The sequence below is a fragment of the Verrucomicrobium sp. BvORR106 genome (genome assembly GCF_000739655.1).
GTDB lineage: Bacteria > Verrucomicrobiota > Verrucomicrobiia > Verrucomicrobiales > Verrucomicrobiaceae > Verrucomicrobium.
The window spans coordinates 115344-230686 of record NZ_BATR01000112.1; the positions used below are offsets into that span (position 1 = coordinate 115344).

The window sequence follows — 115343 nt, forward strand, 5'->3', positions numbered from 1 at the left end:
ACGAGAGTGCCGTTGTTGACGTTCACGTCTCCGGTAAACGTATTGGCGGAGGTCAGGATGGTCTGGCCGGCTCCGGTATGAGCGAGGCTGCCGCTGCCAGTGATGATGCCGCTCACTCGCAAGATGGTCGAGGCTGCAGGTTGCAGACTCCCACTCCCATTCAAGATGATCTCACCCGTGACGGTGCCGAGCGTGCCGGTGGAGGTGCCCACCGCGCCGCCGTTGTAGAGTTCAATGATCTCTGAGATGCTGAGTTCTGCGATGTCGAGGAGAGCGGTGGAGTGGACTCGCGTGCGGTCGGCGAAGGAGTTGAGACCCAACCCGTTGACGTGGGCAAGTTTGAGCGTGCCGTCCAGGATGTTGGTGATGCCGGCGTACTGGTTGGAGGCGGCCAGGATCAGGGTGCCGAGACCGGACTTGGTGAGGCCGTTCTCGATGCTGCCAAGCAGGACACTGGAGAGAGTGAGCGTGTCGGTGGCCAGGTCTGTGCGGACAAGGAAGTCCCGGTCGTCACCACTCGCAAGTCCCAGACCGGTGCCGCCGCTGATCTCAGAGGCATTGCCGCCCGCCTTGAGGATGCTTTGCACCTCCAGGGTGGCTCCAGCCGCCAGGGTGATGTTGTTGTTTCCAGCAATCCGAAGGGTGTTGAGCGTCTCGCTCGTCTGGGCGGTGATGTGGCCGGTGCCGATGATCTGCAGGTCCTTGCCGGTGGCGGTGGTGTCCACCAGCACCTCTCCCAGGGTCGCGACATCGACCGTGAGCAGCGCATTGGCGGTGTTGGTATCTGGGGTGGTGTCCCCCAAGAGGGAATCGCCCACATAGTCAAGACCACGGAGGAATCCGGTGTTGTAGTCGATGGTGGCGAAGGAGTTGCCGTTGAAGTAGATGCCACTGTCGAACAGAACATCTGCGGGCAGGAAGAAGTCACTGAAGCTGTAGCGGTACACATCTGTGGCCGTTACGCCAGAGAAGGCAAAGTTCCCGGCGGCACCGATCTCGCGGGTCAAGGTGCCGTTGAGGGTGAAGAGGCTGTTGGTGCTGTTGTTGGACTTGCTCAGGGTAATGGTGCCGAGGCCGCCCTGGAAATGCACGCTGTTGGCGACGATGGTGGCAGCCACGGCTGCGCCCCCGTTGTTGTTGGCCAAGAGGTTGCTGGTACCGGTGAAGTAGAGATCTGTAGCGGACGGGAGTCCCTGGGCCTGGTTAATCCGCACATCCAGCGTACCTTGATTCAGATAGAGACCGCCGGAGAAGGTGTGGCCACCGACGGTATTGGTGGCGCTGCTGAAGACCAGCGTACCGGCGCCGGTTTTCACCAGGGCGATCTGGCGACCATTTGCGCCATCACGGATCCAGCTGCCGAAGGTGTTGCTACCGGAAGCGATGTTGACGGTGAGAGTGGTGATGCCAGGTGTGGACGAGTTGTCGGTGACCTGCACGAGAGCGGCGGGGTTCTGCGGAGCTGTGAATCCGCCGACGGTGACATCGTACCCGTTCAGGTCCACGGTGGTGGTCGAGCCAGCGGTGTACTGCAGGGCCAGGATGTTCGTGGCGGCCCCCAGGGCGGTGGCGCTGTTCAGCTTGAGCAGACCTGAGGAGATGGAGTTGGTGCCCACGTGGGTGTTGTTTCCTGAGAGCACCACCGTGCCGCCATTTCCGATGGTGATGCCGCGAGTCCCAGTGAGATTGCTGGCCACGGTCAACACGCCACCGCCGCCGCCAAAGAGGTAGCTGGTGCTGCTTACCGTGAGCGAGCCAGAAAAGGTGAGGTCAGAAAGGGCCCCAAGGCTGACAGCGCTGTAAGCGGAGAGATTGAGGTTCGAGGAAGTGTTGGTGCCGAGCGCAAGGACGAAGGCGTTGGTGGTGGTGGCCACACGTGTGTCCAGCAGTGCCTGATCAATGGCCAAACTAAAGCCAAGAACGGTGCCGGCTGACACAGTCACCACACCCGTGGTGGGAAGGGACGAGGCGTTGGAAAAGACGAGGGTGCCTCCGTTGAGCAGTGTGCCACCGGCGTAGGTGTTGGTACCGCTCAGCACCAGTTTGCCTGTGCCTGTCTTGGTGAGGCTGCCTGCGCCGTCTATCACCCCCTGCAGCAACAGGTTGGTGTTGAGGGCGGCGTCCACCACTGAGGCTGCGGTCAGGGTGATGCCCCCCGTCACCGTGGCGGTGCCAGTGGAGTTGGTGAGCTTGCCGCCCTGAAGGTCCAGGGATTCGCCCACGGTCTGACCTGCGAGGTCCAAAGTGGCGGCGGCCTTCACCACGGTCTGGTTACCGGAGCCAACTGCACCCAATCCAGTGGCATGCCCCAGGCGGACCAGACCCTGATCCAGCGTGGTGACGCCTGTGTAGGTGTTGGCTGAGGCGAGGATGAGCGTGCCGGCCTCTCCTTTGGTGAAGCCGCCAGTGCCTGAAATGATGTCGTCCACCGTGAGCTGGGAGTTCAGCGCGGTGTTGATGGCGCCCCCATTGTCGAGAGTGATGGTGCCTCCCAAGTAGTTCTCCAATCCGGACGTGACGGCCAGCTTGCCCCCGCGAACAAGGAGGTGGTTCTCTACGTCGTAGCCGGTGGTGTCGAGGGTGCCGTTCACCCCCACCTCAATGGCGGCGGTGCCGAAGGCGCTGTCGTAGCCGGCCTTGAGTGTGCCGCTGGAAACTAGGATGGAGCCGCTGAAGCCGCTGTTGCCGCCAGCCAGCGTGATCACGTTGCTGCCCTTCTGAACGATCGTGCCGCTGCCCTGGATCACATTGCTGATCGTCAAGTTCTGGCCGGGGGCGAGGAAAAACTCCAGCCGGCCCGAGGCGGCGATGGCGATGGCCCCGGTGCCGGGTTGCGTGATGCCGGTTGTGGCCCCATCACCCAGTTGCAGGGTGCCGTTGTTGAGGGAGATGCCTCCGCTGAAGGTGTAGTTGCCCGTGCCGGCAAAAATGAGAGTGCCGGTGCCATTTTTTGTGAGACCTCCCGTTCCTGCGAGGGCACCACTGCCAGCGAAGGTGTAGGTTTTGGTGCTGTTGTTGACGGTCGTGGAGATAGGAGTGAGCTCGGTGGTCAGGTTGACGGTCGTGTTCGTTGCCAGGTCATCAAAAAGCACGCTGTCCGTGCCAGCCGGACCCTGGAGGTAGGTGGTGGTGGAGCCAGCGGTGACGAGGGACCAGTTCGTGGTGGTATTCACATCCCAGTTGTTCCCTGCGAGACCGGTCCACCGGGGCACATCCACGCCGGTGATCTTGAGGTCGATCGTTTTGGCAGATGTGTTGTTGATGAGCTCAGCCAGGGTTCGGGCGGGGAGGCTGCCTAGGACGAGGTCTGTAAAGTTGCCCGTGATGGTGCTGTAGCTGAGAAGGCTGAACTGACCAAGGGAAAGGGCTGAACCGCTGAGGTCGATCTGTGAAAGGGCACCAATGGTGAAGGCCCCCACTTCCAGGACCGGAGCGCCGGTGGCGGGATTGGGCAGGGTGCCCAGATCGATGACGAGGGTGCCGCCATCCAGCGTGAGGGAGCTGGCGACCAGCGAGTCGCCTGCTGTGGTCAGGCCGACGGCGAGCCGGGCACCGGTGTTCACTGTGAAACCTCCGCCCCCGGCATGCTGAGTGGTCACCTGGAGGGTGCCCGCGTTGACCGTGGTGAGGCCGGAGTAGGTGTTGGCTGCAGTCAGCCAGACGGTTCCGTTGGTGTTCTTCACCAGATTGACTCCTGAACCCGCCAGCACTGCGCTCACCACACCGGATTGAACCTCGTACGAGGTGGCGGTGAGGGCGGCGGTGCTGCCGGTGTTGACAATGCTGCCGCCAGCGAGAACGACGGCGCCTACGTGGTTGTTGTGCCCGGAGATGTCCAGCGCACCTCCGTTGACCTGCACGGATCCCGTGGGGGAGAGGAGGTCGGCACCGTCCAGCAAGAGGATGCCCTCGTCGATCTGGGTGCCGCCGGTGTAACTCTGGACGCCGGTGATGGTCACCGTGCCGCTCGTGGTCTTGGTCAGCTTACCGCCGCCCAGTGAGGCTGCGATGGAGCCGCTCTGGGCGATGATGTCGGTGGCCGCGAGGGTGGAGGCGGCACCGGTGTTGACGATGCTTCCCGCCGTCAAGGTGAGGGTGCCCAAGGTATCGGTGAATCCGTTCAAGTCCAGGATGGCCCCGTTCACGGTGAAGGCATTGGTATCGCCAAAGACGTTGTTGGCCCCCAAGCGGATGGTGCCGCCGCGAGCCACGGTGCCCCCCGTGAGATTGACGGTGCCGGAGAGGGTGATGACGCCGGTGTCATCAGCTATACCGAGCTGGAGGACGTAGGCGCCGCCGGTCTCACCGATGGCACCTGCCAGGGTGCCGGTGCTTTGATAGGCGGTGATGAGCGCGTCTCCGCTGAGGGTGATGCTGCCGGCTACCGCAGCACCATTGGCAAGACGCAGGGCTCCCAGCTTGGTGGTTTCCTGACCCCAGCCGGTGCCGGAGAGATTGAAACTGTTGGCGTAGGTGCCGGTGGCGGTGAGGTAGGCCTGACCTGTGGGGTTGATCTTCTGGATGACGGCCGCAGTGGCCCCAAGAGACGTCGCCGTGCTGGCGTTCACCCGCACGCCCGTCACATTGAGCCCCTTGGTCATGATGTTGCTGGCCAGCAGGTTCAGTTCACCGGTGCCGATGACGGTGACGTTGCCGGCCCCCTGCAGGCGGGCACTGCCCAAGGTGAGGGTGTTGGATCCCAGGTTCCAGGTCTGGTCCACATCCGCCTTCAGACCGCCGATAGTGAGGCTGCGATGCCCGGTGGAGAGATCGATACCTCCTGCGCCCAGGGCGACGAAGTTGGCGACGGCAGTATTGTTGATGGTGATGAGAGAGGTCAAGGTCCCCTCTACGCGGAGCCCGAAGTAGGTGAGAGGAGCCCCGGTGCCGAAGTTGCCGGTTTGGGTGTAGATATCGCTGATGACAAAGGTATCCGCGCTGGTGGGCAGGACACCACCCGACCATGACGCTGCCTGCGAGATCTGGGTGTTGTTGTCAGCTTTATAGACGTCTGCGGCGGGTGTGCTTCCGATGGGAAGAAACGACAGGATGGGCAGGGCGGCAAGGACCAGGGGGCGGGGCAGCAATGACATGACGCTGGGAGCAGGAGGGGGAGAGGGGAGCTGGCCAGTCCTTCCCGGGCAGGGTCAGTGACGGTTTCAGGAAACTGAATTAGCAGGCGCGGGCCGTTCCGTGCAGGATCCGGCGGATGGTGCCGCTTATTGATCGAGGTACTTGAAGTAAACCACGCGGTACTTCACCACGGGCTGGGGCGGATTGTAGGCGTCTTCGAGAGAACTCGCGGTGTAATTGATGGTGCCCAGGGCTGACTTGGTGTAGGCATCCATGCCCACCGGTTCGGGACCGTCAAACTTGGGATAGGTGCCGGTGGCATCCAGATCGAGCCGTTCCCCATCGCCGCTCCGCTTCAGAGGTGGGGAACCGGGCAGCTGGAAGAGAGTGTCGGTGGTGCCGTCTGCCGTGGTGATCTTGGAGGTCTGCGTGGCGATACGGTCCCACTTGCCCACGTTGCTGGTGTGGCCGTTTCCTGGAACTCCATCGCGACCGGGCCAGATGTAACGCTCCACGAGGGCGTAGAAGCGCTTCTCACCCGTGACGCGGTCACCGCTCTCAAAGGTGCCGTTGTCCGTGTTGCGAGGAAGTTTCTTCACCGTCTGAGCAACTCCCCAGACGCCGAAGGTGTTCGTGCGTGTGGTAAGAACGCCAGCCATATTGCGGAGCAGTGATTCCTTGCCCCACCGCGTGGCAGCGGTCCCATCGTAGCCGGGGACGTTGGCCAGTTCTCCCACGTAGTCAAAGACCTGGCTGTCTGACTGGTAGCTGTCGATTCCGTCCACGAGTGAGGTGACCTGTGAATCTGAGCGAAGGTGCTTGAACACGGCTTCCAGCGGGAGCTTGCGGGCGGGAGGATTGAACCAGTCGTTCTTCGGGTAGATGCGGGAGTTCAAGTTCACCTGCCCGGCGGTGGAACTCATGTAGGAGGCCGTGGAAAAGCTGTCGGGCAGTTTCTGGTCTATCTTCCACTGGTCATGCGCCATGGGGTAGGTCGCGCCGAAGAGATCAAGCAGCAGCCAGTCCGGCGGAGTGTTGGTGGAGGCATTCGCGCTGAGATCGACCGTCTGCCACGGAGTGCCGCTGCGCATGCCGGTGTGCAGGAGGGACCAGTAGCCGGGGGAGGCGACACGGCTGGTCTGCTCGTACTCGTCGGGGCGGTCGTAGGGTTCCTCACCAATCAACGCGTCCTCGGGGGTGCGCTGCACATAGCGGAACTTGCTCTTCTCCGAGGAACCTTCGTCAGGCTCACCGACATTGACCTTGCCGGGCGTGCCGATGGCACCTTCCTGGCCGGGGCCAGTCATGACCCACTTGGTGACATCGTGGCTCAGATTGGGATCGGCTATCTGCCAGGACACGACCTGTGGGGTCGTGGTGTTGGTGAGGTCCACCACATAGCTGGCCTGGAGCGTGTCGTTCTGGGTGAGGCCGAGCGGGATCATCTGCCGGGGGCGGTTGTTCGCTCCGGTGATGCCCTGTCCGGGACGCCACTTGACGGTGAACTGTGCCTTCCCCTGGGTAAGGGATTTGTCAAAGATGACTGGATCCCAGATGTTGGTCTTTTGCGTCGCGTTGAGGTTGGGGATGTCGTTGTCAAAGCGGGCTACGGTGTCACTCTTGCCACCGGTGGCGTTGGCGTCGTTGCGCTGCCACTGGCTCACGTAGAATTCCGGGCTCTTTACCACCACGCGGTTGGGCACCGCGGCCCCCGCCCAAACGGCACCTGCTGGGCCGATGAGGGTGCCTGCCGCGGGATAGGTGGCAAGGAGGTTCATGAAATCATTCTGCCACTGTTTGTCTGCGCGGGTGTCGTTGCCGTCCGTGGGGCCAAACTGCTGTGCTGCCGTCTTGCCGCCGCCGCGGACGTTGAGCTGGAAGTAGTCCATCCGCGTAGGGAAATAACTCAGGTCCAGCACCGGACCCATCGGGTGCATGTAATACTCCACTTCGTACCAGTATTTGATGTAGCGGGAGTTGGCGGTGAGGGTGCCGGTTTTGGGTGCAGGCGTGGCCTCGCTGGCCTGGGCGAAGAGACGCACCTCAGTGATGTGCGGGCCGGGCGTCTGGGGCAGCATGAGCACGACCTTGTTGGTGGTGGGGTCTTTGAGCCTCCAGTAGAAGCGTTCCGGGGCGTACCCGCTCAATTCCGAGGCATTGGGGAAGAAGATCACGCTTGTGCTGCGCATGCCCCAGGCATTGCTGAAATTCCCTAGGTTCTTCGCGATCTGGGTGGTGCTCATGCGGGCCTGCTGCAGGATGTTGAGGGCAATCTGGTAGGCGCCTACTTCACCATATTTCTCCACGAAGCTCCGGTTGTAGCCGGGCCACTTTCTGCGGAAGTACTCTACCAGCATGCGGATCTGGTTCCGGTTCACCATGTTGGCCTGATCCGAGACATAGCCGCTGGGGCCGGTGATGTCCGCACTGGCGCCGAAGAAGCCGAGGAGTGAATTCAGATGCAGGATCTGATTGTCCTCCAAACGCCCGGATTCCAACGTGCCATCGACAAGGTCTCCCTCTACGCCTTTCGGGATGACGACGCCGTTGTTGGAAGAAGGGTCGTAGATGAAAGGCAGCTGAAAGTTGGGCCCTGCCTCCAGTGAAAGCGGCACATAACTGGTGAAGAGGCGCGAGCGGCCAAAGGCGTTGAACTCCGGGCTGCGATTGTAGAAAGTGAGATTGAACTTGTTGGCTTCATACCACGCGTCAGGATCAGCTACGCTGATAAAGTCTTTGATGGCTTCAGGGTATCTGGCGAAGCCGTTGAGAAAGGAGTGCGCGAGCAGTTTCTCGTGATTCAGGTCAGCGGCATTGCTGAAGAGCACATCCAGATTCACGGACTGTGGCTTGCCCAATGCCCACTGGGCAGGCTGGCCATTGGCGGTGGTGGCGGTGCCGCCACGGGTGAACACGGGCGGCATGAAGCCCGCAGCCACCTGGGTGTCGTAGTGAGAGTCCGCTCCCGTGGCGGGCTTGCCCATGGCGGTATTAAAGTTGAGGCGGGTGCTCTCATCATCGATCCAGAAGGCATATCGGCCGGTAATGCGATTGTCGTCGGCCGAGGCGCGGGAGGGGTCCTGGAGCAGGTTAACCCATTTAACCCGCATTTCCGGGCGAGCGGAACTTCCGTTCGCAGCAGGCACAATGGCTGGCGACTTTCTCCCCGGCAGAGGTTTGTTGAGATCCACAGATTCTGCATCACGCAGGACTCCGGGTGCGGGGGCGGTGGTGACTTCTCCGGTGTGAAGCGGGATGTACTTTGGGCCGGTGTTCTCCCTCAAGATGGTAAGGCGACCGGGATTGGTGACCCAGTTCTCTCCGGGGGCAGTGTCCGGTCCCTCGGAAAGCCGAGCCGGTTCAGGAATGTTGGTCCGCAGCAGATCAATCGCATGCGCGACGGCTCCCTGGGCGACGAGCTTGGTCCGTTGTGATTCCTCATAAGCACTGGCAGCCTGCCTTTCCGTCGTCATCGTCGAAAGGAATCCGACCACGAGGATGGTCAGCACCCCGACAATAAAAAGGGTCATGATGAGGGCAGCCCCCGACGGGTGTCGGTGGGCTAGTTTGAGAGATGGCCGGGAATGCATGGCTCAGAGTGGACGGTGTCGTCGCAAAAGGGAGGTGATGAAGAAAAGATATTTCATAGAACTAACCAGACGCGGCCCGCCATGAGCAGGTGAGGCGTGCTGGTCAGAGCAGGGCGCGACACAGCTTCCGGTCTGCGGCAAAGGGCGGCAGGCGGCCTGGCAGTGCACACCCCTGTCCCGGTCAGGCGACCAGAACTTAAAGGGGAAATGAGTTAGGCGGGATCAACAGCCCGGGTGGGGCCCGGAGACAATGCTGGGAGGGGAAGGGAGCATGTATTAGCGATGGGTCCGTGGCCTTCTCATCCTCGAGATCGGTCCACTGGAAGATACTGATTCCATCCGCTGTCTGGATAGGGAAAGACCGTGCAGCCGATTGGAAACTGCAAAGTACACTAGTTCAGTGTGAATTGATCTTACGTCCCGGGTTTGGTTTGTCTAGAGGAATCAACAGATTTTTTAATTCTGACTGTCCAAGTGTACATTTGAATTTATATCGAAAAATCTTTACCGGTTGAGGTCACGACATAAATTGAATGCACGGGCGGAACTGAATTGGCCCGTGTACCTCCTGGAGGAAAGCTTCGCTGAGCCGTCAACGGCAGGCGTTTCCTGCTGGCTTCTGGTTGCCGGTGGCAGCGGACGATGCCGCAGCTTCAGACTGGCGGGACGGATTCCCGCTGCGCTCTGCCTTTAGGCGACTGGCATCTCGACCCCCTGACGGATCGTTTGACTCAACGAACCAAGTAGCCCTGCAACCGAGGATGAATCAGGCCTGCGGTAAGCCGGAAATGGTCCATGAGTCAAAAACTCTGGCTTTTCAGGTGGACAACTCAAGTTTGCCACCTAGGTTCAATGCACACTGAATCAGTGTGCATTTGTTGGCGGCATTGATTCTGTGGACCCATCCAGATAGCGGAAGGTAATCACGACATCACGATACACTGATCTCCAAGCGAGAAGGGCATCGGGCCTCCCTGACTCTTTTCACCCATGATCCTTCCAGTCTCCTGACAGCATCTGCTCGCAACAACCACGCCTTGATGCGGAAGGGCAAAGAGGGGCCTGGGCATTCCCGAGAGGGCTGACCGGTCCATATTGGCCATTCCGCTATTGACGCCGCCAGGCCCGATGAGGCGAGGCGCGCGTGTCGGGAGACGTTGCTGGCAGTGGTCTGATGCCGACGCAGGAGCCGGTGGATCTTTGAAATAACTTCATCATGTCAAGTTTCCCCACTGTCAGCAAGCCCGCACCTGTCGTGCAGATTCAGGAGCTGCGTCCGCCCGAGGACAATCCCTGGCACGTCCGCCAAGTGCCGACCCAGGCAACGCAGCCTTCACCTGAGCCCGATAATCTGACTGGGGTACCTGCCGCACCCGCACCGACGACACCGCCGACACCGCCGACACCGCCGATTGGGGGCTCTTCATTGCCTGCCGCCTCCCTGCCAGCCTCACCAGTGGTTGCGAGTTACTGGCGCCGGTTGGGTGGGGGTTCGCTTTTGCTGAGCCTTGGCATCCATGCCGCGTTGCTGACTCTCGCAGCTTTTGTGGTCAGCACGTTGGTGACGGAGCGCAAGGTGGACTTCCTCCCTGGAGGTGGCAGCAAGCAAGGTCAGGAAGCCACCCGTGAGTTGGCGCATCAGGTGCAGGCCAAAAGATACAATCATCTGCAGAATCCGCTGCCGCGTCAGCGCCTGGTCAGCACCAGTGACCGGGCTTCGATAGCGCTTCCAGACCTGCCTCTGGAGGCGCTGGAGATGCCGGATTCAGGTGAGTTTCTGGGCACGCAGTCCATGAAGGCAGGTGGCTTCGGCTCTCTGGGAAAAGGGGGGGATCGGGCGTGGGCATGGGCATTGGCTCAGCCAGGGGAGTCAGCTTCTTCGGCTTCAGCACGCCGCTCGATCGCGTGGCTTTCATCCTGGACTTCTCGAACTCGATGAAAGTCTCCCAAATGGATCTGGTGGTGGCGGAGATGGGCAAGACGCTTTCCAAACTCCCGCCTCGATCCCAGTACCAAGTGATTCTCTTTGCGGGTGGGGCCCGGTTTGCTGGCAGTCGCTGGAAGATCGACCAGCAGCGGGGTGACCAGCGGGTTACCTATGCTGTTCATCGGAGCCGGACGAAGTACCGCTTCTTCTCACCCAATGGCGTGGCCAGCGACTGGGCCTTCGAAGGGAAGGATGAGGAACTGCCATCCGACGACTGGATCGACTCCTCGCCTTTGCACACCCGGGAAACGATGAAGGACCTGGAGGGCAAGGATCGGTGGTTCGGCACGGATTGGCGCTGGCCCTTCAAGATCGCGCTGAACATGAACCCTGCGCCGAAGACCATCATCTTCATGACCGACGGCACGGGTGGCGCGGACGTGGATCTTATTCTGGGCTACAACAAAGAGAAGAAGGCCCACGCCAGCATCAACACCTTCCTGATGCACACCAGTGCGGGTGCCCCGGCCATGCAGCGTCTGGCGCATGAGACGGGCGGCCGATTTCACATCGTCTTCAATGACGGCACTCCGCTGGATGGGGCTGCGTACTTTGCTGATCGGGGCAAGTATGACCAGATGTTGCGGGAGAAGGACTCGCCCGCTACCACGGCGGGGTTGTCCGCCAAGAAGTGAGGGGATACGACCAAGAAGATTGCGCGGGCGGTCTGGACTACGAGCCATTGGAGGGCCTGGCGACCTTGCGATAGAGCATGTCGGAAAGCTCCTGCCACATCCCGGTACTTCCGTAGTAGTCAATCTGGAGACCTGAGTGCTTGGTGAAAATCACTGCAGACTGGCGAGCGCGAAAGAGCAGGACAAGGTGCTGGGCACCTCCTTGTTCCGCTGGAGTGGTCTCGAACTCTGACAAGATATCGGGCGTCCAGTGTTCTGCCGAAAACTCTCGCTCCCAGTGGGGGACCAAAAATGCCCCGTCGTCGTTCGTGGCGTAGAGGATCGATGCCTCGTTTCTGCTGGCGAGTGCCCCAAATGGCTGAACAAGCTTTGGATTGGTTCTCCGCCGTTGAGTTTCCATTCCCGGTGCGGTTCCGGGCTGGCGGGTTCGAGGTACATGTCAGTCGTGAGGGAGATTGACTTGGCGGCAAAGATGCGACGACGCTTGCCGAGTCGTTCTGGGTGCCACGACAGCTCATCAAACAGCCTGAAGCGTAGCCACGCGTCGTCGTAGAGGGCTCTGTCCATGTGGGGGTGGACCATAGACAGGATGAATCCTGTGTCGACGTCCTTGGCGCTCAATTTGCCAGCAGCTTCTCCACCCAGCGGAGGGTTTCCTCCTGGTTCAAGATCTCCACGTGTTCCCGGGTCAGATGTTTGAAGGAGGTGGTGCTTTGCTTGATGCGGAGGTCGGTTTCGCTCTCCACGGTGACCACGCCGTCGTTGAGTTCTTTCATCCAGAAGGGGCCGCCATCGATGGAGCCGTACACAAGGTCATGGGTGGTGCCGCGGGGAAGGGGCGTGCTGTAGATCCGGGCAAGGAAGTCGCTGTTGGGTGTCACATCCAGCCAAGAGGGGACCGGCTTTTTGAGGTGACGGATGCCATGCTCGGCGGCCTTGTGTCCGCCCCAGGGGGTGGAGATGGAAACAAACTTGGGAATGAAGTTCTGGCCTTCATCCGCCACGGCGGTGCAGATGGCTGGGCGCGAGACTTGGCCGCCCATGCTGTGGGCAACGACGTAGCATTGTGTAAAGTCATACTGGCGCTTGAGCGAGCGCAAGCCGAGAGAGAGGGCCCCCGAGACGCGGTCCAGCCGCATGCCGCTGGGGTAGTGGTAGAACCAGAGCTGGTATTTCTTCCGGTCAAAGTGGTTGATGAAATAACGCCAGTCCTGCGGACTGCCGCCGATGCCGTAAACGAACAGCACCGGAATTCGGTGGGGATCGTAGGGTTCGGTGAAGTAGATGCCGAGGGTGTTCTTACTCAGAAAGTCCAGCGGGCGCCACAAGCCGCTGCTGCCTGCCTCCGGAGCAAACCTGGGATCGTCCAGCGAGGCTACTTCACCCAGGGCGAGGTTGGTCTTGCCACCCAGGGCGTCGTTCTGCTTGGGCACCTGGATGACGGTGCCTGGGGGCAGTCCGTGGTCTCTGCGGAGTGTGAGCGGCCAGATCTTGGGCTTCACGCTGGGATCCGTCAGGGACAGCGGCTTGACGTCTTTGATGAAGTCGAGCGGCTCGCCTGCATCATAGGCGTTGTTGCCATTGTCATCGGTGAACGCTCCTACGCGATACAGGTGGTCCAGGCCCAAGTTAAACGAGGCGATACCGCTGGCAGGAACTTGCTGAAAGCCCGCTGAGTCTTTGCGGCTGCCGTTCTCCATGCGCCAGGCGAGGGCATAGGTGGCAGGCTGGGACCTGGGTGGGGGAGTAACCCGTACCGTGACATTGCCGCGGGCCTCCAGGGTCTCCACATGCTTTCGCAGCCCGATCAGGCCGCAGGAGGTGAGCAGGGTGGCGACCAGCATGCCGCTGGTGCCAAGCGCGAAGGCTGGATGGATCTTCATGGCACGGCTGGACGGTGGAGCTGTCTGAGATGTCAGCGGTAGGAAATCGTCTTGAGGTGGAGCAGCAGAATGCGGCGGATCTCTGCAATGGCCTCGGCCTTGGCATGCGCGCCATGGTCGGCATTGACGACGAGCTCGGACTCCACGTTGGGCAGGTGGGCGCTGGTGTAGGGCACCACTCCGTCTGAGCACTTCGGATCGGTGAGTAGGCGTCCGTCCCGGTTCCCGACGATGGAGTGGATGTGGAGTCCGGGCTTGAGCTCGAGCTGGGTGGAGGTTTTCACAAAGCGGGACTCAGGGTTGAGGTTCTCGATACTGCTGGGGATGCCCTTGCCCAGGAATTTCTTCATCATGGGGTTGTCAGGACCATCGCCCTGGATGAGGTCGTAGGTGGAACCGAGGATGCGGCCTGGCAGGCTGATCACGCCGCGGCCGATGGCTCCGGCCAGGCCCTGAGCCATCTTGCTGCCCTGGTGTGGCGTGCAGACAAAGATGACGCGATCCACGTGCGAGTTGGGCTCGAACTCCATGTAGGGTTTGAACGCCTCACGCTCCTGCGGGCTGAGCTTGAGTTTGTCCGGCGTGTCTCCCAGGATGTTCATCCAGAGCCGGTCGCCGCTGCGGACAAGCTGCATCTTGCTGAGGAGGCCGCCCATGCTATGGCCGATGAGGACCATGTGATCGGCGGCTTTGTCGTTGCCGAGCCGATGCAGCTCATCATGAAGACCTGCCAGTTCCGAGCGCAGATTTTTGGCGCTGAAGGCGACAGGTACGCCGGAGGGATAGCGAAAGAAGAAGATCTGATATTTTTTCCGGATCACGGGATCGGCCGTCAGCTCATTGAAGGCGTTTTGCCAGGTGAGGGGGCGGGACATGAGGCCATGCACAAAGATGACGGGCACGCGGTCTGGAGCAGGCGGTTCGAGCCCAAACAAACCCATCTTGTCGAGATACTTCGCGCTGTTTCGCATCGCGCCGAAGCCGGACATGCCCAGATCCTTGCGGGTGGACACTGCTTGCAGGATCCATTCCCCCGGAGCGCTGAAGTCGGCCGCCAGTGGCTGGCGCTTGCCTGAGACGACGGCAGTTTCCTCACGCCGCACGTCATGCACGACCAGCCTGACCTCACGCCCTGCAGGAGAGGGGGGACCAAAGGCAAGCGTGACCGTAACGGGGTGGAGGTAACCGACTTCTGAGAGGAAGGGGTGGGTCTTCCTCCGCTCTTCCGTGCTGAACCAGTGGGCGACGAACGGGGTGCCCACTCCGGGACGGAGTACGGGGTTTGCCAGCTTCCGCTTTTCCTGCGGCACGACAGGAACCAGTTCATCGATCTGGATATCAGCCGGGGCGGTGGCAGTGAGTCGGTAGGTTTGGCCTCCATGCTGTACCAGCATGGGGGTCCGGTTCTTGAACCCGCCCGCCTGCTCCTGCCAGGCCACCACCACTTCCTCGGTGACGTGGGCGGAGATCGGCGGGGTGTTGACGCTGGCAGGAGATCTGGCGGCATCAAGACTCTCTGTGGTGGCGAGGGCCTTTCCGAGGGGATCCGCGTCCTTCACACCGGCCGACGGCAGGGTCGAGCAGGCATTGAGCGAGGCGCAGAGGGCGGTGCACAGGACTAGGTCGCGGAGCGACATGCGTGTAAGGGGAGCCATCATCGCCATTCTGCACGGGGATGGGCGGCTTATCTATGAGTCCTTGGTCCTATTTCGCCAAGGACTCTCAGCCGCCTTGCGCTCCGAGCGGACGGGGTTTGGTCACGGCCCAGGCAATGGCATCCAGAAGGGCCTGGCCATCGACGGGCTTCCGGAACAGTGCGACGGCCCCAAGCTGTTGGGCCTGGTCTCGTAGTTCTTTGTTGTCGTGGGCCGTGATGAAGATGACTGGAATCTGCCGGCCCGAGTGGGCCAGCTTGTCCGGCAGCTCGAGGCCGCTTGTGCCGTGCATCATCACATCAGAGACGATGCAGGAATTGGCATCGGTGACTCTGGCGTTCAGAAATTCTTCCACACAGCTGAAGGTCTGCGCCTCCATCGTGGCGGATCGCAGCAGTCGTGCATACGCAGCCCTGACTGACGGATCGTCGTCCACGATATAAACATGTATCGGCGGGGGTAACATGGCGTTGGAGTCGGGATTACACTCCAATATTCGCGCGTCGCAGCCTATCGGACCTAGGTCTTACATGAGGCTCCGGGATCATACGGAGGGCTAGTCGCTGATTCGAGTCACCTGTTTGGACTCGTTGAAGCGCGTTGGCCAGATCGTGCAGAGCTCTGCAGTGATGAAACTAACTGTTGATCAGCGGAGTAGCAAAATGCCGGTGGCGGCTAGTTGAGTCTGGGGGACTCCATGGGGCGCACGCCAGCGGCTTGCGCCGAACGCACCAAATCGGCAACAGAGTACACACCCATCTTTTCCATGACGCGGCCGCGGTGAATTTTTACGGTCTTTTCTGCAGCGCCTAAGACATCGGCAATTTGCTTGTTGAGCATGCCCGCGATCACGCAACGCATGACCTCCACCTCACGTGCAGTCAGGGACTGGAGCCGATTTTTGGCAGCGATGCTTTCTTGTGCACTTAGGCGGGCCTGATTGGACCGTTCCAGTGCGGCGGCGATGGCGGTGTAGAGCCTGTCCTCCTCTACCGGTTTCGTGAGAAAATCGACGGCTCCGGCCTTCATGGCCGTGGCGCAGGTGGGCACGTCCCCGTGGCCTGTCAGAAACACGATCTGCATGCCCTTGTCGGCGAGATTTTGCTGGAGCTCCAGTCCGTCGAATCCCGGCATGCACACATCCAGCACCAGGCAGCAGGCCTCGGGATGCGGAGTTAGGCGGGACCATTCCAGGTAGGTGGCGGCAGAGGGGAAGCTGGTGGCCTGCATCCGCCAGGAACGGATCAGTCGCTCGATGCTTCTGCGGACCGGACCGTCGTCATCCACCACACACACCATTCCTGCCGGATGGGCAGGCGGAGACTCCATCATCGTTGGTTCTGCTTGCATACATGGCTCCCAGAGTTCGTCATTTTTCTCCGTTCCTTGGCGAAGTGTCAAGCTAATCTCTAGTTTCTACAATCGAAATTGGTTGAGCTTTAGGTGCATGCTAATGCATTGGAAAGGAAGGAATAGGACCAAGGTCCGATGGTCTGATGGGGAGAGATTCGTCATGCTGCGGCCCAGATGAAAACACGGCATTGCTCCCGGGTGTGGCTGGCGGTCATAGGTGGTGGGATCTCTTTGGTCGCTGGGTTGTCCCCCGTAGCCCATGGTCAGCAGCAGACTCCTGCCAAAGAGGGGGCGGCGGCGAGCTCCACCGAGCAGGGGCAGACGCCCCTCGATGAATCCTTTGACTGGAGAGACCTTGAGTGGCGACGGGAAAAGCGGAAATCGGCTCTGGAGGACACGGAGTTCACGCTGCATTCCCGCACCTACTACTTCTACCGGGAGAAGTATGACGGCTCCATCAGCGAGGCTCTGGCCACCGGGGGTTGGGCAGGGGTGAAAACCGGGTACTTCCTGGATCACGTGGCGTTTGGCGTCACGGCGTACACTTCCCAGCACCTGTCTGGAGACGATGAGCGGGACGGCACTCTCATCCTGGCTGCCGGGCAGGAGGGGTACACCGTCCTGGGTGAGGCCTATGTGGATGTGCGGATCATGGATGACCTTCATCTGTATGCTGGCCGGAAGGAGTACGACACGCCGTTTATCAACCGCAATGACTCACGCATGACGCCCAATACCTTTGAGGCGATCTCCCTGCAGGGCACCACAGATCTGGGAAGTGAAGGTGCCACGCTCAAGTACGGCCTGGGCTATGTGGATGCGATCAAAGATCGCAACTCTGATGACTTCGTCTCCATGGGCAGGGATGCGGGAGCGGACGCGGACAGGGGAGTCTTCACGGCCGGTGCTCTCTATAAGAAGGGGGACTTCTCTGTGGGGGCGATTGACTACTATTGCCATGATGTCATGAACATCGGTTATGCGGAGGCCAAGCTGGAGGTGCCGATCAGTGAGAAGCTGAAACCTAGATTTGCCGTGCAGTTTATCGACCAACGCAGTGTGGGCGATGATCTGTTGCTGGAGGATGGGGATTCCAGCCAGCAGTTTGGCATCAAGGCTGAGCTTCCAGTGGGGGACGCCTTGGTTACCGCGGCCTACACCAACATCATGGGTGATGGCGGCATCCAGAACCCCTGGAGCGGCAATCCCGGATACACTGCCGTGCAGGTGGAGGACTACAACCGCGACGGGGAAGATGCCATCATGCTGAGGGCTGCCTACGACATCCCGTGGGTCGAAGGACTGAGCGCGTACGCGCTGTGGGTGCATGGTCTTGATCCGGATCCCGCGAACCAGTATGCAAGGGATGAGTACGACCTCAATCTGCAGTGGGCTGCTCCAGAGGGGGTATTGAAGGGGCTCTCCCTGCGGCTACGCTACGCGATCGTGGACGAACGGGGTGGTACAGGGGACGACCTCAAGGACTTCCGTGTGATCTGCAACTACTCGATCACCTTTTGACTGGGGGTCTGTAGGACCAAAGGCCGATAGCAACCTGCGCCTGAATGCAAGAGGATGGGGCACGCTTCGCAATCCACCCCTTAAAGCACGCAACCTTTATGAAGAAAGCACGATTCCTTCTGAAGCCGGTCCACTCCTCCGGCACCCTGCTGCTCATGGCCGCCATGCTAGTGGGTTGGGGTATTCCCTCCATCCCGGCTCTGGCGAAAGAGCCGACTGCGCTGGAGGCCCAGCTGAAGGCCAGGGAAGATCGAGCCGCCCTGCTGCGGGGTGAGCTGAAGGCGGCAGACTCCCGCATCGAGGACACGGTGGACCGCATCGTGGAGACCCTGCGAAAAGTGGGGGACTCTGACGACAGCAAGTCCAAGATGACTCGAATCAAGGTGGAGACCATTGATGCGCTGGGGAAGAATATTTCCTACTACCAGCAGCGCCGAGCACGGTTGCAGGAGGAGCTGCGTCGCCCCACGGTGAATCTGACACCGGAACAGAAGCAGGCGGCCATTGCGAAATTTGACACCCGGATTGAGAAGCGGGTACAGCAGATCATGGGGCTCACCGCGTCTCTGCCGACCCCCAAGGACTACGAGCGCTACAAGGTCACCGGCGACAGCTGGAACGGACCCACCTATGCCGAAAACGAGGACTACAAACAGAATCGCCGGCTGAGCGCCCACACCAACTCACAGCGGGACAAGGTGGCCAAAGGGTTGCAACGCAGCATTGACTCCATCGAGCGGCAGAAGCGGGTCATCTCAGACCGTATCGCGGCCTCCAAGTCCGAGGCGGATCGGAATGCCTTGATGACGGAACTGGTGCGCTGCGATGAGCTGGTGAAAACGCGGAAGACCCAGCAGCTGGAGGTGACCTCCGGCTACGAGACTGCGACCACCTCTACGAGTGCCAAGGATGCCAAGAACATGGACGAAGCCCTGCGCAACGCGGTGGTCACGCTGCGGCGCGACTTCGGCTCTCTCTTCCAGGGGTACTCTGAGTATGTCATCGAACTCGCCAACATCAACGCGACCAAGGCCGCGATCGCACGGCAAGAGGCCGGTCCGGCATGAGCCGACATCTTCTCCCTTCTTCGAGCCTGTGAAATCAACTCTCACCTCAAACTCATGAACCTCTCGATCAACACCGGACCGCCCAGGTTGGCGGCGTGCCCCCTCCCTCGAACCGCGGTGTGGCTGCTGCCAGCGCTGTTTCTGCTGATCCAGCCGGGCCAGGCCCATGCGTCTCTCTTTCACGGCGAGACGCTGGATGCCGTCGCCAACGTCATCTCCTGGGTGGCCATCATCATCGGGCCCATCATTGGCATCGTAGTGTTCTGGCTGGTGCACATCCTGCCCGAGAAGATTGCTGAGAAGAAACAGCATCCCCAGACCGGTGCCATCCAGTGCTTGTGCCTGCTCTCGCTCGTCTTTGGGGGCCTGCTCTGGCCGCTGGCCTGGCTGTGGGCCTACATGAAGCCCGTTCTCTACAAGGCCGCCTACGGGACGGACGTGGATGAAACGGTCGGTCACGGTCATGGGAAGAAAGCGGAACCCGAAAAAGGAGGGACGGTCTAATGGAACTCATCCTGCTTATCATTTACTCGATCTTTGTCTGGCTGATCTTCTTCAAGTTCAAGCTGCTGCCCTGGAACATCGTCAGCCAGGTGATTGTGGTCACGCTGCCCATTTTCGGGCTCACCGTGATCATTCTGTTCATGAACATTGTGGCGCCCTCATCGCATGATGTGCGCTCCATGAACTACGTGATTCCGGTGGTGCCGCGGGTTTCCGGGCAGGTCACGGAAGTGCCCATCGAGCCGAACCGTCCCATCAAGAAGGGGGATGTGCTCTTCAAGATTGATCCGGTGCCCTTCCAGGAAGCAGTGAATGCGGCGCAAGCGAGGCTGGCGGAACTGAAGGTGGGGCTCATCACGGCGCAGGCGTATCAAAGGGGGCTGGATGATGAACTGAAGAATGCCCAGTCCAATACGGAGGCGCTCCGAGTGAAGCTGGAGCTGTCGAAGAAACGTGTATCCCAGTTCACCCAACTGGCATCCTCCGGCGCAGGCCGCCGGGCGGAGCAGGAGCAGGCGGAGTCTGACGTGGCACAGCTGACCAGTCAGATCGCTGGCGCGCAGGCCAGCGAGTCCAAGATCAAACAAAAGATCGAGGCGCGTACCGAGGCGGGTGAGATTGACGAGGTGGCCGAGGCCAGGGCGCAGATTGCCAAGGCAGAAGCGGATCTGGTGGCAGCCAAGTATGATCTGGAGGGCACCACCTTTTTGGCACCGTCCAACGGCCGGGTAGCCAACCTGGCGCTGCGGCCTGGAGTACGGGCAGTGCAGCTCCCCATGTTCCCGGTGATGAGTTTTATCGAAGAAGATGATCCCTGGGTGCTGGCCTTCTATCACCAGAACGAGCTGCGCTACGTGGAGCCGGGCAATGAGGCGGAGATCTTCCTCAAGACTTACCCGGACCGCATCATCAAATGCAAGGTGGACTCCATCCTCTGGGCCACGGCCCAAGGGCAGATGCCCATCAACGGCAATCTTCCCAATACGCTGCCCAAGGAGATGCCGGAGCAACGCATCGCGGTGCGGCTCTTGGTTGAACCCAAAGACCGCGAGCTATTCCTGGCGGCAGGAGCCCGGGGCGGTGGTGCCATCTACACGGACAAGGGCAAGTTCCTTCACATCATCCGGAAGGTCTTCGTCCGTGTGTCCACCAAGGTCGACTGGTTTGTCTTCAAGCTTCACTGAGCAAGCGCTGCACCCTCTCTCTCCAGCCATGCACTCCAAGATCACGGCATTACTTCCGATTGCTCCCTGTCTGTTACTCGCGGGTTGCGCCATCAAGCAGCCACCCACGGGCGGCGACATCATGACGGACTACGCGCGCTCCCAGGTCAATGAAACCTGGGGTGCGCCGCACACGAAGGGGCGCGTCGCCCCGGACTGGGTCCGTAGTTTCAATGATTCCTCCCTGACGCGGCTCGTGGAGGAGGCCATCCTGAGGAATCCGGACCTGAGGGCCGCCGCTGCACGGGTGGATGCTTCGCGAGCAGCGGTAAGGATCGCTGCGGCCTCCCTCTATCCCCAAGTGGGGCTGAAAGGGCTGGGTGAAAGGCAGGGTAGCGAATTCTCCGGCGATGTGGGCATGGGTATTGATCCTGCGGAGCTGGGCTCCTTCGGACTCAATCTGAGTGGCGGGAGCCCGGACACCCGTAGTGTTGATTCCTCGTCCCAGCGCTGGGTCTATGGTCTGGGCATCGGGGCCACCTGGGAGGCGGACGTATGGGGGCGGGTGAGATCAAAGAAAGCTGCGGCAAAATCCGACAGCATGGCGCTGGAGGCCACTTACGAGTACGCGAGACAGTCACTGGCGGCTCAGGTGGCCAAGGCCTACTTCTCCGCGATCGAGGCATCCCAGCAGGCGGCCAATGCGCGTGAAACGCTGAACCTTTATCAGGACTACGCCAAGCTCACGGGCGAACGCAAGGAGCAGGGGTTCTCCAGTGACTTTGAACTGGCGCAGGTGAACTCACGTACTGCCGCGGCGCGGGATACGCTCTATGCTGCGGAGGCTGCGCATGATCATGCGGTGCGCGCCATCGAGGTGGTGACCAGTCACTACCCGGCTGGAAAGGCCTCTATCCGCAGCAGCTTCCCCACAGGCCTGCGGGCAGTGCCAGCGGGCATGCCCATGGAGTTGCTGGAGCGTCGGCCAGATATGATTGCCGCCGAGCGTCATTTTGCAGCGGCATTCCACCGGGTGAGTGAGGCCCGGGCGGCACGTCTGCCGCGTTTCGCCATCAGTGCGATGGGCGGGGCAGGTACTGCCGACCTGGACGGGGTGGGAGTGCTGGACTCCATCAACTGGAGTCTCGCCTCCGGCGTGGTACAGCCTATCTTCTTCGGTGGCGAGCTGAAAGCTGCGCAAGACCTTCGCACGCACGAGCAACGGGCGGCTGCCTCTGACTACACCTCGGCAGCTCTCAAGGCCTTCGCCGAGGTTGAGGATGCCCTGGCCAGTGAATACCATCTGAAGCGCCGGGAGGGGGCGCTCGTCGAAATGGTGAGCAACAGCGGCACGGCGGTGACGCTGGGCCGGAAGCAGGTGGATCAGGGGCAGGCCGACATGTTCACGATCCTGCGCCTCGTCGGGGAGAACCTCGCGGCCAAGATCGAGCTCACCAAGATCCGTGCCTCGCGGTTGCGTGAGCGCGCCAACCTCCACCTGGCACTGGGCGGGGGATTCACCACCGCCCAGAAATGAAGGGCGACGGTGAGCGGGCCTAAAAGTATTTCACCAAACCTACAACGATGAAAACCAAACTCAATCTGTGCATCAAAGTCTCCCTGTGCTGCTCTGTGCTCGCAGGTCTCTCCTCGTGCGTGGGCACGGTGGACCGTGTGGAAGATCGCTATGACCGCCGTGAGGATCGTTATGACCGACGCCACTACAGCGGGCCGGGCGATCATCTGGAGAACCGGGTGGACCGCCGGGAGAACTGGAATGACAAGGCCCGGGGGCGTCAAGGACTGAGATACTAGGAGGTCTCAGTCTGCGAGCCCTGGGCCCAGAAGGTTGGTCCGGGCTCGCGGCTTATCTTGCAGGATGCCTGCGCCTTGTCAGGAGATTCTACTATGCGCTGCTCATGAAGCTTAAAGACATCATCAAGCGGGCTCACAAGCTCTCCCAACCTTATCGCGTCTCCGATGGTGGGAAATTCCGTCTCGAAGATGTGGAACCTGACGACACTGGGGACTTGACGGAGGAAAACAAGCCGGAAGCCAAGGATGCCCTGCAGATGGGGGTGGGGGCTCTGGCGCAGTTGCAGGACTTGCTGTATGCGCAGGACCGTTGGGCGGTGCTGCTCATCTTTCAGGCGATGGACGCTGCGGGGAAGGACGGGGCTATCAAGCACGTGATGAGCGGGGTGAATCCGCAGGGGTGCCAGGTGGCTTCGTTCAAAGCACCGTCTCCCGAGGATCTCGATCACGACTATCTCTGGCGCTGCCAGAAGCACCTGCCGGAACGTGGCCGCATCGGCATCTTCAACCGCAGCTACTATGAGGAAACGCTGGTGGTACGCGTGCACCCGGAGATTCTGAAGAAGCAGAAGGTGCCGGAGAAACTGGTGGGCAAGGATCTCTGGGAGAACCGGTTCGAGGACATCCGCGCCTATGAGCGGTATCTGGGAAACAACGGCGTGCTGGTGCGGAAGTTCTTCCTGCATGTCTCCAAAGGGGAGCAGAAGAAACGCTTCATGGAGCGGATCGAGAACAAGGAGAAGAACTGGAAGTTCTCCGCCACCGATGCTGCGGAACGGAAACACTGGAAGGACTATGCGAAGGCGTACGAGGAGACGATCCGGAACACCGCCACCAAAGAGGCACCCTGGTATGTGGTGCCAGCGGACAACAAATGGTTCACCCGCGTGGTCGTGGCTGCAGCCATCATCGACGGCCTGGCCTCGCTGGACCTGGTCTACCCCCATGTGGACAAGGCGAAGCAGGATGAACTGGCCGTGGCGAGGAAGGAACTGGAGAACGAGTGATAAGCGGCTGTGATGATTGAGCAGGGGATCTGCGCCACCGAGGGAGAACACATCACAAGCGCATGAGCACCCCGTCCACCAGCAACCTGCTGCCAGCTCTGCAGTGGCTTCGTGCGTACCAGCCTGGCTGGCTGAAGCAGGATGTGCTGGCTGGAATCACCCTGGCCGCTTATCTGTTGCCGGCAGGAATTGGGGACGCCTCGCTCGCGAATCTGCCTCCTGAGGCAGGGTTGTATGCCTGCATGTTTTCCGGGTTGGTGTTCTGGCTGTTTTGCAGTTCACGGCACACAGCCATCACCGTCACTTCCGCCATTTCCCTGCTTGTGGGGGCTTCTTTGGGAGGCATTGCCCAGGGGGATGTCTCACGATTCTCCGCACTTGCCGCGTGCACGGCGCTCATCGTGGCAACGCTGGCCTTTTTGGCGTGGTTGATGAAGGCCGGAGCCATCGTCCATTTCATTTCCGATCCCGTCATGATCGGGTTCAAGTCCGGTCTGGCCCTGTTTCTCGCCTCCACGCAGCTGCCCAAGCTTTGCGGATTTAAAGGCAGTCATGGCGACTTCTGGGAGCGGGCCGGGCATTTCTTCTCTCACTTGGGAGATACAAATGTGGCCTCACTGGTGATCGGGCTTCTGGCGCTGGGGGTGATGGTTCTAGGTAAGATCTATCTGAAGAACAAGCCAGTGGCTCTGTTTGTAGTGGTGGGAGGCATTCTCCTGTCTTCCTTGCTGGGATTGGAGGCGCGCGGGGTGAAGATGCTGGGCAACGTGCCGCAAGGGTTCCCCGTACCCGGATTGCCTGCGGTGCATTGGGCGGATCTGAACGAGTTGCTGCCCCTGGCTCTGGCGTGCTTCCTACTTGGGGCGGTGGAAACTGCCGCCATTGGACGGATGTTTTGTGCCAAGCACGGTGGCCGGTTTGATGGGAATCAAGAGTTGCTCGCGCTGGCAGGAGCCAATCTGGCTGCAGGACTGGGGCGTTCCTTCCCGGTGAGTGGCGGGATGTCACAGAGTCTGGTGAACGAAAGCGCGGGTGCCCGGACGCCGTTGTCCGGGCTGATCTCTGCGCTCATCGTAGTGTTGATCACGGTCTTTCTCTCCGGGTTGTTGCATGATCTGCCGCAGCCCGTGCTGGCTGCTATCGTGCTCTTTGCGATTGCCGGGCTCTTTAAGCTGAAGGCGATGATCCAGCTCTGGGTGCACTACCGGGCGGAATTCGTGGTAGCCATTGCGGCCATGGCTGGGGTGATGGGCTCGGGATTGTTGAGAGGTGTCATGATCGGTGCCGTCATCTCTCTGCTGCAACTCCTGCGGCGGTCTTCTCACCCGTATGTGGCCTTCCTGGGGCGCATCCCTGGCACCCGTCGCTACTCTGACATGGCCAAGAATGCTGACAACGAAGCCGTGCCTGGTGCCTTGCTGGTGAGACCAGAGTCCGCTCTGTACTATTTCAACATCGACCATGTGCGCGATGCGATTGTGAATCGCGCCGCAGCGATGGTGCCGGTGCCATCGTTGGTCCTGCTCGATCTCTCAGCGGCTCCTCATGTGGATCTCCAGTCCGCCCAGACCTTGATCGCCCTCCACGGTGAGATCGTGGCGATGGGCAGCCAGCTTCAAGTGGTCGAGGCGCATGCTTCCGTGCGCGAAACCCTGCGGCTGGAGGGATTTGAGGAGAAGATTGGTGAGATCAACCGTCTGACCTCGGTCGCCGATGCGGTGGACCACTTTTCTTCTCTGCAGCCTGCTGGTGAGTTGTCCCTTCCGGCGGGAGATCAACGACAACCACCAAGCGGACATCCCAACCTCTGACGAATTATGGCAACCCTGACCAACAGCTACCACAACTGTGAAATGATCAACCTCGGGTCCGGGCCGGGTGGGCGCGGACCGTTCATCGTCCGGCAGGAGGCGAGTGCACCTGGCAGTACGACCTTGCAACAGGACCGCTTCCTTCTGCGCAAGGATGGCACATGGGTGCTCAACATTGCCGTCTTCGCCCTCTCGGAAAAGGACAAGGAGCAGTTCATGTTCACCAGCAGTGGAGATGCGACGAAGCTACTGAGTGAATTGCAGGGGGACCCGGTGTTCGACATCAGTCTGCCCGAAGGGACCTCTGTGGAAAAGCTCAAAGCAGCAGCGCAAACAACGCTCACCGGAATCTGGGGCAAGATCAATCGCACTAGTTCATCGTAATCTTACAATCACTGACATTTAAGGATGCATCATCGCAAATAATAGTCGGTTTTTTCTACTGACATCAGTGGACGAACCCGTTATTGCGTAGGTGTACATGCGGAAGCTAGCCAGGTGGACTGCGGGGACGGCTTACCAGGGGATGAAGATCTCATGGGTGGGGGGCATTGCCGCGTGGGCATTCCTGTGCGTTGGATACGAGGTGCAGGTCTGCGGGCAGGGAGCGGCTCCGCTTACGGTCGCCGAAGTAACGACTGTGGCGGCACTGGCCCCCGAGCGCGAAGACTGGGTGGCACGAAACTGGCAGACTGATGACGGCCTGCCTCAGAACACGATCAATGCCCTGGTGCAAACACAAGATAGATTTCTGTGGGTCGGGACAGGAGGCGGGCTCTCCCATTTTGATGGTTATCGGTTTCGCAACTTTGGTCTGCAGGACGGACTGCGTTCACTGCGTATCTCCGCTCTGGTGGAGAGCCGGGATGGCCAGCTCTGGATCGGCACCACCGGAGGTGGAGTGAGCCGCTGGGACAAGGGTACGTTTACCAGCTATGAGTCCGCAGAAGGGTTTCCCAGCAGCGGGGATGTGGTGTGTATGACGGCGGGCCGGGACGGCTCGGTCTGGATCGGTACGTCGGATGGGCTCGTGCGCTGGCAGGAGGGCAAGTTTACCCTGATCGGCCACGAGTGGGGGCTGCCCCGTGAGCAGATCCGGGACGTGACGGAAGACGGGCGTGGCACTCTGTGGGTTTCGGTCATTGAAGTGGGCGTGTTCGAGAACTCATCTGGCCGCTTTGTCCGAGTGCCTACACCGGGGCCAGCATCAGGCGATTGCTACAGTTTGATGGCGGCTCGGGATGGGACCGTGTGGGCTGGCATGGGGAATGGCCGGATCTGGAAAGGGAAGGATGGTGCCTGGACCCTGTTGGGACCGGCAGAAGGGCTGCCGCATACAAGTTTCGAGTGCATGGTCGAAGGCGTGGACGGCACCGTGTGGACGGGGCTGCGCCATGGGGGGGTGTATCGTCAGAAGGAGGGAAGGTTCGAGCGGGCAACGCAGGATGACGTCCTGGCCGGCCGCAATGTGCGAAGCCTGCTGGTGGATCGGGGGGCAACATCTGGGCGGGCACCACTTACGGCGGGCTCTACCGGCTCTCCCCCCGGGTGCTGAACTACTGGGTGGCTGAACCTGGACAAGGGCGCCCGGGAGCCTTCACCTCCATAGCGGAAGAAGCCTCCGGATCCTGGCTGGTGTGTGCCTCCACGGAGGGCATCCTGCGATTTGAGAACGGCAGGTTCACGAGGATCTCTGACCCTGCGTTTGGCAAGTTTCTGCCGCACGTCTATTGCAGCCTGGTGGCACCTGATGGCAGTGCTTGGTTCGCAGGCGAACAGTTCGCCTGCCGCTTGCGATCTGGGGAGGCCACGATGTTGTTCCGTGACGCACCCGTGCAAGGGGAGGCCGTGCGTGCGGTGGCGTCACTGGGAGCCTCCGTGTGGTTTGGCACCTACTACGGCACGTTGCTGAAGTGGGACGGGAGCAAGCTGATGATGGCCGCGCCCCGGGGCACCTTCCCAGGTGGCATCACCAGCATGGTTCCGGAGGATGAGGAGACCTTGTGGGTGGGCAGCGCCTCCGGCGTGTACCGCTGGCGGACGGGCCTGCTCAAAAAGTGGGGGCGGGAAGACGGGCTGGTATCAGGAAACATCAGGGCACTGCACCGTGATCCGGACGGAACTCTCTGGATCGGAACCCTGGGGGGCGGACTCTCCCGCCTCAAAGAGGGAAAGGTGGTGAACTACACCATGCGCGAGGGCCTGGTAGACGATGTGATTTCCCAGATCCTCCCGGACGATCAGGGGGCCATCTGGCTGGGCAGCAACCGTGGGATCATGCGCGTCGAGCGCGGGGACCTTGCCGCGGTGGACTCCGGCTTGATTGCGGAGCTGCACCCGGTGGTGTTCGGAAAGAACGAAGGGGTGCTTTGCCCCCAATGCGCCAGTGGCTGCTCCCCCCCGGCAATCAAGACGCGGGATGGCAGGCTGCTGTTCCCCACCGTGGGGGGCGTGGCGGAAATTCACCCTCAGCGGGTGCTCGCCATGGGCATGGCTGATCCCAAGGCGGTGGTAGAGAGCGCCATGGTGGATGGCAAGCGGCGTCCTTTAGGGAAGCCGTTGGTAGTGCCTTCTGGACAGCATCGCGTGGAGATTAGCTACACGGCACCCGCCTTGGCCGGCGGGGAGTGGATCCGCTTCCAGCATCGGCTGGAGGGGGTGGATGAGGGGTGGGTGAAGGCGGGGAGCCGGCGGCTCGCCTCGTACAGCGGTCTTTCTCCAGGGCGCTATCGATTCCAAGTGGTGGCGACGGACAGCCGAAGCCATCGAAGCGAATCCGTGGCCAGTCTGGCAGTGATCATTCGCCCTCAGTTTTGGGAGACCTGGTGGTTCCGCGCCAGTGGCGTGATCCTGCTGGTGGCAGCAGGTGGAGCCGCAGGATTGTGGCTGACCAACCGGAGGCATACGCGGGAGTTGGTGGAGATCGAGCGTTCCCGTCAGATGCGGGCGGAACTGGCCCATATGAGCCGCGTTACCCTGCTGGGGGAGCTGTCCGCATCTCTGGCGCATGAACTGAAGCAGCCGCTCACCACGATCCTGGCCAACTCCCAGGCCGCCCTTCGGTATCTTACCAACGTGCCGGTGGAGCTTGATGAAGTGCGCAGCAGTCTTGAGGACATCTCGTCTGCCGATCGACGGGCCAACGAGATCATCGAGCGCATGCGGAACATGGTGAAAAACGGCGAGTCAGCGCTGGAATCTCGCGACATCAACGCCGACATCGAACAGGCACTGCTCCTGATCAACAACGACCTGATCGAGCGCAAAGTCTCCATCGAAACACGCTTCTCCTCTGACGTGTCGCTGGTGAAGGGGGATCACATCCAGTTGCAACAGGTGCTGCTCAACCTCGTCTTGAACGGATGTGACGCGATGGCGGCCAGCCCCCCGCCAGACCGACAGCTGCTGGTGGAGACGCGTCCGTCGGATCCCGGCTTCATCCTCGTGGCCGTGTCGGATTGTGGTCCCGGCCTGGCTCCGGAGATGGCGGAGCGCATTTTTAAGCCCTTTTTCTCCACGAAGAAGCAGGGTCTCGGGATGGGGCTGTCCATCTGCCGCGCTATCATTGGGGCCCATGGAGGCCGTCTCTGGGTGGACAACAATAAAGAACGTGGCGCGACATTCAGTTTCACGCTGCGGACAGTGGGCGAGGGGGAGTGAACCGTTGCTAGGTGTTGGGGGGGACCCTTTGGGTCGAAGTAAGGGGGGCGTGTCAGGCGTGGCATCACTGGCATCGGACCATGGTCCTATGGCGGGGAGGGTGTGATTTGGAGAAAATGACTCCTGAAATTTGCACGAATGCCACCCGGTTATGAAAGCCTTGTCCCTGTCCATTACCACGTTGCTCGCTGTGATCTGCAGCTTGTCCGCCCAAGAGCCTGACAAAGCTGCCCCCAGCGTGGAGCAGACTGCCGTTGATGCCCTGAACAGGGCTTATGAAACGGCCTACAACAAAGGAGACGTCAAAGCTCTGGCGGGCTTCTTTGCGGAAGATGCGGAATACACCACAGAGGATGGCCGGTCCTTCAATGGGTTCGCGGAAATTGAAGGTGGCATCCGTGATGCCTTCGCCGGGAACAAAGGGGCCAAGCTGGAGATCGCGTCCGTTTCGGTCCGAAGGCTCTCTCCGGAGGTGGTGGTCGAAAAAGGCGCCACCAAGGTGACGGCCAAGGATGGTGATGTGGAGCGCTCCACCTACACGGCCATCCACGTGAAGAAGGACGACAAGTGGAAGATCAGCCAGTTGATCGAGTCCCCCGTAGCTGAAGAGGAGCCGCGGGCGAAGCTCGCGGAGCTTGCCTGGTTGATCGGCGACTGGGAAGACTCAGACAAGGAGAACGACCTGACGGTGCGCAGCCAGTATGTGTGGTCAAAGGGCGCGGCCTTCATCACCCGAAATGTGGTGGTGAGACAAGGGGAGGAGACGCTGCTGGAGGGCTGGCAGATCATCGGGTGGGATCCCGTGAATGAAACCATCCGTTCCTGGACCTTCGATGCAGAAGGAGGGTTCGCGGAAGGACAGTGGACTCATGAGGGGAATCGCTGGCTTGTGAGGGAGTCAGGCGTGAATCCCGATGGTGGCAGGACCACCGCTGAGAACACGATTACCAAGGTGGGTGAAGACAAGCTTACCTGGCAGTCAGGCAGCCGCACCCTGGATGGCGAACCATTGCCCTCCATCGGCGTCATTGAAGCCAAGCGTGTGAAAAGCAACTAACTTCCCAAAGCCATGAAGTCGCGAGTCTATTCAGTGCTGGCCATGGTCTTGGGCCTGGCCATCTTCTTTGAGCATGCGGAGGTGCAGGCGCGTGGTGGCGGTGGTGGCCGCGGTGGTGGTGGAGGAGGATCACGAGGAGGTGGCGGGGGCGGCATGTCACGCCCCTCGGGTGGCGGTGGAGGAGGGGGGAGCCGTCCCAAACCTTCGGGTGGTGGGAGTAGCAGCCGGCCCAAGCCTTCTGGCGGCGGTGGTAGTTTCTCAAGACCGTCTGGTGGCGGTGGCAGTTCCTCCCGGCCCTCAGGTGGGGGGAGTTCATCCCGGCCGTCGGGAGGATCACGTCCGTCAGGTGGGAGCTCCAAACCTTCGGGTGGCGGATCCCGGCCTTCCGGCGGCGGAGATTTCTCTCGTCCATCCGGTGGCGGATCTCGTCCTTCAGGGGGCAACAGTGTCGCCTCCCGGCCGAGCCAGAGACCCTCTGGCGGGGATTCCCGGCCCAGTGGCGGGCGTTTGCCCTCGAAGCCCGCTGGCGGCGGCGGCAGCGTGGCCAACCGTCCTTCAGGTGGGAACAGCGTCTCGCAACTGCCCTCAGGCAGCCGCCCCGGAGGAGCGGGTTCAGGAGTTAACCGACCTTCCCAGCAGCCCTCCCGGCCTGGTGTGGCGGATCGTCCCGGTCAGCTTCCGGCCCGTCCAGGTGCTGGTGCAGGAGACCGCCCTTCGCAATTGCCGGCTCGTCCCGGCGCGGGCGATCGCCCGACAGTCGGTGGTGGCCCGTCCCAATTGCCAGCGCGTCCTGGTGCGGGTGATCGTCCGGGTGCAGGGGACAGACCTTCTCAGCTACCCTCCCGCCCGGGTGGCCCCGGAGTGGCCCAGCGTCCGGGAGACGTCGGCAGACCGGGGACTCCCAGCACTCTGCCGTCCCAGCGACCCAGCAAGGGTGACTTGGGTAATTTCCTCGGTATCGCCGCGGGTGCGGGTGCAGGTGCCGCCATCTCGCAGCTTCCCGCCTTTGAAGGAGGCCGCGAGCGTCCCTCGCAACTCCCGGCGGGTGGCATCGGGGACGGACGTCCCGGCATCGGCGACCGCCCAGGCATCGGTGGAGGACCCATTGGCGAAAGGCCCAGCATCGGTGAGCGTCCAGGAAATCTGCCAGCGCGTCCCGAACGGCCTCAAGACCGGCCCAACTGGGGAGACTGGTCGGAGAATCGCGGAGAAAACTGGGAGAACCGGGTGAACAACCGGCATGACGCCTGGGACCAACGGCAGGACAACCGGCAGCAACGCCACGATGACTTCCAGAACAATCGCGACCAGCGCTGGAACGAGCTCGAAAATGCCAGGAACGACCGCCAGGACTGGCGAAACCAGAATCGCGACGACTGGCAGGAGCATCGCCAGGATGCGTGGGACTACCGTTGGGATCGGGCGGATGAGGTCTGGGACAATGTCCAGGACTTCCATGACGACTGCTTCGACGACCACTGGTGGGGACATGTGGGCTGGTGGGGACACGGCCACTATCATGGCTTTGGCCACTTTGCGCACAATCCTTGGTGGTGGTGGCGGCCGTGCGCCTGGGCGGGTGTCTCCAGCTGGGTCTATGGTGCTACGGCGGCTCCTCCGCCGGTGTATGCGGACTATGGCTCCACAGTCGTCTATGAAGGTGACACGGTGTATCTGGACAACCAGCCCATGCCGGTGGCTCAGTACACCCAGCCAGTGATCGAGAAAGTCCTGGTAATGGAACAGTCCCCGCCGCCCACACCGGCCCCAGAAGGCAAACCGGAGGAATGGATGACACTGGGTGTGTTCTCCCTGGTGCAGGAAGAGAAGGGTGATCCCATCCTCTTCATGCAGCTGTCCATCAATCGTGACGGAGTGATCTCCGGTGCGTATCAAAACGTGCTTACAGAAGATGCCCGTCCCATCACCGGAGAGCTGGACAAGAAAACCCAGACGGTGGTCTGGCGCATTGGCGAGAAGGGCGGCACCGTCTGCTCGACCAGCCTTGCAAACCTGACCGAAGAGGTGAGTACGGTGACCATCCACTTCAGTGGAAATCGTACGGAGACATGGCTGCTGGTGCGGCTGCCGGAGCCCGCGGAAGCTGGTAAATCTGCCTCCATCCCGCCGGTGGACCGCAAGCTGCCACCGCTGAACCCGACCATGCCGCCCAAATAACGGCCGAGCTACTGCCGGTGATCTGGTTCCGTGATTCGGGCGGGTCACCGGCTTGTTTTCAATTTCCGTTGTCGCAGCCTCCTCGTCCGTGCCTGACTCCAACGGCGGACCTGTAGCAGTCGGGGTCAATGCATGATAAACATGAGCACGCAATCCAGTCATTTCCTCGATCTCATTCAGCACGGGCTGACCGTGGCGGAAGTCCACCACAATCTCCCTCCTGGTGCTCTGTATGAACACGCGATTCGCTACGAGAAGGATGCGAGCATCGCTGACAATGGTGCGCTGGTGGCCTACTCTGGTGTGAAGACCGGCCGGTCCCCCAAGGACAAGCGGGTGGTGAATCACCCGGACTCCGAAGGCAACATCTGGTGGGGACCGGTGAATGTGGCCATGACCAAGGAGATCTTTGCCATCAATCACCAGCGGGCCATTGACTATCTCAACACACGGGACCGGCTCTATTGCTTTGACGGCTTTGCCGGATGGGATCCTCAGCACCGTATCAAGGTGAGGGTGATCTGCTCCCGGCCCTACCATGCGCTGTTCATGCACATCATGCTGATTCGTCCCACCAGGGACGAGCTGGCGAGCTTTGGTTCACCCGACTTTGTGATCTACAACGCCGGGGCATTTCCCGCGAACCGGCTCACCAAAGGCATGGGCTCGGCCACGAGCATCGACCTGAGTCTGGAGGACAAGGAACTGGTGATCCTCGGCACAGAGTATGCCGGGGAGATGAAGAAGGGTGTGTTCACGGTCGCAAACTATCTTGCTCCGCTTCGTGGGGTGCTTTCCATGCACTGCTCAGCCACATCTGACCGTGATACCGGTGCGTCATCCCTGTTGTTCGGGCTGAGCGGCACGGGCAAGACGACGCTCTCAGCGGATCCCAAGCGAAATCTCATTGGTGATGATGAACATTGCTGGAGCGACGATGGGATATTTAACCTCGAAGGCGGTTGTTATGCGAAGGCGACCAACCTGACTCCGGAAAGCGAGCCGGACATCTTCCAGGCGCTCCGCTTTGGTGCGGTGCTGGAGAATGTGGTGCTGGATGAAGAGCGGGACGTGGACTACACCGACACAAGCATCACGCAGAACACGCGGGGGGCGTACCCGATCGACTTCATTCAGAACGCCCGGGTGCCCTGCACGGCCGGGCACCCCACGGACATCATCTTTCTCACGTGTGATGCGTTTGGGGTGCTGCCGCCGGTAAGTGCGCTGTCCCCAGAGCATGCCATGTATCACTTCATCAGCGGATATACGGCCAAGGTGGCGGGCACGGAAATGGGGGTGACAGAGCCGCAGGCGACCTTCTCTCCCTGCTTCGGAGGGCCCTTTCTGATGTGGCATCCCAGCAAGTATGCGGAGCTTCTGGCGGACAAGATGAAGAAACACAATGCCCGAGTCTGGCTGGTGAATACCGGGTGGGCTGGAGGTGCCTATGGCGTGGGGAAACGCATCAGCCTCAAAGACACCCGCGCCATCATCGACGGCATTCACAACGGTTCCCTGGCGAATGCGCGCACAGAACGTGACAGCGTCTTCGGCTTTGACATTGTGTTGGAGTGTCCCGGTGTGCCGGCAGAAATGCTGCGCCCCAGGGACGCGTGGGCGGACAAGTTGGAATACGATGCCACCGCCAGGAAGCTGGCTGGTCTCTTCATCAAGAACTTCGAAACCTACGCAGACGGGGCAAGTGCGGAGGTGCGGGCGGCGGCCCCAATTGGTTGAGATACGAATCATGAGCTGGCTCCTCGAATTGAACGAGACCCAGCCCATCCCGCATGCCATGGCCTTGATGGCACTGGTTTGCGTGGCTGGGATGGCGCTGGGCAGCATCCGGGTTCGTGGAGTCAAACTCGGCACGGCCGGGGTGTTGTTCGCAGGCATCCTGGTGGGACACTTCGTGGACGCGGTGGACAGTCACGTCATCGCGTTTGTGAAGGAGTTCGGGCTGGTGCTCTTCGTGTTCACGATCGGTCTGCAGCTTGGGCCGGGTTTCTTTGCCGCGCTGCGGAAGCAGGGCATGAAGCTGAATCTGCTGACCGCCGCCGTGGTGGTCATGGGGGCGGTGATCGCGGCACTCTCTGGCTGGCTGGCCGGGTTCGACCCCGCGGCGGTCCTGGGAGTCTTTTCCGGCGGCTCCACCAACACCCCTTCGCTGGGGGCGGGTACGCAGACGCTGGGCATGCTGCCGGAGGTATCCGCTGACAGGATGGCGCTGCCTGCCCTGGCCTACGCGGTGACCTATCCCGCAGCCACGCTGGGAATCATCGTCACCCTGATGCTGCTTCCCAGACTGCTCAAGATCAATGTGGCGCAGGAGGCGGAGGAGTTCGCTGCGATGAACAAGGTGCAGGCGGACCCGCTGGAGCGGAGGACGCTGGAAGTGACGCAGTCAGATATGGCAGGCGTGGCGGTGGGCACACTCGCAGCCCGGGTGGAGGCGGGCGTCACATTCTCCCGCATACGTCATGCGGGGGTGGTGGAGCCCGCCACGGACGAGACAATCCTCCACGTGGGGGATCTGCTGGTGGTGGTGGGACCGCTCCGGGGAGTGGAGGCCATGGAGCGGGTGATCGGCCGACGCAGTGAGGAAGACCTCGTTCTGGATCAAAGCACGGTGACCTTCAGACGCGTGGTGGTGACGGATCGCAAAGTGCTGGGCAAACCGGTGGGGGAGCTGCATCTGGACAGGCGCTACCATGTGGCCGTTACCCGGGTGACCCGGGCGGATCTGGAAATGTCCGCTGTGCCGGGACTCAGGCTGCAGTATGGGGATCAGCTGCAACTGGTGGGTCGCAAGGAGGATCTGGATCTCGCCGCAGAGGCGGTGGGGAATTCACTCAAGGAACTGAGCGAAACCCACTTCATCCCATTCTTCATCGGTCTTGCGGTGGGGATTTTGCTGGGCACCATGCCGATCCCTATTCCAGGGCTGCCGCATCCCGTTCGTTTGGGTCTGGCGGGTGGACCGTTGATCGCGGCTCTGATCCTTGGGAGGGTGGGGCGCATTCGGCGTCAGGTCTGGCACATGCCGGTGAACACCAATCTTGCCTTCCGCGAATTTGGCATCGCCTTGTTCTTCGCGGCAGTGGGGCTCAGCGCGGGGGCGAAGTTCTTTGAAACGATTGTGAGTGCCACCGGGGCGATGTGGCTCCTGGCAGGTGTTTGCGTCACCGTGGTACCGCTCGTGACGGTCGCGGTGTTTGCGAGGCTCGTATTGAGGATGAACTATATGGATCTCAGCGGCCTGGTAGCGGGGAGCATGACGGACCCTCCTGCACTGGCGTTTGCCTCCAACATGGCCAGTTCAGACGCTCCAGCCGTGGCCTATGCCACCGTATTTCCTTTTACCACCCTGCTGAGAATTCTTTCCGCCCAGGTGTTAGCGATTACACTCTGCACATGAAGACTGCCATCATCACCCGTCTCGGGGACGCCAGATATGACTCGCCCGTGCTCAATGCCGAAGATGAGGCGAGCTATGTGCCCTCCACGGCCAGCTGGCGCGGGGGCTTGATCCCCGATGACCTGCTCCTCTTTGAGAAGTGCGGGCCACAGAAGAAGCTGTACTTTGCCCCGGCGGAGACTCGGGCGGCGATCGTCACTTGCGGAGGGCTGTGCCCGGGCTTGAACAATGTGATCCGCTCTGTGACGAGGGAGCTGGTTCGAGGATATGGCGTCCGCTCGGTGCTGGGAATCCGTGGCGGGTATCGGGGACTGGACCCGGCGGTGGGCAAGGCCCCGCTGGAACTGACAGATGACGTGGTGGAGGACATTCACAAGGAAGGCGGCACCCTGCTGGGAACCTCACGAGGCCCGGTGGAAGTGTCGGTGGCGGTCAAGTACCTCATGGATCTGGGAGTGGACATCCTTTTCACGGTCGGGGGAGACGGTACCCAGCGTGGTGGATACGCCATCTATGAGGAGGCGCGCCGTCAAGGGCGCCCCCTGGCTGTGGTGGGTATTCCCAAGACCATCGACAACGACGTGAAGTATGTCTCACGCACGTTTGGGTTTGGCACAGCGGTGGATGAAGCGGTGCGGGTGATCAACTCCGCGCATACTGAGGCACGCAGTGTGGACAACGGGGTGTCGGTGGTGAAGCTGATGGGGCGGCATGCCGGCTTCATCGCGGCGGCAGCCAGTGTGGCGAGCCAGGATGTGAACTTCTGCCTGGTGCCGGAGGTTCCCTTTGCGCTGGAGGGCGTGTCGGGCTTGTTTGCGGCTCTGGAGCGCAGGTTGGCTGCCAAGGACCATGCCGTGGTGGTGGTGGCGGAAGGTGCGGGGCAGGATCTGCTGCAGGGCACGGGGTCAAAAGATGCCTCCGGCAACACCAAGCTTCAGGACATCGGCCTGCACCTTCGCGACAGTCTGAATGCCCACTTCAAGGCCCGGGGCATTGAAATGACGATGCGCTACTTCGACCCCAGCTACCAGATCCGGGGCTGCCCGGCGAATACCGAGGATGCCCTGATCTGTGACCGCATGGGCCGGCACGCGGTGCATGCCGGCATGTCAGGCAGGACGGGGCTGGTGGTGAGCTTCCTCCATGGGCACTATGTGCACGTCCCGATCGATCTCATCGCACGATCCAGCAAGCAGGTGGATGTGAACGGAGAGCTCTGGCGTGCGGTGCTGGCCACCACAGGACAGCCTGCGAGGCTGATGTAGGCCCAGTAAAGGTTGCTTCCCCAAACCCAATTTCCGAATGAACACACGTCTCATGGATGACTTCACGAATCCGGCAAGCTGGCTGGCCGTGACCTCCGGTGATGCCCGGCTGACGGTGAAGAGTGAGGAGGGGCTGAGGGGCGGACACGCCCTCCGCCTGGACTTTGACTTCATGGGCGGGGGCGGGTTTGTCGTGGTGCGGAAGGTCTTCTCCATGCCGTTGCCGGAGGCGTATGGCTTCTCCTTTGAGGTGCGCGGTGAGGCTCCAAGAAACAACCTGGAGTTCAAACTGGCGGATACGAGCGGGCGCAATGTGTGGCGATGGATGGAGCAGGAGTTTGAGTTCAGCCTGGAGCCGCGCCCGATCTGCATCAAGAGCAGCCAGATCGAATTCGCCTGGGGTCCCGCGGGAGGCGGGATCTTGCGGAAGCTGGGCGCCGTGGAGTTTGTCATCAGTGCTGGCCCGGGCGGGAGAGGAACGGTGTGGCTGGATGACTTCCGCTTTGTAAACCGGACCATCCGGAAATCTCCCCTGGTGACGACCTCCTCATGCGCCCGAGGGACGAGTGCCGACCATCTGCTGGGAAACAAGCCGGATGCGGGCTGGCGCAGCGCCCGAGGGGATGAGAGTCCATGGCTGAGGCTGGACTTCCATGGCCTGCGGGAATACGGGGGGCTGATCATCGACTGGGCACCGAAGCCCGCCACAAGGTCCTTCACCGTGACGGCGTCAGAGGACGGGGAAACCTGGCAGCGGCTGAACCAGTCGATCAATGATCAGGGTTCAAGGAGTTACATCTATCTGCCTGGATCTGAATCCCGGCATCTGCTTCTGACCTTCGACGGACCGGTGGCCATGACCCATCTGGAGGTGAAGTCGTTTGAGTTCTCCCGGTCCGTGGTGGACTTCTTTCATGCCATCGCGACCCGCAGCGGGCGCGGGCGCTATCCCCGCTGGCTGCTGCGCGAACAGAGCTACTGGACCTGCGCCGGCACCCCGGAGGGGAGGACGTGTTCGCTCATCAACGAAGACGGGCTGGTGGAGCCGGACATGGGCACTTTTACCCTCGAACCCTGGATCCAGGTGAAGGATCGTGTCTTTTCCTGGGCTGATGCCCGCCGGAGAGTCTGCCAGGGGGAGGACGGTCTGGCCATCCCCTCGGCGCACTGGACGCTCCCGGGGCTGACGCTGGAGACCACCGTATGCGGCACGGGGCGTGGCGAGGATGCGGTGATGTTTGTGCGCTACCGTCTCCGCACCACCGGCAAGGTGCCCGTGAAAATCCACTTTCACGTGGCGGTGCGTCCGTTCGAGGTGAATCCACCCTGGCAGAGCTCGCAGAGCAATCACGGCTGGGTGGGGCTGGGAGGGGTGAGCGAGATCTATGAGATCGCCTGGAAGGAGGGGGCGGTGCAGATCAATGGGGACAAGTGGGTGGTGCCGCTCCAGAAGCCAGGAGCCTTTGGGGCACTGGCTTTTCAGCAGGGGAACATCACTGACTTCATCGCGGCAGGCTGGTTGCCCACACAATCCACCGTGCGGGATGAGTTTGGTTTCGCCTCAGCCGCGATGCGATTTGATCTGACGCTGAAACCCAAGACGGAGCATGACCTGTATGTGGCGGTGCCCTTTGGCTTCAAGCGTCTGCTGGACATCAATCAGCGTCATGCCATCGCGGCTCTGGATGGGGCATCGCAGTTTGAGGAGGCAGGACGCGTCATGCGCCGCCGCACTGGCACCGTGACCTGGCGACTGCCGGAAGGCGTGGCTCGGGAGGCGGCGCGCACGTTCCGCACAGCGGCCGGCCAGATTCTCATCAATCGAGATGGCCCGGCGCTGCATCCCGGCCCTCGCCGCTACACGCGCTCCTGGGTGAGGGATGGCGTGATCATGGGCGCGGCGTTGATGCGGATAGGTGACTACGAGGCGCTGCCGGAGTTCATCCGCTGGTTCGCACCTTACCAGCGAGAGGACGGCTTTGTGCCCTGCTGTGTGGATCGTACGGGCCCAGACTGGCTGGTGGAGCACGACAGCCACGGCCAGCTCATCTATGGTGTGATGGAATCCTTCCGCTTCACGGGCGACCGGGATTTTCTTCTGGAGATGTGGCCGTATGTGGTGAAGGCGGCGAAGTTCATTGAGCAGCTGCGGGCGCAACGACTCACGCCCGAGTACCTCACGCCGGAGAAGAAGGCGCGCTACGGGTTGCTTCCTGAATCTGCCAGCCACGAGGGCTATCTGGCCCACCCTGTGCACGCGTATTGGGATGACTTCTGGGCGCTGCGCGGTCTGAAGGATGCGGCGGCCATGGCTGCGGAGCTGGGGCACGGGGATGAGGCTCGTGAATTGACAGAACTGGCCTACGCTTTCAGAGACACGCTTTGTGACTCGATCCATCACGTGATCGCGGAAAAGGGGCTGCACTATGTGCCGGGCTCCGTGGAGTGGGCGGACTTCGATCCCACAGCCACCTCCAATGCTGTGACGCTGCTGCAGAGCATGGCCCACCTGCCGATGAAACAACTGGACGAGATGTTCGCGCTCTTTGTGCGGGACTTCCGCCGGAAGCACGGGGGGGAGATGGAGTGGAACAACTACACGGCTTACGAAATTCGCATCGTGGGAGCGCTGGTGCATCTGGGCAAACGTGCGGAAGCACTGGAACTGCTGGAGTTCTTCCTCACGGACCGCCGACCCCGACATTGGAACCAGTGGCCGGAGATTTCCTGGAAGGACCCTCGCAGCCCGGGTCACCTGGGGGATGTGCCCCACACGTGGATCGCCGCAGAGTACATGCTCGTGTTTGCCGCCCTCTTTGCCTATGAGCGGGAGGTGGATGATGCCCTCATCATCGGTGCAGGCGTGGACGAGCGCTGGCTTTCCCAGCGCGGCGGCATCTCTGTCTGCGAGCTGCCCACCTGGTTTGGCCGGCTGGATCTTAGTCTGGACCGCAAGCCGGACGGTACGCTGCTGCTGGAGCTGGGCGGCGGCCTGCGCCTACCACGCGGAGGCTTTGTTTTCCGTCCACCGGGGGACCGCTCCATTCAGGCGGTCACGGTCAACGACAAGCCCGTCACCGAGTTTGATGCCCGCGAGGTGGTGGTGCGTGAACTGCCTGCCCGCGTGGTTGTTTCCTTCGCCAGCCCGGAGGGCTGATGGCCTCTACGTCTTTCACACCATCCTATGAGTGCACCGCATTCCACCGTCCACCCGGAAGCCCGCCTGCTGGCCAACGGCCGATACTTCGCCCTGATCACCGCTGCGGGTACGGGGCAGTCCCGAAGACATGGCCATGTGGTCAACCGGTGGCTCGGGGATCCTGTGGAAGACGCCCATGGCCAGTTCATCTACCTGCGTGATGTGGGTGATGGCAAGCTGTGGTCCGCGGGGTTGCAGCCGGTGGGGCATCGCGGAGAGCGGTACGTATTTTCTGCCTCGGCAGGGGCCTGCCACCTGCTGCATGAGCAGGCGGGGATACTCTCGCAGGTAGATGTCGCGGTCTCGCCCCAGTTTGACATGGAGATCCGCCGTCTCACCCTGAAAAACCTGTCGGGACGCAGGCGCACCCTTGAGGTGACCAGCTACCTGGAGAGCGTGCTCACCTGGCAAGGGGCGGACATTGGGCATCCGGCGTTCTCCAAGTTATTTCTGCAAACTCGCTACGTGCCGGAGCAGGGGGCTCTGGTCACAGAGAGGCGGCCACGCGGGAATGATGAGAAGTGGCCCAGCCTCTATCACGCGCTCGCCGGTGCCAACGCAGTGGGCTGGGAGACGGACCGGCTTCGCTTTCTCGGACGGGGGCGCACGGCGGCCCAGCCTGCAGCGCTGGAGGGGGCACTCTCCGGCACAGTGGGGAATGTGCTGGACCCTTGCTGCAGCCTGCGGGCGGTGGTGGACCTGGATCCAGGAGAGAGCAAGGTGCTGGCCTTCCTTACCGGCATCGCGGAGACCTCGCGTGAGGTCCGGACGGTGACGGAGAGCCATCGTACTGCTGCGCAGTGGGAGCAGGTCTACGTGGCGGCCGAGGAGCATGAACGCAGCCTCTGGTCTGATCTCAAACTCAGTGCTGAGGAAGCAGCGGATCTTCAATCGCTCGCAGCCGCGATGCACTACGGCAGCCGTGCTCTGAAACCCGCGGCCGTGGATCTGCCTGCGGATACGGATGTGAATGCGGTGTTTGGCCAGTTCAAGATTCCCAGAGACCGGATGCAGATCGTGGTGTCTGGCGGGTGGGGCAAGCCGGTGACGCAGGAGGTCTTGCGGGCACGTCAGTACTGGGGGGCCAAGGGATTCTTCACGAATCTCATCGTCCTGGCAGAGGATGCCAGGCCGGCACCCGCCGGACTGGATGATCGCGTGTTTACCTTGAACTCACGAGAGCTCCCGGAGCCCCATCGCAGAGTGCTGCTGGCGGCGGCATCCCTGGTGGTGGAGCAGCGCCTTCCTGTAGTGAACTCCCAGGCCTCACCGCTGGTACCTCCCGTCGTGCAAAGACAGGCCTCGGCTGAAGGGAAGGTCGTTGCTTCGACGGAGACGCTTCAATTTTTCAATGGCTACGGCGGATTTAGCCAGGATGGCACCGAGTACGTCATTCGCCTGGCTCAAAGGGAGGGTAGGCTGAGCCGTCCACCGCTGCCGTGGATCAATGTGGTGGCCAACCGGAAGGCTGGGTTCCTAGTGAGCGAGGCGGGAGCTGGCTGCACCTGGGCCAGGAACAGCCAGGCCAACCGCATCACCCCCTGGTCGAACGAGCCAGTGACGGATCCCTACGGTGAAGCGTACTATCTGCGGGATGAATCCTCCGGGGAGGTGTGGTCGCCCCTGCCAGGTCCAGTGCCGAGTTCAGGAGATTATGAGGTGCGGCATGGGTTCGGGCGCAGCCGGTTCCTGACCCAGTGTCAGGATCTGGAGCATGAGGTGACAATGTTTGTGCCTGAAGAGGATCCGCTGAAGATCGTGCGCCTTCGTCTCACCAACCGCGGAGGCACGGTCCGGAACCTTTCGTTCACATCGTATCAGAGGCTGGTGCTGGGCTCGCTGCCAGAGTTACCCAGCATGGTGACTACCCGACTCGAGGCGGACGGCAGCCTGCGGGCGGTGAACCTGGCGGCCGGAGACTTTCGGGGTGGCCTGGTGTTTAGCGATCTCCAGGTGCATGGTGCGGTGGTGGTGGGGAGTGCGCATACGGCAGACCGGGCTGCGTTTCTGGGCCAGCATGGCACGCCGGTGAATCCTGCTGCGTTGGTCTCGGGCGGACGTCTGAACAGCGCCGTGGGGACCGGCCTGGATCCCTGCTTTGTGCAGCAGAGAGTGTTTAACCTTCAACCCGGTGCCACGGTGGAGTGCGTGGTGCTGCTGGGTGAGGTGATGAACGAAGATGAGGCTGCGATTCTGGTTTCCCAATATCGCGCGCTCAATGCCGTTCTGACGGCTGAAGAAGAGGCCTGTGCCTTCTGGAAGTCCCTCCTGGGTGGGGTGCAGGTGAGTTCTCCCTCGCCCATCCTGAACGTGATGGTGAATGGCTGGCTCGCTTACCAGACCCTGTGCTGCCGGATGTGGGCACGGTCCGGTTTCTACCAGTCCAGCGGGGCCTTTGGCTATCGCGACCAGTTGCAGGATTCTGGTTCACTCCTCGCACTGGATCCCGCCTATGCACGGGCCCAGATCCTCCTGCATGCCCGGCACCAGTTCGAGGAAGGGGACGTGCTGCACTGGTGGCATGCGGAGCCGATTGGACGGGGGCTTCGCACCAAATTCTCTGATGATCTGCTGTGGCTGGCGTTTCTAACGGCGGACTATGTGGGCACGACCGGAGACGTGGGCATTCTGGACGAGCGGGCGCCCTTCCTGACGGCTCCGCTTCTAGGGGAGCACCAGGATGAGGTGTACCTCACGCCTGAGATCTCACCGAACGATGCCGATCTCTACGAGCACTGTTGCCGCACCATGGACCGCTCTTTAAAGGTGGGGGAGCATGGCCTGCCTCTCATGGGGGTGGGAGACTGGAACGATGGGATGAGCCGCGTGGGCCGCGAAGGGCGGGGCGAGAGTGTGTGGATGGCGTTCTTCCTCTATCACATCCTGGGTCTCTTCATTCCCATCTGTGAACGTCGGAGTGACAGCTCAAGAGTTGAGCGCTACACCGCCCATCGGAAGGCACTGTACGATGCCATTAACGAGGGAGGATGGGATGGGGAGTGGTATCGGCGCGCTTACTATGACAACGGTCAGCCATTGGGCTCATGGCTCAGTGACGAGTGCCAGATCGATGCGCTCGCCCAGTCCTGGGCGGTCATCGCCAAGGCCGCCCCGCCCGAGCGGGCGGCGAGTGCGATGAACGCCCTTTCGCAGCGCCTTATTTCGGAGAGTGATGGCATCATCCGTCTGTTGACTCCGCCTTTTGTGAAGACCGCGAATGATCCCGGGTACATCAAGGGTTATGTGGCGGGAGTACGAGAGAACGGCGGCCAGTACACTCACGCGGCGTGCTGGGTGGTGAAGGCGGTGGCTGAGTATGGTGAGAACAACCGGGCGCTGCGGCTGCTGGAGATGCTGTCTCCCGTGGCGCATGCGAGGACCCAGGAGGCGGCAGATCTCTACAAGACGGAGCCGTATGTGATGGCTGCTGACATCTATGGCGCGGAGCCCCACGTTGGGCGCGGAGGCTGGACCTGGTACACTGGTTCCTCGGGCTGGATGTTCCGGGTCGCGGTGGAATCAATCCTGGGATTGCGGGTGGAGAATGGCGATACGTTGGTGATCAAGCCGTGCGTGCCGGATGACTGGACAACCTACAGTGTCATCTGGCGGGACAGCCGTTCCGATGCAGTCTATGAGATCACCATTGGCGGTGAGCAGGGCAGTGGCAGGAAAGTGGTGCAGGCGAGCTGCGACGGGACAGTCTGCGAGGTGGTGGAAGGCATCGCGCGCATTCCGCTCCAGGGCAAAGAGGGGAGGTTCGCGGTGAAAGTGGGAATGGGTTGATGCGCTGCGCTTTACGAAATCATTCGTGGTCCGTTGCTGCGCAGCTCAATCCATTTCCATGAACCATCATCGTGAAGCTCCAGCACGGCATCGTGCCGGGCTGGGTCAGGTTCGCTCTCTTCAAATGAGACACAAGTGATGCCTCTGGCGCGGAGGGCGGAGAGGGCCATCTCGGCATGGTTCTCCCCCAGGGCAGACTCGATGTGGTCCAGGAAGATGTATTCCGGGTCAGAAAGGAGGGCGCGGGCGATGGAGAGCAGATGTTGCTTGGAGATGGAAAGTCGATCCTCCCAGTTATGAGGGGTGGTGAGGTCTTCGTCCGACTTTAGCTTGGAGGACTTCAGCCCGATCTCATCAAACAACTGCCACAGAGCCTCGTTGCTCACGCGCTCCTCGCACCCGGCGGGGATGACGATTTCACGGACGGAGCCGGGCGGGAGATAGGGCTGGCCCGGGAGAAACGCGAGCTTCTCGACAGGTGGGCGCACGATGCTGCCGATGCCTTCCACCTGCACGCCGGCGGACGTGCGGAACAGAGCCACCCGAGCGGTCTGGGAGGGGCCGTTCACTAGCACGCGGAGCCCCGGGGTGAGGGTGAGGTTCAGATCGCTGACGATAACCGTATGATCCTTGCTGGAAGTGCGAAGCGTGAGCCCGGCATAGAGGAAACGATCTGAGCCGGTCGCATACTCGACCTGGGGCGCGTCGCAATCCAGCCCCGCGCACTCCGTCGCTTCCACAAACTCTCCCAGCCGGGTGATGACGGAGGCATAGGAGGAGATGGCCTGGAACTGGGCAATGATGAGCGAGAATGCGGCCAGCAGGGTGGCAAAGGCCATTGCCGACTGACCAATGACTCCGAACTCCACTTTCCCCTGGATGAAGAGCGGGGCCACGATCAACGAAGGGATGAGCTGGATCATGTAGTTGTAACCCGTCGTGAAGAAATTCAGGTTACGATTGATTTCGGTGATCCTGCGGAAGTTCCCTACGAGCTGATCAATCCGGGTCATCAACCGGTGGCGGATGGTCTGCTGGTTGCCGGTGACGGCGATGCCTTCAGCGTTCTCCCGCATGCGGATGAGCTCTGAGCGGAAATCGGCCTCGCGGTCTGCCTGCTGGTAGTTCAGCCGGATGAGCGGGCGGCCCAGCCAGATGGTGAGGGCGGATCCCACCGCGGCATAGACGACAGCTACGAGAAACAGCTTGGGGCTGATGGACCACAATACGCCGGAGAAGGAGATGGCGGTCATGGTCCCGTTGAGGATGAGGAGCAGGAAGGAGAGGGTGCTGACCGTCAGCTGCTTCACATCCTCTGACATGCGCTGGTCGGGATTGGTCAGCGCACCGGACTCCTCGAAACGCAGGTAGAGCCGCTGGTCCACATAGAGACCGACGATGCGGTGCGTGAGCCAGTCCCGCCAGAGGAGCCCGAGCCGCTCTTCGGCGAATCGATAGAAAACGGCCACCACCGTGGAGCCGCCAAACACGGCGACGTACAGCCAGGCATAGTGGACAAAGGCTGCCATGTCCCGCTTCTCAATGGCAGACATGAAATAACGTCCGACATAGCTGTTGAGGACGTTCATGCCATTGATGCAGAACATGCAGGCCAGCAGCATGAAGAGCAGCATCTTGGCCCGGCCGCCCGCGGGGGAGGACAAAAACACTCCAATGGAGCGCTTCATCCGCTGAAAGGTTTGAGGCTTCAGCTTGGGATGCTTTTCCTCCTTGATGGGGGGCGATGGCATGCAGAGTAACTACCAGTAAGGGTGGAGGGAGGCAAGGGGCACTAACGGGCGCCTGGTGCAGGGAGGTGCTTCCACAGGTTTGCTTCTAGCATGAACCCCGCGATGGAGTCGATACGCCCTAGGTCCTACGGGAAGAGAGGTGCAGGCAAAATGGACCGGGCGTAGGCTGGCCAGGAGCCACCCTCAACCCTGCCTGTCTGTGCCATGATGGAACCATCCGGCCTCACCGCCAGCCGCCCGAGGAGTGTGGCGCGACTGCACCAGACCTTTTCCAAAAGTCTGACCGCGGCAGACCTGGTGGAGCCACTGGCCTCCCTGGATGGAAACCAGCAGGCCGGTCTGGCGCGGGAGCTGATGAAGGATGACGGGCGCGCGGTGCTGGGCGTGCGACAGCGTGGTCTGGTGACGGGGTGGGTGGATGAGGAGGATCTGGCATCGGCATCTGGTTCCCTGCAAGAAGCTGCCAGGCCGTTTCAGGAAGAGTCGGCGGTGGATGCAGATGCTGGACTGGGCACGGTGCTGACAGCAATGAGTCATGCCCCGCGGGTGTTTGTGCGCTGGCTGGGTGAGGTGGGCGGGGTGATCTGCCACCAGGATCTGCAGAAGGCACCGCTCCGGATGTGGTTGTTCGGCACGGTCACGCTGCTGGATCTGAACATGACCTGGGCGATTGAAGAGCTGCATCCTGCTGAGGCGTGGGGAGACAAGATCTCAGCGGGCAGGCTGGGCAAGGCCCAGGCACTGCAAACGGAACGGCGACGCTGTGGAGGCGACTGCCGGCTGGTGGACTGCCTGCAGATCAAGGACAAGGCGGATATCCTGCTCCATGAGCCGCAATTGATTGAAGATCTGGGATTTGTCTCCCGGCGGGAGGCCGACCGGTTTGCCCGCGCGATCGAGTCCTTGCGCAATCATCTGGCCCATTCCCAGGAGCTGGAGCAGGAGCACGTGGGTACGGCGGCGCGGTTGGCCACGTTTATGGATTCCATCATCCATGCGCGTGGGGTGAGAAGGATGGTGGGCCGGCAGGGCGCAGGATGAGGTGTGCGACTCTGTCGGACCAAGGTCTTATATCCAGATAGAGCCGTGACGTTCATCATACGGGGGAGTGGAGCCGGGTGGCTCTATTTGCGTTCCGGGTCCATCATGGGATCTGCCGCAGAACCAGAGGTAATGTATTACATAGAACCAACGACCAGCCGCTGGGCTGACTCATAACATGGACATCAAACTGATCCTTGAATTTGCCGTCATCCTGGGGGCGCTCGCCATGGGGGCCAGGGCTGGCGGGGTGGGCCTGGGCCTCTGGGGCGCTGTGGGGTTGCTGGTGCTCGTCCTCGGTTTCGGCGCCGCTCCGGCGGCCATCCCCGGAGAGGTGCTTCTCATCGTACTCACGGTGATCATGGCGGCCTCTGCCATGGAGGTGGCGGGTGGCATTGATTTCCTCGTCCGCCTGGCGGAGAAGATCATCCGGAAGAATCCCAAGCAGGTCACGATCGTGGCACCGCTGGTGACATACGCTTTCACTTTTGCCGCAGGCACGGGGCACATTGTCTATCCGCTGCTGCCGGTGATCTATGAGGTGGCTCATGAAAATGGCATCCGGCCTGAGCGCCCCATGGCCGTGGCCACCATTGCCTCCCAGCAGGCGATCACAGCCAGTCCGGTCTCGGCGGCCACGGCGGCGATGATCGGACTGATGGCCTCGCACGGAATAGGCCTCGTGCAGATCCTGCTCATTTGTGTGCCCTCCACGCTGATCGCCGTGATCATCGCGGCCTTCTTCCAGCTTCGCGTGGGCAAGGAGTTGAAGGATGATCCCGAGTATCAGAAGCTTCTGGCATCAGGCGAGCTTCAGCCTCCTGGTAAAAGTGCCTCGGGCACGGTGGCTCCCCTCAAAAAGGGCTCCAAGGCCAGCGCACTGATCTTTCTCACTGGCGTAGCCCTCATTGTTCTTGCGGGCATCTTCCCCCAACTGCGCACAGTCGGTAGCGCTGCCAAACCCATTGTGATGTCGATGCCGATCTCGATCGCCATCGTGATGCTGGCGGTGGCTGCGATCATCCTCACGGTGACCAAGGCTCCGGTCGAGGAGGTGCCAAAGTGCAAGACGTGCCAGTCCGGCATCACGGCCATTGTCGGTATTCTGGGCCTGGCCTGGCTGGGGGACACCTTTATCAACGCGAACCGTGAGGTCATCATCGGAGGGTTGAGCGACATGGCGAGGGCGGCCCCGTGGACCTTTGCCATCGGCCTCTTCCTCGCCTCCATGCTTCTCTACAGTCAGGCGGCCACCACGCGGGCGTTGATGCCGCTGGGACTCTCGCTGGGCATCCCTGCGCCGCTGCTCGTCGGGATGTTCCCTGCTGTGAATGGCTACTTCTTCATCCCGAACTACGGCACGATCATCGCCGCCATCCAGTTCGACCGGTCAAAAACGACGCGGATCGGGAAGTATCTCCTGAACCACTCTTTCATGATGCCGGGCATCATCTGCACGGTGGGGGCTGTGACCATCGGGCTGCTCATCGGAGCCCTCTTTCCAAAGTAACCGAAGAATTCATACCATGAACTTGAATCAAGAGACCATTTCAGCAGCCGCCCAGCGCATGGGCATTGCGCCGGAGGATCTGGCCGCCGTCGTTCAGCAGGGTGGAGTTGTTTCCTATGAATCCGGTGCCTATCTCTTTCATGAGAGCACGCCGCGTCTCTGGCTCGGCATTGTGCTTGATGGAGAGGTGGAGGTGCAGCGCGGTGCGCAGGCCCGCAGTGTGATCCTGGCCACGCTGAAGCCTGGGGCCATTCTCAGTGAGGGGGTGATGCTGGATGATTCTCCCCACGCCACCAGCGCCACGGCTCCGCGGGGTGCAGCGGTCTGGCAGATCACCCGGGCCATCCTGGAGAAGATCCGTGCAGAGAAGCCGGACATTTACTACCGCATCGCCGGCCGGGTCGCGGCGCGGCTCAGTGATCGGATTGGCCTGGCATCCGGGCGCATCGCCGGGGAACACGGGCCCGCAGAGATCTCCGCAGTGCGTCGTGAACATGATTCGCTCGGTGAGCGCGATGTGCCGGATCATGCTTACTACGGGGTGCAGACGATCCGTGGGGTGGAGAACTTTCCGCTCTCTGGCATTCATCTGTATCACTTCCGCCACTTCGTGAACGGGCTGGCGTTGGTCAAGAAAGCTGCCGCCCTCGCCAATGGCGAGCTGGGCGTGCTGGAGCAGGGCAGGGCGGAGGCGATCGTGAAGGCCTGTGATGAAATCCTGGCTGGCAAGCTGCACGATCAGTTTGTGATCGACATGTTTCAAGGAGGTGCCGGCACCTCCACGAACATGAATGCGAACGAGGTGATCGCCAACCGCGCGTTGGAGATCCTGGGTCATAAGAAGGGGGAGTACCAGCATCTCCACCCCAATGATCACGTGAACTGCTCGCAATCCACCAATGATGCGTACCCGACAGCTATCAAGCTGGGCGTCATCCTGACACTGCAGGATACGCTCTCTGCCCTGCGCGAACTGCGTACGGCGCTGGAAAACAAGGCGAAAGAGTTCGCCGATGTGCTGAAGATGGGACGCACGGAAAATCAGGATGCCGTGCCGATGACGCTGGGTCAGGAGTTCGGCGCCTACTCGGTGATGATCGGAGATGGCATCCGCCATCTCAAGCACGCGGGCGGAGAGTTTCTGGCGATCAACATGGGAGCCACTGCAATTGGCACGGGGCTGAACAGCCCGCCCGGATATGCAGCCCTCTGTACGCAGCGGCTCGCTGAGGTCAGTGGCATTCCCGTCACGCTCGCTGGAGATCTGGTGGAAGCCACGCAGGACTCCGGCGAGTTCTCGCTCATGAGCGGCACCATGAAGACGGCCGCGGTCCAGCTTTCCAAGATCTGCAACGACCTGCGCTGGTTGTCCTCCGGACCGCGTTGCGGTCTGTATGAGATCAAGCTGCCTCCCATGCAACCGGGTTCATCCATCATGCCGGGGAAGGTGAATCCCGTAGTGCCGGAGGTGGTGAGCCAGATCTGCTTCCAGATCATCGGTGCGGATGTGACGGTCTCCATGGCTGCCGAGGCCAGTGAACTGGAGTTGAACATGGCGGAGCCGGTGATTGCCTTTAACCTGCTCTTCGGTCTCACCCTCCTGAGGAATGCCGCCATCATCCTGAACAGCCGGTGCATCTCTGGCATCGAGGCCAATCGTGAGCGCTGCCTGGCATACGTGCACAACTCGATCGGGCTGGTCACGGCACTGAATCCGGTGCTGGGGTATGAACGAAGTGCTGCGATCGCCAAGGAGGCGCTGAAGACGGGGGGCAGCGTGTATGATCTGGTGCTGCAGAAAGGCTGGCTGACTCGGGAGCAGCTGGATGATCTGCTCAAGCCGGAGAATATGACCCACCCGCGCCAGGTGTAGGAAACAACGATGCAACCTGCTTGCTCACGCTGAAGTCATGACTGCGAGTGATCTGGCCTTTGTCAACACGAGCGTTCCGCTCCTCTCCCACTTCACGGAGGCCCAGCGCCGTGATCTGGTAGAAGGTTCCCTGGTACGGGACTACCAGGTCGGGGAGGTGATTCTCCACGGCGGGGATGAGGTGCACCTCCTGGGCGTGCTGCTGGAGGGGGTGATTCACGGATTGATTCCCTCCTCAGGCGCCGGGGCGCTGCCACTGGGGGAGATCCAGGCGGGGGGCACGTTTGGTGAACTGGCCCTGATGAGTGGGGATCCCGCTGTGGCGGATCTGGTGGCAGCCACGCCGTGCCGAATCATGCTGGTTCCTTTGACCTTGTTCCAGAGCCGGATCATGGCCAATCCCGGTGCGGCCCAACTCATCGCCTTGACGGTGAGCACGCGCGTGCAGCTGGCCCTGCAGGACCCCGCCAGAGCGGCTGCACTGAACCGCAAACCTGCTGAAGGGGGCCCTCTGGAGCTCAAGGGGGAACGGCCGGAGCGTATCCTGGTGATCAATTGCGGATCGTCTTCACTGAAGTACCGGTACTTTGACAGTGAGACGCCAGAGCTTTCCGCCGGCGGGCAGGTGGAGCGCATTGGCCAGCCTGGAATGAGACTCAGCCAGAAGTCCGCCAAAGGCGAGCTGCAGCAAGACCTGCCTTCCGGCGGCTTTGCAGAGGCTTTCCAGGCAATGCAGAGCGCCCTGGTACATCCTGAATCTGGGGTGCTGAAGGATCGCGCAGCGGTGACGGTGGTAGGGCACCGGGTGGTGCATGGCGGGGAGAAGTTCTCAAGTGCTACGATCATTGATGACGCTGTGCTGGCGGAAATCGAGGCCTTGGGCGCCCTCGCGCCTTTGCATAACCCGGTCAATGCCGCGGGCATCCGCGAGGCCCGGCGGGCCTTTCCCGGGGTGCCGCACGTGGCGGTGTTTGACACGGCCTTTCATGCGACCCTGCCCAGCCAGGCCTATCTCTACGGCCTGCCTCATGAGTACTATGAAACCAAGGGTGTCCGCCGCTACGGCTTCCACGGCTCTTCTCACAGCTATGTGACGCTGGCTGCGGCCCAGCACCTGCGGCGACGGCCGCGGGATCTGCGCATCATCAGCTGTCATCTGGGCAATGGGGCCTCCATTTGCGCCATCGACCACGGTCGCTCGGTGGACACCTCCATGGGGCTGACGCCGGGGGAAGGGCTGCTGATGGGGACCCGCTGCGGAGACATCGACTCTGGGGTGGCCGCGCATCTGGCTCGCACGGAGGGGATGGGGCCGGAGCAGTTCGATGAAATGTTGAACAAGCGCAGCGGCCTGCTCGGGCTGTCCGGAATCTCCAGCGACATGCGCGAGGTGGAGCAGGCGGCGGAGCAAGGGGACCCACGGGCTCTGACGGCGCTCAAGGTCTTTTGTTATCGGGTGAGGAAGTACATCGGTGCCTACATTGCCGCCATGGGGGGCGTGGATGTGGTCCTGTTCACAGCAGGCATCGGCCAGGGCAGCGCTGGCGTTCGGGCCACAGCGCTCCAGGGCCTGGGATGCATGGGCATCCTGCTGGATGAGGAGCTCAACCGCCGCGTGGTCAGCGGAGTGGTGAGCTGCATCTCCGCCGCTGGCTCGCCCGTGACGGTGCTGGTGGTGCCCACCGATGAGGAGCGCATGATCGCCCGTGAGACGCTGCGGGTGCTGACGCGAGACTACCTGGTGAAGGCCAGCGACGCCTGCCGGGATGCGCCTGTGCCCATCGAGGTCTCCGCGCACCACATCCATCTCTCTGCCTCCGATGTGGAGGCCCTCTTCGGTGCAGGGCACGAGCTCACAAAGCACGCGGACCTCTCCCAGCCCGGGCAGTTTGCTTGCAAGGAACAGCTCACCATTGTGGGGCCCAAGGGCCGCATCGAACGGGTCCGGGTGCTGGGGCCGGCGCGGAAGGCTACACAGGTGGAGATCGCGATGACGGAGCAGTTTAAGCTGGGGATCCAGCCGCCCATCCGCGAGTCCGGGGATATCGATGGCTCGCCAGGTTGCACCCTGGAGGGGCCTGCAGGCAGCGTGAACATCGAGCGGGGAGTGATCTGCGCGCTGAGGCACATCCACATGACCCCGGCCGATGCCTTAAGATATGGCGTGCGGGACAAGAGCAGCGTGCGGATCCGCGTGCAGGGGGAGCGGGAACTGATCTTTGGCGACGTACGGATTCGCGTGGATCCCAGCTATGCCCTGGCGATGCACATTGATACGGATGAAGCCAATGCGGCCAATCTGCAAAACGGGGCACAGGGCTTCATCGATGGCATCCAGGAGGATGGTTAGGAGGTATCTATGGAACAACCTGACGACAGCGCGAGAATCAGTGACACCCGGCTGGTGGTCGTGGCGTTTGACAATGCCGCTGAGGCCTTCGACATGCGGGGTGTGCTGACGAGGCTGCAGGAAGTGCATACCATGGATGCGGTGGAGATGGTGGTCGTGGTGCGGGACGAGAAGGGGAAGGTGACGCTCCACCAGCAGGATAACCTGGCCGTGATCGGTGCCACTTATGGCTCCTTTGCCGGGCTACTGGCCTCGCTCATCTTTCTGAATCCATCCGGAGTATTGCTGGGGCTGGGCATCGGGGCGATCTCCGGCAGGCTCTCTGACGTGGGGATCAGTGATGCATTCATGCGAGAACTGGGGAGTACGCTCACGAACGGTACCTCAGCGCTCTTCGTTTTGGTGCGCAAAACCAACCCGGACGAGGTCGTGGCCGGGCTGCAGCGGTTTGCCGGGCGGTGCCGGGTGTTGCAGGCACCACTTCCGCCGGAGAATGAAGCCCGGCTGAGAGCCCTGCTGGAGAGGAAGGATCCCGAATAGCCCTCGGGTCATTGTCAGTATGTTTTCAGAAGTTTCATGCAACCCGATTCATCATCTTCATCATCATGAGCACTCTCACACATGCGGTGGCATTGACGGTTGGCTCCTCCATCGGAAAGAAGGCGCTGGTGGCCGTGACTGGCGCGGTACTGGCCGGTTTCGTATTGGGCCACATGATCGGTAACCTTCTCATCTTTGCCGGGCCGGACGCGATCAATGAGTATGGACACCTGCTTCAGACGATGCTGCACGGCATGGGGGTCTGGGTGGCGCGCATCGGGCTGCTGGCGTGTACCGTGGTGCATGTGGTCCTGACAGTGCAGTTGACCAGGGAGAATCGCGCGGCCCGTCCTGGCCGCTATGGGTATGATGCAACGATCCAGGCCACCCGATCCTCTCGCACCATGATCTTCAGCGGGCTTACCTTGCTGGCATTCATCGTGTATCACCTCATGCATTTCACCCTCCGGGTGGGGAATGAGTATGCCACCTACAAGACCACCTTGCACGGGGAGCAGGTGCATGATGTGTACCGCATGGTCATTGATGGATTCTCGTGGTGGCCGGCCTCCGTGTTCTACCTCATCGCCATGGCCATGCTCTGCTCCCATCTGAGCCATGGGGTGAGCAGCATGTTCCAGACGCTGGGCCTCAGCACTCCGCGCACCATGGGGACCTTCCGGATGGTGGGACGGGCGTATGCCGCTCTCATCTTTGGGGGAAATGCCTTCATCGTGCTCGCCGTCTGGTTCAAGTGGGTTCACTGAGCCAACGCCAGATGTTCATTCACACCTCAACCTTCCGCGCCCATGTCCACGATCATGCTCGATGCGAAAATCCCCGCGGGGCCGCTGGCCCAGAAATGGACCCGCCACAAGCAGGAGTCCAAGCTCATCAATCCGGCAAACAAGCGGAAGTTTACCGTATTGGTGGTGGGCAGCGGTCTTGCGGGGGCCTCCGCGGCGGCCACGCTCTCTGAGCTGGGGTACAAGGTGAAGTGCTTCTGCTACCAGGACTCCGCACGGCGGGCGCACAGCATCGCTGCGCAGGGCGGGATCAATGCGGCGAAGAACTACCAGAACGACGGCGACTCAGTGCACCGGCTGTTCTATGACACCATCAAGGGTGGAGACTTTCGCGCGCGAGAGGCCAATGTGTATCGACTGGCGGAGGTGAGCTCCGCGATCATCGACCAGTGTGTGGCCCAGGGCGTGCCCTTGGCGCGGGAGTACGGTGGGCTGCTGGCGAACCGCTCCTTCGGGGGCTCTCAGGTGAGCCGTACCTTCTACGCCCGGGGACAGACCGGCCAGCAATTGCTCCTGGGCGCATACTCCGCTCTCAGCAAGGAGATCGCCCGCGGCAATGTGCAGATGTTTCCTAGAACAGAGATGCTCGAGCTGGTGGTGGTGGAAGGGCATGCCAAGGGCATCGTGGTGCGGGACATGGTGAGCGGAGAGGTGACGGTGCATGCGGCAGATGCCGTGCTCCTTGCCACGGGAGGGTACGGGAATGTCTTCTATCTCTCCACCAATGCCAAGGGCTGCAACACCACGGCCATCTGGAGGGCACACAAGAAGGGGGCGCTCTTTGCCAATCCCTGCTACACGCAGATCCACCCCACGTGCATCCCTGTGAGCGGGGACTACCAGAGCAAGCTTACGCTGATGTCTGAGTCGCTTCGCAATGATGGTCGTGTCTGGGTACCGAAGAAGAAAGAAGATTGTGGCAAGCACCCGAGTGAGATTCCGGAGGATGCCCGGGACTACTATCTGGAGCGCAAGTATCCGAGCTACGGCAATCTGGCTCCGCGTGACATCTCCAGCCGTAGTGCGAAGGAAGCCTGTGATGAAGGAAGGGGCGTGGGTCCGGGCGGGCTCGGCGTGTATCTGGACTTTGCGGACGCGATAGAGCGCTACGGAAAAGATCGTGCGGGTGGCAGGGAACTCCCACAGGCGGAGCTCCAGCGTTTGGGCAAGGAAGTGGTGGCGGAGAAGTACGGCAACCTCTTCGAGATGTATGAGCAGATCACAGGAGAGAGCGGGTATGAAAGACCCATGCGCATCTACCCCGCGGTGCACTACACGATGGGCGGACTGTGGGTGGACTACAATCTCATGAGCAATCTTCCGGGACTCTTTGTACTGGGGGAGGCGAATTTCTCTGATCACGGTGCCAACCGGTTGGGGGCCAGTGCGCTCATGCAGGGGCTGGCAGATGGCTATTTTGTCATTCCCACCACCATTGCCCCCTATTTGGCCACGCAGAAGCCGGGGTCGGTAACGACCGGGCACGGGGCCTTCCGGGAGGCGGCGGAGGCGGTCAATGTTCGCACCAAGAAGATGCTCGACATCCGCGGCAAGCGATCTGTGGACAGCTTTCATCGCGAACTCGGGCTGCTCATGTGGGATGAGTGCGGCATGGCGCGCAGTGACGAAGGCTTGCGGCGGGCGCTGGCGCGACTGCCAGAACTACGTGAAGAATTCTGGAACAATGTCACGGTGCCTGGTAGCGGGACTGATGTGAACCAGGAGCTGGAAAAAGCCGGTCGTCTGGCGGACTTCCTCGAGTTTGGCGAGCTCATGTGCATCGATGCCCTGCACCGTGAGGAGAGCTGCGGTGGACACTTCCGCGTGGAGCATCAGTACACGAAGGACGATGAGGCCAAGAAGCTGGGCCAGGCTGGAGAGGCCAGACGCAATGATGAGGCCTTCACCTATGTGGCGGCGTGGGAGTACACCGGCGATATCGCGCGGTCAATTCTCCACAAGGAGCCTCTCCAGTTCGAGGAGGCTCACCTGGCCGTCCGCAGTTACGTCTGACTTTCCTTCGCAATGGGTCCCTTGCCCGGGGACGATGCCTTCTCTATTCCGCAACTTTTACCTGAAGACTTCCATGGCCCGCACTCTGAATTTGCACCTGAAAATCTGGCGTCAACCTGGTCCTGATGCCGGTGGTTGGTTTCAGGAAATCGAAGCCAGTGAAATTCCAGAAACGGCCTCGTTTCTAGAGATGCTCGATATTGTGAATCAGAAGCTGATTTCCGTCTCTGGTGATCCCGTGGTCTTCGACCATGATTGTCGGGAAGGCATCTGTGGCACGTGCGGCATGGTTATCAACGGGGTGCCGCACGGGCCTCAGCGCGGCACCACCACCTGCCAGCTGCACATGCGCACTTTCAACGACGGCGACACCATCTGGATTGAGCCCTTTCGAGCCAAGGCCTTCCCGATCATCAAGGATCTGATGGTGAACCGCAGCGGGTTTGACCGCATCATGGCTGCAGGTGGTTTTATCAGCGTGCGCACGGGGGCGGCCCAGGATGCGAATGCGTTGCCGATCTCCAAGGAGGCGGCGGATTCCTCCATGGACGCTGCGGAGTGCATTGGCTGCGGGGCCTGCGTGGCCTCGTGTAAGAACGCCAGTGCCATGCTCTTCACCGCAGCGAAGGCGGGTCAGTTCAACATGTTGCCGCAGGGGCAGCCGGAGAAGCACCGCCGCGTGCTGGGCATGGTGAAGACCATGGACGAGGCCGGTTTCGGCAACTGTACCAACCAATACGAGTGCGAGGCCGCCTGTCCCAAGCGGATTGGGGTGAGATGGATCTCCAAGCTCAACCGGGACTACACCCTGGCAGTGGTGCATGACACCCTCCTGGCCCCCGTGGGCAAGGGCGGCGGGGAAGGGTAGGGTGGTGATTCAGTATTTCGGTAATTCAGTAAACCGGTAGATCGGTGATTCAGATGTTTGATCGGTTGGCGGTAAAAGAGGGGAAGCGTCAGCGGCGGGCGTGGTGGGGCTGTTTGCGGTCTTTGGGTTTGCGGAGAGCATAGCCAGCAGCAGTGGCATGGCTCCGACGCAGGAAATGATCATGCCTTCATCTCCATCCCAGACGGAGGCACCCACGATGACGATTAACAACGCAAGCCAAAGCCAGAGTGCCAGGGCTCGTGCCCACCGCAACCACCCTGATGGTCGGCGCGGGGGCAGGTTGGAGGCAAATTCATGACGGAACAGGAAGGCGAACACTATTGGCAGAGAAACTAAGGCACCTGCTATCCAGACCATGGATTCACTCATCACGTTGATAGTGGTGACGTCGTCCCAGATGGGAAAGTCCCACCGCCACAGACGAACTTTATAATACCACGATGAGAAGGGGATCTTGATGGCCCACAGACCCAGCCAGACCACGGAGAAGTAGCCTATTCGCTTCCAGCCTTGGTGACGAAGATAGAAGGCTCCCACGTAGTGAGCGACCAGCACTCCTGCCCCAAGCGCCATCATGCCACGGCCCAGATCCGTGAGACGCTTGTGAGGCGTCTCATAGTTCTTCATTTGCCGGTACCACTCACGGGACTGGCTGGAACTTGGGAGAGATTGCAACTCGTGAGACAAGCGCTGCGCAATGCCAGGCTCTGAATAGACGGGGAAACAGACGCCGACGATCCAGAGCAGTATGCCGAGGGCGGCCAGGGTACCCGGGATCCATCTTGAGGTGAGCGTGACGACGGTGAAACCCGGCAGGTGTGCGAGCATAAGTGGCTATGTCCCAAACGGACGAGGAGCGTCTGTTCTGAACATAATCGGAGTGAACAGCAGCAGTAGCCAGGAGATCGACCGGTTGTCGCAACCCTTCGGATCGACGCCCACCCCACCCAGGTCCGCCCTAGTCGTCCAGGCCTTTGCCTGCGAGGATCTGGGGTGTGCATTTCTCGATCCGTGACTCGCGGGTCTTGGATTGCTTGGCGCTGGAGAAGTGCAGCAGGTAAGCTCGTTGCCGGCCCGGGGTGAGGGCCTTGAAGGCAGCTTTCAGCTTGGGGCTCTTGTCCAGTTTGTTTTGAAACTCCTCTGGCACGGGGTGCTCGGAGATGTCCTTGAGTGGCACCTCCAGGCCTGCCTTCTCCACTTCCATGGCCTCCCGAATGTAGGTCTTCAGGATGGCCTGGTTCTTGACGATGTCAGCACTCTTGGTGAAGCGGGCCTGACGCGCTGCCTGGGTGTTTTCCGTGGGGCGTACCAGGATCCCCTTGGCATCTTGCAACAGGGCGCCTTTGCAGAACAGGAGGGCGCAGTACTCTTTGAAGCCGATCAGGATTACCACATTGCGGCCCTCGAAGGTATAGCAAGGTTTGCCCCATTTCAGTTCCTCTGTCAGCCCACAGGAGAGTGCGATGGCTCGCAGCTTCGTCAGTTCATCCTGCCATTTCTTGGCTCTGCTCAGGAAGTCATCGACCTTGGGATTCATAGAGGGCGTTGGTGAGGCGGGTGGGGGATAGCGCACGATTATACGGAGTGCGTCCACCGGCCGCAACTGCTGGGTGGGAGGCTGGGCTTGATTGCCATCCCTCGCAATTGACTGGGGGCGCTGCGGTGCAGCGTGCTGGAATCCTGCACGAAAAGGAAAAACTTTTTCCTGACAAGCGCGCCACCCTGGCTGGTGGCGATTCATCGATGTCTTGTTGTTGTGAGAGTTGTTAGTCGGAGGGCGGGGATGGGAGTCCCCGCTCTTCTTTTTCCCTGTGAGCCGCATCCCTCCGGTCGCCACTCACTTCCTGAGGTTCATGGAAAGTTCGGTTGACGGGCCGAAGGTCAGGAGCCGCCCTCTTCATGGTCTACCCCTGCGGTCCAGGAGGGGGGATCACTCGCGGGAAAGGACTCGTCAATCGCTTCATCCACTCTTTCATCGTCCGTGGGGTGGATGTGCTGCTGCTCAGTATCGTCAGAATTTCCCGGAGAAATGTTCATAGGGATAAAGGGCAAATCTTGCTGGTTCAGGGGGGCGGAAAGAGATACGCGTTCGGAGGAAGGGGGCGTGGCGAAAAAATTGCGGCTCTTGGGGTAAGGGTTTCACCTGAAAGTGTGGTAGGGCGTGCTTCCGGAGAGCGCGATCCGGTCAGAACTGGGGCAGTCATGAAGTTTCCATGAAAACACGCTCTTGAACGAAGAACCCTCCGCATCAAATCCCGAGTCGGCAGCGCGTGTTCTGCTGATTGAAAACAATCATTTGTTTAGAAGGGCCGTCGCGGAATGGATCAATAAAATAGGCGGTGCCCTTGTTTGCGGCGAGGCTTCAGACGTGGCATCCGGACTCGAGGCCGTGCGCACCCTTCAGCCAGACTTGGCCATCGTAGATGTGCATCTGCCTGATGGAGACGGCATCAGACTGATCCCGGAGATCAGGTCTTTGTCTCCAGGCACTGCCGTGCTGATCCTGACCGCGCATGATGAGTCGTTCTTCGGGCTCAAGGCCCTGGAGGCTGGTGCGGACGGGTATCTGGTGAAGGACGATATCGAGAGCCTGCTCAAGCCCGCGGTGCAGCAGATCTTGCGGAAGGAGTTCTTCCTGCCCCCCAAGCTGGTGGATCACCTGGTGTACAGGCTGGAACATTCGGAACGGTTGTCAGAGAAGGAGGACAGGGAGAACCTCTCGTGTCTCACGGATCGTGAGATGGAAGTCTTCCAATGGCTCTCCAAGGACTACGGCACCAAACAGATTGCCGAACGACTCGGTCTCGGCATCAAGACGATTGAGACCCATCGAGCCAACATCATGGCAAGGCTGAAGCTGAGCACCGCAGATCAGTTGGTGAACTTTGCGCTGCAATGGCGTGAGAGGCTGATGTCGTGATGGCACGGCGGCCGTATAAGGAACCGATCGCAAACGGTGGAGAATCGTGAGCGGCTGAGCGCCCACCCCGATACGCGCATCAGGGATTAAATTGGAGAGACCGATGCACCCTTTGGGGGCGAATGATCGCGAAGCCATAGGCTCGTGAGGCCGCATGGCGCAACTCTTTATACACACCAATCTCCATGTCCGAGCTCATCTACATCAGCCGTAATTTCACAGAACTGGGTGGCTTCAAGTCCGACGAAATCATCGACTTCCACAAAAGAAGCATCCTCACGGAGAAGGACTTTGTGCGGGTGGGCGGCGAGGAGACATGGCTCCCCCTTCATGACTGGATCTCCGGTGCCCGGGATGCCTCGCCCATCAAGACCGCAGCGGGCGGCACCAATGGCCATACGACAACCGCTCAGAGTGCCCCTACCACGACGGTGAAGGCGCCCAAGGCGAAGAAGGCCAAGCGGGGTAGCTGACCTCCTGAGGCCGCTCAACGTTGGCGAGTGGCCCGCGAGAGAAGTTGTGGCGGTCTGACAGGTCTTAGTACGACATGTGCCGGAAAATCCAGGGGTGCGCACGCATCCCTGCGTGCTGTTTCCGGCATTTTGCCGGGAACGGCAGTCAGCGTGGGGCCTCTCGTGTTGCAACCAAACATTCGCACTACGTGCATTCGAGCGAGGTTTTGCCTCGAACTTGAGGGCGTTGGCGCGGGCAGACAGGGAAAGCCCCGCTCTACTCCGAGGCAAAGGTATTCTGATGAGCCCGGGCGGCCGCTAGTACCTCGTTGATGTGGTCTAGCGTGACGGGTTTAGTCAGATGGCGGTGATAACCCACCGCAAAACTCCGCTCTTGATCCTCCCTTGAACAGTAGCCGCTGAAGGCCACCGCATAGACGTGACGGGCGGGGTTGATCTGGCAGATCATCTCCCAGCCATCTCCATCGGGCAGACCGATGTCTGAGATGAGGACCTGGCAATCGCTGCCCGGCACCAGCTCCAGAGCTTCCTGCACGCTGGTGGCGGACTGTACCTGGTGACCCAGGGATCTCAAGTAGCGTGTGAGGTAAAGAAGAGTGTCTTCATGGTTCTCAACCACAACGACACGCAGGCCCGGAAGGCGGGTGGCGGGATCAACTGGGGGACGGGGCATGAGATGCGGGTGAGGGGATGTCCTGGGGCGAGCCTTGAAACGCCGCCCACGCCCAGGTGAGGGGTGACAAACCTGCCTCACCACAAGTGCCTACGCGAGAAATAAGAGACAAAAGAAAGCGTGTTCATTCGAAGTGAATGCCGGGACTGGAGATGGCGAAAGATGCCCAGAATGATTCTTGTCATGCTAACTGGCGGAGTGAGCCTGGGGCGAGCTTTGGCGGAGAGGAATGCCTGCCAGCCAACGCGGCCGTAGGCGGCCTGGTGGCTGACGCCTGTGCGCTTGCCCACTGGTGATGGCTGACCAATCACCCAGCGGCCATGTAGTTGACGACGTGAGGAGAACAGACCAACCGCGCGCGTTTTGGGGTGGCCGCCAAGGAACCACCCGGAGGTGCCATTCTCAGTTCGAAGCTGATCCCCAGCGGGGATCTCTAACACAGCCCAACGTTGGACGAGCCCTAAGCGAGTCAACGTTGGGTACCCCCGCAGAGGATGATCAGGTGGGAAGGCGGACAGCATTCCCTTTCTCCCCACCGCCATCAACACCTCCACGTCAGTCCCCCAGGTTCCTTGGCCGGCACTAGCTGAAGCGTCTGCGGTGCGGGCCTCGCGGAGGAGGGGCGAGTGTTGGGCAGGTGGAGGTGTTTAGCGGGAGGGAAGTGGCAGACGGGGAGACAAGTGCCTGCCAAGGAACCTGGGTAGTGAAGCTCAGACTGACAGGCCTCAAATGGCCTGTGCCTGGGAAGCTCGGGGAGCGCATGCATCCTGCGTGTTGTTTGCGGCATCTTGCCGCGAACGTCAGTCAGCGCATGACATCAGGTCCAACCGAAGTGGAGGTGTTGATTGCGGTGGGCCGATAGCGGATGCTGTTGGCCTTCCCACCTGAACATCCTCTATGGGAGTACCCAGGGTCTCCGTCCACTTCGTGGCCTTTGCCCCTGGGCTGGGCTCTGTGGGCCTTTCAGGCCCAAATCCTCTGAGGGGACCTACTGAGAGCTGAGCCAGAGTCGGTTCCTTGGTGCCAATCCCAAACGCACGCGATTGGTTTGTTATCCTCACGTCGACTACGACCGGTGTTGGTGACGCTTAGGCAGAGGGAGATGTCTTCCGGCCTGCGCGGCTGTAGGGTGAGAGTGACGCGGGTGTGCCCAGGATCGACTGCCTCGAACTGTGGACACTGGTTGTACAAGGTCCGCAGGGAGCGCTCGATATCGATGGTCTTGGTGATCGGTTCCATGATGGTGCTGGTTCCGATTTTGGGGAGAATCACTCCCCTTGCTGGAACATGGTGGCACCTGCTGAAGGTGGACGATCAGAGGAACTCCCGAGCTTTTCGTCAGGCGGGCACGGCGCTTTGTGGCTGAATAAAGCCCAGATCAGTCTGAGAGTGCGGTTTGACGTCCGTGAAGTTCTCCAGATTGAACCAGTCGCGCGCCAGGCTGGCGACTTCTGCCGCGCTGGGGAGATTGAGCTTTTTCTTGATGCTGGCGCGATGGGTTTCGACTGTCTTGATGCCCATGCCGAGCTCCTGGGCGATGGTCTGGGTGGCCAGGTTTCGACCCACGCACAGGAACACTTCTTTCTCCCTCGGGGAAAGGCTGGCGAGCAGGTCCGCCGGGGGGGAGTCAGATTTGGCCATGGCGTCCAGCAGCAGGTGACTGTGGAAGCGCTTGCTCACGTAGAGCCGGTCCCGGCTAACCCGTCGCAAGGCGAGTGCCAACTCCGCGAGGCCTTCGTCCTTCCGGAGATAGCCTCGGGCCCCTGCACGAAGGGCCTTCGCCGCGTAGAGCGGGTTCTCATGTTGGGAGAGGATCAAGACCCGGACGTCTGGGCGCTCCTCACACATCTGGCGGGTCAGCTCGATGCCATTGGTATCGGGAAGACAGATGTCCATCACCACCATGTCTGGCTGGGAGGCGTGGAACACTTCCATCGCGTCCTTCGCATTCCCTGCCTCACCGCAAATGGTGAGTTCCCCCACCCGGCGCACGATTGCCGCGAGCCCGCTGCGGAAGGCGGGGTGGTCATCTACGATGAGGAGCTTTTGTGTCTGGGGGAGGGCACAGAGCGCCTCTTCAGACGCTGGAGTGATGGAGTTCATGAAGGAGTCAGGTGCCTGGAATTCGCTGTAACATGGGGCATTGGCCGGGGAAAACATAAACTTTGAAAATAATTGACATGGAGCCGCGCCGAGTAGGGAGAGCAACGAGTGTCGGAGAATCCGCGCGTCAGCGCAGAGAGGCCGGGTAGAGGTGCCGGGAGGCCGAACGGCTGAGATCGCGATCGACCGTGTGGCGGAGCGCCTGGGCATGGCACCAGATGTGGGGCGGGCGCAGACGCTGAACTTTGACGAAGACGACATCAATGATTGCCTCTCTGGCCAATGGAGGCCAGTTCGATGGCGACACAAAACGGGGGGCGTGGCGCGTGAGAGTGCCAGCGGAAACATCCGGGAAAATGGGTGGCTGCAAAAAGGTTTTCCGAATGAATAGAAGTACCGTGTCCCCTTGCACCCGCAGAGGAGCGTTGGTTTATTGGGATGATGAGGAAAGCTCAGCGTGGGAATCGTGAACAGGGGGGCACCGGAGCGGGCGGCAATTTGTCGCGTCCATGAGGTCTGAATGAAGGATGGTTTTGCGATGATTTGCTGAACGGGATGTGTTTCCTGCCTTGTTTTACTGGGGTGGAGGAGAGGATGCGGTGGGTGACAGCATGTTATGGGTGAGAACTCCGACCCGTTCGCGAGAGGCATGTGACTCTCCACCATGGGCAACTTCCCGTTGACGAACGAGCCGCTGCTAACCATCGTTGCCGCCGTTGTGAAGCGTTACCTGCAATCTCTGCTGTGTCTCATTGCTGCCCTGCATTTGGTGGGTGGGCATTGGGGCGTCATGCAGATGGTGGCGTGGGCGCAGATGTTGCGGGATTACTCGCAAGATCGCAGTTTGGTAGAGGCCGTTCTTAACACGTTGGACGGGGAGCATCCCTGCCCGATGTGCCTCAAGATCAAGGCCGGCCGCGTTCAGGAAGAGAAACAGAGGCCAACGTCCCTGCCCAAGGCTGATCAGCCTGGTTCCTGGCTGATGGCCTCTGCGGTGGCGCTGGATCTGCCAGAGCCGCCCTGGATCTGCGGAGAGGTGTCGATGGGATTCTCGGCACCGCGATCGTTCTTCGCCCAACACATCGACGGGCCGGCCACGCCGCCGCCCCGAGGCGGAGCTTGAGACGCCAGCTCGTTGCTGCATTAGTTTCCACGTACCTGTGTCGATTGCCCTCGGGAGGGCCATGATCTTCCGTAAGCACGGTGGGGATGGGGATCGAGCTGCGAGCGTCTCGTTTGGATCATCTGACTATCGTCTGGAACCTGCTCGTCGAGAGAGGTTCGGACTCTTCACGCCCAGGTGGTGTCATGTCCTCGTGATGGAAATGCTCCTGAGCCCAACGCTTTGTGCCCATTTGATTGCCATGTTGTACCGAGACTATCTCAAGATTCGTTCAGCCGTTCCAACCCTTTTCCTTGTTCTCATCTCCACGGTGCTGCCCGGCCAGGAACCGGCGCAAGTGGCCCAGAAACTGGCAGGAAAGCAAGTGTATGCCACCGTGTGTTTTGCCTGTCATCAGCCCACCGGCGCGGGTATCCCGGGGATGTTTCCGCCCCTGGCCGGATCTGACTGGGTCACGGCGAAGAAGCCTGACCGTCTGATCCGTATGGTCTTGCATGGGCTGATTGGTCCCATTTCGGTGAACGGCAAGCCGTTTGCCACCCCAGCACCCATCATGCCACCTCAGGGCACTCTGACGGATGCACAGGTGGCGGATGTGCTCACCTACGTGCGGGCTGCGTTCGGCGCGGGGACTCCGGCCGTGACCGCCGCGGAAGTGGGGGTGGTGCGCCAGGCCGAGGCCTCGCGCAGTGGTCCATGGACGGAGGCCGAACTTTTGAAGATTCCGGTGGAGTAAGCTCATGAACCAAGAGACTGATGGAATGTCCGCTGGCGATGTCCGGGTGCCAATACGGCCCGCCTTCTACTGGAGTGTCATTGCCGGGGTGTGCGTGGTGTTGCTGGGGTTGTCGTGGCTCCTGCACACGGCGCTTCAGAAGGGGAGGCCAGGGCCAGAACCACCCGCCCATTACCGGCAGGTGCAGGGCAACCTGCAGGCCGTGGAGCGCGATGGGCGTACGGTGGACGCCGCCGAGCTGGAAGGAAAGGTGCGAGTCTTTGCCTGCCTTTACACGGTGTGTCCGCATGGCTGCGCGGCTGTCATGGGACAGCTGCGTAACCTGCACCTGAAGCACAGCAGCCGTAGTGATTTCCAATTGGTCTCAATCACCGTGTTGCCGGACCGCGATACCCCTGAAGTGCTGGCTTCCTATGCAGAGGGCCTGGGCGCAGGGAAATCCTCGTCTTGGTGGTTTCTCACGGGAATCCAAGCCAGGCTCTGGGAATTCATGGAAAAGGGGCTCGGTATGAATGGCCCCGAGACCATCCCGCCGGATGAGCGACTCAATCCGCTGGATGTGTACAAGCACGATCTCCGTGTCGTGCTGGTAGATCGGCGAGGATGGGTTCGCGGTTATTACGAAGTGTTTCATCCGCAGCCTGAGATCTCGAGTCTCTTTTGCGAGCGGCTGGATAGCGACGTCAGGCGTCTATTGGAAGATCCGGAGCTGTGAATGTCAGGTGTCAGTCAATCAACTTAAGTGAACTGGAATTAGATCATGAAAACAAATATGAAAAGGAACACAAAGGATGGGGTGAACCCCGGAATGAACAGGGGGGTGTACGCGATGCCGATTCGGCTCGCCATATTGTTGTGCGTTCTTACTGCGCTGGTGATGGGCACCAAGGCAGAGGACAAGACCGTCTACACCTATGAGGGCCGCATCAGCGGTGTCTTCTGCAGCGCCTGCTCTACCAAAGTGAAGACGGCGCTGGGTAAACTGCCAGGTGTTTCAAGTGTGAAGATCACCGCCACCGACGAACTCGGTGTACAGGCCCTGCGTGTGCAGTCGATTTCCCCCGAGTTGACCAAGGAGGCGGCCATATCGGTGCTGGGTGAGTCAGCCAAGGAGTTTGCGATTCACCAGTTTGAGCGGAAGGGGTAGGGGATGATCCGACTCATGGAGGCGCTCGCCAGCTTGCTATTTCCGCTCGGGGGCGCTTCCTTTCGGAGGCGCAGCCTGATTGCGCTGGGATGCCAGCAAGTCGCTTGGAACATCCGTGCAGAGGATGTTGGCCCCCAGCATGACCGCGAGATCGGCGTCTTCCTTGGAGCGGATGGGCCAGAGTGAAATCTGGAGACCGGCTTTCTTCACCTCGTGTGCGTATTGGCGGTTGGTGTGATCCAGAGACACTGAAAGCCTGCCGCATCCCAGATCGAGTGCTTCCTGAATGAAGGCCGGAGTCGGAGGCGTTCCGGTGAGGAGCCCGGTAGGCGCTTCGGGCAACAGCCGCTTCATGAGTGCCAGAACCCGACGGTCAAAGGACGTGAACCAGAAGGTCCCCTTGGGCAGGTCTTTCACGGCTGCGGCCACGAGGCGTCCGTAGGTCGCCAGTCTCTCCTCGCTATAGACCTTCGTGTCTGAAGTCTTCAACTCCAGCAGCAACGTGACATCCGGCTTGTCTTTGAAATACGCCACGAGATCTGCCATCGCGGGGACAGGGACTCCGTGGTCCTTGGTGCGAAGCTCTCGAACTTGGGCGAGGGTGAGCTCCTCAATCTTTCCCGTACCCTTGGTCGTGCGGGAGGACTCAGCATCATGCATGAGCACGAGCTGATCGTCCTTGGTGAGACGGATGTCCACCTCGAAGCCCCGCAGCCCACGCCCGTAGCTTTGCTGGCAGCCCTCGAGGGTGTTTTCATCGAATTCATGGCCAGCACCGCGATGGGCGATCACGCGCACCCCCTGATATTCGGATGCGGGGGCATCAGGAGCGATCAGAAAGGGCAGGGCGAAAGTGATTAGAAAAGTGCCAAAATACCGGGAAAGATGCATGGAGAGTTGGAGTGGTGATCACTCAAACGCTCCGCATAGGTAAATTGTTGCGAGAAGCGCCCTGCCTTTCCTACCGAGACACAACTGATTGGATGTCCTATTCGAATCCAGCAGCCGCAATCCCAAAAAGTGCCTTGGCAAGCATCAGCCCGTCTATCACGACTAGATAGTACAAAAGCGAACGTGGCCTCCTCAGCGAAATTATTGCCAGCATCAGAAGGACAAAAGGAATCAGGACAAGAAGCATGCGGATGCTCGAAAAACCTTGTGTAACCGCATAGGACAGAAAGGTCAGAACTCCCAACGCTGTTAGTGGGAGGGTGACGTGGAATAGAGTCTTTCGTAGCCCGAGCTTGACAACCCAGGTGTCAAGACCGCTTCCGCGATCAGACACCTTGTCTTTGATGTCAAAGAGGATCGCAATCATGGACATGAACATGAAATTTTTCATAAATAACATGTACGGAAACCATGTGAAATTGAGACTGTGACTGTATTGGATCTTGGCAAACAAGATGGGATATACAAAAGTCAGGCCCGCCCACGCGAATCCGATGAGGAAGGGTTTTAGCCGGCCCACCCGCCGCAAATTGACGCGGAGCGACAGCACGTTTGCTCCATAGTAGAAGGCGCTGGCTACAGGAAAGACGGAGAGCAATCCCCATTCCCACACGCTCATTTGCAGAAGCGCATCAAAGTGTGTACAGAAAAATGCCATCCCCCCAGCGGCGAGCCATATCGTCAGAATGATCTGACTCACACATACGAAAGTAAAATTTCGACGGTACCACTGAGTCCGAGGATTGTTGTTCTCTGGCAATCGTCGCTTGACGTATGGATAGGTATAAAAAAGAACCGTTGCGGCGAAGACGAAATTGAGCAGCCAAACGTTGCTCTTTGGCAGCTTGAGCAACGCGGTGGTTTCAATAACCTGAGCAATCGCGCAAACACCTAAAAAGTAGTTCCCGTAGAAAAAGCAATCGACGAGGCGATTGCTCCGATCTTCCCGGTCGAGCGCAGTTCCTGAATGGGAAGTCATCGACTCAGCGTGGGTATTCAGTAATTGTGCTTCTCCGCAGCCCAATACGATTGGATGGGGCAGGGGTGGGCCAACTTACAGCCTCGGCCAAATTCGGGTGTTTTGGCATTGGGTGGCAAAGGGGGCCTGTGACACCAGCACGGATGCCTCCCGCAAGCTTGCCAAATTTGATTCTGTTCGGCTGAAAACGATCCAACAATGCAATCACGGACAAGATCATCAAGTTTAGGGTGGCATACTCGAAATTCATTCGAATGACAGAAGAACCCAGATGCAAATATGCACACATGAAACGCACTCTTCAACTTGCGCCCGCTATCGACTGGTGCTCCGTCAAATGAGGGGGGCGGCTCTGCTTATGCGCAGGTGCGCAGTGACATATCGGACGCTGTCTCGCAAGGAAGACGTTTGGCACCGCTGCCGGGCGTGGGCGATGACTCTTCGTCTTGCCGAAGGTCGCAATCCCGCTTGCAGGACGGGCTTGGCATGCAGCGAGTGGCGCTTTCATGCGCATCCTGCTGTCTGAAGACGAAAAAAAGGTGTCCCGGTTCATTGCGAAGGCTTTGACGGAGGCCGGGTACATCGTGGACGTGGTTTACAATGGTGATGAGGCGCTATCGCAGGCCAAGAAGATCCCCTACGACACTGTGGTGCTGGACATCATGATGCCAGGGCGGGATGGTCTGAGCGTGCTGAAGCAGATGCGGGAGCGCCAGATTCTGACGCCGGTGCTGTTTCTTACCGTCCGCGGTGAGACTTCGGAGCGCATCGAGGGACTTGAGCTGGGGCCGATGACTACATGGGAAAGCCTTTTGCCATGCGGGAACTGCTGGCGAGGGTATCGGCGCTGACGCGGTGGGCGCCGCCGGACCGGGCCACCACGTTGCAGATTGCCGATCTCACGATGAACATGGTCACGTGGGAGGTGAAGCGGGGGGCAATGTCATTCACCTGCCAGTGCGGGAGTTCGCCCTGCTGGAGTGCATGCTGAAGTCTTCAGGAGGTGCTGACGCGCCCCGCCCTGATCGAGCAGGTGTGGGGGCAGCAGTATGAGTCCTTGGAGATCCGCCCCAAGACCGCCATGGCCCTCGTGTCCGTCACCGGCCTCGGCCTCCTGCTCTACATCAGGCGCCGCCGCAATACCGGCCTCGTCCTCGCCGGCACCTTCGCCGCTGCGTGTGTCGTGATCTTTTGGTGGCTGGTGTAGGGGAGGGCGATGTAGCCTCGGAAGCCCTGACCAGGCCAGATCAGAGGGGGCTACACGTCATCGTTTTGCCATCACTAGGAGGCCGACCAGGATCAGGGCGCTGCCGGTGAGGGTTTTGCCGGTGGGCTTTTCGTGGAGGATGAGGAAGGCGAGGAGGACGGCGATGACGACGCTGCCTTTGTCGATCAATGCCACGGTGGAGACGTCTCCGTCTTTGATCGCCTTGTAGTAGAAGATCCAGGAGACGGTGGTGGTGGCGGCTGAAATGCCCAGCCAGAGGTAGTTCGCACCGGTCAGTGTGTGGAGTTGCGCGGGAGGCACGGCCCAGGTAGAAAAAGCCATCACAAAGGCGAACACAAAGCAGGTCCGTACCGCAATGCCCAGCTCGGCGGAGACGCCGGTCAGGCCGATCTTTGCCACCACGGAAGTCAAGCCTGCGAAGACCATGGAGATGACTGCATAGACGAGCCAGCTTTTCATGTCCCAGTTCGCCCACAACCGGGCGGTCCTGTCAAGAATGAGCAGGATGTTGTGATGACAGGAGGCTAAATCAACCATTACAATTCTGTTAGAATCTTGAGGTTACGTGAAACAACTTGGCCTCTCTCGTGGTCAATCCCTCTGTCCCAGGCTGTTTGCCGGAGGGGGGGCGGGAGGTGACAAGGCTTTGATATTGGGCTTCCCGTTTGCAAAGACTGTCAGTAGTTTGATGGTGTTGTGGCACCCTGAGCGGGCTTCCCAAACCTGGGCCGGGGGCTGGCATTGACAGATCCTTGAAGTTACCCCATGCGCATCTTGCTAGTCGAAGACGAAAAGAAAGTCGCCAGCTTCATCAGCAAGGCGCTGGCTGAGGCGGGCTATGCCGTGGAAGAGGTGCACAACGGAAACGACGCGCTCCGGCTGGCTCTGGCCAATGCCTATGACACCATCATCCTGGACATCATGATGCCGGGCCGCGATGGACTGAGCGTGCTCAAGCTCTTGCGTGAGCGTCATGTGGCGACGCCGGTCCTTGTCCTCACGGCACGTGGCGAAGTGTCGGAGCGGGTGGAGGGGCTGGAACTTGGGGCGGATGACTATATGGGCAAGCCCTTTGCCATGAGAGAGTTGCTGGCCCGGGTGGCGGCGCTGAACCGACGTTCCACCCCGGAGCGTAACGTCATTCTTCAAGTGGCGGATCTGTCCGTGAATCTCATCACCAGAGATGTCGTGCGCGCGGGCAGGACGATTCATCTGGCAGTGAGGGAGTATGCGCTGCTGGAGTACCTGATGCGGTCTCCCGGGCGGGTGCACTCCCGGACGTCGTTGTGCGAGCATGTCTGGGGCTACCACTTCGACACGGGTACCAATGTCGTAGATGTCTATGTTCAGAGACTGAGGAAGAAGATTGAAGAGGAAGGGGAGGAGCGGCTGATTCACACCGTCCGGGGAGTTGGCTATTCATTTAAAGCGCATTCCCTCCCGTGAAGAAGCTTCCGCTCAGGCTCAAGATCGCGCTGTGGTCGGCGTTGGTGGTGGCGGTGGCGCTTGTTCCCACCGGCATTTTCACACTCATTCATGTCTATCATGAGCAGATCGAGGCTACGCAGGAGCGGCTCCTGGGGACGTCACGGCATTTCATCGACATGGCCTCGAGACATCGGGGGGACAGTCAGTGGAACGTTGAACAGACCGCCATCAAGGTCTTTCACCCCGGTGGGCAGCCTGAGCGGTTCGTCGAAATAGAGGACGACCAGGGCGTGGTCTTGTACCGTTCGCCCAACATTGGGGGCGATGTGCTGGGAAGCCTGCCACATGGGTTCAGCTATGTGCAGCTCAAAGGCAAGCCGGTCCGGGTGCTGGTCACCCAGTCGAAGGGCATGGTCGTGCGCTACGGCATGGATCTGGACGAGGTGTATGATGCGACCCGGGAGCTGGCCGTGGCCTATCTCATTGCCCTGCCGTTTTTGCTGACAGTCATCTTTGTTGGGGGACGCTTTATCTCTGGCAAGGCGCTGGCTCCGATTCGCCTCCTGGCTCAAACGGCGGAGCAGATCACGGCGGCGGATCTGGGGAAGCGACTCCCTGAGGCCACCACTCAGGATGAAATCGGGCGCCTGACCAATGTCTTCAACGAAATGCTGGACCGGCTCCACGTGAGCTTCAATCAGGCCACACGCTTCAGCGCGGATGCCTCTCATGAGCTGAAAACACCGCTGACGCTGCTGCGTGCCGGGGTGGAAGATCTGTTGGAGTCTTCAGAGGTACCCAGTCGCTTGAAGCCTCCCATCAACTCCCTGTTGGAACAGACAACCCTGCTGGCTTCCATCGTGGAAAATCTGCTGCTGCTCTCCCGTATGGATGCCAGGCAGTTCAAGTTGGACTTTGCCATGCAAAACGCCTCCGAGATTCTTGAGTCCTGCCTGGAGGATGCGGTGATCATGGCTGGGGATGAGAGCCTGACCTTTGAGGCGCAGATCCCTGCGGAACTGATGATGCCGGTGGACAAGAGCCGCTTCACCCAGATCATCCACAATCTGCTGGATAATGCCATCAAGTACAACCTCCCCCAGGGAACCATCAAGGTGACGGTGCGTGAGGAGGAAGAGTTTGTGGTGATCCGGATCGCCAACACGAGCCTGGCCTGCCATGAAGTGGCTTCGCAGCGGTTGTTTGAGCGCTTCTACCGGGAAGAGCACTCCGCCCCCATCCCGGGGCGGGGATTGGGCCTGAGCCTGGCCCGTGAACTGGCCCGTGCGCATGGAGGCGATGTCACGCTGGAGGGCTCAGATGGCCGTTGGACGGAGTTTGAGATCCGTCTTCCGCGGCGGCGAGAGTAGGTCCCCAGCCTTTGCAAAGTTCGCGCAGGCCAGTTCCTAACAAGATTGTAATTGGAAGAAAGCAGCCGTAGCGGCGAGTTTTGGTGGAGCCGTGCGACGCGCTGCCCACTGCGGTGTAGTGGGGATCGCGTGCCGTCGTGCCATCAACCCGTGAAGGATCATGATCCAGCCCAATCTAGACATGTACTCGGTGGGGCCAGATTCCCATGACAGCTTTCTCATGCATCCGGCCACAGAAATGGCCATCATCTGGCTCGTGCGCAGTCTGGATGAATCAAGGTGGACTGAGGAGGATGCGGCTGCCTTGCAGGCATGGCTGGAGGAGAGTCCCATTCACCAAGGGGAGTTTGACGCCGCCCAGGCGACATTGACGTTGATGTCGAGAAAGGAACTTCTGAGCAGTTGGATGGCTGAGGGCTCGTAGGTGGGCCCGGGTGATGATGGTGGGTGCTCACCGGGTCTGGACCAAAGACCTCGAGTCGCGGTTGGTGATGAGGACAAAGTCCCCCTCTGTGCGCAAGGCCCGCCATCCCTTTGGTTTGAAGGAGCTGGCAAAACGTTCCTGGTCAACGATGCCGTAGGCCAGCTCTCCGGTGGAGAGTGTGTCGAGGCAGTGTCGGGCGTTGCGAAACACCCGTGCCGACTGTGCTGGCGCGAGCGGGAGGACAATGTCCGCGTCCCCTTTGGTGGTGGAGACGAGTTCTTCCGCGTAGAAGGCCAACCCATGGGCGCGTACTCCGCAGGTGAAGAGGATGGCGTCTTCACTGTTTGCTTCCGCCTCCAGTGCTTCGGCGAGGTCTTTTACGGAGGCCTGCCTTGCAAGATAGGGGCCAAAGTGGTCCACATTGATGGCAGCGAGGAGCCAACAAGCCATGGCGGGCACGGCAATCTTCCATACTCTTCGCGTTGAGGCAAAGCTGGAGCCGATGGCGATCGCCAGAGCCGGGAGCAGGGGCAGTACGTAAGTGACCAGCTTGGAGCCGCTGCAGGTGAGGATGACAAAGGGCACTGCCGCCCACCCCGCCAGCAGGGCCTGCGGGGGAGAAACGGTGCCAGTCTGCCACCTGTGCCAGAAGGTGCGAAGGGGCTTCACCAGGAAGAAGGTCCACGGAAGCAGGGCGAGGGTGATCACGGGGAGGAAGAACCACCAGGGCTGGGAGCGACCATGAGTTCGAGATGCAAACCGCTGGACCAGCTCGTACTTCCAGAAGTAGCTGAGCAGCTCCGGGCTCTGAATGCTCAGCATGATGAACCATGAAAGTCCGACCCCCAGGACGACCAGGGTGCCGCGACCCCACGGGAGATGCCGGACCTCCGGGGTGCCCCGGGCGGTGATCTGCCAGGCCAGTGCGGCAGAGAGCGGCACGACCACGGCCATGGGACCTTTGGTCAGGAATCCCAGACCCATGGCCACAAAAAACAGCCAGTGCCGCCGGTGGATGAACGCGGCGATGGCGGCGGTGATCCAGAAAGTGAGAGTCATGTCCGGCGTCAACAGTCTGGCCAGGGCAAAGAACTCCACGCTGGAGACGAGGATGAGAGCCGCGTTTCTGGCCATGGTCTCAGAGCAGAGACGCCGTGCGATCAGATACGTGAGCCAGATGGTGCCCAGGGCGGCCAGCGCCGAGGGGAGCCGCGCAGCCCACTCGTTGGCTCCAAAAACCCGGATGCTCAGGGCTGTGAGCCAGTAGATGAGGGGTGGCTTTTGAAAGTGCTCAAAGCCATTGAGCGTGGGCACCAGCCAGTCACCACTCTGCGCCATCTCGCGAGCAATTTCGGCATACCGTCCCTCATCGGGTTCATTGAGCCCGCGGGTGCCCAGAAAGGCGAGCAGTACCGCCGCGCTGCAAAGCAGCCAGGCGTATCGCTGAAACAACTCGAAGGTTGCCTTTTTCACAGGCAGGCCTCCTTGAGCCGACGGCTTCTGAACCACCACATACCCAGGAGATCGAGGGCTGGACGCCAGAACATGACGCGCAATCCGTACTTGGAGATCCCCGCCTTGCGCTCCCGGTGGTTCACCGGCATTTCCACCACCTGGAAGCCGGCGGCGACCGCCATAGCGGGCATGAAGGAATACAAGGTCCGGATGGGGACAAAGCTGGAGACCACCGCGCGGCGGAAGGCCTTGAGCGCACAGCCTGCATCATGCACACCATCGTGAAGCAGGCTGCTGCGAACGGCGTTGGCAGTGCGGGACATCAGCTTGCGCACCAGGGAGTCCTTCCTCTGCTGGCGGTACCCGCTGACCATGTCGGCTTCATCAGCCGCCAGCTTGCTGACCAAGCCGGGTATGTCATGGGGGTCATTCTGACCATCGCCATCCAGGGTGACGACGACGTCACCTGAAGCGAGCTTGAACCCTGTCCATAACGCTGAGGCCTGCCCCTGGTTTTGCAGGTGTCTCGCCAACTTCAGGGCAGGCCAGCGCAGAGCGAAGGCCTGGAGGATGGCGAAGGTGTCATCCGTGCTGCCATCATCAATGGCGATGATCTCGCAGGAGGCGGAGGTGCGATCCAGGACTTCGCAAAGTTCTTCCAGCAAGGCGGAGATGCTCTCTCCCTCGTTGTAGAAGGGGACGACAACGGATATCTTCTGGGGTGGAGCAGCAGGCGGGATGGAGCGTGACATGGAGGATGATCACAATCTGACACCCTGTCCTAACTCGATGGTGACATGCACCTAACGGTTCAGTTATCTGCCGGGCTCTGGTCCGTGGGCAGTCTCGTTCTGCTTCAATGATGTTTCGATTCTCTCGCGTGCCGCCCTGGCGCTGATCGTGGCAGGATGGGCGGGACCAAGGGTTGAGCCCCAACCTGTTTCCGCTCTTCTGGCCCATGCCAATGCCTCTGCCTGCTTCTGCTGGGCTTCCAGGCAGGCTGCCAGTGCAAAGCAAGTTTTCAGCACATCGAATCCGTCCGGCCCTTGCAGACGTTCGCGAGTGCGCAGAGTGATTTTGTACTGAGCTTCTGCTTCAGTGACCTTGCCCTGCGTCAGCAAGGCGGTGGCGAGATTGTTTCTGCTCATGAGGACCTCTGCATGGTCAGGCCCCATGAGGCGCTCTCTGATGGCCAGGACCATGCCGTGTTCGGTTTCAGCCTCGGCAGACCTGCCCATGGCATTGAGGGCATTGGCGAGGTTGTTGCGGTTGGCCAGGGTCTGCTGGTGTTCCGGCCCCAGCATCTGCTCACTACGGCGGACCACGTTCTGAAAATGGCGCACGGCTTCCTCGAACCTGTGGGCAGAGTAGAGCGCTACTCCTGCCGCCGTATCGTCTTCAATGGAAGGTTCGGTCTTTTTCGGCGCAGGATTCGCGGGTTCGGGGGGGTTCTTGCCGTGGCACGCGAAGAGTTGGACATGGCCCACCGCCCTGCCTTCACTGCGCAGTGTGAAGGTGCCCATGCTGTTGACGCTTGAGAAATCCTGGACCAGTTGTTTGGGCGCTTTCCTGGGATTGGCGGTATTCATCACGAAGATGGCGTTTTCACCCGTGCGTGATTCGTAGCTGGGCCAAAACCAGTACTGGTTCTGGGGTTTGTCAGTATTGAGGACATAACTCAACTGGTCCTCCGGCAGGACCCGTTGCGCATCAGGCAGGTAGAAGTTCAGCAGACTGGCCCGTCCGTAGTGGTCTGAGATGATGAACACCGGCGGTCCTTCCCTGGCCAGGATCTTCATCTGTTTTTGCACGAGTTCAGCCAGAGGCTGCCCCTGCCGCACGCGGGTGAGCGGGTCTGACTTCTCACTCAGCGTGACGCCAAAGGCCTTGGTGAGAAGATGCGTGTCGTGGAGGAAGAGCACCACAGGGAACCCTAGGACAAGCCCTGTGACGAGGAAGCGCTTCGTCAGAGCGTGGTTGACCTGTGAGCGGGCGTGCCACGCCAGTGCGGCAAAGACAAAAAGCGCCGGCGCTACCGGGGCGATCCAGTTGGGCTGGGCTTTGGCCCGGCAGGCCAGCAAGGTGTAGAACAGCAGGACGGGGATTGTGGAGCAAAAGAGGAACTTCCACAGCGGCGGCTTCTCCTTGAGCCGGACGAAACCCCACACGACCACGGCGATCGCGATGCAGAACACCGGATTCAGCAATGCGACGATGGAGGCGAGAAAGGTGAGCAGATGTTCCAGATTAAGTCCGGCAACATGGTCCAGGCCACCGCGTTCCTGAAGATGAGTGGCGGTGATCCAGCCGTGGGAAGCATTCCAGAGGATCACTGGCACCGTTCCCAGAGCATTGAGCAGGAAAGCCGTAACTGGCCCTTTCCAGCCGATGCGTTGGCGGAAATCGGGCGTCCACCACGCGAACAGAAGCAGGCCCAACCAGAGGAAGGGAGAGAAGAACTTGCTGAGGAATCCGAGGGCCATGGCGATCCCGCTGGCGATCCACCAGCCATAGCTCTTTCGTTCAATTGCGATCCACACCGAGAGGACAGCCGCGGTGTGGAAGAGCACCGTGGGAGCATCCACGGTCAATAGCGTAGCCCCTACTGCGAAGAGAGGGGTGACAGAGATGGCCGCAAGGACCCAGAAGGTGCACTGCTCACTCGTCCGACGGTGCAGGAACAGCCATACCATGATGCCAAACGCCAGTGCCAGCACAGGTGACATGAAGCGGACGCCGAAGGCGGTGTCCCCCCAGAGATGAGTGCCAAGCCACTGCACCCACGCGATCATGGGAGGCTTGCTGTAGTAGGCCCAGTCCAGATGCTTGCTCCACATCCACTGATAGGCCTCATCTTCGCTGAGGCCGATGACGTCACTGGAGATGTAGGCAAGCCTAGTGGCAAAAAGGATCAACAGCAGGGCCCAAGTAGCGTGCCGCCAGCTGACGGAGGATGCTTCAGCAAGATTGGAGGGGGGGCTGCTTGGCCCAGCTTTCAAGAGGGAGGGGCGGCGTGCCCACCACGAGGGGAAGAGCAAGCGACCTGCTGCCTGCCAGATCTTATCCAGACCGTGCGTGACGATCCAGCCTGTGACCCCACCGATGACCAGCCCGGCAAGCACGTCAGAGGGATAGTGCACCCCCAAGTAAACTCTGGACGTCGCGACCAGCAGGGCCAGTGGCACCATGAGACGCCAGGTGCGGGCATAGAACAGCCAGGCTACGACGGTCATGGCACCCCAGTTGGTGGCATGACAGGAGGGGAGGGAAGTCATGCCCTGACCATTGCCCGTGAGCAACCGGATGTCGGAGAGCGTCATGGCGGGTCGGGGTCGCATAAACAACTCCTTCAACGGGGCGCACACCCAGTTGCTGGCGATCAGCACTGCGAGTGCCATCATGGCGACCATGAACGCTCCTCGAGTGCCACCCAATTTGATGGCCACGGTGGCCAGCACAATCAACAGGGGAAAGAACGCCGTGTTGCCACTCATGAACGGCATGAGGACATCGAAGAGCGGATTGGCCATCGACTGGTTGATGGCTCTTAACAGCGTGGTGTCGAGGGAGGTGAGGAACTGCATCTGGCTGCGGGAAACCCACCTCCACGGATGAGGCGGCTATACTCATTCCTCTACCACTCCCGATTAACCAGATGGTGACATCATCCTAACGCTTCCGTCATCTCCCTCCATGGCGCGAATTTCTAACAAGAAACTAACAGAAACCTAACAAATGATATGGCGTCGCAATAGCAAATTGATCGAAGCCATCATTGGTCAATGATCGGGGTCTATGGCTAAACATTGGCTCAACCACACAACCCACTCCCAGCAACCCGGGGCTCGTCTCTTGAGACGGTCGAAAGGCGAACTGCTCGCGGTCAGTCTGCTCGGAATCTCTGCCACCACGGCAGTGGTTCACGCCCAAAACGCCCCGGCTCCAAGTGATTCCGCCACCACGCTCCCGCCGGTCGTGGTCGAAGCAACACGGGACACGCCGTATGCCGTCACCCGGACCACTACGGCCACCAAGACGGACACACCGCTCATTGACACGCCTCAATCGGTCACCGTCCTGACGGAAAAATTCCTCAGCGACACCGCGGTCACCAGCATTGGTGACGCCGTCCGCTACGTTCCTGGTGTGGGCACTGCCCAAGGTGAAGGCAACCGCGACACGGTGGTTCTTCGCGGCAACAGCTCCACTGGAGACTATTTCATCGATGGTCTGCGCGACGATGCCCAGTACTATCGCGACTTCTACAACATTGAGCGCCTTGAAGTTCTCAAGGGACCCAGCGGAATGATCTTCGGCCGTGGGGGCCCCGGTGGGGTCCTCAACCGCGTCTCCAAGCAAGCCGTGCTTGATGGCAAGTCCTTCTACGAGTTCTCGGCACTCGGCGGCTCCTGGGACCAGTATCGCGGTACTCTTGATCTCAACCAGTCGTTGAGCAGCATTGCCGCCCTTCGTCTGAACGGGCTCTTTGAAGACTCAGACTCCTATCGCGATGGTGTTTACAACCAGCGCATCGGCGTGAACCCCACCTTTGGACTGGCGATCTCTGAGAACACGACGCTTCGTGTCGGCTTTGAGTACTTCCATGACGAGCGCACTGCTGACCGTGGCATTCCCTCTCAGAATGGCAGGCCTTTCCAGACCGAGGAGTCCACCTTCTTCGGTGATCCGGACCGCAGCCCGACTGATGTGGACGTGTTCTCGTTCACGGCCTCGATCGATCACAAGTTTGAAAATGGGACGACGCTGCGCAACGCCACCCGCTACTCGAACTACGACAAGTTCTACCAGAACGTCTTTGCAGGCGGTGCCGTGCACGGCGGATTGGTCCCCATCAGCGCCTACAACAACGCGACGGAGCGTGAGAACTTCATCAACCAGACGGATGTGGTGTTCAACTTCGACACCGGTCCCATCGGGCACACCCTGCTGACCGGCGTGGAGTTCAGCCGTCAGGAAACCGACAACTTCCGTGAGACGGGTTATTCCAGCTCCACCGCGAATACTTCGCTGGGCAGCGTGTCTGCCTACAATCCTCGCTACAATGGGCCGCTCTTCTTCCGCCAAAGCGACAGCGATGCCGACAACAACAGCGTGGCCACGGGTGTCGCGTTCTACTTGCAGGACCAGATTGAGTTCACCTCCCAGCTCCAATTGGTGGCAGGGTTGCGTGTTGATCTGCTGGACGTGGACTTCCACAACAACCGTAGCGGGCAAGATATCGAGACCTCTGATGATCTGTGGTCCCCTCGTGCGGGCCTGATCTACAAGCCGGTCGAGAATCTCTCCATCTATGGCAGCTATACCCTGTCGTACGTGCCGCGCGCTGGCGAACAGCTGGCATCCCTCTCCGTCACCAACGCTGCACTCAAGCCTGAAGAGTTTGAGAACTTCGAAGCGGGTGTGAAGTGGGATGTGACCCCTGGGCTGTCGCTCACGGCCGCTGCGTACCAGCTGGACCGCTCCAATCAGGCGATCGCTGATCCCAACGATTCCACCAAGCTCATCCTCGTCGATGGACAGCAGGTCAAGGGCATCGAATTGGGTCTTGCCGGTCAGATCACCGACAACTGGAGCATCACCGCCGGATACGCCTATCAAGAGGGCGAAACCCAAGCCGCGAGCGGCGCAATCGCCGCAGGGACTCCGATCCAGCAGCTCCCGCGGCACTCGGTGTCGGTGTGGAACCGCTACGACTTCAATGAACATTGGGGTGTGGGTATCGGTGCCATCTACCGCGACGAAATCTACGCCGCGGCTGACACCTCCGTCACCGTGCCGAGTTTCGTGCGCTTTGATGCGGCGGTTTTCTATCGCTTCAACGACAACCTGAGCGCCCAGGTCAACGTCGAGAACATCTTCGACACGGAGTACTACAGCACCGCGCACAACAACAACAACATCACCCCTGGCTCACCCGTCGCGCTCCGCGTTGGCGTCACCGTCCGGTTCTAAAGGTAAGGTTTCTTCATTCAGTTCATCAGTTGTTGTTTGGATCCAGGCCCTCTCATGGGGGCCTGGATTTTTTTGTGGGAGATGGAGCGGTGGAGTGATGGCAGGGGATAATGGCGAGAACGATGATCTCCCTTCTGCGAACTCGCTGAGGGCTGAAAGCCCGGTGTGATGGCAGCCTTGGGCAACGCCCAAGGTTGGCGTTAGTTTTAGATGGTGAGGGCTGAAGGCCCGGCGTCATTCAGGGATGCTCATCGTGGGCAGGTTTGATGGGGCCGGGCCTTCAGCCCTCAAGGTTTGATGGGGACATCTATTCCTTGGGCGTTGCCCAAGGCTGCTATGAAGCCGGACCTTCGGCCCTCCTGAAGTGGCATTCCTGCCACCGGCATGGCGGATGCGTCATCGCGCTCCGGGGCCTCACAGTTTCCTCGCCCCCACCCAGCCATACAGGGAGGGCAGGATCAGAAGGTTCAGCAAGGTTGAGGTGGCCAGGCCGCCGAGGATGACGACTGCCATGGGGTGCTCAATTTCATGCCCTGGCACATGGCCCTTCCATGCGAGAGGGATCAAGGCAAGCGCCGCACAGGTGGCGGTCATGAGGATGGGGGAGAGACGCTCGCGCGCGCCTTGCAGCAGCAGTTCCCGACCAAAAGGCACGCCTTCCTTTTTCTGAAGGTGCTGGTAGTGACTGAGCAGCATGATGCCATTGCGCGCGGCGATGCCCAGCACCGTGACAAAACCCACGAGGGAACCGAGCGAAAGGATCCCGCCTGTCCACCACACGGCGATGATGCCGCCGATGAGGGCAAAGGGCAGGGACAGCGCCATGAGCGCAGTGTGGCGCAGAGACTGAAAGTCTGCCTGCAACAGTGCCAGCACTCCCACCAGGGAGGCGATGCTGAGGAGCAGGATCCTCTGCTGGGACTCGCGACGGGCGGCGTCTTCACCGAGGAACTCGGGGTGATATCCCTCCGGGAACTGGATGGCGGAGACCTTCTCCTGAATCTCCCTGACCACCGCACCCAGATCGCGCCCGGAGGTATTGCAGGTGACGTCCAGCCGGCGGGAGGCGGCCTCCCGTTTGATCTCGTTGGGTGTGGGGACAATGCTGATGTCTGCGACGTCTCCGAGACGGGCGTGTCCGCCGCCGGGGAGGTCGATGAGCAGTTCGTTCAGGACGGTGGCATCATTGCGCACCTCTGCAGTGCCCCACACGGCCACTTCATGCACCTTCTGCTGGTCGTACACTTCTCCCACCTTCTGGCCTTTGACGAAGACGCCCAGCGCGTGGCGGATCTGCGCCGAACTGATCCCCAGGGCGGAGGCGGCCTCGTTGCGAATCTGCACGCGCACCTGGGGCACCATGGCCTGGGGCTCCACCTTGAGAGCGGTAACTCCTTGAACCGTGCTCATGGCGGCGCGGGCTTCCTCTGCCTTGGCCCGGAGCACATCCAGGTCAGGGCCGAACAACCGGACGACCACGCTGGCTCCCGCCCCGGTGAGCACTTCCTTCACCCGTTCCCGCAGGTAAGTCTGCACATCCCGATAGAGTCCGGGGTAGCCATCGACCACCTCCTGGACTTTTTTCAGAGACCCGTCGTAGTCAACCGAGGGGTCCAGGGAGATCCACAACTCGGTGAAGTTCGGGCCCACCACCTCATCACCCAGCTCGGCACGGCCGATGTGGGAGCCGAAGTGGTTGACTCCTGGAATCGCCCGCAACTCCTTGCTGGCCTGGACGGTGATGCGGGTCATGGCGTCCAGCGAGGTGGCGGGCTTCTCCACCCAGTGCATGAGAAAGTCTCGCTCACGGAAGTTGGGCAGGAACTCCTCGCCGAACCTGGAGGCCATGTAGCCGGCCCCAGCAATCGCCAGGAGCACGGCGACGAGGGCCAGTCGTGGGATCTTGAGAATGGGGGGCAGGATGAGGGCGTAGAGCCACTGCAGGCCTTTTAGCAGCGGGCTTTCTCTCGGTCGGGCAGGGATCTTGCGCAACAGGAGGAAACTGAGGGCCGGGGTAACGGTGAGCGCCACCACCAGAGAGGCGAGGATGCTGAGCACATAGGCCAGAGCCAGGGGGCGGAAGAAGCTCCCCGCCAGGCCGCCGAGAAAGAAGACGGGAAGCATGACCAGCACCACAATGATGCTCGCGTAAACCACCGCGCTGCGCACTTCCAGGGAGGCCTTGAGTACGACATTGAATTTGGATCGCGGTTTGGGGAGCAGGGCATTGAGCCGGAGCCGGCGGTGGATGTTCTCCACGTCGATGATGGCATCATCCACCACTTCACCCAGGGCGATGACCAGACCGGCAAGGACCATGGTGTTGATGGTCTCGCCAAAGGCGCGCAGCACCAGCACTGCCGCGAGGAGGGAAAGCGGGATGGCGGTGAGGCTGATGAAGGCGGTGCGCAGGTCGAAAAGGAACACTAGCAGCACCACGACGACGAGGAGGCAGCCGAGCCAGAGGGCATGACCGAGGTTTTCCAGAGAGGTCTCAATGAAGGTTGCGGGCCGGAAGATCTTGTTGTCGATGTCCACTCCGGGAAGGGCGGGCTTCAAGGTATCCAGCGCCTGTTCGACCATTCGCGTCACGTCCAACGTATTGCCCCAAGGCTGTTTCTCCACGATGAGGAGGAGGCCGGGCTGATCATTGATGATGGCATCCCCGACGGGTGGCGGATGACCGATACGAACGTCTGCGACATCCCGCAAACGGATGGGCGCGCCGTTGCGTGATTCCACAAGGCTGTTGGCGAGGTCATCGACATGGGAGATGGAGGCGGCGTTGCGGACCGCGAGACGCTGGTTGGGACTGTCCAGGAACCCGCCAGGCGCTACGGTGGCGGCGTCTCCCGCGGCACGGATCACGGCATCCAGCGTGACGCCGAGGGCGCGCAGTTTCTCCGGATCCACCAGCACCTGGTACTGCTTGTCCCGCTGACCCCAGATGGCTACGTTGGCGACACCCTGGATGGACATGAGTCGGGGGCGGATGGTCCACAGGGCCTGCTCACTGAGATCCTGCTGGCTGAGTGTGGTGGAGGTGAGGCCGATCTTCATGACCCGGCTCAGGGAGGAGTGAGGAGATAACAGTACGGGCGTGCGCGCCACGGCAGGCAGCCGCCCCTGCATCTGGGCCAGCCGTTCCGTGATCATCTGCCGGGCCTGCAGGAGGTCCGTGCCATCATGAAAGATGAGGACGATGGAAGAGAGACCGAGGACCGACTTGGATCGGGCAGTCTTCAGCCAGGACAGGCCGGTCAGAGCCCGCTCAAGTGGCACCGTGACCAGGGCATCCACTTCCTCGGTAGAGAGGCCGGGGGCCTCCGTCTGCACCTCGGCGAGGGGAGGCGCAAACTCAGGGAATACATCCAATGGGGCGTGCTGCACGGATTGCAGGCCAAAGACCAGCAGGACGACCGCCAGAAGCACCACCAGCACTCGAAATCGCAACGCACCGGAGACCAGGGAATTGAGCATAGCGTCGAATCGTTCTCCTTACTTGCCGTTGCCAAACTCCGCCCCGAACAGCTCGGCAGCCCCGGTCTTCACTACCGTGGTCCCGACGGGCAGTCCCGAGTCGAGCAGCACCGCATCTCCTTCCACACGGCGGACCTGAATCCTGCGCCTCACGAAGGTCTGGGGGGCTGTTTGTTCATAGACCCAGGCTCCGCCGTGAGCGTCATAGAAGAGCGAGCTCCAGGGGACGGAGGGCAGCTCCCGTTTGACGTCCTTCACCGGAATGTGAACCATGAGGCGTTGCCCCAGGGGTGGTGGAGATTTTTCATCCAGCGCGTAGAACAGATCCACGGTGCCGGTGGCGATATTTCCTGAACTCTGGAGTGGCTGCGGGGTGAGGATCGAGGACTTACCCTTGTCTGCGGGGGTGCTGGCGGTTGCCGGCTGGGCGGTGTCCAGTGAGGGCAGCTCCAGGGAGGAGATGCTGACCCGCACGGTGCGACGGGTGGACTTGAGTGCCTCCGCCACGGGCAGGCCCAGCAGGTCCCGCTGGTTTTTCGCGGTGGACAGGGCGGTGCGTGCCACGGCCTCGGCGGTGCGGGCATCATCCATGGCCCGCTCACTGCCGGCCCGCTCGCGTGCGAGCTGGGTGGTGCGTTGCACGGTAATCTGGGCGGCATCCACCTGGACTTGAGCGCTGGCTACGGCGCCGTCGGCCACGTTCTGCAACTCCGCCAGGCGACGCAGTTCCTCCGTGGTGACAGGGGGCATGGGGGCCAGCAAGTCTGGTCGGGAGGAGAGGGAGAGCATCACTTCGCCGGCAAAGAGGCGGGTCTCATGGACCGCCTTGGAGACGACCTCTGCCACCTCCACGCCGAGGCGCTTCTCTGCTTGAGCGGTGATTTTGAGCGTGGGCAGCGCGGCCTCCATGACACCGTTGGTCACTTGAGACGGCGGATTCGCCGGATCGGCCCCCGTGGCCGCGAGCGGAAGCATAAGAAGGGGGAGCAGGAGAGAGGGTTTCATTTGCGTGAATGAAGTGGGTACAGGGGCCTCAGGCTATCTGACGCGACCACCCGCCCGATCGAGCTCAGCCCAGGCATCGCGCAGTTTGGCTTCGCTTTCGGCATACTTGGAGCGGGCGTCTGCCACGCGTCGTGCGGAATCGAGAGTGGCGAGTTGGGGGCTGTTCCCCAGCTCGACGGAGCGCATGGCCAGTTTCAATGAGTTGTCGAGCTCTGGCATGATCCGTGTCCAACCTGCCATGACATTCTGGGCGGCCTTCACTTGCAGGTGGGCTCTGCGCACCTCTGTGGCAGCATGATTGCGCGCAGCGTTGAGCATGCGGACGGCTTTCTCCAGTTGGGCGTTGGCAACGGCTCGTCCTCCCTGGTTTTGATTGAGCACCGGCAGGGTGGCATCAAAGGAGGCCTGGGTGCCGGCGCCCTCTGTGGTCTTCAGGCCGGCGGAGAGGGCCACCATCTCCGCAGGGGCGAGTTTGGCCTTGGCAGCGGCCGCCTCCACCGCCATCTCCGCCGCCCGCACATCCGGCCGGTTGATGAGGGCCTCCTCCACCAGCCTGCTGACAGGGGCGGGTGCTTTCAGACGCGGAGAAGGGAGCGGCTTGAGGGTGATGTTTTCCTTGCTCGCGGAGAGGCCCAGGAGCCCTCTGAGATGCTGCATGGCGAGGTCATATTCGTATTGCAACCGGAGTTCCTCCTGCCTCGCTACGAGGGCGTCGGCGGTGGCTTGGGAGGCCTCTAGTTCACCGGTCTCGCCAGCCCGGAACTGTGCTCCGGCCAGATCTGAGATCTGCTGGAAAATGGTGGCACTCTCCTTCGCCCGGGCGCGTTTGGTTCTGGCCAGCTCCACGGCATGGCAGGCGAGCTTCACATCCCGGGCGAGGTCCACTCCTCCTTGTGTTAGTTTCAAGGCCACGGCATCTGCATCCAGCCTGGCGGCCTTGATGCGCCTGGGGCGCAACCAGAGGGCTTCCACCGGTAGCTTTGCAGTAAACTCCAGCGCACTCGTGTTGTGCGGCAGCAGCAGGCCCAGCGAGGGGTTGGTGAGTTCTCCAGCCTTCACGATATCCGCCTGGCTGATGCCCAAGTCTCCCAGAGCAGCCTGAAAGTCGGGATTGTTCAGCAGCCCTAGTGTAACCGCCTGGTCAGGCGTGAGGGATGAACCGGATGACAGGCCGTCCACCCATGAAAACTGGGCGGGTTCATGGCGGGAAGTCAGGATGCTTCGGTTGGCTTCTAGAACCGGACGCGTGTTTCCGGACAGACGCTGCGAAGTGCTGCAACTTGCACTCAGTGACAAAAAAGCAATGCAGGGTAAGCCTGTGGCAATACGGGGCAAAAACGCGCAAAACATGTGCCTCACATATCGGCGGCGCAGGGTTGGTGTCATAAGGTTTCCCCTAACTTTTCTGTTAGTGACCGGATAGTGAGATGGGGATCTGGAGATGGAAAACAGTTCCTTCTTTCTCCCTGCTCGTAACATCGACGGTGCCTCCGTGTAGAGTGATCACGGTCTTGACCAGCGCCAGGCCCAGACCGGAGCCGGTGACAAGTTCCGTGTTTGTCCGTGCGGTGTCGATGCGGTAGAAGCGGTCAAAAATGCGGCCCAAATGGACTGCAGGAATGCCGCAACCGCTGTCCGAAACCGTCAGGTGCAGATGCTGGCTTTTTTGCAGGACTTTGATCTCAACGCGACCGCCTTCTGGAGTGTGACGCAGGGCGTTGGAGACCAGGTTGGCCAGGGCCATGCGGAGGAGTGTTTCGTCAGCGGCGGCGTGCCCGCTGCCCTCACAGAGGATCTGCACGCCCCGTTCTTCTGCCAGGGCAGAGAAGTAGTCGGCCACATTGGCCGCCATGAGGGCAGCATCAACATCGGTTCGATGTAACACGGTTTCAGCGTTGTCGGCGCGGGCAATGAAGAGAAGGCTGTCCACCATGCGCTTGAGCCGCTCGAACTCGCTGAGGTTCGCGATCATGGCCTGCCGATACTCCTCACCCTCGCGGTTCTGGGTCAGCAGGATGCTGGTGGAGATCATCAGGTTGTTCAGCGGGGTGCGAAACTCATGGGCGGCGTCCGCAGAGAACTGCGACAACCGCTGAAAGGCCTCGCTGAGGCGATTGAGCATGATGTCAAAGGCTCCCGCCATGTGCGCGAGCTCCCGCGGCCAGGGGTTTTTTCCCACTCGCTCACCCAGTCCGCCTGCGCCGACGCGCTGCATGACCTCAGTAATGTTACGCAGAGGCTTGAGGCCCCTGCGAGTCATGAGCCAGGCCAGAATGCCGGAGAAGATGGAGCCCCCAACGACGACGATGACCAGCTGCAACCGGAATTGCGACATCCACTGGTCCACGTGGGTGATGTCCAGGGCAACGTAGTATTGCAGCGGGGGGACGTTCTTGCCGCGGCTCACGGTGGCCGAGGCAAAGAATACCGGAAATCCGGATGCAGCGATGGCCCGATAAACGCGGCTGATTTTTTGATCGGGTCCAACGGGAGGAGGGAAGGTGTCCTGCCCCAGGCCCAGCCCGGAGAAACCAGGAGTTTCCACCAGAGTCTGGCCGTTGGAATCCACCAGCCGTCCATAGTACTTCTCAAGACTCCGGTTCGCAGCCGTGGAGCGAACGGTTTCGGCTGCCTCCTCCAGATTCAAGGGCTGCTGATCCACCTCGTATCTCAGCGTGGCCACATGGTCGGAGAGTAGCTCGGCATCCTCCACCTCGAAGCCGTGGTGCAGTTGCTCGTGCAGGAAGACCGCAGCGGCAGTGAGGGTAAACGCTGCCACCAGCATGTAGCCCGCCACCAGCCGGGCAGTAAGTCCGAGCGTCTTGTTCCAATGGTGCAGTCCGTCGGTCACCCTCGATCCTCCAGCATGTAGCCATGTCCACGCTGTGTGTGTATGAGCTTTCTCCCGTGCCCGTCGTCAACTTTTCGCCGCAGCCTGCCGATCGTCACATCCACGGCGTTGGAGTCGATGGAGTAGTTCATCTCCCAGACCAGTTCGGCAAGGGTGGCCCGGGAGAAGACTTCACCCTTGCGGCGGACGAGAAGGCTCAGAAGCTGGAACTCTTTGGCAGTGAGTTCCAGCGGGCGGCCTCCACGTCTGGCTTTCATGCTCTGGAGGTCCAGTTCCAGGTCCGCCACGACGACGCATTCGGAATGGCGTGCAGGAGCCCTCCGCAGAAGCGCTCGAACGCGGGCCACAAACTCCACCCAGGCGAACGGTTTGACGATGTAGTCATCCCCACCCAGTTCGAGTCCTCGCACCCGATCAGAGACGGAATCACGGGCTGTGAGAAATAACACCGGAGTGTGGGTGTTCTTTTCACGGATGATCCTCAGAACCTCCCAGCCGTCCAGCACGGGGAGCATCACGTCCAGGACGATGAGGTCGTAGTGGGAGCCGTTCGCGTAGTAGATGGCTTCACCGCCATCCCGTGCCGCATCCACCATGAAACCTGACTCCCGAAGTCCTTTGGCAAGGCTCTCCCGGCTTCTCGTTTCATCCTCTACAATCAGAATTCGCATTTGGCTTGGTCAGACAACGGTGATGTGTCGCGGCAGTTGCGCTGCGCACAGCATCCATTGGAGCGCCAAATCCTAACAACACGCCGTCAGGGAGATAACAAATTTGTAATGATGCCTTTTGCGATTGTGTTTGAGAATCGCCCTCAATATAGAGTCTGGATTGATGCTTCCATTGATGATGTTCGAAGCGCTGCTTTGGAACGAGACACCGCATGAAATTAACAGGTTCCAAATCTGCAGTGCGCAAAGAGAGGGTTTGCTTCGGGTACCTCTTTCTGAATATGAGTCATCAGCTCTCCATGGTCATCAGTACGGACAAGACTGATGTGTGGGCCATGGTGTATCAACCCAAGGGGCGATCGGGAAAATGGGAGGGAGAGATCTTGTGCCCCATCTGGTGGGCTGAGATTCACGGTGCGGGCACTCATTATCCCAGTCCGGTGCAGCTCCAGCATGCGCTGAGAAAACTGCTGGACCAAAAGCTGGAGGAAAGGCCCGGATTTAAAGAGTCGAGCATCAAGAAAAGACTCGCTCAAACAGACTCTGTGCCTAGCCCTGTATCGGAGGAGGGCAAATGATTCTGCTTGCGCCTGCGGTATCTCGCTGAGGTGAGGCAGTGCTGCAGGTGTGCGCGAGAGCGCGAACGACGCGAGACTGGTCGTTGTCAGCAGGTGATAGTCGACAAATTAATGTTCCCCCAACAAAGTTGTGGCAGACATGATGCTGAGCAAGTTCCAGCGAATTTGTGAACGCACTAGTCAATCGCCACACTAGCTAGTCACTAACGATTGAGTGATCCTGTATGGCATCCCAGAAGTCATTCTCGTGTACGATCACCAAAGCGTGTCCGTCGGCCCGCAATTTCATCGCTTGCTCAACTTTTCGGCCGTAGCAGGCATACGCCCATGCCGGGTTTCCATTCGCCCCGACAACGAGGTAGTGAACCACTCGGGTGACAGTCGGTGAAAATCGACCGCCCAATGATTCGATCTGGGCTGCCATCTGAGAGCGGCTTGCTTTCGCCGAAGCACCGGTAAAAGTATAGGTACGGTCCGGGAACGCGAGGTCAGGACACACTGCGCAAATCCCAGAAATCTTGCGAGATGGTGTCGTCCCGGATCGCGCATCCTTCATCCTGCGCGCTAGTGAGTAAGAAACGAAATCCTCGAAGAAGAGCTTCAACATGGCGCGTTCCGTTGAGTCGATTTCACCATCGCGGAGGACTTGGGTGAGCAAGGCGTCGATCTCATCAAAGGGGTAGCAGCCTTTCAAGTAGCAATGGTCCTCCGTCCATTGGCTCAGCTGTCGTATTTCATCGTCGTTGACCTCACCATCTGCCAGAATTCCATGGAGTATGCCCTGCAGGCGTTGAATGTCCGAGGTCGTCTCGTCGTAGTACGTACTTCCACTTTGCAGATTCTGACAGAGCCAGAGCAGATCAGCCTGTTCTTCGGCATCGATGATGCCATCCATTAGGGCGGCATCGATGGCGGGGATCAGTTCTGTGAACGGGTGATTCCCGACTAGCTTCCGGTGGTCGTTTACCCAAGCTTTTAGTTCTTCGACTTCCTTCGGATTAATGGTCCCGTCTATGGCAATCCCTGTCAGGATGCCTTCAAGCGTATGAACAGCGCGATCAATGCGTTGCCTACGTGTAAAGCCAACGTCGGTGAGAGATATTTCGTAGTCCATAGTGGTGTGGAACGAAGGTGGGGAGAGTTGGGAAACGACGTTGTTGTAATCGAAAGTGCGATTCGAGCGCAATATTTTTTGCGATGCGCATAGTGTTCGCCCGGGCCGCCATTCTCCAATGGTTGGCCATCAATGCCTGCAACAGCCTCCAAGAAGTGACTCTTCGGTCTCTGTTGGGCCACAGCTGAGCTACCATCAGCGTCCCAATCCTGCTTGTGAGGTGCTTTAGTCGCCTCAAGCGGCCTAAATAGTGGTGCACCCAGCAGGAATCGAACCTGCATCGGCGGTTCCGGAAACCGCTGTTCTATCCGTTGAACTATGGGTGCAAATTGTCCATTTCCGCAGAGCGGGGGACAGGGGAGCAATGTGTACGTGAGAGCCGGGGTGTTTGCAAGTGATGTTTCGTGTAGAGTTCAGTTTCAAGGTGCAAGGGGGAGACGTCGGACTGGCCCCCGGGACGGAACCGCCCCGGGTTTCGTTTTTTGGTAACCCTGGACGGTTCACGGACGTCATCCTGAGCATCTCACGTCTTATGACCTACCGGACCACCCCTTCCGCTGCTGTTTCCCGTCGACTTTTTGGCCTCGCCTTCAGCGCCTTTGCCAGTTTGGCATTATGGGGGCAGGTTGCCAGGGCGGAGTCCCGGGAAGTGGTCGCCTTTGGGGACAGTCTGACCGACATGGGCAACCGCATGGCGGAGACCCGGAAACCGGACCTGAAGTTCAAGCAGAACTGGGTAGCTCAGCTGGCCGGGCCGGGGATGCTGAATGCTGCGGAGTTCAAGCCCTCCGGCATGTCCTACTTCTACGGAGGCACGAACTACGCCGTGGGCGGGGCCACCACGGAGTACACGGCCAAGATCAGCAGTGACCGGAACAAGGGGCAAAATCTCACCCAGCAGGTGACGCGGCGGTACCTGAACGCCCAGTTCAATCCGGCAGGACCCAAGGCGGAAGCGCTGCATGTGGTGGTGATCGGGGCCAATGACCTGATGCGCGCTTGCATTTCCCCTGAGCAAATTCTCAGCCGGTGGGGCACTCTGGACGCCGTGGCCGTGGAAGTGGCCAAGAGTACGGAAGCCCAAGTGGGTGCCCTGGCCAAGTCGGGCGTGAGACAGGTCCTGTGGGGTAACCTCTTCGATGTCGGCAAAGCGCCCTCCCTGGTGGGCAAGGTCACTCTGCTCGGAGGGGCGGAAGCACCCACCGTTTTGAAGGCGGTTTCCAAGGCGATCGACGCCCACAATCGTGAGATGGATGCGGCCATCGCCAGATTGCAGTCCACCTACCCGAAGCTCCAGATCATCAAACTTGACCTCCATGCAAAATTCACAGAGGTGGCGGCCGATCCCGGCAAGTTCGGCTTTGCGGATGTGAGCACCGGTGCCAACGATGACCGGCATTTGTTCTCTGCTGACGGCTTGCACCCCACCGCCAAAGGCCACGAGATGCTGGCGAAGTTCGCCTATGAGACGGTGAGCGCCCAGACGGCCTCCGGGCAGTAGTTGGGCTCTGTTGGGGTGGGAATTGGGGCGGTCGCGGAGGCCGCTGACGGTTCTCCTTTTGTTAGGTGGGCACCTCAAGGCATCCAGTTTCTGGGATTGTCGCGATCCGGTATTGGGCGGTCGGCCGTGGTCGCTGCCCGCCTTCCTGTTCTCTCAACCCTTATAGAACCTGCTGCCATGCGCGCCATTTGGAAGGGATCCATCAGCTTTGGACTGGTGAACATCCCCATCGCCCTCTTTCCCGCGACGCATCGCGAGGAACTGCGGTTTCACCTGCTGCGGGCCAGGGACCTGAGCCCGGTGAACTACAAACGGGTGGCCGAGGCCGATGGCAAGGAAGTGCCCTGGGAGCAGATTGTAAAAGGCTATCAGTATGAAAAAGGCAAGTATGTGGTGATCAAGGAGGATGACTTCAAACGCGTGGACGTGGAGGCCACCCAGACGGTGGACATCCAGTCGTTCGTGAGCTTGGAGGAGGTCAGTCCGCTGTTCTTTCATAAACCCTACTACATGGAGCCGCAGAAGGGTGGCGACCGGGCTTATGTGCTGCTGCGGGAGGCGCTGGTGGATTCCGGCAAGATCGGCATTGCCAAGGTGGTGATCAAGACAAGGCAGCATCTGGCTGCAGTGAAGCCTCAAGACGAAGGGCTCATGCTGGAGCTCATGCACTTCCCTGATGAACTGATGGATATGGAGGAGTTCAAGAAGCCCCGCGAGTCCAAGATCAGCAAAAAGGAGCTCGACATGGCAAAGTCTTTGATCAATTCCATGACGGACAAGTGGAATCCGGACGGCATCAAGGATGATTATCGCGAGGCTCTGGAGGACATGATTGAAGACAAGATCGCCCACGGTGGCAAATCTGTGGGCAAGGCCCCGGTGCGCAAGCATCCGTCCAATGTGGTGGACCTGGTGGCCGTGCTGGAACAGAGTCTGAAGGGCGGGGGAGGGGGCAATGGTGGAAAATCCAGCAGCAAACCGGGAAACACGAGCGGCGCCAGGGCGAAGAAGGCCGCGGCCAAGAAGCGTTCCACTTCCAGTGGCATCAGCCGGGGAGTGAGTTCGAGGAAGAAAATGAGCCGGTCCAAAAAAGCCGCCTGATCAGGGCGGAAGAGATGCCACCCGATGACCCGCCATGCCGCTCAAGGAATACCGCCGGAAGCGAAACTTCAAGCTCACGGCTGAGCCGCCGGGCAACCGGCGAACTGCTTCACGCAATTCCAGTCGCAAAAAAGCGGTCAAAGAATCTCGAGGAGAGAAGAGGGCACGCCGGTTCGTGATCCAGCAGCACGATGCCTCCCGGCTGCACTTCGATTTTCGACTGGAGCTGGGCGGGACGCTGGTGTCCTGGGCGGTGCCCAAGGGATTGCCGCTGAAGCATGGCGAGAAGCATCTGGCGGTGAAGGTGGAGGATCATCCACTGTCGTACTTTGATTTCGAAGGCACCATTCCCAAGGGGCAGTACGGGGGCGGGACGGTGCAGGTGTGGGATGTAGGCACCTACGAGCCCCTCAGCAAGACACCCGCCAAAGAACTGGCCGGGGGCAAGCTGCACTTTGTTCTCCATGGCACGAAGCTCAAAGGGGAATGGTACCTGGTGCGGCTGCGCGATGAGGACAACTGGCTCATCATACGCGGCGGACCCAATCATCCGCGGATTGCGAAGAAAGTGGCGTCCACCTCCGCCCGGACCGGGCGAACGCTCCCTCAGATTGCCGAACAGAAAAAGCCCGCCAAACGCAGCAAGACCGTTGCGGTCATCAAGAAGGCAGATGCCGAATCTCTAGATGAGACAAGCGAATCAGATGCCCCGACGAGAGGGACGCGAAGCAGGGGATCCTCATCAAAAAGGACGGAGACTTCAGCTCTGAAGATCCTGTCCCCGGACGACGTAAGTTTCATCGAGCCAATGAAAGCGCGGTTGGTGGATGAGGCCCCCGCTGGTGACTGGGAGTATGAGATGAAGTTCGATGGCTTCCGTGCGGTGGCCTACCGCCAGGGAGGGGGGATCTGCCTGCTCTCCCGCACCCGGCACGATCTCACGCACAAGTTCCCAGAGATCGCTCAGGCCCTGATGAAGTTGGAGGAAACGCAATTCGTTATCGACGGCGAGATTGTGGCCTTGGATTCGAAAGGACGCTCTTCGTTTCAGCTCCTCCAAGCTTATGAGCCGGGGCAGGAGAAGCCGCCTCTCTGCTACTACGCTTTCGACATCATTTCGCTGGCTGGCAAATCTCAGACCCGGCAATTGCTGCATGAGCGACGGAAGCAGTTGAAGGCTCTGCTGGGTTCGCGCAGTGATTTGCTGCGATTCTCCGCCAGCCTGGGGGATGACGCCGCGCCGGTGCTGAAAGAAGTGCAAAAGCATGGCCTTGAAGGCATCATTGGGAAGCGGAAGGGATCGATCTACGAACCGGGGCGACGAAGTGGAGAATGGATCAAGCTCAAGGTGCTCCAGCAACAGGAGTTTGTGATTGGCGGCTACACCGAGCCCTCTGGATCTCGATCTCATATTGGTGCCCTGCTGGTGGGAGTCTACCAGAGCGGCAAGCTCATCTATGCCGGGAAGGTTGGCACAGGCTTCACCGCAGCCACCTTGCAGGATCTGCATCGCCAGTTGGGTAAGATCAAGCGGGCTACATGTCCCTTCACAGACCTGCCAGAGGAGCGTGAGGGGCGCTATGGACAGGGCATCACGGCAGCCGTGATGAAGCTGTGCCACTGGGTGAAGCCTGTGCTGGTGGGCCAGGTGAAATTTGGTGAATGGACGCGGGACGGTCGCCTCCGTCAGCCGGTGTACCTGGGACTGCGTGAAGACAAGTCCGCCCGCGAGGTGGTACGCGAGGTTCCTGCTTGAAACCATCGATCCCCAGTTTTTCCATGTCTGCCAGCCGACGCACTCCAACCAAAGTTCGAGGTAAAGAGGTAAGCCTCTCCAACTTGGACAAGGTCTTCTATCCCGCCACCGGATTCACCAAGGGGGATGTGATCGACTTCTACCGCGAGATTGCGCCTGTCCTCCTGCCCCATTTGAAGGATCGCCCCATCACGCTGAAGCGGTATCCAGATGGGGTGGAGGGCAGCTTTTTCTATGAGAAGCAGTGTCCCTCCCACGCCCCGGAGTGGATCAAGACCACGCCGGTGGAGAAGGGGAGCGGAGAAGTGATCCACTACTGCCTGATCCAGGATGAGCCGTCTCTGGTATGGGCTGCCAATATGGCCAACCTCGAGCTCCATCCCTTTCAGCATCGGGCTCGGGCGCTCACGCGGCCCACTGCGCTGGTGTTTGATCTCGATCCCGGGCCCCCGGCGGACGTGCTGGATTGTGCCCGGGTGGCGGTACGCATACGTGACCTCTTTCTGGGGCTGAAACTGCAGACCTTTGTAAAGACCTCCGGTTCCAAGGGGCTGCAACTGGTGCTGCCACTAAACACCTCGGTCACCTATGAACGTACCAAAGAATGGGCCTTGGCCGTGGCCGAGCTGCTGGCCAGCAAGTTCCCGAATGAAGTGATCTCCAAGATGACGCGTGCCTTGCGAAAAGGAAAAGTGTTCATCGACTGGAGCCAGAACGACGACACCAAAACCACTGTGGCCGTCTATTCCTTGAGAGCCAAAGAGCGCCCGACGGTATCGACACCGCTGGAATGGGAAGAGCTGGAGAATGCGCTACGAAAGAAAAAAGCCTCCGCATTGGTCTTCGACACCAAGGCCGTGCTGAAGCGGGTGAAGGCGAAGGGTGACTTCTTTGCCGAGGTGTTGACGCTAAAACAGAAGCTGCCGACTCTGGGGAGGAGTAAGTTGGCGTAATGGGGGACAAGTCCTGCGCCCCAACCATCCGCTCCGGCGCGCTTATTTTCCCACTCCTCCCAGCAGCGGCCAGCCCAACAGTCCGTCCACAGAGACCAGTTGATAGCCAGCGACAATGATCCAGAAGACGGCCTGGAATAATGTCTTGGCTGTCTTGTGGCGGAAGCGCCTCTGTGCCAGATAGGCTCCTGGCCAGCCACCCAGCAGGGAGAAGAGGTGCAATCTGGATTCAGGGATGCGCCATTTTCCGGTCTGGGCACGCTGTTTATCGTATGCGTAGAGGCCGTAGGAGGCCACGCTCATGGTGAGAAAGTAGCTGACCGCCACCCAGGGGCGAGGCGTGGCCAGGACGAGCGTAAGCACTGGCGGCACGAGCAAGGCGGCGAACAGACCCCATTGACGTGGGGTGAGGGGGCTAGTGGGGAGCGAGGGCATCCCGCACCGCATAACGCGGCCTCAGGAAGGATGCAAACTGCCTCGTCACCCTCTGGCCTCAACCGATGCATCAACGATGGACAGCTCCGGAAAGGTACATCCTTTTGGCCCTTGGCATCAGGCCCTTGGCGCAAGTAAGGGCCGCAGTCACAATACCTCGCGCCACCCCCCCTAGATTCCCATATTGCCCAGAACCGTCGCGATCCGATTCACCGTGGCCGTGATTTCCGGGTGAGAAGCCTCGAGCTCCTCAACCGAGTTCACCAGGCGGTCAATGCCTTGCGGCTCGTTTGAAATGTCGACGCTGTCGTCCGGCTCTTCGATGGCGATGTTCGCGTGGCTGGACTCCATGGCTTCCACGTGCTGAAGGAGGTCGGCTCGCGTTTCCTCGGGGAGGTTGTCAGCGCGCTCGACCTGCTTGCGAAGTTCGGCCAGAAGGTTTTCGATCATGAATCTAGGTTAACCAGAGGGAGCCGTGCCGACAAGGAAATATGGCAATTCAGTCATGCAAACGATGCGTCACTCAGGGGTGAAAGGGCCGTGCCAGGCGCAAAAAAGGCGGCCCGAGTACCGGGCCGCCTGAGTGAGTCTGATACCAAGCTCGGGACTACAGCTTTTTGAGGCTGATGTCACGGAAGCTCACTGGATCGCTGTGGCCCGCGAAGCCAAAGAAGCCGTTGGTGCGGTCCTTCCCAGGGTGGGCGGAGTTTGCCATCACGGTGCTCATGTCCACCTTGCTGAGATCGGCGTTGAGAATGACAGTGCCGTTCAGTTCCACGACGATGGTGGAGCCCTTCACGGTCACTTCTTCAAAGTTCCATTCACCAGCCGGGCGGGTGTAGCCGCGCTGGGCTGCCACCATGCCGTAGACGCTGCCGTGGTATTGGCGAACGTCCAGCTTGGCGTACTTGGGGGCGTCGTTGTCCAGCACCTGGAGCTCCGTCATCCCCACGTAGGCGGTGTTGCCTTCACCCGGGTAGCGGATGGCCAGTCCATTGTTGCCGCCAGGGGGTACGTTGAACTCCAGGCGGGCCTGGAAGTCCTTCAGGTCTTCGTTGACGTAGATCGTGCCACCCTTTTTCTCTTTGCAGCGAATGGCTCCGGCCACCACTTCATAGTTGTCCACTGGACCGGCCCAGCCTGAGAAGTCCTTGCCGTTGAAGGCGGACTTGAAGCCGGCTCCGCCCTTGCTGGAAAGGATCTTGTTGCCCTCCTCCACACCGATCTCGCGAAGGAAGATGTTCCGCCAGCGGATCTCCCCGCCGTGTGTCTGCAGCTGAATGGGGCCCTTGGCAGGCACGGGGCGCTGCTGGTCAGCAGGGAGTTTCTTGTCGTAGTAGTTTTCCAGGATGGCATGGTCCACCACGAGTTGGTCATTGAGCCAGACGCTCACGCGGCTGCCCACCATGATGATGCGGAATTTGTTCCACTCGCCGAAAGCCTTATCCGCCTTCACCAGCGGATCTCTTCCTGGGGCGGTTGCGGCATTGTTCCAGAGGCCGCCGGATCCCTTGGGCTTGCCCAGCTGTACGGCCTTTTCGTCATTCTCTGTGGAGTCCCAGATCTGCACTTGGGGCACGCCACGCAGATAGATGCCGCTGTCTGCCTTGGCCACGGTCTTGTACTCCACCAGCAACTCAAAGTCACCGTAGTCCTTCTCCGTCGTGGCGTAGTCGCCAAATCCGTCGTTCACCAGTTCGTCACCTTCCACATACCAGTGGGGCTTGCCGGTTTTGTCACTGGCGGCAGTCATCGTTGCCGTCCATTTTGCGATCTGGGCCGCGCGAGCGTCTTCCGGCAATTCCAGCAGCTTGCGGTGATCGAAGGTGCTGCCACCGCGCCATCCGGTGAGATCCTTCTCGTTGAAGAGGGACTTGAAACCTGCTGGAGGAGGGCCGGCAAAAGCGGTGCCAGCGGCGAAGAGCAGGGTAGTGAGGGCGGGCAGTAATTTCATGATGGGATGATGAAACAAGGGTATCGGGAACTAATACGGGTTGTGATAAATGGTGTTTCAGCAATCTCGTGCATGGCTGATCACAAAAGTATCAGAACACGACAAGACCCATCAGCCAATGTCTCTTGGCAGCAATGCGTAACGCAAAATGTTGAACTTTTCTGCTGCGGCAGAAGGGGGCTCAAGGGGCGCTGCGGACCGCATCAACAAAGGCCCGTACCTTCTCTAGGTCCTTGATGCCGGGCGTGCCGCTCTCCACGCCACTCGCGACATCGACCGCATAGGGATGCAGCCCGGTCACCGCTGTGCCGACGTTCTCCGGGGTGAGCCCGCCAGCCAGATAGAGCCGGTGCTCGGGATGACGTGCCTGGAAGAGAGTGGCCAGTTCCCAGGGGAATGTGTGCCCCAGTCCGCCTCTTTCCTGGGGATGGTAAGCATCCAGCAGGATGTCCTGCACAGGATGCAGGTCGATGGGGGCGAGCATGGCTTCATCCTGCACCTGAAACGCCTTGATCACGGGCAGACCCAGGGACTGCGCTTCAGCGCAGAACTCAGGCGTCTCATCTCCGTGCAACTGCAGAGCGGAGAGGACTCCCAAGTCTGCCACCTCTTTGAGGTAGCCCAAGTCGGGATTCACGAACACTCCCACCAGCCGGGAAGTCCGGGGCACATCCACGAGCCAGGCGGCAGCGGAAAGGGGGAGGTAGCGTTTAGATTTCGGCCAGAAATTGATGCCGATAAAGTCGGCTCCCAGGTCGGCGATCGCCTGGGCCTGTTCCGGCTGGGTGACTCCGCAGATTTTGATCAAGGTGGAGGGCACAGAGTTGAAGTAGGGAGGTGAGAAGGTGAGGGGGCCATCAGGCTGGTGGCTAACTCAGAAGGCAGGGCCTTTGGCGGGAAGGAGCGGGCCGGCCACTTGCATAAGTACGTCCAGACTCAGTGGCAGGGGTACGGCACCGCGTACACGGGCATCCCGCTTCACGGCGTGAAACTCTGCGCTCTCGTCCGGGCGGATGAGGAAAACCACAGGTGGGGCGGAAAGCGTGGCCGGGTGGCAGCGGGAATACACCCGGGCGATCATGCGGTCCAGTAGGGCTCCGTTGATGTCGGGGAGGGTGAAAGCTACCAAGAAGAGAGCGTACTCCCGTTGGGTGATCCGCTCAAAGGCATGCTCCCCGCTGGCGGCATCGTCCACCTCGCAGGCGCAGAAGGCGGTCAGCAGTTCCCGGATGAGGCGCCGGTTAGGCAAACTCTCATCGACTACCAGCACGCGGAGGGGGGTGGGCTCAGGCATGGCGGGCATCATGAATGGAGCTTTCTGCAAAATCCAGTCCAGACGGACTCCGGCGGAGTGTTTTGTACGTAGTTTTTAGTGACGACCGATTCTGCACAGAGAATGACGCTTGGGTCCCATTTTCCTCTTGCGTTCCCCTTTGGCGTTTCCGAAACTGCCAGTCATGGCGCGCAGCACCCTTGATTTGAGCAACGCAAGACCCAGCACTGACGAGCGGAAGCAACGCGCCCTCTGTGAAAAGACTCGTAAGAGCCTCATCGAGAAGCTCGACAACTGGGAAGACCACAAGGTCTGGGACGAGTTTTATCAGACCTACTGGCGTCTAATTTTCAGTGTGGCGACCAAGTCCGGCCTCACCCGTGAGGAGGCCTTTGACGTGGTGCAGGAAACCACGCTCGCCATCGCCCGGCAGGTGAAGAAGGGGCAGTACGACCCCCGGGCAGGGTCTTTCAAGGCCTGGCTGCTGCAGATGACGCGCTGGCGCATTCTTGACGTGTTCCGCGCTCGCAAGCGCCAGCCCTCCCTGGCAGACCAGGGAAATGAGAGCTCCGACAGCGCAGATCTGGCCATGGAGCGCCTGAGCCACGAGAAGGACAACATTCTGGAAAAGGTCTGGGACAAGGAGTGGCGTGACAACATCACTTCCGCGGCGCTGGAGCGAGTGAAGTCCCGGGTCTCTCCCCGTCAGTACCAGATCTTTGACTGTTACGTGCTCAAGGGCTGGGGCGTGAAGAAGACCTCCGAGGTGCTGGGCATCAATGCCGCCCAAGTTTATCTGGCGAAGCACCGGGTGGGTGCGCTGGTGAAAAAAGAGGTTCAGGCTCTGGAATCCACGATGCTCTAGGCATCGGGCGTGGTTCGTTGGGTGCCTGAACAAGCTTTTCTCGGATCAATGGGCTCCGATTCGGCCCTGCCGCCTTTTTTCTTGCATCGTTCACTGGATGCTTGGGATCATCCTTGCTAGGTTTGCCGTAATCAATGCCCGCCCCTGACGAGCCCCAAGCCCCAACCCCCAACGCTGGCGACAAGTCATCGGAGAAGGGTGGCCGTGCTTCGGCCTTGCCTCCACCCCCGGGTGATGTGAAGCAAGGGGGGAAGCTTGAGCTACGTGGTCAGGTGAAGGCGGATACCCGCATTCCGCCCGAGGAGCCCGTGAGCACGCGGGACAACGACATCCCCATCCCCGATTTCAAGCTGATCCGCCGTATTGGATCCGGCGCCTATGGAGAGGTCTGGCTAGCACAGGCCATTACTGGCGCCCTGCGGGCTGTAAAGATTGTCTGGCGGGAGGACTTTGAGTACGAAAAGACCTTTAGGCGCGAGTTTGAGGGGATTCAGCAGTTTGAGCCCATTTCCCGTGGTCATCCCGGGTTGGTGAACGTCTTGCACGTGGGCTGGAACGACAATCACGGGTTCTATTACTACGTGATGGAACTGGCCGATGATGCCCAGAGCGGCCGTGACATCGACATCAATACCTACGTGCCCCGTACGCTCACCACGGATTTCCGAAACCGGGGGCGCATCGGGCTACAGGAGTGCAAGGAGACCGGGATCTTCCTCGCGGATGCCCTGGGCTACATGCACAGCCACAGCTTGACCCACCGGGACATCAAGCCCTCCAACATCATTTATGTGAAGGGTGCCTGGAAGCTGGCGGACATCGGCCTGGTTGCCGTCCACGGCGAGCGCTCCTATGTCGGCACGGAGGGTTTTGTTCCCCCGGAAGGTCCCGGGACGTTCGCTTCTGATATCTATAGTCTGGGCAAGGTGCTCTACGAGATCAGTTCCGGGAAAGACCGCATGGAATTTCCGGAAGTGCCGGAAGATCTGGGGGCTGCCGAGTGGAACCTCTGGCGGGAGTGGAACACCGTCATCTGCCGCGCCTGCGCGCCCAGCTTGAAGGAGCGCTATGCCAGCTCTGCGGACTTTGCAGCCGCTCTGCGTCTGGTCGGAGTTCCCCGCCCGGTGCCGCTTTCGCGGCGACTTGTGAACGCGACCTGGCATCTGGCCGTGGGTTCCGTGTTGAGCGGGGCTTTGCTCGCGGTGGTACAGCGGGAGACCGCCTGGAGCTACCAGATCCAGGCCCCGGAAGCAAAAAAACTCTCGGCGGAGGAGATCGCCCAAGCCAAGCTGCCCAACCCGGGACGCATGTGGCTCAACAGCTTCGACATGCGCTTCACGTGGCAGAAGGACCGCCACGTGGCCGACCGCCCTGTCAGTCTGGAGCTGTTTAACCAGTTTCTGGAGTCCACCATGCAATCCTTCGAAGGCGAGGTGGTGCCAATTTTCCAGAAAGGGGGCAAGCCTGAGTACTCCGTCGTGGTGCCTCGGGCAGATGCGACAGGATTTTGCAATTGGTTGACCGATCAAGATCGTGCCGCTGGCGCATTGGGGCTGGACATGGAGTACGGCTGGCGGCCGGATACCACCCTGAAACGCAACCCGGGATCGCAGAAGAACTGGTTTGCCATCCGCTTGACGCTGGAGAAGCTGCAATTCGGTCAGGTGCTGGTGGAGAGTCTTCCTCCACATGCAGAGGTCATCAACAATGGCGAGGTGCTTGGCACCACACCGCTGTCCCTCTCGAGGATGAGGGTGGGGGAGGCCTCATTTGTGATGAGTCTTCCTGGCTACAAGCGGGAAATCCTGAAGGGCAAAGTAGAGGAGGGCAAGCTGCTCACTCTCACCGCCAAGATGAAGCCCACGGATGCGGTGGCCTTCGGTCGCAAGTGGAAGAACTCCCTGGGCATGGACTTTGTCCCGCTGGGTGCCGTGCTCATGTCCGCCACGGAGATCCGGAGGGCTGACTATGCCAGCTACCTGCGCTCCATCCCCACCACCAACCCTCCGCCTGTTGACCCTGCGGAGGATAACACCCTGCCCATGACTTTCGTCAGCCGGGAGGACGCCATGCACTACGCCAAGTGGTTGACGCGCGTCGAGCAGACCAAGGGTCTCCTGGAGGAGAATCAGAGTTATCGGCTCCCCACCGACGATGAGTGGAGCATGGCGGCAGGGCTTCCCCGTGAGCGCGGCGATTCCCCGGCGGAACGCAATCGTCGGATCGAGGGTTTTTATCCTTGGGGATTCATCTGGGTGCCCCCTATCGTGCCTGGTAACCTGTGGGACCAGAGCGCGGCCGATGATGCCAAGCAGAAGAATGGCATCCCAGGGTTCAACGACGGTTTTGTGGCCCTGGCTCCGGCAGGGTCCTTCACCCCGGATGCGCGTACCGGACTTAAGGACCTTTCCGGCAACGTCTGGGAATGGGTCGCTGAGGACTTTGGCGGGTCGGATCCCAAACAGCAGCGGCTGGGTGTTGTGAGAGGCGGCAGCTGGCGCACGAGGGAGCGGGAGGAGCTGTTGGCCTCCTACCGCAGACCGGTGCCGACTGGCACCCGCAATGACGAAATTGGGTTCCGTCTCATTCTGGGCGAGAATGGCGTTCTCGCTCGCATGGACGAGTAGCGTCCGATTAGCGAGGTCGTCAGCTTAGGCGAGTCCGGGAGGCGTTCTTGCAAATCTATTCTGCCAGATGCGGCATCGCCCTCAGTAGCCGGGCGGAGCGCGTTCTACTGAGCATCAAACTTTTGGACCTTCTCGATCATTTGGACACGGGAAGCCCACTTTTCGGGGCTGATCCTCTCAAACGAGAGAAACTAGAACATCGGCTCTTCTTTGGTGTCCAAGTTATCTGGAGAGCCAAAGTATTATTCTTGCCATTGGAGAAAATTCTCCCAATCCCGGTGCGCTTGCGTGAGAATTGCCGTTCGCTCTCATTCCTTGATCATATAAAAAGCGCAAGAGTGACTCTCAACTTTGAAGCTTAATTCCACTTAACCTTAATTTTCTCACTATTCCGGGCAGTTTCTTCTTGTCATTTTTTTGAAGTTATAGTAATTGTGTGTCACATCGCTGCTAACTAGAAGCGCAGAATTTCCTGCTCATTCCTACGACACGATTTCTCAATCTCCATCCACCCTTTCTCTTGAACACTATGGCTGAATCCTCACCCGAATTGATGACGGTCAAGGAAACCGCGGAGTATCTGCGGATTCCTCTTCCGACCGTCTATTACCTCGTGCAGCGGGGACAGCTTCCCGCTGTGCAGATTGGGGGACGCTGGCGCATCAAGCGCAGCCTGCTGGACCGGGACGTCCTTCGCAAGGAAGACGAGGCTGGTCAGCCTACCGTGCTGGTAGTGGATGATGACCCCGCTCTGCAGGCGCTGTTTAAGCAGTTCCTCAAGAAGGCAGGCTTCGGTCGCCTTGTGGTCGGCTCTGGCGCGGAGGCCATTACCTTGGCCAGAAAGCAAAAGTTCGACTTCGTTTTCCTCGATCTCAAGCTTCCTGACATCCCCGGGGATGAAGTGTACATCCAGCTGAAGGATATCAATCCAGATCTCCCGATTGTGGTGATCACCGGCTATCCTGACAGCGAGATCCTGAGCAAGATCCTTTCGACCGGTCCGGTCACGGTGATCAAGAAGCCCATCGAGTTTGATCAGCTCAACAAGGCTGTGAAACAACTTGGTCACAAAGGCGCAGACAGCAGCGTCTAACCCGATCCGTCGAGTCTCACTCCTGCGGGTGGCGGGAAGGGGGCTTGAGACCGGGAGAAGGCGGCGTCACGCATCATAGATTTTAGCAACGGCCAGCCGGGAAACCGGTTGGCCGTTGTTTCATATGGGGTGAGGATTCGGGAGGTTGTTACATCCGCTGGACCCCGTTCAGTGCGATAGGATGGTGAAGTGTGGCGACATGGATCGCCTGCGGAGTTTTTCCTCGTTTTGCCTGAACCGACATGGTCGAATCCTCCCAGCCAATCTCTGCAGACGATGTGGCACGGCACTATGATCAGCTGGACCGCTTTTACCGGGAGATCTGGGGGGAGCATGTCCACCATGGGTTATGGGAAACTGGAAGGGAGAGCGCCGATGAAGCCGTGCGGGCGATGTCCCATTTCGTCGCGGCCAAGGCTTCGCTCGTCCCGGGGGCGGAAGTGTGTGACCTGGGCTGTGGTTATGGCGGCACATCGCGTCTGCTGGCGGAAGAGTATGGCGCACGAGTGACGGGCTTGACCGTGTCTCCCACCCAGCAGCGCTATGCTTCAGAGGTCACTCAGACACCGGGGAATCCCACCTATCTGATTGAGGACTGGATGCGCAACCGTCGTTCGGATGGAGCGTTCGATGCGTTGATCGCGATTGAGAGCACAGAGCACATGGCAGACAAGCTGCGGGTGTTTTCTGAGGCTGCGCGAGTCTTGAAGCCGGGAGGTCGGCTGGTGGTTTGTGCGTGGCTGGCCGGTGATGCGCTCAAGCGTTGGCAGGTGCGCCATCTGGTGGAGCCTGTTTGCCGTGAGGGGAGGCTTCCCGGTATGGGGACGGAAGGGGAGTATGTGGCCTGGATGGAGCAGGCGGGTTTTGTCCTAAAGGAGCAGCTTGATGTGTCCGCGAAGGTGGCTCGCACCTGGCCCATCTGCGCCTGGCGGTTTATGATTGGGCTGGTCAGGCGTCCGGGCTACCTGCGCTTCCTGCTGGACGCCCGCAATGATAATCGCATCTTCGCGCTGACGATGATGCGGATCTGGGTGTCTTATCGTACAGGCGCCATGCGTTACGTGGTGTTCGTGGCGGAGAAGCCTTCCTGACGGCGTCCTCTCAGTTGCGCGCCAACGACGTGAATCTGGGCTTTGTCCCGCTGGTCTGAACCACGGGGGGCGTATCAAAGTCAGAGTTTGATCGCTTTCACCTTCATGAGCTGTATCGTTCGGTATTGTTTTGTCAGAGTAGAAATACCCCCACCCCCAGGAGATGAGAGAACGCGAAGCTGACCCCCCTATGCCCCGGGCCATGAAGGCCGGACGTGCGCTGCTGACGTTGGCATGCGTCATGATCGTGATCGCCGGACTGAAGGCAGGCGCGGGGTTTCTGGTGCCCATCGTGGTCGCCTTTTTCCTGAGTGTGTTGAGCTTTCCGCTCATGCACTGGCTCATGACCAAGCGGCTGCCGCATATGGTGGCGCTTTTCATAACGGTGGGGGCCATCGTGCTTACGCTGGGGCTCACCGTGTATGCTGGGGCCAGTCTGTTGCGAAAGTTCCAGAGTGAGGTGCCTGGTTATGTCCACAAGCTCAAGACCTATGTGGACCAGACGGGGGCCTGGCTGGAGGAGCGCGGAGTGGAAGGGGCCAAGGATACGGCCAACCAGGTCTTTGACGTGCCCACCATCATCTCCCTGGCGACCAATCAGGACGTGGTGAAGAACGTGGCCTCCATGGTGGGGACCACTTTCGGCACGGTGGCCACGTGGCTCGGGTCGACCGTTATTGTGCTCGTTGTGATGATGTTCATCCTCATGGAGGCTCCTGGCACCACAAGCAGAGCCTCCGTGGTGGAGCAGGCGGGGGGGCCCAATCTTGCGGTGCTTCTTCAGTCCGCCACTGACATCCAGAAGTATCTAGGAGTCAAAACGCTCATCAGCGCAGCCACGGGCGTGGCGGCCTTCATCCTCTGTTGGAGTTTCAATCTGAAGTACCCTTTGCTTTGGGGGATCCTGGCCTTTGTCTTCAACTACATCCCGGCGGTGGGCTCCACCGCCGCAGGCATCCCGGCGGTTATTGAGGCTCTGGTGCAGCATGGCGTGGGGCCAGCAGTCGGTGTGGCCATCGGCTATGCTGTGATCAACTTCTGCCTGGACAGCCTTTGGCAGCCTATGCTCATGGGGCGTCGCTTTGGCATCTCGGGCCTGGTGATTGTGCTCAGCGTCATCTTCTGGGGCTGGTTATGGGGGCCTGCGGGCATGTTCCTGGCGGTCCCGCTCACCATGATGATGAAAGTCATCCTGGAGAACACCCAGGAATTCCGCTGGATATCTGTGGCCATGGCCAAGAAGAAGGTTCGCCACGGGGAGGTGGTGCTGGAGGTGCCAGAACTGGAGGATGATGAGGATACCATGGGCGCCGGAGCGGCCACGGAGCCACCGGCGAACATCCCCCGCACCCGTGTCGAGAGTATCAATCGCACCCGCTGATCGGGCGGGGGCTGATTCGATTCTGAGCATGAAAAAGCCGGCAGAAGGATTCTGCCGGCTAGCGGGGATTCTGATGATTTGAGGTCGTCCTAGGCGCTGGCTTGGCGGCGAGTCCGCTCCTCATCCAGCAACTTCATCCAGGCACCCATGTAGTAGCCGTGGTCGTGGAAGGTGCGACCGCTCACAAGGTTGCCATCCACCACGCAAGCTTCGTTCACGAAGATGCCGCCGCAGACTTCCAGGTCGAACTGGCACTTGGGCACGGTGGCCATCCGGCGACCGCGTACGCAATCGGCCCGGGCAGGAATCTCCACGCCATGGCAAACACTGGCGATGGGCAGGTTCTTCTCAAAGAAGTACTTTGTCACATTCAGCAGGTCTTGATCCTCCCGGATGTACTCCGGAGCCCGGCCGCCGCTGAAGAAGATCCCGGCGTATTCTTCCGCATTGATTTCGGCAAAGGTGACGTCGGCATTGATCGTGTAGCCCTCCCATTCTTTCGTGATGGTCCAGCCCGGCTTCACTTCATGCATCACCATCTGGTAGCGACGCTTTTCAGGAGCGGCCACGACGGGCTGGTAGCCGCCTTCGATGAGGCGGTAAAAGGGGTACAGGGTGTCCACGGTCTCGGTGGCGTCGCCGACAATGATGAGTACTTTTTCCATGGTGAAAGATCGGAAGGGTGACTGAGAACTTGCTCACTGCATGATGGCAGGCGGAAAAAGAGGTGACAACGGGTCGATTGTGCACGTCGTTGCACACTGTGAGCTGAGCTAAAGGCCAGCGCGAACCGGAGCACTCGGTCCCCATGGAGGAGGTTGCCAGGGCGGCCGGCGTCTCCCGGTCCACGGTATCCCGCGCCTTGAGCAATCATCCGAGGCTTCCCGCGGAGCGCTGTGTTGCCATCCAGAGTCTGGCAGCAGCGATGGGCTACCGGCGCAACGCCATGGTGTCTGCCTTGATGGCAGATCTCAAATCCCACCGGCGGCCGCGTACCGTGAATACCGTGGCTTACGTGACAGCGCACCCCACCCGGGAAGGATGGCGGCAGCCCAACCCGAGCTTCATCGAATACTATGAAGGGGCGCGTGATCGTGCCGCAGAGCAGGGTTATCTACTCGAGACTTTCTGGATTCAGGATCCCGCCCTGGGGGTGGAGCGGTTTAACAAGATGCTGCACACCCGGCACATCCGGGGTGTCCTGATTGCCCCGATGCCCGAGCCCAACGGCACCGTGCCGCTGTGTTGGGGGCATCACGTGGCCATCGCCATCGGGCACACCCTGCTGGAGCCGGCCGTCTCCCGGGTGGTCCCCAATTTCTATCAGGGGAACCTCGTGACGCTTGAGCATCTGCACGCCCAAGGGGCCCGCCGCATCGGGTTTGCCACGGATGCCAAAACTCATGAGCGGGTGCAGCTCTCGTGGTTGGCGGCCTATCTGGTCTTTCAGCAACGATTGCCTGCCAGTCGTCGGCTGCCTCCATTCATCTGCCCAGACGCCGAAGGGACTGGCATGGCTGAGTGGATGCATGCCCATCGTCCTGATGCCGTGGTGGGGACGCAAAATCAAATCCTGGGCTGGGATCAAAGCGACCGGCACCCGTGTGAACACGCCGGGAGGGCTCACCTTTGCCAGCCTCAACACGGGGCGACTCCCTGGAGACCCCCCAGGGATCAATCAGCAATCGCGACTGGTTGGGGCGACCGGGGTAGATCTGGTGATCGGCCAGATCCATCGAAATGAACAGGGGATTCCCGACCAGCCGATGCTGACGCTCGTGCCAGGCGTCTGGCAGGGCGGCGCGAGATGATCCGGAGCCTCTACTGATTGGGGATGAGCACGAGCACCGTGGCAGACCGAACCTTCTCGATGATGGCTTCTGAGTCCTCGGGGTTCGAGGCAACAGGGACATCAAGGAGGGGTTTGGCGTCCGGGATGGATTCTATGAAACTCCTCAGTGACTTGCTTTTGACGGCATAGTTGACGTTTTGCAGGGCCTCGCCCTGGGAGTTTGCGGTGAGCTTGGAGCGGATGACGCCCACCACCCAGCCACTCTTTTGGTGCACCAGGGCACCGCCAGAATTTCCACCCTGCACGGGGACGGAGATCTGGTAGGAGTTTTCATCGTCTCGCAGTCCCCGGGTGCTGCTGATGGTGCCCTCCGTGAACTTGGGTTCGATCCCCTGCAGCGTGGGCTGGGGGAATCCGACCGTAAAGACATTGGTGCCCAGGGAGGGTTCCCCCATGGTGATGGGCAGCCAGGCTGCGGGCGTCAGCTCCACTTTGAGCAACGCAAGATCCCGGCCTTCATCGCTTTTCACCACCCGGGCATTGACGATCTTGCCCGCCGACGTTCTGACTTCGACGTTCACTGCTCCTCGAACCACGTGATGGTTGGTGATGAGCCATCCGCTCTGGGCCACGAAAAAGCCTGTGCCCATGGAGCGATACTTCTGGTCTGCGAACAGTGGTGAGACCGTGCCGGGAAGCGCGGGCTGGGTGGGCTGAATGTTGCTGCGTGGATCTGCCAGGCCGTAGATGGCGCGTGCGAACTCTGAGGGGGATCCTTGAGCGCCAAACCACTTCCGGAGCACGGGATTCTCGGTCATCTTGGCTAAGAGAGCCCGCTCCATATGGAGTTGTACATTGGTACGAAGGCTTCCGTCCTGCAGGGCCGTTTCCGTCTCCGTGTTTACTTGTTCCAACGCGGTAAGCAGGGCATCCGCCACGGCATCGTTGCCTCCGGTGACGTGCAGGCTGAGCTGCGAGCGGATGCGCTTCCGGTCCGTCTCGCGGCGCTCTCTCGCCATATCGGCATCCTTTTGCTTCACTTCATCATCGGCCTTCTTCTGAGCGGCTTCGATCACTGCTATCTGATGACTGCTCGAGTTCTCGATCCGGCGCCTTTCAATCCAGCCCATGCCCCAGCGGATCAGGAAGATGAGGGCAATGAAGGACACCACGCCGATGCCGATCATCGCGTACAGGGCATTGGTTTCGGCCTTTTCTTGTGCAGCCTTGGCGGCGGCGGCTTCAGGAGATTGAGGTGGCCTTGGTTGACCTGGGCCGTGTGCTCGGGGTGGGCCGGGGCGGACGGAGGCCTTGTGTGGCGGTGGATTGGGGTGAAAGGCTTGGTCGGGCGCGGGCTTCTGTGGTGCCGCAGATTCCGTTTTCGGCGGAGGCGGGGCTGGCGGTGAAGCCAGCGTGGCCACGGGAATCACGGGCTCGGGAGGCGGCGGTGCCACGGCGAACACCTGACCGCAGCCGGGGCAGCGTATGTGCCCCTGCAGGAGGGTGGTGTCCATCTTCAGGCTGACCTGGCAATGCGGGCAGGCAAAATTGGCGATCATGGAAAGACTCCTGCGGTGGAGTTTACGCCATGAGGTCGTGGAAAGGTAGATGTTTCTTTGCGTCGCGGAAAATTTCAGAGCATGGCGCAAGGCGTGGTGGGTGGCCGCAACAGGGAAGGTGGTTGCCGACGTTGGCGCGGATTGTCATCTCAGGGATATCAGCGCGGTATGTAGAACTCACTTCGGAGCTCTGGTCCGCCCGTCCATATACTCAGGGTGGCGGCTCGTGTCTCGCCTTACCCTGGGCTAGCATGTGCGACGCCCTTGGCGTCAGGGTGGCATTCTGGGGAGGGCTTCGTCCCCAGATGCGTGCAGGTCAGAAACTTGTTCTCAGGAGAAGACGACGGTCTTGTTGTGGTACACCAGCACTTTGTCTCTCACATGCCACCAGAGGGCTTTGGCGAGCACAGTCTTTTCCAGGTCTTTGCCCAGTCGGACGAGATCAGCCACGCTGTCCTCATGGGTGACGCGCATCACGTCCTGATGGATAATGGGGCCCTGGTCCAGGTCTGCCGTCACATAGTGACTGGTGGCACCGATGATCTTCACTCCGCGTTCATAGGCCTGGTGGTAGGGCTTGGCCCCGACAAAGGCTGGCAGGAATGAGTGATGGATGTTGAGGATCTGATTGGGGAACTCATGGATCAGTCCCTCACTCAAGATTTGCATGTACCGGGCCAGCACCACGGTATCGACCCGGTGCTCGCGAAGCAGATCGATCTGAGCCTTCTCCTGCGATGCCTTGGTGGCAGGGCTCATGGGAAAGCAGTGGAAGGGAATGCCAAATCTCTCAGCCGCAGGGCGGAGATGTTCGTGGTTGCTCACGATCACCGGGATCTCGACTGGGAGCTCGCCTGCTTCATGTCGGGACAGCAGGTCGTAGAGGCAATGGCTCTCCTTTGAGACAAAGAGGGCGACCCGCTTGCGCTCGCTGGAGAAATGCAGCGTCCAGCCCATGCGGTATTTTTCACCCAGCGGGGCGAAGGCGGCAGAGATCTCCTCCTTGGCCAACGTGAAGTTTTCCACCGCCCACTCCACTCGCATGAAAAACAAATTCTCCGGCGGATCAATGTGCTGCTCCAGATCCAGAATGTTTCCTTGATGGGCAAAGATAAAGCCCGTCACCGCGTGAACCAAGCCCGGTTGATCGGGGCAGTGGATGAGGAGGGTAGCTGTGTCTGATGAGGGCATGAGCAAAAGGGGCGGAGATCGCCCGGATTGCCGGTCTCAACTCCACATAGTAAGGGAGAAAGTGCGCGGGAAGGGACTCGAACCCTTAAGCCTTTCGGCACAAGATCCTTAGTCTTGCGCGTATACCAATTCCGCCACCCGCGCTGGTCGAGAGGGGCTTTCTATGTACGCCAGACCTGAAAATGTGCAAGCATCTTTTGCAAAGTTTCTGCGAAGTTTTTTGAGAGCCGCGAAACGATGGGTGGCGACCCCAAGTGGAAGAGGATGAGACCGGTGCGACTTCTCACCGAAGAGCCGTCTGATCACAGCACGCTTTGCGGTCGCGTCGCAATTCCAGCGACGTCGTGAGCGCCCAGAGAGCCTCGTACCTCCGGAAACAAAAAGGCACCCGTCTGTGAAGAACGGGTGCCGAAGGTGGACAGTCGCCAAGGAGGGGCTTAGCGCGGGTCGCGTCCCGTCATTTCCACGAACTGCTGACGGAGGCTGTGGCAGCGCTCAGACCACGCGCCCACCTCACGCTGCAGTTCCATGACCTGCTTTTCCAGCCAAAGACAACGTTGTTTGAGATTCGCATTGGCCTCGCCAGTGCCAAACTCTTCGCCATACCCGAGGCTGATCTCCTGAGTGCCGCGCACGCGATGGGGGCTGGCCTTAAAGAAAGGGAGGTCGCTCAGGCGGGTCTTGGTGCCTTCCAGCGTGTTGATGACGGAGACGTTCTCGTCGATTTCACCCGTGGCGAGAAATTCCTGAAGGGTGCCCACACTGGTAGGGCCGTAGAGGAAGTTGTCAGACATCTCCACCAGCCAGTCCATCTGCAGGGCCGTTACCATCGGGGCCCGCATCCATGTCCGCCGATCATCATTGGAGACTCGGTCCATCGGGGAGATCTTGGCTTCCGCCGCCCAGATCCTCAGCTGGTCCAAAGGGGCGGGTCCAAAGATCTCGTTGCCTGCCACTTTTAGGAGATACCAGTGATTGCCATCCATAAAAAATATCCTAGCGGAAACGCAGATGGCGAGCCAAGACAAAAATGTTGGGCGATGAGAGGCGTATTATTTTCATGATGGTTTTACGCGCAGTTTTTGGCTATGCTCTTTTCATGGTCGAGGCGCTTCTTCATGTGACACGGCAGAGAGCAGGGATGGTGGTCATGGGCCTCGCCTTCCTCACGAGCTGCAAGGGGGTGCCCATGTCTGATGCTCCCGCGGGCTCTCCCATCAGTGGGCTTCCTCAAAAGGAGGAGAAGGTGGATCCGGCTTCGGTGCTGTCCATGACCTTCGAGGAGGCGAAGAAGATCAGTCCGAAAAGCCTGGAAATCCCTCCCTTCTACAAGGTGGCAGCTGATGAAATTACCGTGCTCAAGACGGACCCGGCCGGTCAACCGCTCCGGGTGCGGGCTCGGGGCAAGGTGTACATGCAGGTGGATTTTCGGGAGCAACTCCGCTCCCTGGGGCAGGAGGCTTACATCGAGAGCGGCGGTGAGTTGATCGTGCGGGGCAAGCCACTTTTGCAACGTGGTCGCAGTGTGGTCGAGGGCCTGAGCGACTACACCGTCTTTTACATCAAAGGACTGCGTCTGCAGGTGATCGGGAGTCACCGCAAGACCACTCAGGATGCGACTGGGATCCCGGTGGTGATGCCAGAATGGAAGCGCTCGTGGAAAGAGGGGCCCAATCCACTGCTGCCGGCGTTGTCGCCGGAGGACGTCCCCAAAGAGATCCGGTCAAGTCCGTTGCTCCCTCCCGTGGATGGGGCCAGCGACATCCCGCAGATGCTGCCCCCGGAGACCCCGCCCCCACCACCCTTGAAGTCCAAGAATGCACCTGCAGACGCGGTGGAGTCCCCGGACGACAAGCCCGCCGCGACCGAAGGTCAATAGGACGGGGGTGATGGTGAGGATGGGTTATTTCCGGTCCCCCGGCAAGATTCAGGCTGCGTGGCACGCATTTGTGCCATGAAACGTCGTGCTCTTTTCCTGGCTGGCTGGATTCTCTGCGCTGCGGTCTGCCCTGTAGGGGCGCAAGAAAGCGGTGGATGGAAGGCCGCTGCCGCTTCAGCAAAGATCACTCCCAAGGAGCCCATGTGGATGGCGGGCTATGCCTCCCGGACGGGTCCGTCTGAAGGGGTGACTCAGGATCTCTTTGCGAAGGTGCTGGTGCTTGAGGATGGTCAGGGCGGCCGGTTCGTGACCTTGACGATGGATCTCATCGGCATTCCCAGCTCCCTGAGGAGCTCCGTGGTGGAGGCATTGCGGAAACAACATCAGCTCCCGCCAGAGCGGGTGTTCATGAACTGTTCCCACACCCACTGCGGACCGGAGTTCAGGGTGGGAAAGTCTCTCTACCTAGAGGTGATGGATCATGGAGACAACCGGAGTGCCGAGTATGGAGCCTGGCTGGCCGGGGAACTGGCGCGGATTACGGGTGAGGCCATCCAGCGCTTGGCGCCTGTCAAGTTGAGCGCGACCCACGCCCGCTGTGGTTTTGCCATGAACCGTCGGCTGCCCACCCGGCTTGGGTACAAGAACAGCCCATATCCAGATGGTCCGGTGGATCAAGCCGTGCCGGTGCTGGAGGTGCAGGGGGCAGATGGCAAGCTGCTGGCAGTCATGTTTGGCTATGCTTGCCACAATACGACGCTGAGCTTTCAGCAGTTTTGCGGGGACTATGCCGGCTATGCGCAGGAGTACCTGGAGGCAGCGCATCCTGGTGCAGTGGCCCTTTTCGTGATGGGTTGTGGGGGTGATCAGAATCCGTACCCACGGGGGAAACTGGAGCTGGCCCAGCAGCATGGGCGGGCTCTCGCCAATGCGGTGGAGGCAGCCCTCACCGTCACGCAAAAGCAATTGGTTCTCGGACCCGTAAAAGCTGCCATGGGCACAGTAGTGCTGCCCTTCGCCCCTCCGCCGTCCAAGGCTGAGCTGGAGAAGTTGGCGGCTTCCACGAACCGCTGGGAGGCGGCTCACGCGAGCATGCAGCTCAAGAAGCTGGAGGTGGAAGGGAAGCTGGCCTCCAGCTATAACTATCCTGTTCAAGTCGTAAAGCTCGGCTCTGACTTCACCCTGGTCGCCCTGGGAGGGGAGGTGGTGGTGGACTACGCATTGAGACTGAAGCAGGAACTGCCCAAAAAATCCACCGTCTGGGTGGCTGGCTACTCCAATGATGTCATGGGCTACATCCCCAGCCGCCGTGTCCTCGAAGAGGGTGGGTACGAAGCTGGCGGAGCCATGCTCTACACTGCTCATCCCGGTCCCTGGAAACCGGAGGTGGAAGAGTTGATCATCAGTAAAGTTCACGAACTGGACCGGCAGTTGGCTGAGTGATCCTCCAGCAGTCTGCGTTATTCTACCCTTACACGTATTGCACTTCGCTTTGTCTCCCATGCACAATCGTCGCCAGTTTCTTCTCACTACCCTTCAAGGAGCCGGAGCCCTGGCTCTCCCGTTTGCCTCCGCTGCGGCGGCACCTGCCGCAGTGGCGGGTGGTAAAAACAAGTTCTGCTTCTTCACCAAGCATCTGCAGGGGCTCAGCTTTGAAGAGATCGCCGCTCATGCTGCCCAACTGGGAGTGGATGGAATCGAAGCCCCGGTCCGTCCCAAAGGCCATGTGGAGCCGGAACGGGTGGAAGAGGATCTGCCCAAGCTGGTGGAGCAGCTGAAGAAGCACAACCTGGAGATGACCATCCTCACCTCCGGCATCAACGAGGTCTCTGCCGCGCAGAACACGGAGAAGGTGCTGCGGACCGCCAAGGCGCTGGGGATTACCCGGTACCGGATGAATTACTGGAAGTACGACCTGAAGCAGCCGATCTGGCCTCAGTTGGACAATATCAAGGCTGGAGTGAAGGACCTGATCGCGCTGAGCAAGGAGATCGGGATTCAACCACTCTTCCAGAACCACCATGGCAAGGACTATGTGGGGGCGCCGATCTGGGACGTGGCCACGCTCATGCGCGACTATCCCGCTGAAGACTGGGCCTTTGCTTTCGACATCCTGCATGCCTCGGTGGAAGGCGGGACCTCATGGCCGATCGAACTGCGGTTGGTGCAGGACCGAATTGGAGCGGCTTATTTCAAAGACTATCAGTGGGCGAACGGCAAAGCAGAAGTGGTCCCGCTGGGAGAGGGGATGGCTCCGGGCAAGGAGTACGTGAAGGTACTGAAAGCGGGTGGCTATTCCGGGCCTGTTAGTTTGCACGTGGAGTACATCAAGGATAAACTCACAACCAAGGAAGAAGTGCAAAAGGCATTTGAGGCCACCCGGCGCGATCTCGCCGTATTGAGAGAATGGTGGGCGTAGAGCAAAAATGCGGTGAGGCACGACTGATGCTCATGAAGAAGGCTTACATGCGAATTCAGCAGGCAGGCTACATCCTCATGAGCACGATCCTGCTGGTGGGAAGTGCTCCCGCCGCGGACTGGCCCCAGTTTCTGGGGCCAAATCGGGATGGCGCCGCGGCCGAGAGCGAGCCGATGGTCAAGGGCTTCGCCTTCTCGGGCGTGAAGTTCCGCTGGAAGCACCCGGTGGGTACCGGGTTCGCCGGTCCTGTGGTCGTGGGGGACAGGGTGATTCTCTTCCACCGGATCAACGATCAAGCCATCGTGGAGTGTGTGGATGCTGCCACAGGCACGGAAGAATGGCGCTACACCTATAGCAACGCCTTCAAGGACAGCTTCGGGTTCGACAACGGTCCCCGGGCCTGTCCGACCGTGGCGCAGGGCAAGGTGATCATCCATGGGGCCGAGGGCACGGTGCAGGCACTGGATCTCACCACAGGGAAGCGTCTGTGGGGCTTCGATACGGTGAAGGAGCTCAACTCCCCGCAGGGATTCTTCGGCCGCGTGTGCGCCCCCCTGGTGACGGAGGGGAAGGTGATCATGGAGGCGGGAGGCGCCAATGGCAAAGGCGCGGCCGGACTGATCGCTCTAAGCCTCGATGACGGCCGGGTGTTGTGGCAATGCCTCAAAGACGAAGCCAGCTACGCGGCACCTATTCTCAAGCGTGGTGGTGGCGCGAGCTTCCCTGCGATCGTTGCCTGGATGCGCAATGACCTGGTGGTCGTGAATGCGCTGGATGGCGGGGTGAAGTTCCAGCAAAAGTTGCGTTCCGATGCGGATGCCTCCGTCAATGGCGCGACTCCCATCTGGTGTGGTGAGGACAAGCTGTTCCTCTCGGCCTGCTATGATGTAGGAGCCAGTCTCTGGCAATGGAAGCCGGAAGGCAAACTGACCCGCCTCTGGCAGAAGGAGGACGTGCTGGATGCTCACTACAGCACCCCTGTGCACTACGATGGATACCTCTATGGGTTTCACGGCCGACAGGAGTTTGGTCAGTCGCTTCGTTGTGTACGGGCACAAGACGGCAAGGTGATGTGGGAGTCTGGCCGGGTCGCTGGCGGGACCCTGTTGCGGGTGCGTGACACCTTGCTCGTGCTGACGGAGGCTGGGGAGCTCTGGTTGGTGGACGCCTCACCCACAAAGTTCAACCGCCGCGGGCAGGAGCAGATCCTGCGTGGTGGCCATCGGTCGCACGGCGCTTTTTCCAACGGGGTCTTCTTTGCCCGGGACGACCGCCAGGTGGTGGCGGTGGATCTCCGTCCGCGTGAAGAATAGCTACTTTTGCTCCGCAGGAGGAGGTTCTGATTTGGGCGCTTCCGCCTTGGCCGGGTCTTCTGGTGCTTTGCCCTT

General features: G+C 60.4%; 91 protein-coding genes and 2 tRNA genes (2 of these 93 cut by a window edge). 56 read left to right on the top strand and 37 right to left on the bottom strand.

Going from position 1 to position 115343, the window contains the following annotated elements; all coding sequences use genetic code 11:
- Nucleotides 1-5093, bottom strand: the 5' portion of a protein-coding gene (locus BV106_RS20020) for an autotransporter-associated beta strand repeat-containing protein (RefSeq protein WP_038167521.1). 1720 nt of this gene lie to the left of the window's left edge; 5093 of the gene's 6813 nt are visible here — the first part of the coding sequence; its start codon is at nt 5091-5093; its stop codon lies off the left edge, out of view.
- Between the two features lie 126 nt (nt 5094-5219).
- Nucleotides 5220-8603, bottom strand: a complete 3384-nt coding sequence (locus tag BV106_RS20025) for a hypothetical protein (RefSeq protein WP_038167524.1) — start codon at nt 8601-8603, stop codon at nt 5220-5222.
- Nucleotides 8604-9879: 1276 nt separating this feature from the next.
- On the opposite strand from BV106_RS20025, the gene BV106_RS38700 reads away from it, so the two are divergent.
- Both BV106_RS38700 and BV106_RS20035 read left to right on the top strand, forming a co-directional pair.
- Entirely contained in the window at nt 9880-10602 is a 723-nt protein-coding gene (locus BV106_RS38700) for a hypothetical protein (protein ID WP_265595881.1), read from the top strand.
- The gene (locus BV106_RS20035; protein ID WP_038167527.1) at nt 10599-11285 is read left to right on the top strand and encodes a hypothetical protein; all 687 of its coding nucleotides are present in this window, start codon (nt 10599-10601) and stop codon (nt 11283-11285) included. The genes BV106_RS38700 and BV106_RS20035 overlap by 4 nt, the downstream gene beginning before the upstream one ends.
- Nucleotides 11286-11322: 37 nt before the next feature.
- On the opposite strand, the gene BV106_RS38705 is transcribed toward BV106_RS20035, so the two are convergent.
- From BV106_RS38705 to BV106_RS20060, 5 genes are all read right to left on the bottom strand, one after another.
- Nucleotides 11323-11520 carry a hypothetical protein gene (locus BV106_RS38705; protein WP_265595882.1) on the bottom strand — a complete coding sequence of 66 codons (198 nt, stop codon included), beginning with the start codon at nt 11518-11520 and terminating at the stop codon, nt 11323-11325.
- A 382-nt stretch (nt 11521-11902) separates the two neighbouring features.
- Nucleotides 11903-13168, bottom strand: a complete 1266-nt coding sequence (locus BV106_RS20045; RefSeq protein ID WP_038167531.1) for a hypothetical protein — start codon at nt 13166-13168, stop codon at nt 11903-11905.
- Nucleotides 13169-13200: 32 nt separating this feature from the next.
- Complete coding sequence (locus BV106_RS20050) at nt 13201-14805, bottom strand: hypothetical protein (protein ID WP_038167534.1); 1605 nt, start codon at nt 14803-14805, stop codon at nt 13201-13203.
- An 85-nt stretch (nt 14806-14890) separates the two neighbouring features.
- Complete coding sequence (locus BV106_RS20055) at nt 14891-15289, bottom strand: response regulator (RefSeq protein ID WP_038167536.1); 399 nt, start codon at nt 15287-15289, stop codon at nt 14891-14893.
- A 209-nt stretch (nt 15290-15498) separates the two neighbouring features.
- Nucleotides 15499-16173, bottom strand: a complete 675-nt coding sequence (locus tag BV106_RS20060) for a response regulator (protein ID WP_265595883.1) — start codon at nt 16171-16173, stop codon at nt 15499-15501.
- Nucleotides 16174-16350: 177 nt separating this feature from the next.
- Between BV106_RS20060 and BV106_RS20065 the strand changes: the two genes are divergently transcribed.
- The 19 genes from BV106_RS20065 to BV106_RS20150 all read left to right on the top strand — a co-directional run bounded on the left by BV106_RS20065 (nt 16351) and on the right by BV106_RS20150 (nt 43630).
- Nucleotides 16351-17697, top strand: a complete 1347-nt coding sequence (locus BV106_RS20065; RefSeq protein WP_081891985.1) for an OprD family outer membrane porin — start codon at nt 16351-16353, stop codon at nt 17695-17697.
- A gap of 98 nt (nt 17698-17795) precedes the next feature.
- Nucleotides 17796-18764: a hypothetical protein gene (locus BV106_RS20070; protein ID WP_038167541.1), complete on the top strand. Its 969-nt coding sequence runs from the start codon at nt 17796-17798 to the stop codon at nt 18762-18764.
- A gap of 54 nt (nt 18765-18818) precedes the next feature.
- Entirely contained in the window at nt 18819-19268 is a 450-nt protein-coding gene (locus BV106_RS20075) for a DUF3302 domain-containing protein (protein ID WP_081891987.1), read from the top strand.
- Entirely contained in the window at nt 19268-20452 is a 1185-nt protein-coding gene (locus BV106_RS20080) for an HlyD family secretion protein (protein ID WP_038167543.1), read from the top strand. Before BV106_RS20075 ends, BV106_RS20080 begins: the two co-directional genes overlap by 1 nt.
- A gap of 28 nt (nt 20453-20480) precedes the next feature.
- Entirely contained in the window at nt 20481-21968 is a 1488-nt protein-coding gene (locus BV106_RS20085) for an efflux transporter outer membrane subunit (RefSeq protein WP_038167545.1), read from the top strand.
- A gap of 47 nt (nt 21969-22015) precedes the next feature.
- On the top strand, nt 22016-22246 hold the full coding sequence (locus BV106_RS20090) for a hypothetical protein (RefSeq protein WP_038167547.1): 231 nt from the start codon (nt 22016-22018) through the stop codon (nt 22244-22246).
- Between the two features lie 104 nt (nt 22247-22350).
- A complete protein-coding gene (locus BV106_RS20095; protein WP_038167549.1) occupies nt 22351-23253 on the top strand; it encodes a polyphosphate kinase 2 family protein in 903 nt (300 codons plus the stop codon).
- Between the two features lie 62 nt (nt 23254-23315).
- A complete protein-coding gene (locus tag BV106_RS20100; RefSeq protein WP_063767967.1) occupies nt 23316-25064 on the top strand; it encodes a SulP family inorganic anion transporter in 1749 nt (582 codons plus the stop codon).
- Between the two features lie 6 nt (nt 25065-25070).
- On the top strand, nt 25071-25448 hold the full coding sequence (locus BV106_RS20105; protein WP_038167550.1) for a hypothetical protein: 378 nt from the start codon (nt 25071-25073) through the stop codon (nt 25446-25448).
- Nucleotides 25449-25590: 142 nt separating this feature from the next.
- Entirely contained in the window at nt 25591-26619 is a 1029-nt protein-coding gene (locus tag BV106_RS20110; RefSeq protein WP_038167553.1) for a two-component regulator propeller domain-containing protein, read from the top strand.
- Nucleotides 26613-28724, top strand: a complete 2112-nt coding sequence (locus tag BV106_RS35910) for an ATP-binding protein (RefSeq protein WP_051946092.1) — start codon at nt 26613-26615, stop codon at nt 28722-28724. The genes BV106_RS20110 and BV106_RS35910 overlap by 7 nt, the downstream gene beginning before the upstream one ends.
- 151 nt (nt 28725-28875) lie before the next feature.
- Nucleotides 28876-29781 (top strand): SgcJ/EcaC family oxidoreductase, encoded by a 906-nt coding sequence (locus BV106_RS20120; protein ID WP_038167555.1) that lies wholly within the window; start codon nt 28876-28878, stop codon nt 29779-29781.
- Nucleotides 29782-29854: 73 nt separating this feature from the next.
- The gene (locus BV106_RS38710) at nt 29855-31012 is read left to right on the top strand and encodes a hypothetical protein (RefSeq protein ID WP_265595884.1); all 1158 of its coding nucleotides are present in this window, start codon (nt 29855-29857) and stop codon (nt 31010-31012) included.
- Nucleotides 31009-31959, top strand: coding sequence for a hypothetical protein (locus BV106_RS35915; protein ID WP_081891993.1), 951 nt, complete (start codon nt 31009-31011; stop codon nt 31957-31959). Before BV106_RS38710 ends, BV106_RS35915 begins: the two co-directional genes overlap by 4 nt.
- Before the next feature lie 141 nt (nt 31960-32100).
- Nucleotides 32101-33699: a phosphoenolpyruvate carboxykinase (ATP) gene (pckA, locus tag BV106_RS20130; RefSeq protein WP_038167700.1), complete on the top strand. Its 1599-nt coding sequence runs from the start codon at nt 32101-32103 to the stop codon at nt 33697-33699.
- A gap of 10 nt (nt 33700-33709) precedes the next feature.
- On the top strand, nt 33710-35380 hold the full coding sequence (locus BV106_RS20135) for a putative transporter (protein ID WP_038167557.1): 1671 nt from the start codon (nt 33710-33712) through the stop codon (nt 35378-35380).
- Nucleotides 35377-36645 carry an ATP-dependent 6-phosphofructokinase gene (locus BV106_RS20140; protein WP_038167559.1) on the top strand — a complete coding sequence of 423 codons (1269 nt, stop codon included), beginning with the start codon at nt 35377-35379 and terminating at the stop codon, nt 36643-36645. The genes BV106_RS20135 and BV106_RS20140 overlap by 4 nt, the downstream gene beginning before the upstream one ends.
- Nucleotides 36646-36682: 37 nt before the next feature.
- The gene (locus BV106_RS20145) at nt 36683-39802 is read left to right on the top strand and encodes a discoidin domain-containing protein (protein ID WP_038167561.1); all 3120 of its coding nucleotides are present in this window, start codon (nt 36683-36685) and stop codon (nt 39800-39802) included.
- Between the two features lie 27 nt (nt 39803-39829).
- Nucleotides 39830-43630 carry a glycosyl transferase gene (locus BV106_RS20150; RefSeq protein ID WP_038167563.1) on the top strand — a complete coding sequence of 1267 codons (3801 nt, stop codon included), beginning with the start codon at nt 39830-39832 and terminating at the stop codon, nt 43628-43630.
- 11 nt (nt 43631-43641) lie between these two features.
- Here the strand turns inward: BV106_RS20150 and BV106_RS20155 are convergent, their stop codons facing one another.
- Nucleotides 43642-45381, bottom strand: coding sequence for an SbmA/BacA-like family transporter (locus tag BV106_RS20155; RefSeq protein WP_051946094.1), 1740 nt, complete (start codon nt 45379-45381; stop codon nt 43642-43644).
- 204 nt (nt 45382-45585) lie between these two features.
- Here BV106_RS20155 and BV106_RS35920 point away from each other — a divergent pair, with 204 nt between their 5' ends.
- From BV106_RS35920 to BV106_RS20195, 8 genes are all read left to right on the top strand, one after another.
- The gene (locus BV106_RS35920) at nt 45586-46422 is read left to right on the top strand and encodes a hypothetical protein (protein ID WP_051946095.1); all 837 of its coding nucleotides are present in this window, start codon (nt 45586-45588) and stop codon (nt 46420-46422) included.
- A 178-nt stretch (nt 46423-46600) separates the two neighbouring features.
- Complete coding sequence (locus tag BV106_RS20165) at nt 46601-47932, top strand: anaerobic C4-dicarboxylate transporter (RefSeq protein ID WP_038167564.1); 1332 nt, start codon at nt 46601-46603, stop codon at nt 47930-47932.
- 16 nt (nt 47933-47948) lie between these two features.
- Nucleotides 47949-49805 (top strand): aspartate ammonia-lyase, encoded by a 1857-nt coding sequence (gene aspA, locus BV106_RS20170; protein WP_081891996.1) that lies wholly within the window; start codon nt 47949-47951, stop codon nt 49803-49805.
- Between the two features lie 37 nt (nt 49806-49842).
- Nucleotides 49843-52155 (top strand): acetate/propionate family kinase, encoded by a 2313-nt coding sequence (locus BV106_RS20175; RefSeq protein ID WP_051946096.1) that lies wholly within the window; start codon nt 49843-49845, stop codon nt 52153-52155.
- Between the two features lie 9 nt (nt 52156-52164).
- Nucleotides 52165-52695, top strand: a complete 531-nt coding sequence (locus BV106_RS20180) for a DUF1269 domain-containing protein (protein WP_038167567.1) — start codon at nt 52165-52167, stop codon at nt 52693-52695.
- Between the two features lie 65 nt (nt 52696-52760).
- Nucleotides 52761-53462 (top strand): succinate dehydrogenase cytochrome b subunit, encoded by a 702-nt coding sequence (locus BV106_RS20185; protein ID WP_038167709.1) that lies wholly within the window; start codon nt 52761-52763, stop codon nt 53460-53462.
- 51 nt (nt 53463-53513) lie between these two features.
- Nucleotides 53514-55514, top strand: coding sequence for a fumarate reductase/succinate dehydrogenase flavoprotein subunit (locus tag BV106_RS20190; RefSeq protein WP_038167710.1), 2001 nt, complete (start codon nt 53514-53516; stop codon nt 55512-55514).
- A 73-nt stretch (nt 55515-55587) separates the two neighbouring features.
- Entirely contained in the window at nt 55588-56382 is a 795-nt protein-coding gene (locus BV106_RS20195; RefSeq protein WP_038167711.1) for a succinate dehydrogenase/fumarate reductase iron-sulfur subunit, read from the top strand.
- A 9-nt stretch (nt 56383-56391) separates the two neighbouring features.
- Here the strand turns inward: BV106_RS20195 and BV106_RS20200 are convergent, their stop codons facing one another.
- The 3 genes from BV106_RS20200 to BV106_RS38715 all read right to left on the bottom strand — a co-directional run bounded on the left by BV106_RS20200 (nt 56392) and on the right by BV106_RS38715 (nt 58440).
- Nucleotides 56392-57231 (bottom strand): hypothetical protein, encoded by an 840-nt coding sequence (locus BV106_RS20200; protein ID WP_038167568.1) that lies wholly within the window; start codon nt 57229-57231, stop codon nt 56392-56394.
- 130 nt (nt 57232-57361) lie between these two features.
- Nucleotides 57362-57940, bottom strand: a complete 579-nt coding sequence (locus tag BV106_RS20205) for a YdeI/OmpD-associated family protein (protein WP_038167571.1) — start codon at nt 57938-57940, stop codon at nt 57362-57364.
- A gap of 344 nt (nt 57941-58284) precedes the next feature.
- Entirely contained in the window at nt 58285-58440 is a 156-nt protein-coding gene (locus BV106_RS38715; RefSeq protein ID WP_265595886.1) for a hypothetical protein, read from the bottom strand.
- Between the two features lie 190 nt (nt 58441-58630).
- On the opposite strand from BV106_RS38715, the gene BV106_RS20210 reads away from it, so the two are divergent.
- Together BV106_RS20210 and BV106_RS20215 are read left to right on the top strand one after the other, a co-directional pair.
- Entirely contained in the window at nt 58631-59323 is a 693-nt protein-coding gene (locus BV106_RS20210; protein ID WP_081891998.1) for a response regulator transcription factor, read from the top strand.
- A 185-nt stretch (nt 59324-59508) separates the two neighbouring features.
- Nucleotides 59509-59796: a hypothetical protein gene (locus tag BV106_RS20215; protein WP_038167574.1), complete on the top strand. Its 288-nt coding sequence runs from the start codon at nt 59509-59511 to the stop codon at nt 59794-59796.
- Between the two features lie 256 nt (nt 59797-60052).
- Here BV106_RS20215 and BV106_RS20220 read toward each other — a convergent pair whose 3' ends face one another.
- The gene (locus BV106_RS20220; RefSeq protein WP_038167576.1) at nt 60053-60469 is read right to left on the bottom strand and encodes a response regulator; all 417 of its coding nucleotides are present in this window, start codon (nt 60467-60469) and stop codon (nt 60053-60055) included.
- Between the two features lie 1338 nt (nt 60470-61807).
- Nucleotides 61808-62572: a response regulator transcription factor gene (locus tag BV106_RS38720; protein ID WP_265595887.1), complete on the bottom strand. Its 765-nt coding sequence runs from the start codon at nt 62570-62572 to the stop codon at nt 61808-61810.
- Nucleotides 62573-63236: 664 nt separating this feature from the next.
- Here BV106_RS38720 and BV106_RS20235 point away from each other — a divergent pair.
- From BV106_RS20235 to BV106_RS20250, 4 genes are all read left to right on the top strand, one after another.
- On the top strand, nt 63237-63695 hold the full coding sequence (locus tag BV106_RS20235) for a hypothetical protein (RefSeq protein WP_038167580.1): 459 nt from the start codon (nt 63237-63239) through the stop codon (nt 63693-63695).
- A gap of 241 nt (nt 63696-63936) precedes the next feature.
- A complete protein-coding gene (locus BV106_RS20240; protein WP_051946098.1) occupies nt 63937-64431 on the top strand; it encodes a cytochrome c in 495 nt (164 codons plus the stop codon).
- 4 nt (nt 64432-64435) lie between these two features.
- Nucleotides 64436-65146, top strand: coding sequence for an SCO family protein (locus BV106_RS20245; RefSeq protein ID WP_038167582.1), 711 nt, complete (start codon nt 64436-64438; stop codon nt 65144-65146).
- 57 nt (nt 65147-65203) lie between these two features.
- A complete protein-coding gene (locus BV106_RS20250) occupies nt 65204-65578 on the top strand; it encodes a cation transporter (RefSeq protein ID WP_265595888.1) in 375 nt (124 codons plus the stop codon).
- Between the two features lie 36 nt (nt 65579-65614).
- Here the strand turns inward: BV106_RS20250 and BV106_RS20255 are convergent, their stop codons facing one another.
- On the bottom strand, nt 65615-66469 hold the full coding sequence (locus tag BV106_RS20255) for a glycerophosphodiester phosphodiesterase (protein WP_038167585.1): 855 nt from the start codon (nt 66467-66469) through the stop codon (nt 65615-65617).
- 97 nt (nt 66470-66566) lie between these two features.
- The gene (locus BV106_RS20260) at nt 66567-67508 is read right to left on the bottom strand and encodes a hypothetical protein (RefSeq protein WP_038167586.1); all 942 of its coding nucleotides are present in this window, start codon (nt 67506-67508) and stop codon (nt 66567-66569) included.
- Between the two features lie 506 nt (nt 67509-68014).
- On the opposite strand from BV106_RS20260, the gene BV106_RS35925 reads away from it, so the two are divergent.
- The gene (locus BV106_RS35925) at nt 68015-68359 is read left to right on the top strand and encodes a response regulator (RefSeq protein WP_051946099.1); all 345 of its coding nucleotides are present in this window, start codon (nt 68015-68017) and stop codon (nt 68357-68359) included.
- Nucleotides 68360-68511: 152 nt separating this feature from the next.
- Nucleotides 68512-68715, top strand: coding sequence for a hypothetical protein (locus BV106_RS35930; RefSeq protein WP_051946100.1), 204 nt, complete (start codon nt 68512-68514; stop codon nt 68713-68715).
- A gap of 57 nt (nt 68716-68772) precedes the next feature.
- Here the strand turns inward: BV106_RS35930 and BV106_RS20270 are convergent, their stop codons facing one another.
- Nucleotides 68773-69195 carry an EamA family transporter gene (locus BV106_RS20270; RefSeq protein ID WP_038167714.1) on the bottom strand — a complete coding sequence of 141 codons (423 nt, stop codon included), beginning with the start codon at nt 69193-69195 and terminating at the stop codon, nt 68773-68775.
- Nucleotides 69196-69501: 306 nt separating this feature from the next.
- Between BV106_RS20270 and BV106_RS20275 the strand changes: the two genes are divergently transcribed.
- The 3 genes from BV106_RS20275 to BV106_RS20285 all read left to right on the top strand — a co-directional run bounded on the left by BV106_RS20275 (nt 69502) and on the right by BV106_RS20285 (nt 71958).
- Nucleotides 69502-70182 carry a response regulator transcription factor gene (locus BV106_RS20275; RefSeq protein WP_038167588.1) on the top strand — a complete coding sequence of 227 codons (681 nt, stop codon included), beginning with the start codon at nt 69502-69504 and terminating at the stop codon, nt 70180-70182.
- Complete coding sequence (locus BV106_RS20280) at nt 70179-71534, top strand: HAMP domain-containing sensor histidine kinase (RefSeq protein ID WP_051946101.1); 1356 nt, start codon at nt 70179-70181, stop codon at nt 71532-71534. Before BV106_RS20275 ends, BV106_RS20280 begins: the two co-directional genes overlap by 4 nt.
- A 160-nt stretch (nt 71535-71694) precedes the next feature.
- A complete protein-coding gene (locus BV106_RS20285; protein WP_038167589.1) occupies nt 71695-71958 on the top strand; it encodes a DUF4880 domain-containing protein in 264 nt (87 codons plus the stop codon).
- Between the two features lie 27 nt (nt 71959-71985).
- Here the strand turns inward: BV106_RS20285 and BV106_RS20290 are convergent, their stop codons facing one another.
- The 3 genes from BV106_RS20290 to BV106_RS20300 form a co-directional block, all read right to left on the bottom strand.
- On the bottom strand, nt 71986-73431 hold the full coding sequence (locus BV106_RS20290) for a glycosyltransferase family 39 protein (RefSeq protein ID WP_265595889.1): 1446 nt from the start codon (nt 73429-73431) through the stop codon (nt 71986-71988).
- Nucleotides 73428-74165: a glycosyltransferase family 2 protein gene (locus tag BV106_RS20295; RefSeq protein WP_038167594.1), complete on the bottom strand. Its 738-nt coding sequence runs from the start codon at nt 74163-74165 to the stop codon at nt 73428-73430. The genes BV106_RS20290 and BV106_RS20295 overlap by 4 nt, the downstream gene beginning before the upstream one ends.
- 63 nt (nt 74166-74228) lie before the next feature.
- The gene (locus BV106_RS20300; RefSeq protein ID WP_038167596.1) at nt 74229-76997 is read right to left on the bottom strand and encodes a tetratricopeptide repeat protein; all 2769 of its coding nucleotides are present in this window, start codon (nt 76995-76997) and stop codon (nt 74229-74231) included.
- 268 nt (nt 76998-77265) lie between these two features.
- Between BV106_RS20300 and BV106_RS20305 the strand changes: the two genes are divergently transcribed.
- Entirely contained in the window at nt 77266-79386 is a 2121-nt protein-coding gene (locus BV106_RS20305; protein WP_265595890.1) for a TonB-dependent siderophore receptor, read from the top strand.
- Between the two features lie 414 nt (nt 79387-79800).
- Here BV106_RS20305 and BV106_RS20310 read toward each other — a convergent pair whose 3' ends face one another.
- The 5 genes from BV106_RS20310 to BV106_RS20330 form a co-directional block, all read right to left on the bottom strand.
- Nucleotides 79801-82866, bottom strand: coding sequence for an efflux RND transporter permease subunit (locus BV106_RS20310; protein WP_038167598.1), 3066 nt, complete (start codon nt 82864-82866; stop codon nt 79801-79803).
- An 18-nt stretch (nt 82867-82884) separates the two neighbouring features.
- Complete coding sequence (locus BV106_RS35935; protein WP_051946102.1) at nt 82885-83871, bottom strand: efflux RND transporter periplasmic adaptor subunit; 987 nt, start codon at nt 83869-83871, stop codon at nt 82885-82887.
- A gap of 33 nt (nt 83872-83904) precedes the next feature.
- Complete coding sequence (locus tag BV106_RS20320) at nt 83905-85050, bottom strand: TolC family protein (protein ID WP_051946103.1); 1146 nt, start codon at nt 85048-85050, stop codon at nt 83905-83907.
- 229 nt (nt 85051-85279) lie between these two features.
- Nucleotides 85280-86722, bottom strand: a complete 1443-nt coding sequence (locus BV106_RS20325; RefSeq protein ID WP_051946104.1) for a heavy metal sensor histidine kinase — start codon at nt 86720-86722, stop codon at nt 85280-85282.
- Complete coding sequence (locus BV106_RS20330; protein WP_038167599.1) at nt 86719-87393, bottom strand: heavy metal response regulator transcription factor; 675 nt, start codon at nt 87391-87393, stop codon at nt 86719-86721. The genes BV106_RS20325 and BV106_RS20330 overlap by 4 nt, the downstream gene beginning before the upstream one ends.
- A 281-nt stretch (nt 87394-87674) precedes the next feature.
- On the opposite strand from BV106_RS20330, the gene BV106_RS20335 reads away from it, so the two are divergent.
- On the top strand, nt 87675-87971 hold the full coding sequence (locus tag BV106_RS20335; protein WP_038167601.1) for a hypothetical protein: 297 nt from the start codon (nt 87675-87677) through the stop codon (nt 87969-87971).
- A 196-nt stretch (nt 87972-88167) separates the two neighbouring features.
- Here the strand turns inward: BV106_RS20335 and BV106_RS20340 are convergent, their stop codons facing one another.
- Both BV106_RS20340 and BV106_RS20345 read right to left on the bottom strand, forming a co-directional pair.
- Complete coding sequence (locus tag BV106_RS20340) at nt 88168-89085, bottom strand: BRCT domain-containing protein (protein ID WP_038167603.1); 918 nt, start codon at nt 89083-89085, stop codon at nt 88168-88170.
- Nucleotides 89086-89336: 251 nt separating this feature from the next.
- Nucleotides 89337-89411 (bottom strand) — tRNA-Arg (locus BV106_RS20345).
- 206 nt (nt 89412-89617) lie between these two features.
- Between BV106_RS20345 and BV106_RS20350 the strand changes: the two genes are divergently transcribed.
- The 4 genes from BV106_RS20350 to ligD (BV106_RS20365) all read left to right on the top strand — a co-directional run bounded on the left by BV106_RS20350 (nt 89618) and on the right by ligD (BV106_RS20365) (nt 94396).
- On the top strand, nt 89618-90586 hold the full coding sequence (locus BV106_RS20350; protein WP_265595891.1) for an SGNH/GDSL hydrolase family protein: 969 nt from the start codon (nt 89618-89620) through the stop codon (nt 90584-90586).
- A gap of 177 nt (nt 90587-90763) precedes the next feature.
- A complete protein-coding gene (locus BV106_RS20355) occupies nt 90764-91687 on the top strand; it encodes a Ku protein (protein ID WP_038167606.1) in 924 nt (307 codons plus the stop codon).
- Between the two features lie 34 nt (nt 91688-91721).
- Nucleotides 91722-93443 carry a non-homologous end-joining DNA ligase gene (ligD, locus tag BV106_RS20360; protein WP_038167608.1) on the top strand — a complete coding sequence of 574 codons (1722 nt, stop codon included), beginning with the start codon at nt 91722-91724 and terminating at the stop codon, nt 93441-93443.
- Nucleotides 93444-93466: 23 nt separating this feature from the next.
- On the top strand, nt 93467-94396 hold the full coding sequence (gene ligD, locus BV106_RS20365; RefSeq protein ID WP_038167609.1) for a non-homologous end-joining DNA ligase: 930 nt from the start codon (nt 93467-93469) through the stop codon (nt 94394-94396).
- 42 nt (nt 94397-94438) lie between these two features.
- On the opposite strand, the gene BV106_RS20370 is transcribed toward ligD (BV106_RS20365), so the two are convergent.
- The 5 genes from BV106_RS20370 to BV106_RS20390 form a co-directional block, all read right to left on the bottom strand.
- Nucleotides 94439-94831, bottom strand: a complete 393-nt coding sequence (locus tag BV106_RS20370) for a DUF1294 domain-containing protein (protein ID WP_038167611.1) — start codon at nt 94829-94831, stop codon at nt 94439-94441.
- Nucleotides 94832-95002: 171 nt separating this feature from the next.
- Nucleotides 95003-95281: a DUF4404 family protein gene (locus BV106_RS20375; protein WP_038167613.1), complete on the bottom strand. Its 279-nt coding sequence runs from the start codon at nt 95279-95281 to the stop codon at nt 95003-95005.
- A 157-nt stretch (nt 95282-95438) separates the two neighbouring features.
- The gene (locus BV106_RS20380) at nt 95439-96785 is read right to left on the bottom strand and encodes a DUF1080 domain-containing protein (RefSeq protein ID WP_038167614.1); all 1347 of its coding nucleotides are present in this window, start codon (nt 96783-96785) and stop codon (nt 95439-95441) included.
- Between the two features lie 181 nt (nt 96786-96966).
- Nucleotides 96967-97605 (bottom strand): phosphoribosylanthranilate isomerase, encoded by a 639-nt coding sequence (locus BV106_RS20385; protein ID WP_051946105.1) that lies wholly within the window; start codon nt 97603-97605, stop codon nt 96967-96969.
- 54 nt (nt 97606-97659) lie between these two features.
- Complete coding sequence (locus tag BV106_RS20390) at nt 97660-98079, bottom strand: response regulator (RefSeq protein ID WP_265595892.1); 420 nt, start codon at nt 98077-98079, stop codon at nt 97660-97662.
- Between the two features lie 163 nt (nt 98080-98242).
- Here BV106_RS20390 and BV106_RS20395 point away from each other — a divergent pair, with 163 nt between their 5' ends.
- The 5 genes from BV106_RS20395 (at nt 98243) to BV106_RS20415 (ending at nt 105115) form a co-directional block, all read left to right on the top strand.
- A complete protein-coding gene (locus BV106_RS20395) occupies nt 98243-98923 on the top strand; it encodes a sigma-70 family RNA polymerase sigma factor (protein WP_051946106.1) in 681 nt (226 codons plus the stop codon).
- 134 nt (nt 98924-99057) lie between these two features.
- On the top strand, nt 99058-101550 hold the full coding sequence (locus tag BV106_RS20400; RefSeq protein ID WP_038167618.1) for a bifunctional serine/threonine-protein kinase/formylglycine-generating enzyme family protein: 2493 nt from the start codon (nt 99058-99060) through the stop codon (nt 101548-101550).
- A gap of 529 nt (nt 101551-102079) precedes the next feature.
- Nucleotides 102080-102643: a response regulator gene (locus tag BV106_RS20405; RefSeq protein ID WP_038167621.1), complete on the top strand. Its 564-nt coding sequence runs from the start codon at nt 102080-102082 to the stop codon at nt 102641-102643.
- A gap of 242 nt (nt 102644-102885) precedes the next feature.
- Nucleotides 102886-103734, top strand: coding sequence for a class I SAM-dependent methyltransferase (locus tag BV106_RS20410; protein ID WP_038167624.1), 849 nt, complete (start codon nt 102886-102888; stop codon nt 103732-103734).
- A 202-nt stretch (nt 103735-103936) separates the two neighbouring features.
- On the top strand, nt 103937-105115 hold the full coding sequence (locus tag BV106_RS20415) for an AI-2E family transporter (RefSeq protein ID WP_265595893.1): 1179 nt from the start codon (nt 103937-103939) through the stop codon (nt 105113-105115).
- 89 nt (nt 105116-105204) lie between these two features.
- Here the strand turns inward: BV106_RS20415 and BV106_RS20420 are convergent, their stop codons facing one another.
- A complete protein-coding gene (locus BV106_RS20420; protein ID WP_038167627.1) occupies nt 105205-105780 on the bottom strand; it encodes a DJ-1/PfpI family protein in 576 nt (191 codons plus the stop codon).
- Between the two features lie 143 nt (nt 105781-105923).
- On the opposite strand from BV106_RS20420, the gene BV106_RS20425 reads away from it, so the two are divergent.
- On the top strand, nt 105924-106859 hold the full coding sequence (locus BV106_RS20425) for a LacI family DNA-binding transcriptional regulator (protein WP_081892014.1): 936 nt from the start codon (nt 105924-105926) through the stop codon (nt 106857-106859).
- A gap of 77 nt (nt 106860-106936) precedes the next feature.
- Here the strand turns inward: BV106_RS20425 and BV106_RS35940 are convergent, their stop codons facing one another.
- The 4 genes from BV106_RS35940 to BV106_RS20445 form a co-directional block, all read right to left on the bottom strand.
- Nucleotides 106937-108466 (bottom strand): trypsin-like peptidase domain-containing protein, encoded by a 1530-nt coding sequence (locus tag BV106_RS35940; RefSeq protein WP_051946107.1) that lies wholly within the window; start codon nt 108464-108466, stop codon nt 106937-106939.
- A gap of 330 nt (nt 108467-108796) precedes the next feature.
- Nucleotides 108797-109657, bottom strand: a complete 861-nt coding sequence (purU, locus tag BV106_RS20435; protein ID WP_038167631.1) for a formyltetrahydrofolate deformylase — start codon at nt 109655-109657, stop codon at nt 108797-108799.
- 62 nt (nt 109658-109719) lie between these two features.
- A tRNA-Leu gene (locus BV106_RS20440) sits at nt 109720-109801 on the bottom strand.
- Nucleotides 109802-110094: 293 nt separating this feature from the next.
- Complete coding sequence (locus BV106_RS20445) at nt 110095-110643, bottom strand: hypothetical protein (protein WP_038167632.1); 549 nt, start codon at nt 110641-110643, stop codon at nt 110095-110097.
- Nucleotides 110644-110717: 74 nt separating this feature from the next.
- On the opposite strand from BV106_RS20445, the gene BV106_RS20450 reads away from it, so the two are divergent.
- The 4 genes from BV106_RS20450 (at nt 110718) to BV106_RS20465 (ending at nt 115268) form a co-directional block, all read left to right on the top strand.
- A complete protein-coding gene (locus BV106_RS20450) occupies nt 110718-111536 on the top strand; it encodes a hypothetical protein (RefSeq protein ID WP_265595894.1) in 819 nt (272 codons plus the stop codon).
- 75 nt (nt 111537-111611) lie between these two features.
- Complete coding sequence (locus tag BV106_RS20455) at nt 111612-112979, top strand: neutral/alkaline non-lysosomal ceramidase N-terminal domain-containing protein (protein ID WP_038167635.1); 1368 nt, start codon at nt 111612-111614, stop codon at nt 112977-112979.
- A gap of 58 nt (nt 112980-113037) precedes the next feature.
- On the top strand, nt 113038-113955 hold the full coding sequence (locus BV106_RS20460; protein ID WP_051946108.1) for a sugar phosphate isomerase/epimerase family protein: 918 nt from the start codon (nt 113038-113040) through the stop codon (nt 113953-113955).
- A gap of 32 nt (nt 113956-113987) precedes the next feature.
- Entirely contained in the window at nt 113988-115268 is a 1281-nt protein-coding gene (locus BV106_RS20465) for a PQQ-binding-like beta-propeller repeat protein (protein WP_265595895.1), read from the top strand.
- Here the strand turns inward: BV106_RS20465 and BV106_RS20470 are convergent, their stop codons facing one another.
- Nucleotides 115269-115343 carry the 3' portion of a hypothetical protein gene (locus BV106_RS20470; protein WP_265595896.1) on the bottom strand. Its footprint extends 417 nt past the window's final position, so only the last 75 of its 492 coding nucleotides appear in the window; the start codon falls outside the window, past its right edge; it ends in the stop codon at nt 115269-115271.

Bases quoted from the DNA above. Each gene is read 5' to 3' on its own strand.
- BV106_RS20245 (WP_038167582.1), top strand. From the start codon at position 64,436: ATGAACCAAGAGACTGATGGAATGTCCGCTGGCGATGTCCGGGTGCCA.
- BV106_RS35935 (WP_051946102.1), bottom strand. From the start codon at position 83,871: ATGAAACCCTCTCTCCTGCTCCCCCTTCTTATGCTTCCGCTCGCGGCC.
- BV106_RS20295 (WP_038167594.1), bottom strand. From the start codon at position 74,165: ATGTCACGCTCCATCCCGCCTGCTGCTCCACCCCAGAAGATATCCGTT.
- BV106_RS20250 (WP_265595888.1), top strand. From the start codon at position 65,204: ATGAAAAGGAACACAAAGGATGGGGTGAACCCCGGAATGAACAGGGGG.
- BV106_RS35920 (WP_051946095.1), top strand. From the start codon at position 45,586: ATGATGGAACCATCCGGCCTCACCGCCAGCCGCCCGAGGAGTGTGGCG.
- BV106_RS20080 (WP_038167543.1), top strand. From the start codon at position 19,268: ATGGAACTCATCCTGCTTATCATTTACTCGATCTTTGTCTGGCTGATC.
- BV106_RS20425 (WP_081892014.1), top strand. From the start codon at position 105,924: ATGGAGGAGGTTGCCAGGGCGGCCGGCGTCTCCCGGTCCACGGTATCC.
- BV106_RS20285 (WP_038167589.1), top strand. From the start codon at position 71,695: ATGATCCAGCCCAATCTAGACATGTACTCGGTGGGGCCAGATTCCCAT.
- BV106_RS20085 (WP_038167545.1), top strand. From the start codon at position 20,481: ATGCACTCCAAGATCACGGCATTACTTCCGATTGCTCCCTGTCTGTTA.
- BV106_RS20405 (WP_038167621.1), top strand. From the start codon at position 102,080: ATGGCTGAATCCTCACCCGAATTGATGACGGTCAAGGAAACCGCGGAG.
- BV106_RS20065 (WP_081891985.1), top strand. From the start codon at position 16,351: ATGAAAACACGGCATTGCTCCCGGGTGTGGCTGGCGGTCATAGGTGGT.
- BV106_RS20465 (WP_265595895.1), top strand. From the start codon at position 113,988: ATGAAGAAGGCTTACATGCGAATTCAGCAGGCAGGCTACATCCTCATG.
- BV106_RS20120 (WP_038167555.1), top strand. From the start codon at position 28,876: ATGAAAGCCTTGTCCCTGTCCATTACCACGTTGCTCGCTGTGATCTGC.
- aspA (WP_081891996.1), top strand. From the start codon at position 47,949: ATGAACTTGAATCAAGAGACCATTTCAGCAGCCGCCCAGCGCATGGGC.
- BV106_RS20335 (WP_038167601.1), top strand. From the start codon at position 87,675: ATGAGTCATCAGCTCTCCATGGTCATCAGTACGGACAAGACTGATGTG.
- BV106_RS20310 (WP_038167598.1), bottom strand. From the start codon at position 82,866: ATGCTCAATTCCCTGGTCTCCGGTGCGTTGCGATTTCGAGTGCTGGTG.
- BV106_RS20175 (WP_051946096.1), top strand. From the start codon at position 49,843: ATGACTGCGAGTGATCTGGCCTTTGTCAACACGAGCGTTCCGCTCCTC.
- BV106_RS20445 (WP_038167632.1), bottom strand. From the start codon at position 110,643: ATGGATGGCAATCACTGGTATCTCCTAAAAGTGGCAGGCAACGAGATC.
- ligD (WP_038167609.1), top strand. From the start codon at position 93,467: ATGTCTGCCAGCCGACGCACTCCAACCAAAGTTCGAGGTAAAGAGGTA.
- BV106_RS20355 (WP_038167606.1), top strand. From the start codon at position 90,764: ATGCGCGCCATTTGGAAGGGATCCATCAGCTTTGGACTGGTGAACATC.
- BV106_RS20340 (WP_038167603.1), bottom strand. From the start codon at position 89,085: ATGGACTACGAAATATCTCTCACCGACGTTGGCTTTACACGTAGGCAA.
- BV106_RS20370 (WP_038167611.1), bottom strand. From the start codon at position 94,831: ATGCCCTCGCTCCCCACTAGCCCCCTCACCCCACGTCAATGGGGTCTG.
- BV106_RS20215 (WP_038167574.1), top strand. From the start codon at position 59,509: ATGTCCGAGCTCATCTACATCAGCCGTAATTTCACAGAACTGGGTGGC.
- BV106_RS35940 (WP_051946107.1), bottom strand. From the start codon at position 108,466: ATGATCGCCAATTTTGCCTGCCCGCATTGCCAGGTCAGCCTGAAGATG.
- BV106_RS20330 (WP_038167599.1), bottom strand. From the start codon at position 87,393: ATGCGAATTCTGATTGTAGAGGATGAAACGAGAAGCCGGGAGAGCCTT.
- BV106_RS20220 (WP_038167576.1), bottom strand. From the start codon at position 60,469: ATGCCCCGTCCCCCAGTTGATCCCGCCACCCGCCTTCCGGGCCTGCGT.
- BV106_RS20100 (WP_063767967.1), top strand. From the start codon at position 23,316: ATGAGCACCCCGTCCACCAGCAACCTGCTGCCAGCTCTGCAGTGGCTT.
- ligD (WP_038167608.1), top strand. From the start codon at position 91,722: ATGCCGCTCAAGGAATACCGCCGGAAGCGAAACTTCAAGCTCACGGCT.
- pckA (WP_038167700.1), top strand. From the start codon at position 32,101: ATGAGCACGCAATCCAGTCATTTCCTCGATCTCATTCAGCACGGGCTG.
- BV106_RS20025 (WP_038167524.1), bottom strand. From the start codon at position 8,603: ATGACCCTTTTTATTGTCGGGGTGCTGACCATCCTCGTGGTCGGATTC.
- BV106_RS20035 (WP_038167527.1), top strand. From the start codon at position 10,599: ATGAAAGTCTCCCAAATGGATCTGGTGGTGGCGGAGATGGGCAAGACG.
- BV106_RS20400 (WP_038167618.1), top strand. From the start codon at position 99,058: ATGCCCGCCCCTGACGAGCCCCAAGCCCCAACCCCCAACGCTGGCGAC.
- BV106_RS38720 (WP_265595887.1), bottom strand. From the start codon at position 62,572: ATGAACTCCATCACTCCAGCGTCTGAAGAGGCGCTCTGTGCCCTCCCC.
- BV106_RS20195 (WP_038167711.1), top strand. From the start codon at position 55,588: ATGGCCCGCACTCTGAATTTGCACCTGAAAATCTGGCGTCAACCTGGT.
- BV106_RS20150 (WP_038167563.1), top strand. From the start codon at position 39,830: ATGAGTGCACCGCATTCCACCGTCCACCCGGAAGCCCGCCTGCTGGCC.
- BV106_RS20140 (WP_038167559.1), top strand. From the start codon at position 35,377: ATGAAGACTGCCATCATCACCCGTCTCGGGGACGCCAGATATGACTCG.
- BV106_RS20260 (WP_038167586.1), bottom strand. From the start codon at position 67,508: ATGACTTCCCATTCAGGAACTGCGCTCGACCGGGAAGATCGGAGCAAT.
- BV106_RS20050 (WP_038167534.1), bottom strand. From the start codon at position 14,805: ATGTCGCTCCGCGACCTAGTCCTGTGCACCGCCCTCTGCGCCTCGCTC.
- BV106_RS20460 (WP_051946108.1), top strand. From the start codon at position 113,038: ATGCACAATCGTCGCCAGTTTCTTCTCACTACCCTTCAAGGAGCCGGA.
- BV106_RS38715 (WP_265595886.1), bottom strand. From the start codon at position 58,440: ATGAACATTTCTCCGGGAAATTCTGACGATACTGAGCAGCAGCACATC.
- BV106_RS20380 (WP_038167614.1), bottom strand. From the start codon at position 96,785: ATGAAATTACTGCCCGCCCTCACTACCCTGCTCTTCGCCGCTGGCACC.
- BV106_RS20395 (WP_051946106.1), top strand. From the start codon at position 98,243: ATGGCGCGCAGCACCCTTGATTTGAGCAACGCAAGACCCAGCACTGAC.
- BV106_RS20110 (WP_038167553.1), top strand. From the start codon at position 25,591: ATGAAGATCTCATGGGTGGGGGGCATTGCCGCGTGGGCATTCCTGTGC.
- BV106_RS38700 (WP_265595881.1), top strand. From the start codon at position 9,880: ATGTCAAGTTTCCCCACTGTCAGCAAGCCCGCACCTGTCGTGCAGATT.
- BV106_RS20410 (WP_038167624.1), top strand. From the start codon at position 102,886: ATGGTCGAATCCTCCCAGCCAATCTCTGCAGACGATGTGGCACGGCAC.
- BV106_RS20415 (WP_265595893.1), top strand. From the start codon at position 103,937: ATGAAGGCCGGACGTGCGCTGCTGACGTTGGCATGCGTCATGATCGTG.
- BV106_RS20300 (WP_038167596.1), bottom strand. From the start codon at position 76,997: ATGCAGTTCCTCACCTCCCTCGACACCACGCTGTTAAGAGCCATCAAC.
- BV106_RS20275 (WP_038167588.1), top strand. From the start codon at position 69,502: ATGCGCATCTTGCTAGTCGAAGACGAAAAGAAAGTCGCCAGCTTCATC.
- BV106_RS20155 (WP_051946094.1), bottom strand. From the start codon at position 45,381: ATGCCATCGCCCCCCATCAAGGAGGAAAAGCATCCCAAGCTGAAGCCT.
- BV106_RS20055 (WP_038167536.1), bottom strand. From the start codon at position 15,289: ATGTTACCCCCGCCGATACATGTTTATATCGTGGACGACGATCCGTCA.
- BV106_RS20235 (WP_038167580.1), top strand. From the start codon at position 63,237: ATGGGCAACTTCCCGTTGACGAACGAGCCGCTGCTAACCATCGTTGCC.
- BV106_RS20070 (WP_038167541.1), top strand. From the start codon at position 17,796: ATGAAGAAAGCACGATTCCTTCTGAAGCCGGTCCACTCCTCCGGCACC.
- BV106_RS20135 (WP_038167557.1), top strand. From the start codon at position 33,710: ATGAGCTGGCTCCTCGAATTGAACGAGACCCAGCCCATCCCGCATGCC.
- BV106_RS20105 (WP_038167550.1), top strand. From the start codon at position 25,071: ATGGCAACCCTGACCAACAGCTACCACAACTGTGAAATGATCAACCTC.
- BV106_RS20165 (WP_038167564.1), top strand. From the start codon at position 46,601: ATGGACATCAAACTGATCCTTGAATTTGCCGTCATCCTGGGGGCGCTC.
- BV106_RS20145 (WP_038167561.1), top strand. From the start codon at position 36,683: ATGAACACACGTCTCATGGATGACTTCACGAATCCGGCAAGCTGGCTG.
- BV106_RS20390 (WP_265595892.1), bottom strand. From the start codon at position 98,079: ATGCCTGAGCCCACCCCCCTCCGCGTGCTGGTAGTCGATGAGAGTTTG.
- BV106_RS20350 (WP_265595891.1), top strand. From the start codon at position 89,618: ATGACCTACCGGACCACCCCTTCCGCTGCTGTTTCCCGTCGACTTTTT.
- BV106_RS20095 (WP_038167549.1), top strand. From the start codon at position 22,351: ATGAAGCTTAAAGACATCATCAAGCGGGCTCACAAGCTCTCCCAACCT.
- BV106_RS20200 (WP_038167568.1), bottom strand. From the start codon at position 57,231: ATGCTCGCACACCTGCCGGGTTTCACCGTCGTCACGCTCACCTCAAGA.
- BV106_RS20045 (WP_038167531.1), bottom strand. From the start codon at position 13,168: ATGAAGATCCATCCAGCCTTCGCGCTTGGCACCAGCGGCATGCTGGTC.
- BV106_RS20060 (WP_265595883.1), bottom strand. From the start codon at position 16,173: ATGCAAGCAGAACCAACGATGATGGAGTCTCCGCCTGCCCATCCGGCA.
- BV106_RS35925 (WP_051946099.1), top strand. From the start codon at position 68,015: ATGCGCATCCTGCTGTCTGAAGACGAAAAAAAGGTGTCCCGGTTCATT.
- purU (WP_038167631.1), bottom strand. From the start codon at position 109,657: ATGCCCTCATCAGACACAGCTACCCTCCTCATCCACTGCCCCGATCAA.
- BV106_RS20185 (WP_038167709.1), top strand. From the start codon at position 52,761: ATGAGCACTCTCACACATGCGGTGGCATTGACGGTTGGCTCCTCCATC.
- BV106_RS20375 (WP_038167613.1), bottom strand. From the start codon at position 95,281: ATGATCGAAAACCTTCTGGCCGAACTTCGCAAGCAGGTCGAGCGCGCT.
- BV106_RS20180 (WP_038167567.1), top strand. From the start codon at position 52,165: ATGGAACAACCTGACGACAGCGCGAGAATCAGTGACACCCGGCTGGTG.
- BV106_RS20255 (WP_038167585.1), bottom strand. From the start codon at position 66,469: ATGCATCTTTCCCGGTATTTTGGCACTTTTCTAATCACTTTCGCCCTG.
- BV106_RS20240 (WP_051946098.1), top strand. From the start codon at position 63,937: ATGTTGTACCGAGACTATCTCAAGATTCGTTCAGCCGTTCCAACCCTT.
- BV106_RS20450 (WP_265595894.1), top strand. From the start codon at position 110,718: ATGATGGTTTTACGCGCAGTTTTTGGCTATGCTCTTTTCATGGTCGAG.
- BV106_RS20420 (WP_038167627.1), bottom strand. From the start codon at position 105,780: ATGGAAAAAGTACTCATCATTGTCGGCGACGCCACCGAGACCGTGGAC.
- BV106_RS20270 (WP_038167714.1), bottom strand. From the start codon at position 69,195: ATGAAAAGCTGGCTCGTCTATGCAGTCATCTCCATGGTCTTCGCAGGC.
- BV106_RS38710 (WP_265595884.1), top strand. From the start codon at position 29,855: ATGCGGAGGTGCAGGCGCGTGGTGGCGGTGGTGGCCGCGGTGGTGGTG.
- BV106_RS20090 (WP_038167547.1), top strand. From the start codon at position 22,016: ATGAAAACCAAACTCAATCTGTGCATCAAAGTCTCCCTGTGCTGCTCT.
- BV106_RS20205 (WP_038167571.1), bottom strand. From the start codon at position 57,940: ATGAATCCCAAGGTCGATGACTTCCTGAGCAGAGCCAAGAAATGGCAG.
- BV106_RS20075 (WP_081891987.1), top strand. From the start codon at position 18,819: ATGAACCTCTCGATCAACACCGGACCGCCCAGGTTGGCGGCGTGCCCC.
- BV106_RS20455 (WP_038167635.1), top strand. From the start codon at position 111,612: ATGAAACGTCGTGCTCTTTTCCTGGCTGGCTGGATTCTCTGCGCTGCG.